Raw genomic sequence first — 111070 nt, forward strand, 5'->3', positions numbered from 1 at the left:
CGACCTCCTACTGCATGCCCATCGAGCGGAGGATGGAGCTTCTTCGCGTGCCCGAAGCCACGGCTCGAGCCCATCAGGAGGCCTGCCTGCGCCGCGTTGAGCAGGCCCGCTGAGGGACGAACAGACGGGCAGGTTGGATCCCACCGGCGCGCACGGGCGAACACGGACGACTGCTCTGGCGCGCGGTCACGTCCACGATCGTGGATCGCTCACGAGCACGCGCACGGCACGGCGCTCGGCCTGTTCAAGGCCCGGCTCGAGGCGGGGGACCGCCGGGTGACGATGACCTCGGTCGGGGAGCTGGCCATCGAGGGCGTCGAGGGCGCGCCGGTCGCGGGCGCGAAGGGAGGCGGAGGCGGACTAGCGCTACGGCCGCGTGTCGCGGAGTCTCCGCCACCTCGAGGGCGACCGCCCGCGCGTGCTCAGCCGGTCACTGGCGCGGGGAGCGCCCGAGCGGGCGCGCATCGGGGGCCGAGCCCCCCTGCGCCGGGCCGCTCTCGTCCGCCCCCTGGAGCGCCATGCTCCCAGGCTTGAAGAAGATGCTCCTGAGCTTGCCCGCGAGCTGGTCGAAGGCGCGGAGCGCCATCACCTCGTAGACCCGGTCATCGGGAGGCGCGCTCGCGAGGTTGGCCCCCAGCCCTGCCGTGCTCGTGTACTCCACGGTGAACTCGTCCGGGGGCATCACCTTCAGCTTGAAGTCGAACGCGTCGCGCACTCCGGGGATCCGCATGGTCCCGTCGAAATCGACCAGGATGCCGACGAACGCTCGGTCGCTGCGCTCGCCCGAGTACATGGTGCCGGACGAGCCGACATCGTAATGGATGTAGATCGTCGGAACGCTCGGATTGACCCTGGCTGCGCCGGCGTTGTCGGTCAGGCGCTCCCCCTGCTTGAGCTCGAGGATGTCCGTCGGGAAGACCCGCTTGAAGCCGGCCGCCAGGTTGTTCACGATGGCCGCCTCGCGAGGAAGGGAGTGCTCGACATCGAAATGCTTCGCGACGGGCGCCACGCCCGCGCCCCGCGGGCGGAGGGCCTGCGCCTTCTGCTGCAAGACCGCATCCAGCTTCGCGAGCATGTCGGTGGAGGGCGGGTCGAAGCGGACCTCGACGGTCGACCGCTCGCTCTTCTCCAGATACGAGATCAGCTTCTCCATGAAGCTCAGCATGACCGGGTCCGATGTCGAGGCTTGCGCTCGAAAGTCGGCCAGCGTCTTCGAGAAGAGCTCATGGACCGCGGCGCGCGTCTCTCCCTCCACCACCGATCCCGGGTACTTCTTGAGGACGGCGCGCAGCGCGGTGACGCTGCCCTCGCGCTTTGCTTCCGTGAGCGCGGCCCGGGGGAGCAAGCTGGTCTTCACTTCATCGAGGTGCCTGCGGCCTGAATGGATATAGCCCTCGTAGGCGAACTCGCTCCCTACCTCCTTGGCGGTACGGAACATCGCCTCGTCGCTCAGGAGGTTGCGCACGTACCACAAGGGCAGCGCGAGGATCACGGCCACCAGCGTCGATGCGCCCGCGATGAAGCCGGGGTGGAGGAACGACGGCATCGTGCCCACACGCGGCGCGTGGCCGCCCGCTGCGTGCGGTGGATCGACGGCCACGAGCCTGTCCCAGGCGTCGTCGCGCCGGACCTCGAAGAACGGATCCAGCGCGATGAGCTGCTGCACGTCCCTCGACGCGAACGCGGCCCGGAGCGCCTGCCGGGACCACTCGAGCTCGCCCACCTTGGCCTGGACCTCTGCCTGCGAACGGACGTCGAACGACTGGCTGACGTTCCCTTGGAAGCTGAAGGTGATGCGCGAGTGGGAGTAGACCCCATTCGTGTGGTGGTGTACCGCGCCGACGTTCACGAGATCCGACATCGGGATCATCGTCAGCTTGGGCCCTGTCGCGTCGACGTAGTCCGCCGGCAAGAGATACCGGCCCGCCCTGAACGGGAGGGTCGACTTGAACCTGAGCCGCTTGATGGCCATCAGGGTCGACACGAAGAGCAGGAAGATGCTGCCGGCGTAGCCGAGAAGGTGCCCCGTGCCCTGAACGCCTGACCAAAGCGATCCAAAATGATTGCAGACGAGCACCAGGGTCACGGCGGCGGCGGCCAGCGCGAGGAAGCTCCATCCGAGGATCCCCGCGCCTGCGTTCGTCGGCGCGGAGAGGATCGGCCTGGGCGGGCCCTGACCATCGAGGCACCGAACGAGCCGATCGCGGACGGGATCGGGCAGCGCATTGAACATGACATGTCGTACAGGCATGGAACCCCCAGGCAATCAGGAGACGCTATCATCGGCCCCGCGTGTGCAGCAATCGCGATGTGGAAAATTACGCTCTGGCGAGCCGCGTCTGGCAGCGTGTTCCGAGACCTCGCACATCGGTGGCGTTCAGGCACGCTGGCAACACGCCGCAGGTGTCGTGATCGAGGGCGCATGGCGCGCCGGCCGCCGCGCGGGCGGGAGCCCACGCTCAACCCATGTTCGAGGATGACCATGAACATGAATTCGATGCGCCGCGGTGTCTCTCTGGTCCTCAACGTTCGCCGCGCGGCGGCCCTCGCCCTGGGGCTCTGCGCCCCCGGCGGCTGCGCCGTGGTGCAGCCGCCGGAAGACGAGATGGTGGAACAGGGGCTCGCCCGGATCACGGGCCTGCACCTCGAGGACGGCGCCGAGGTCCACTTCTACGGGCCGGAGGAGGGGCGCGTGATGGGCTTCACTACCTTCGCGCTCCCCGAGTCGCTGGAGTGGCTGGCCTTTGCGGCGTCTTACTGCAGCGGGAGCGGCTACGATTTCGACGATTGCTGGAGCGACAGCACCATCGGCCCCACGGTCGAGATCACGACGAGCGCCTCACCCCGGCGAGCGCCGCCGCTTCAGCCGCTTCCCCTTGGCCTGGGCGAGCTCCGCCCGCAGCGCCTCCACCTCGGCTTCCAGCTGCTTGTTCGCCTCGCGCGCCCTGGCTTCGGCTTTCTCCGGCGTCAACAGCAGATCATGGCCTTCGCGGTCGCGCGCCAGCCGGAGCATCGGGCCGACCGACGGATCTTCCACCACGGTCCAAAACAGCCCCAGCGCCTCGCACGCGCGGAGCTCCGGGTCGCCGGGTGCCCGCTCCACGAGATCACCGTCGTGCGCGTCCCAGACGCGGATCGGCCGCTCCCGATCGTCGGGATGGAAGCGCACGACCTCGCGGATCCCCGAGGCACGGTAGTGCACGAGCTTCTCGTCCCAGTCGGGCTCGCCCTCGTCCGGCTCGCTCACGATCTCCACCGCGAGGTCGGGCGCCCCGTGCAGCCATGTCTTCCAGGTGCGGAAGGTCCGGTGAGGGACGCCCAGCCGGACGAACGCGTCGGGGGCGAGGCGCTTCTTCGGCGTCGTCGGATCCCAGTAAACGAACTGGTCCGACCCGAGGGTCGCCACCTGCGCGAACTCGCGCTTGAGGATCAGGTACAGCGCGGTGCGGAGCTCCAGATGGCGGTTCGTCTCGGGCACTTCTTCGCTCTCCGGGAAGTACACCGGCTCGGGCGGGCGGCTGTAGACGTGCGCGCGCATCCCTTCGCCAGGCGCAGCGGACGGGCGGACCGTGGGCTCGATGGCTGACATGCCTGCGCGGAAGGTACCACGAGCGCCGTCATGCGGCATCGCCCGGGCGGGCCTGCGGGTGGGACCAAGAGGGAGCAGGAGAAGGGCGTCGCCCGCGCGCGAGGTCTTCCCGTGAGGCCTCGACGCGTGCGCTGGTCGCGGCTCAGGGCGCGCGAACCAAGCGAGCGGGCCGTCGTGGTGCCGCTCCAGGTGACGACGGGGATGCCGACCTTCTCGAAGCACGAGCCGATCGCGACCGAGACGGGCCGGTCGCCGGACTACGGGCGGGCGAGCGCGGACTGGACGTGCCCGGCCGGCTACGTGGTCGAGCAGTGCGAGCCGCAGCTGGCGAGCTGCCTGTCATCGACGGGGAGCTGCAACGCCGAGGGATACCGGCTGACGGCCGAGGCGACCGCGGACGGGCGGGGGTGCGCGTTCCGGTGCACGGGGCCGAGCTCCACGATATGGGGCGACCACGGGTGCGCGTACACGGCGGCCATGGTGTGCTGGCTGGGGTGCAGATAGGCGGAGCGGGCTGTGCATCTCGAGCGCGGAGATGGGTACGACCCATCTTTTGTTGGAGGCACGGCCGCCGGGGGATGGGTGCGACCCATCTTTTGTTGGAGGCACGGCTAGTGGTCAAGTTTGCCCAGAGAGAGTTCACATGAAGGCGGGAAGATCATTAAGGTTTTCTTCCCGCCTCCCCGCCTTCATGTTCAAATTTGACCACTACCGAGGCACGGCCACCGGGAGATGGGTGCGACCCATCTTTAGGTTGGAGGCACGGCCACGGGGGATGGGTGCGACCCATATTCGATGCCAGCGCTGTGGCCGAGCGCGTAGAGGAGCAGGCCCGGACCATAATGCACGACACGCGATGCTCTTCAGTTCTGCGGCGTGTCCTGTCCGAGCGACGCAGGTGAGAGGTAGCCTGTGTCGACAGAAGAATCTTCACCGTGTCGTTGTCGATGCCTACCTTGCCGTGCACCCTCAGCTCTACGCGGCGCGTGTGACCCCGATGTCGATGTCCGTTTCTTCGCTCCCTGTTTCCTCGCCCTCCGTTCGCACTCTCCTCGAGTCGCTGCCCTCGCGGGGGCGCTTGATCGAGCTCGCTCGCTACTTTGGTGTCTTCGTGCCCCAGTGCGGGACGAAGGCCGAGTTGGCGCGCTCCGAGCAGGTCCGCATGCACTCCGTGATCGAATGGATGGGCCGAGACGAGCTTCGCGCTGCCTGCCAGGCCCACGGCCTGGACGCTTCCAGCCGCGCTCGACAGGCGCTCGCAGAGCACCTCCTCAGGGCCCTTGGCGACCGCAAGAGCGCCCCGCCGACGGGGCTGTTCGGGGCCCATGTCACTCCGCGCCTCACGCCCGTGAAGGGCGACCTCGCGCTCGTCCGACAGCGCCAGTACCTGGTTTGAGGACGTCGTGACGCCCGGAGCCCCGGACGAGGCCACCCGCGTCGACCTCATTTGCCTCGACGACGATGCGCAGGGCGTCCGCCTCTCCGTTCTCCGGAAGATCGAGCTGGGCGTGAAGGTCCTGCAGCCCGAGGTCGAGGGGCTCGGTATGCCCGCGCCGCCTACGGCGACAGGGTGATCGCCGCGCTCGCGCAGCAGCTCCAGCGCCGCTACGGCCGCGGCTTCTCCGAGAAGACGCTGCGGCGCATGGTCCAGTTCGTCGAGGCCTTACCCGAGGAGCCGATTGTCGCGACACTGTCGCGACGATTGACCTGGGACCACTTCGTTCTCCCGCTGCCGCTCGACGCTTCCCTCGCGCGCGCGTTCTCTACGCTGAGAGGTGCCGCGTCGAGCGCTGGAGCGTGCGCGCACTCCGCCCGCAGATCGACAGCATGCTCTACGAGCGGACCGCGCTCTCCCGCAAGCCCAAGGGCGTCGCCGAAGCCCAGCTCGCGGCGTTGCGGGCGGAGGACCAGGTCACCCTCGAAATGCTCCTGAAGGACCCCGACGTCCTGGATTTCCTCGGCGTTCAGAACCGCTACCTCGAGCAAGGATCTCGAGGACGCCATCCTGCCCGAGCTCTTCGCGCGGGCTCGGGAGCACGTGCTCGTCGCCGGCTACGCCATCGACCACGGCGCGGAGCTCTTCGCGTCGCGGCACCGGGGCATGGCCAACCACGGGGTGACGGTGGACGCCTTCATCGACGTGGATCAGCTCGCCGAACGGCTACGGCGGGCGGCGAAGGGCGCAGGGCAGAGCTGGCCGCTGATCTCGGCGCCGCTCGAGGCAGCGCAGGGGAACGTGGCGCGGGGGCAGGCCGTGGTGGCGCTGTTCTACCGGCTGATGTGGGCGTTCGGCGATCCGAGGCCGGTCGTCTATTTCGACCCGAGGACGGCAGACAGGCAGAGCGCGGTCAGCCTGCGCGCCAAGTGCGTCGTGATCGATCACGAGTACACGCTCATCACGTCGGCGAACTTGACGGATCGTGGACAGACGCGGAACCTGGATGCTGGGGCGGCGCTCGAGGACCGGGGGGTTGCTGCGAGCCTTGAGAGGCAATGGCTGAAGCTGGTGGATGCGGGGGTGGTCGTGAGGGCGTGACGCCCGCACGACCAGAGAGGCGCTTGCGCTGGTCTCGACGTTCACCTGGCTGGATCACTCGGATCGGGAGCGGCAGCGGGTCCTCGAAGCGATCGAACGCTTCAACGAGAGCGACACGCGCGACGGGTTCGGGCTCGGTGGCATCCGTGACGCCATCGCGGGCCTGTTCTTCCCAGGCACCAGCGTCATCCAGACGCGGGCCCGGTACTTCCTCCTGTTCGTCCCCAGGCTCTACCTCGATCTCGAAGCGCGCAACGGCGAGGGCGGCAGTTTCGTCGCGCTCAAGCGCCTCTCCGACGCCCTGGGGTTAGCCCAGGGAGGTGAGGCCGTCGAACTCGGCCCGTGGACAGAGCCGATCCATCTTCGCGTATTCCGCACGCAGCGCTCCGGCGATGTGGGCCATGTGGATCGGTGAGCCCGCCGCAGCGGCGTGGTAGGCGGCCCCTAGCACCACATTCCGTATGGCCCCGCCGGAGATCTCGAAGCGTTCAGCCAGCTGCGCGAAGTCGAGCTCCGCATCGACAGGGGCCTCCTTCGGGATCGAGAGCCGCCAGATCTGCTCCCGGGCAAGAGCGTCAGGCTCCGCGAACTCGACGACGTGGTGGAGGCGGCGCGAGAACGCCTCATCCATGTGCGCCTTCAGGTTGGTGGCGAGGATGATCACGCCGTCGTGTTCATCGATCTTTTGCAGCAGGTAGTTCACTTCCATGTTGGCGTATCGGTCGGTGGACGACTGCACCGCGGTGCGCCGGCTGAAGAGACTGTCGGCCTCGTCGAAGAAGAGGATCCCGTAGCTCTGCCGGGACTCGTCGAAGATGCGGCCGAGGTTCTGCTCCGTCTCGCCGACCCACTTGGAGACGATCCGCGAGAGATCGACGCGGTAGAGCGGCATGCCGAGCTCGCTCGCGAGGACGTCCGCGGCGAGCGTCTTTCCAGTGCCCGGCCTGCCGTAAAAGAGCGCCTTGGTCCCGTGGCCGAGCGCGTGGTGCCGCTCGAAGCCCCACGCCTGCCCGACGCGAGCGCGCTGCGCGATCTGGCGGGAGACCGCGCGGAGCGCGTCGAGGGTCGCCGGGGGCAGGACGAGCCGATCCCAGCCGGTCGCGGCCGGATCGCGCCGGACCGCGACGCCGTCGAGGCTGTGGCGGATTTGTGCGCGGCACGCGGCCTCGATGCCGAGCGACGGCGCTAGCGCGGCGGCGCGCAGGATGCGGCCAGGCGTGAAGGCGTACCGCTCCGCAGCCGCCGCGATCTCGCCCTCCGGGATCGCGCCGCCGAGGGCATCGCGCCAGATCTCCGCCCGCTCGGCGGCGGTGGGGGCCCGCAACGCGAGCGGCAGGAGGGGCCGCGCGAGGAGCGGCTCGGGGAGGGCGGCCGCCTCGTCGAGGAGGAGCGCGAGCGGCACGTCGAACGCGGCGGCGAGCTCGAGCGCGCATGGCTTGTCGAGAGGTCCCGCGACCGCCAGGCGGGCGCCGAGGATGCGCGCGTCGCGGAGGGCGCAGGCGACGACCTGCGAGGTGTCCCCGGCGCCGAGCTCGAGCCGGAGCAGGGGCCGCCCTTCCCGCGCCGCGAGGGCGCGCGCGGCGCTATGACGACCCGCGCCGCCCGGGCCGTGGACGACGATCGATGCGTGGAGGTCGATCCGGTGCGCCGCGGCGACCGAGGCGCGCGGGAGATCGCCGGGCAGGGTGAGGGTCAACCGACCCGCCGCAGAGTAGAGCGGCGAGAGCGCAGCGGAGGCCACGTAGGTCACGATCCTCGGGTCTATCGCGAGCACGCCGTCAGGGCCGTGGCGATCCAATTCCACCACGAGCGCGCGCCGCAGCGGCCGCGCCGGATCGAGGGCGAGCGCGACCGCGACCGGAGCGCGGAGGATCTCGGCGAGCGCGCCGTGGGTCGGGCGGACGCGCTGGAGGGCGTCGTGGACGTGACCGATGAGCAGCCCGATGCGGGGATCGAGGCTGAAGGCGAGGAGGATGCGAAGCAGATCGCGCTCGATGTCGTCGAGCCCGAGCCCGCGCTCGACGCGCGCCAGCGGCTCGCCGGGGTGGTGGAGGAGATGGAGGTCGAGGGCGGCGCGGGCGAGCGACGCCTTGCCGCCAGGCTCGAGCCCAACCTGGGTCGGTTCGAGCGCCGCCGAGAGATCCGCGACAAGGTGGGAGATCTCCGCTGCGGGCGAATAGGAGGCGTCGCCGCCCGCGCCGACGCTCCGCCGGGCGAGCGCCTCGGCGATCGCCAGGGCGGCAAACCGGACCAGGAGCGCCATCGATCCCGGTGGGGTCGGGGCAGCGTGGACGTCGCGACGGGGCGTGGCGCCGTTCGCTGCGCGGTGAGCTTCCGGGAGACCGTTGCTGATCGGGATCATGAGGGTCAGTCCTCCTCGCCTTCACGGGAGACGAAGCGAAGCGGCCGAGCGTCGCCGATCGCCTGGGTGAGCGCGGCGCACCGGCCCTCGGCGAAGGCGAGCGCATCGGCGTCGCGCTCCTCGAGCGACGGGGCGTCGAGCCTGGCCTGCACCTTCTGCCAGCGCCCCGCTTCAAACTAGCTTGGTGGCGATCTGGGTCTGCACCCATTTGTCGTACTCGGCAACGTATTGTGGTAGCAGTTTCTTGAATTTGTCCTTGTGATTGCCCGATGCCACCTGGTGCATCAGTTCGTGCTGCCCCGGGCCCTCGTCCTTTTCGCGACTGCTGCGCTCGGTCAGCATCAAGTTGGCGGGCGTGGTGGCGATGTCCGGGTAGTGGGCCTTGAACAGAAGATGGTGCACCTCCGGCGGCCTTCCGCTGGCTTGCTTGAGCACATCGTTCAGTGTCACGTTGTGCAGCGATTCGGCCTGGAAATCTTTGGTGATTCCCGAGCGCATCACGCTGTAGAGGGGAATGCCCGTCTTGGCGCCGGAGTAGCTACCCAGGTTGCCCGTCCAGGCCGAGTTCAAGTATTGGTTGAACGCCACATGCAGCGGCTTGGAGGCCTCGAAATGCTGGTGCAAGTCGCTGATGGTCGATGGAGTCAGCACCCCGTTGCGGTCCGTGCCTACGTCGTAGCCGACGCGGCTGGCGAGGTCGTCGTAGGTCTTGACCACCGATTGGGTCGGGTGGCCGAAGTTGTCCAAAACATCCTGCACGCCGGTGTCGGTCGTGGCATAACTCCCGGTGCCAGTGACGTCCCATTCGTAAGGGTTGGACGAGGTGGAAACGCCGGTGGCCCACTGGCGGGCCTGATCGATGGAATAGTGCTGGGAAGGGTCGTCGTGCAATTGCTGGACGACGCTCATCTGGGGCAGCGACAGCCCTTTCATGGCGCGGGTGGTACGGGCCAGCGTTCCGGGCTTGTACGTGCCGACGACCCGCTGGGCCACGCGGCTCGCGGAGATGGATTGACGCTGGAGGGGTGATGCCGACACCGCACCGCCGTCCGCGCGCTGCACGGCCTCGCGCGCTGTTCTCCGCTGGAGGCCGCCGCCCGCGGCCTCCATGGCTGTCATCCGTCCCGAGAAATAGGCCTCCTTGGCCGTCATCCGTCCCGAAAGAGAGGGGTAGCTCTCCTCGCACGACGCCGGGCCAGGCCTGCTCCCGACAGGCTTGTGCGCGACTCCCTCGCTGAGCTTCTGGAGCGGCGGGGTCGGGCGGTGGTATCTGTCTTCACGAAACGCTGAGCCCACGTGGACACCTCTGGGGCTCGACTGGGCAAGAGGCGCGCCTCTGCCGATCCTCGGCGATCGCAGGGGTCGGGCTCGACGCCATGGTGCAGGACGCGACGTTCGACGTTGCATCGTGCAACGTCGGTTGCACGGTCGGCGCGCGAACCTCGGCGGCTCGACCCCTCGGTCGGCCGTGCTCACGCGTCGCACGCACCGGATGAACAGTCTCCTGCACCCGCCGAAAGGCGCGGTCGAACTCGGCCCGAGGGCAGCGGCGATCCCTCTTCGCGTCCTCCGCGCGCAGCGCTCAGGCGCTGAGGCTCATTCCGCCTCGCTTTCGCAGAAGATGAAGCGAAGCGGCCGATCGTCGAGCCAGGCGACGTCGGCGATGTCGAGCGAGAGCCCGGCGCGGAGCAGGGCCTCGTAGCTCGCGGGGAACGGCAGGCGCACCTCGAGGTGCGTCTCGCAGCACGCGAGGACGCCGCCGAGGGCGAGCACATCGCGGGCAAGGTCTTCGGCGCCGGTGGTGCCGGCGAGGCGCAGGCGCGCTTCGTCGAGGATCGCGCGCGCCCAGGCGTCGACGACCTCCGCGAACGTGGTGGCCTCGGCGCCGATCGCCTCGGCGAGCCCGGCGCGGTGGCCCTCGGCGAAGGTGAGCGCGTCGGCGTTGCGCTCCTCGAGCGACGGGGCGTCGAGGAGGCCCGCGATGAGCCAGGCGGCCGGGTCGTCGGCCGCGTCCTCGCCGAGCGAGACGGCGAGGATGCGGCGGAAGATGGCGTAAAGCGCGAGCGAGGGTTCCGGGTGGATCGCCGCGAGGCGATCAGGCCAGCCGAGCTCGAGGACGGGGCGAACGAGGAACGCGAGGCCGGCGGCGGCGCTGCGGAGGGTGAGGTCGTCGGTGAAGAGATCGACCGCGGAGGGGGGAGCGGAGCGGAGGGGGTGCTCGGGGCTGGTCAGGTGATCGCGTGTGGCGACGGGGGTGACGACCATCGCCGCGATGGTGGCGCTCTCCGGTGCGGTGATCGTTGGCGCGGGGTCCTCGACAGGCGGCGGCGACCACGACGGCGTGACGGGTGAAGGGAGCGTCGCGAAGGAGCGGGTGCGCGCCAACCCGCTCGCCTCCTGCGTGGCGGCACGGCGCGCCAGCGATCCCGCCGGTGCGTCGCGCTCCGCCGCCGTCAGCGCGGCAGGGAGCGCACCCTCCGGAGGCTCCACCGGCTCGCTTCTCGGGGAGACGCCAACCCCGGACGGGGGAGCAGAGACGCCAACCCCGGACGGGGGAGCGGAGACGCCAACCCCGGACGGGGGAGCGGAGACGCCAACCCCGGACGGGGGAGCGGAGACGTTCTCCACGAAGACAACGCCTTTCGGAGCAGATTTTGCCAACCCGAGGTGGGCTACAGGCTCCGCTTGGTCCGGGAGCGAGGGTTGCAGGTCAAGGTTATCGCCCGGAAGCGGCTGCCAAGAGGAGGTGGCCGCCGCGGCTGGCACCGCACGAACGCCGACGCCGAGCCGCTCGAGCGCCTCGAGCACGGCGGCGCGGAGCGAGATCGATCCCACCAGGGCGGCGGGCGTCACCCGGGCGAGCTCGGCGACGGCGAGGAGGAGGCGCAGATGCGGCGGGACGACGTTGCGGTCGACCCCAGGCGTTATCGAGCGAAGGGCGCGCGCCTCCGCCGCGGCGAGCTCGAAGGCAGCGGCCGCGCTGACCGTATGCCCCGGCAGAGGGCGTGGGCTCGGCACGGAGAGCTCGTCACCGATGCGCGCAAGGAGAGCGCGACCTCGGTCGGTAGCAAACGCGAATGGGGGAGCGAACCGCGACACCGGAGCGGGCGGCGCAGCAGGCGCCTCGCCGATGAGGGCGATCGCTGGGTCGAGCTCCGCGAGGAGGACCGGAAGGAGCCGTCTCCGGCAAAGCCGACCGAGCAACGCGATGGGGTGAGCGGCCGTGAGCGCAGCCGCAACGAGCGCAGGATCGCCGCGCTGATGAGCCACGGCCAGCTCCCCGGCGCCGACCGTCCCGGCGTCGCCGGAGGAGACGAGCGCCAGCCCGCATCGATCCTGAACCGCCGTGGCTTCGAAGCCCGCAGGCTCCGGATCGATCGACGCCGCGGTGGCCGCGACACCGCCTGCAGCATCGGGCGTATCCCCGCCGTGAGCGCCCTCCGTGCCGCGGGCGCTCCCTGTGCGGCGGGCGCTCTCTGGCGTATCCCCGCCGTGAGCGCCCTCCGTGCCGCGGGCGCTCCCTGTGCGGCGGGCGCTCTCTGGCGCATCCCCGCCGTGAGCGCTCTCCGTGCCGCGGACGCTCCCTGTGCGGCGGGCGCTCTCTGGCGTATCCCCGCCGTGAGCGCTCTCCGTGCCGCGGACGCTCCCTGTGCGGCTGGCGCTCTCTGGCGTATCCCCGCCGTGAGCGCTCTCCGTGCCGCGGGCGCTCCCTGTGCGGCGGGCGCTCTCTGGAGGAGGCGCTCCTCGCTCGCGGCCCATCGGGAGCTCTTCCGGTGCTCGCGGCGAGCCTGCGGCGAAGGCCAACAGCCGCCCGAGCGCCTCCCTCAAGGCGGCACGAAGGGCGGTCGACCGCAGCACAGCGGCGGGGGTCACCCGGGCGAGCTCGGCGATCGCGAGCACCAGCCGGCGGGAGGACGCCGTGGCGTCCTCGCCCGCGGCAGGGAGGGCGAACGCCCCGGCAGGGAGGGCGAACGCCCCGCGCTCCCCGGCGGCGGCGATCCGGGCGACGGCCCACCCGAGGTCCGCGGCGCTGGGCAGGGAGGGAGCTCCGCTCTCCGGCTCTGCTCTGCCGGGCTCGGGCGAAGCGATCGGCGCCGCGGCGGCGAGCTCGTCATCGAGCCGGGCGAGCACCCGGCGCGCAGACGCATCGTCGAGCGCAGCGATCATGCGGTGCAGGAGGCGCCTGCGCGCGAGGCGACCGAGGAGGGCAAGAGAGCAGGTCCCGGTGAGCGCAAGCGCCACGAGGGCATCGGGGGCATCGGCGCGGGGCGTCCCTGCCTCGGCGGCGGCGCCTGCAGCCAGCAAGCCGGCGATCTCTTGCCCCGAGCGACCGGCGCGCGCCCCCTGGGCCGCTACCTCCAGGAGATGCGCGCGCGCCGGGGTGAGCTCGGGCGCAACGGCGGCGGGAGGCAAGGCGCGCCCTCCGCGGACGGCGGGGGCGGTCGCTGCGATCTGCGTGAGCTGCGCGGCCATCGCTCGCGCGATGGCGTCGACGCTCGAAGCGCCCGGGGGCACGACGACCCGGAGGTCGAGCGTCACTCGAGGGAGCAGGATGACCTCCCCGGTGGCGGGGAGGACCGTCTCGAGCTCACGCTCGAGCGCGGCGAGGACAGCGCGAACGAAGCTGTCTGCGGAGGCGGGTGAGCCGCGAAGCCCGCGGAGGCGCAGGCGGAGATGAGCGATCGCGACCTCGGCTGCCACGGTGACCCCAGGCCGCTACACAGGCCAGACGAGCACGTCGATCTCGCCGCCGCTCGCCCCCGCAGGCTCGAGCGCCATGGCGACCAGCGTTCCGGCCTCGCGGCTCGGAGCCTTCCTCAGCGCGCCCGCATCGGCGTCGGTCAGCGCGAGCCAGTCTCCCGGCTGGATCGCTCCGATGACGCGCGCCTTGGTGACCCCGATCAGCATCACGCGGGCCATCTGCCCCTCCACCGCGGTGACGATGCCGAGGGCGCCTGCCGAATCGCTCGTCAGCGCCGGCCGGACACCAACGCTGCCCCACACGACCGCGCGCCGTTCGATGTTTGTGCCAGTAGGCTCGATGGGTATCTCGTGCTCGATGCCACCGCGCGCCACGAGCCCGAGGGCGATACCGGCAGCGCCCACGGCGCCGGGCGCCCCCGCGGCAGCGGGTGCTCCTGAGACGGCAGGCGCCCCCGTGGCGGCGGGTGCTCCTGAGGCGGCAGGCGCCCTCGCGGCGGCGGGTGCCCCTGCGGCAGCGAGCGCTCCGGGCGTGACCGGCACGCCGCCGACCGTGAGCTTCTCGCATACCAGCTCGGAAGCCGTGAGCTTGCCTTGGAACGCCGCCGCCCCGGCGACCGACAGCTCGGTCTTCACCGTCACCGCGTCCTTGGCCGCTTCCAGCAGAGGCTCGACGCCCTTCGCGGCGCAGGCGCCGATCGAGAGCACCCCCCCCGCGCTCGTCACCGCGAAGGTCGCCTGTGCCTGCCGGTCGCTGAACAGCACGGGCGCGCGATGGCTGACCTCGTGGTGGAAGATCACGCCCTGCCGAGGATCGAGCTCCATGGCCACCGACAGCGCCCCCCCCTGCGCGGCAGCCCACGCGCGCGGATGCGCGATCGCCGCCCCGATCAGGCCAACGTACTGCGCCCCCTCGACCGCAACGGCCTCGCCGCGGGCAGGCTCCGGCGGCGTCGCGCCGCGGGGATCCCGAGGCGCCGGCACGCGCACGGAAGCCTTGCCCTCGACGTCGAAGTCGATCACCCCGAGGCGGATGCGCCCTAGCGCCGGATCACGCTGCCCGGCGAGCTCGGCGTGCGGCTCGAGGCGCGGCCCTTCGCGATGGCCCTCAGGCTCGAACGGCTGCGGGTCCGCCTCGAGCGCGAAGCCGTAGCTCTCCACGATCCAAGGCGCAGAGGTCGCGCCAGGCCATGCCGACCGGGTCCTGCTCTCGTCCTCGCGCTCGGCATAAAAGAGGTAAACGGCGTAGCTCGCGTTCCTCGTGCTTCGGCCTCGCAACAACGGGGAGAGGTCTTCAGGCGTGGGCACGACGATGGTCTTGCCATCGCCGCCGTAGGCGACGCCGGGCCGGACGCGGGGAATGCCCAGATCCGGCCGGCTCGCCAGGTGCGCGAGCTCGAGCTCGAGCCCGAACGCGATGCCGAACATGTCGTGGGCGAGCGCGCGACGCTCGAGCGCCGCGCGGAAGTAGGCTTGATCGCCCGAGAGGTGACCCGCCTCGAGGAGCGCGCCGTCACGGTAGGCGACGCGGCTGGTGTCGCGTGAGCCCATCGGTCAAGGCCTCCCCGACGCAGGCGGCGCGGCGGGCGGCGGGGCCGCAGGCGCGGCGGGCGGCGGGGCCGCAGGCGAGGCGGGCGGCGGGGCCGCAGGCACGGCGGGCGGCGGGGCCGCAGGCGCGGCGGGCGGCGGGGCCGCAGGCGCGGCGGGCGGCGGGGCCGCAGGCGCGGCGGGCGGCGGGGCCGCAGGCACGGCGGGCGGCGGGGCCGCAGGCGCGGCGGGCGGCGGGGCCGCAGGCGCGGGCTCGGGTGGACGGCTCGGCGGGCCTCCGGGCACGCTCGGCTTCGTCGACAGCATCGCCTCGAGCTGGGCGATACGCTGCCTCAGCGCTTCGAGCTCCGTCGCCCCCCCGTCGGCCCCCGCGCAGGGTCGCGGCGGCTGCGCGGGTGCAGTCGGCAGATCGGGGCCCGGCTCCGCCTCGCTCTGAACCCCCGGTGGCACCCCATGAAGCAGCCGCTCCATCATCCACGCGACGAGGTACGTCAGGTCGGCGTTGGACAGGACGCGCCTGCGGAGCGGCCGGATTTCGATCGACGGCTTGCCGCATGCGGCCGAGAACGTCACCTCGCCGAGCGCGAGGAGCGCCTCCCCCGGCCCGCCCTCGCAGGCGAGCCCGCCGATGACGTCGAGGAGCGCGCCGACCCCGGCCGCGCGAACGCCCTGCTCCTGCGGCGGCGCAGCGGCGAGGAGCGCGGCGTTGCGGTGCAGATTCCAGCGATGGGCGAGCCGGTCCGCGTACGCCTGCACGCCGGCACCGCCACGGACGCCGATCGCCGGCGTGCACACATCGAGCTTCGGCTCGCTCCGTCTCGGGGGAGCGGCGCCGCAGCGCGCGTCGATGACGTGAGGTGCGTCGTCACACGGGTCCGGCAGGCACCCCGACGTCCAGTACGCGTCGGGCAGCCGCGGAAGCCAGACGAACCGCACACGCTCCGTCACGCGCGCGTAGTCGCACCCAGGATCCGCGCCAGCGCCGCAGACGGCGCCGTGCCGTGGCCTCGCCCCGTCGAGGTGATCGTCGTAGACCACCGCGAGGATCCACGTCTCCTCACGGGGCGCCGGGTGGGTCGGGTCCACCGGCCGACGGTGCGCGTCGGCGATCTGCCCGCGCGGCGGGCGGCTGACGCGCGTGCTGTCCCCGTGGACGAGCGCCCGGCCCCGCGCGTCGTACGCGACACCTGGACCGACGCACACCGCTTCCCCGTCCACGTCCGGCGTGAGCGCGTAGCCGCCATACACGCCCCATCCGCCGATCGCCACGTCCGCGAGGAGCCGCTGCCTGCGCGCATGGTCGACGATCGCCCGGAGATCGGCGTCCGTGACGAGCTGCCCCGGGAAGAAGCGCGGTCGCGGCGGCTGATGGGCCGCGGCGACGGTCCCGGGGCGCTCTGTGGCCTCCTCGGTGCCCGAGGTGCAGGCGCTGGACGTCGAGCCGCAGCTCGAGCAGCCGGAGCAGCCGCACGGGCACGCATCGCGCGACCAGCCAGGGGGCACAGGCGCGCCAGAGCAGCCGCACGGGCGGCGAGTCGAGGCGGTCTTCATCTGCCCCTCCGCACCTGGTGCACCGCATAGTGGAGGAGCTCCGCGAGCAGCCGCGTGGGCAGCACGATCGGGCGGATCGCGCAGTTGTCGATGGCGATCACCTGACCGCCGGGCACGAGACGGACGCAGGCGAGGCCCACGCAGCCGTGATCGCCGGCGCACACGGCGTCGCCGCCCGCCCAGCGGTCGTCCGTGATCCAGTCGCAGAGCAGCGTCGAGAGCCGCTCGCGCTCGCACTGGAAGAGCTCGTCGATGAGGCTCGCGCGCTTGTGCCGCCCCGTCGACGGGGGGTGGACCGAGACCTCGACGTGAGAGCCGTGGCGGATGCGCGACGCCTCACACGTCGGGGTGCACGCCGCATCCGGGCTCGCGAACGCCTGGACGGGCCGCTCCAGCGCCTCCTGGTAGCGGAGCGAGACGTACACCTCGACCGGCTCGGTCCCGGCGCACTCGAGGCCGCGCCTCGGGCTGGGGTAGTCCCCTTCATCCCGGCCGAGCCGCTGCTCTCGCAGCCGGACCGCGTCCGCCGCAGCCTCGTGCAGATCGATCCGCACCTCGCGCTCGACGCGGATCTCCCGCCCGAGGCAGTCGGCGGCGACGCCGGGGCGCAGCACCACCGCCTCGTGGCCCCCGCCGTTGTCCACGCGCAGCCCACAGAGGGTGCCGTGCCCATGCATCTCGGCGCTGTGACGGCGCGCGTTCCCGAGATGGAAGGCCTGGTCCGCGAGCATGTCCTGCGCCTCGAGGAGCATGCTGTAGAAGTACCGGTTGCGGACGAGCGCGGGGCTCGGGTGAAAGGCGGGCTCCGCCTCGCCGTGGTGGCCTGCGTGTCTCTTGTCTGGATCTTCGTGCATGGGGCTGTTCCTCTCCTGGTTCCTCAGAGCTTCGAATCCATCCCCAGCCTCGGCCCGATGCCGAGCGCCAGGTCTGCGTCCGCAAACGGCTCGCGCGCGACGCTCCGCGGGCCGGGCGCGCCCGGCGCCTCCTCGCCCGCGAGGTGAAAGGGCGCTGGACGACCGAGCATCGCGTCGACGTCGAGGCGTCCGGCGCGGCCGATCGCGAGCCGCGGCCCGCTCGCGGCGGTGATGAGCCGGACGACGGCGCCGGCCGGCGCCTCGCGCTCGGCGATGCGCCGGAGGCGCGCGATCCGCTCGAGCGGCTCGGTCGTCGCAGCCGGGAGGAGGACGAGGATCTCTCCGCGGCCTGCGAGCTGCAGCTCGACCTCCGCGCCTGGGCTCGCGTCGACGCGCGACGCCCCGAGCGGCCGCCCCCGGCCGAGCTCCACCCGGGGCGGCAGATCCACGCCCGGGAGCACCGTGGCGCACCCGACGAGCGCGCTCCCGTCGAGCGCAAAGCTCGCCCGGGTCTGCCACCCTTCCACGACCCGGATGCCGTCGCCGCCGTACCAGCGGAGCATCGTCTCCAGCGCCGCGCGCGTGCCCCGCCTCCGGTAGAGGGCGATCGTGGCCGCGAGGATCTCGCGCCGCCGCGGCACCGACCACGCCGGGTCGAGCACGAGATCGAGGCGCTCGGCGAGCCAGGGGACGAGCTCGGGGTCGCCGGAGAGCGGATCGAAGAGCCGGCGCAGGGCGTCGATGCCCGCGCCGAGATCGACCTCCATCGCCTCGAAGAGCGAGAGGAAGCGCGCCGTCAGGTCGCGGCCCTCCGGATCTTCCGAGTAGATCGCGGGCAGGTAGCGGAGGTACGAGTCGCGCGGGTGCTCGACGCGCACCCACTTCACGCGCGGGGTGTGCCGGCCGTCGCCGTGGAGCGTCAGCCTCACCCACGCATACCGGCCGCGCGCGCCGAGCAGCCCGAGCTCCGCGGGGCGCCCGGCGCGCGGCGCGATGAGCTCCCGGGGCTCGGTCCAGCGCGGGTCGTCGCCCGGGACCGCCGGGTCGTAGGCGTCGCGCGCATCCTCCGCGAGCACCTCCACGCGCACGCCGGCCTCCGGCGACGGAGGCGGGTCGAGGACCGCCGTGATCCGATGCCACTCGGTCCCCGGGACGCCGGCGTCGAGCGGGCCCAGGACGACGCGCCCCTGGCGCACATAGAACCCCTCGGGCTCCATCGCGATCGGGCGGACAGCGCATGTCGCTCCGAGCCCGAAGAGGGCGCCGCCGGCGGAGGCGAGCGCCGTCCAGCCGTCGATCGCCTCACTCCAGGCGGTGGGCTCCGCGCGGCCGTTCACGACGTGCCAGCGCACGACGCGCCCCGAGATGCGGTCGCCGACGAAGAGGAACGCTTCCTTCTCGCTCGCGGGTCGCGCCGGGTCGAAGGCGATCGCCGGCAGCGCGGGTCGGCCGAGCTCGACGCGGGCGAGCGACCCCGAGGCTGGCCCGAGCAACAGGTGCGTCGCCCCCGCGGTCACGACCGCGATGAGCCCCTCGCGCGAGGCGGCGATCGCATCCCCGGAGGTGCCTCGCACGAGCTCGATCTCGGTCCCGAGCCCCTCTGGCGCCCGCGCCGGACCGTCGGCGCGGTCGAGCACGAAGAGCCGGCCGCGCCCATCGCAGGCGACGCCGACGGGCGCGACCCCCTCGATGCGCGCCACCTCGCCCGGCGGCGACAGCCGGAGCACGCGCACCTCGCCGTCGTCCGGCAGCGCCGCGTAGAGCCGGCCGCGCGCGTCGATCGCGAGCCCGCCCAGGCGGCGGCCCGGCAGGAGCCCCCAGCAGACCGGCGGGGCCTCTGCGCGCCCGCCGACGAGGCAGAAGCCACGGCCATCGCCCTGCACCGCCGTCGGCATGCCCGCGTGGTCGAACGCGAGGCCCCGCGCCTCGGCCCGGCGCGCGGGCCCGGAGGGCGCCAGGCTCGCCATCGGGAGCTCCGGGTCGCCGTGCAGCGCGCTCCGCCCCGGACCTGGCAGGCGCCCCGAAGGCGGCAGGTGGAGCCCGCTGCGATCGAAGCGCACCTCGCTGGGCACCGCGTCGCCCACGAAACGCCAGTCGTTCCAGCCGTCGAGGTGGAAAAATCGCGCCGCGCTGATCCCGGGGGGAGTCATGGCTACCTCCGCCTCTCGGGCGCGCGCACGCGTATCCGGTGAGGGCCCGAGGCCACCACGTCGAGCGGCGAGCCGAGCGGGACATCGGCGCAGGGCGGCTGCACCACGCCGTCGAGCGAGATCGCGATCTGCCGGAGCGCGGCGATCCGGCGCGCGCCGTAGATCACCGCGAGCAGCTCGCCGTAGGCGATCGCTTCCCCGAGCGGCCAGCCCTCGCCGTCGCTCCCGCCGGTGATCGGATCGAGGTAGCGCGAGAGCGCGGCGGCGATGGCGGCGGGCGCCTCGCTCGCGTCGGCCTCGTTCGCGACCTCGACCTCGACGTCGACGATCGCGGTGCGGTACCGCGGCGGGACCACGAAGAGCTCGGCGGTGAGGACGCGGTAGGGCTCGATAGTCCTCGCCACCTCGTCGAGGAACGCCTGCGTGGCTACGGGCGCGGCCTCGCCGGCGAGACGCGGCGGCACCACCACGAGCGTGACGGCCCCCGTGACGGGCGCGTGCGGATAGAGCGGATGATACCGGTTGAGGGCCGACGCCCTGGCCACGCCCGCACGGTCGCGGGCGATCACCTCGAAGTCGGCCGCGGTCACGGCGCGCTCCAGGGCGCGGAGCTTGGCCGGGGCGCGGCGTCGCGCCTCGTCCACGCCCTCCTCGTCCGCCCCCCCGGACGGGCGCTCCCGCACCGTGACCCCGCTCAGACCGGGGATGGATCCGCCCGCGAGCTGCAGCGCCGCGGCGCCGTTGCTCGCGGCCCCTCCGCCCGACCGGTAGGTGATGCGCAGGCCGTCGGGCGCGCGCGGCGGGATCATCCCCTCCAGGCCGTCGCCGAACACGACGCCGGTACTGTCGTCGCTGACGCGGAAGATCCGGAGCGGGTGGCCGTCCGCCGCGATCTCATCGCCCGCACGCCGCGTCGCGAGGTCGTCGACGCACGTCCACTCCCGCCACGCCGGCAGACCGTCGCCCGTGGGCTCCAGGACCTCGACGACCGGCGGCCGCTCCGGGTCGCGCCAGATGGGCGAGTGCAGGACGGCGCGGTACTGCTGCGGGGTCCCGTCGCTGCCCGGGAACATGCCTTCGCGGGTGTGCGTGCGCCACTGCCGGACGACCGACGCGTTGAGCGCGACATAGCGAACCCGCTGCGCGCCGCGCGCCGGTCGTCCGGCAGTGGCGACGGCGCGGATCCAGAAGAGCGCCTTGCCCTCCGCATCGCCCGCTTCGCGGCCCGCCTGCAGCCGATCGGTCAGGAGCAGGCGCACGATGCCGCTCTGGCGCAGCCCGCGGGTCGCATCCGCGACGACCTGGAGCGGCGCCCATTGCCCGGGGCCGACGCGGCCCTCCCAGGCCACGCCGCTCTCCGCCGCACCGGGGCTTGCCTCGAGCGACGTCGACGCGTGGAGCGGCGCGGCGCCCCCGTCCTCGCAGCGGACGTAGAGCTGCATCTCCGCGGTCTCGCCGCGCGGGACCAGAACCGGCTGCCGCTCGGGAGACCCCGCGTCGAGGCCGAGGTAGAGCGCGCCCCCGGGTGCCTCCGCGGCGCCGAACGGGGCGTAGGGGGCGTCGCCGCGCTGGTTCGCCCGGGTCACGTCGAGGCGATCGGGGCCGCGGCCGTCGTCGACGAGCGCCGCCGCGAGCGTCGCGCCGACGAGCGACACGCGCTCCTCGGCCTCGAACGGGATCTCCCCCCCGCCGTCCGGGCCCGGCGCCGCGAGGCGCAGCGCGGACCCGGGGACCGAGACGGGCGCGGCGCCGGGGAGCATCGCCAGCTCGACCACGGCCTCCGCGGCGCGCGCGGGCGCCGGGCCGAAGCCGACGAGGTTCAGGAACGACACGAACACCCGCTCGTCCGGCGCCTGGTTCAGGCGGAAGATCGACGTCTCGGCCAGCCAGGCGAACAGCTGGACGAGGGCGATCCCCGGATCGCTCTCGTTGTGATCGGTCCACTCGGGCAGGTAGGCCGGGATGCGCCGCTTCGCCTCCTGGAAGAGGTCCTGGAAGGTGCGATCGTCGAGGTTCTTCGGGGTGAACGGCATCGTCAGAGCGCCTCCGCGCCTTCTTGCAGGTAAAACGGATAGACCTTGTTCACGACGGAGTTGCCCTCGCGGATCCGGTAGGACAGAGACGCGATGAAGCGCGTCTCGACATCGGGGTCGGGCTCCACCGTGACCTCGAGCAGATCGATGCGCGGCTCCCAGCGCAGGAGCGCCGTGCGGATCGCCGAGGCCATGCGCACGGCGGTGGCGGAGGTGGCCGGCTCGAAGAGGATCCCGGGCACCTCGGAGCCGAAGTCGCTCAGCATCAGCCGCTCTCCGAGGCGCGTGCCGAGGATGATGCGGATCGCCCGCGCCACGTTCTCCTGCCCGTCGACGAGCGCAAAGCGCCCCCGGGGGTCGAGGCGGAGGGGGAAGTCGAAGCCGCGTCCGAGCTGTCTGCGCAGCATGGCGATCACGTCACCTTCACGTTCGGGGAGAGGAGCGAGGCCTGCTGCGGCGCGAGCGTCACGGCGAGCGCGGCGAGCTGCGGTGAGGGCAGGGATGGACCGACGATCGGGACGATCGGATGAATGTGGGTCGAGAGGGCCGTCACGAGGGTGGTCAGCATGCTTTGCAGGATCGTCCCGTGCACCGCGGGCTGTATCGCGGCCGACCCCCCGAGCTTCACGTCCCCCGCCGTGACGACCACGCTCGTGCCCTTGACGTCGACGCTGCCCGCGGCCTGGATTGTCACGCTCCCATTCGCCTTGATCGTGATCGCCTTCGACCCCTCATCGATCGTGACGTGCTGTCCCGACGCCGTCTTGAGCTCGATGCGCTCCTCGCCCGCCTGGTCCGACACCACGACGGTGTGGCCTTTGCGCGACTTGAAGATGCGCTCGTCCACCTTCTCCGAAGGCGGCTTGTTCTTCATCGAGTACACCGATCCGACAATGAGCGGTATCTTGGGGTCGCCCTCCATGAAGGCGACCACCACCTCGTCGCCCACCTCGGGGATCGACTGGAAGCCGTGGCCGCTCCCCCCGTACGGGGCGAGCACCCGCGCCCAGTCGCTCTCGATGTCTCCGAGCGTTGGATAGGTGACCTTCACCCGTCCCAGCCCGCACTCGGCGTCGTCTCGCTTGGAGACGATCCCGATCATCAACCCGAACTGCTTCCATGCCGGCATCATGCGCACACCTTGCTGACGTTGAACTTCGTCCGATATCCATGGCCGTCGATGCGATGGGTCGACTCGGTGACGTAGTAGTCGCCGTTGAACACCTTATCGAGCTTCTCGAACCTGACGATCGTGCCTGCGCGGAGGTGGGGCACCCCGGTGGTCTCCGCCGGTCCGGTCACGAACCCGTGGCTCGATCGCTCGAGGATGGCGCGCGCGAGCGCCTCGGCGTCCCCGTCGTTCAGCACGCCCTCGCTCGTCACGATCTCCTCCTTCTCCTCGCGGAAGTAGTCCTTGAGCCGCTGGACAGCGGCCTTTTGCCCGGAGGCGATCTCGTCGGGCGCGAGCGAGGTCGCGCTCTTCTCGATGAGGCGCCCCTCGCTCGGGTGCCAGGCGCGGACGGTCACCTTCGACACTTGCTGGGCGAACGTGAGAGAAGGCATGAACGAGTTCAGCGTGAGCCCCCACTCCAGCGTGATCGCGGGCTCCTGCCGCTTGTGCGAGCGCGCGAAGCAGAGCTTCCGATCGCGCATATAGACGTCGAAGTTGACGCGCTTGGCGCGCTCGCGCAGGAACGCGAGATCGTCCAGGTTCTGCTGCGGAACGTGGTGGTGCTTCGGCAGGCTGGGCCCGCCGGGGCCGAGCTGGGCGTCGGCCTCGACGGTCGCGCCGGCGAGGCGACCTCCGATGATCCTCCGGGCGATCGCGGCGTCGGTGACGTTCTTCCAGGCGAAGCTGCGCGGGCAGTTGCGGAGCCGGTGCAGCAGATCGAACCCCCGGAGCGCCACCGTCGAGCCGCCCGAGGCGCGGTAGCGCGGGTCAATCGCGGTGATCTCCCCGGTGATCATCGGGACGAGCGGCGGAGCGTCGGCATAGCCCATCTCCACCTCGACGAGCGTGCCAGGGCGGATATGGTCGAACAGCCGCTCGGTGTACTTGAACCCTGGACCGCCCGGCTCGCCCGGGTTCAACCAGTTGTTGAGGACCAGCTCGAAGGTCGAGAGCTCGTTCACGCTGTCCGAGACCGTCACGCTCAGGAAGTCGGACTCGACCTCGGGCACCGGGGTCCCGTTGAATTTCAGCCTGTACTCCGGCACATAGAGGTCGGTCGCGCCGCCGTTGCCGACGCGGAGATCGCTCGTCACATCATTACCGTTCGCCATCGGCTCTTCCTTCCCTCACGCCCCCCGGCGCAGCGCGGGCACGATCGCGGGCACCTCGAGCACCAGGCCCGGCGCGAGCCGCGCCGGATCGGCGAGCTTGTTGTGCTCCGCGATCGGCCGCCACATCGCCGCGTCGCCGTACGCGCCCTCGGCGATCGAAGGCAGCGTGTCGCCCTGCCGCACCACGACCGATTTGGTCCGGTCGGGCGACTGGCGGTTCATGCCGGTGATCTGCTCGCTCAGCGTCCGGTAGCGCTTGACGCTGAGAGAGATGAGTATCCGCATCGGCACGCCGCTCGCGGGATCGAACAGCAAGAACTGCCGGCGGAGCGACGTGACGACCCCCTTCATGATCTCGCCGCCCCACGCGAACGTGCAGACCGGCGGCGCGTGCAGATCCTTGTGGATGCGCGCGAGATCGAGGATCGGCTTGGCCAGCTTGTTCGCGTCGCGCACGCCCCTGGACGGATCGGTGGTGTCGATGAGCAGATCGAGGCTGAGCTCGTCGGCGTCGCCGCCCACGAACTGGAGGATCGGCTGCTCGGTCCCCTCCGGGCGCACATCCGCGTAAAGGTTCGACTGGGAGATCGTGTACTCCGTCGGGTTGAAGAGCACCTCGACCGCGGCCCCCGCGCTCGGGGTGATCCTGAGCTTCTGCGGTTTCTGCGCCATGATCATCGCCCTCCGAGCCGGTTGGGATCGCGCTGCTCGGTCTGCCGCTCGCGCAGGAGGCGCTCGGCGGCGAGCCGCCGGGCCGGATCCTCCTTGGCCTCGTCCTCGGCGGCCTCGCCGCCGCCACGGCGGCCCTCGGGCGCCTCCCCCGGGCCGGGCTCCAGCTGGATACAAGCGTCGATATCTCCAACGATGAGCGGCATGCCTCTCTCCTCGCCTCCGTCACACGCCGATGCGCGTGAGGCCCTCGTGCGCGATCGTCAGCGACTCCGTCGCGATCTCGCTCCTCGACGCCGCGAGCGCGGGCCCGCTCCACTTGATCGGCAGGCCACGCGTGAACGCCCAGGCCTGGGTGGGGAGCCCGGTGGCCGATTTCACGATGATGATGCCATCCTTGCGCTTGTAGCGCCCCTCGCTGACGGCCTCGATCCAGTCCCAGAGATCGCTCGTGAGGATCAGCCCTCGCTTGAGCACGATGTCGCTCGGCTTCGTGCGCGTGGGCAGCCTGTGGACGTAGTCGTTCACGCCCCCTTCGGCGTACTCGTAGACATCAGTCTGCAGCTCGATGCCGGAGCACTCGGAGAAGCCCCCGACCGCCGAGACGAGGCCGCCGAGGCTCGTGCTCCCCAGCACCACGGAGTAGCGAAAGGCCGGCAGGGGGATCGTCACAGCGCCTCCTTCGTGAGCACGCCGTCGAGCACGGCGGCGCCGTCGCGCGAGAACGCGACGCGGATCGTCAAGAACTCCAGCGGGACGGCGATCGCGACGTCGATCTCGGCGATGAGCTGCCCGAGCGCGACCGCCTCCGGCGGGTTCCGCGCCTCGTCGCACCGCACCGCGTAGGACTCGACCGCGGTCGCCCCCGCGAAGACCCCCTGCATGAAGAGCTCTCGCAGCACCCCTTCGAGGAGCAGGCACACGCGCAGCCGGAGCTGCTCCGTGTTGGGCTCGAAGACCAGCGTCTCGCCCACCACGCGGAGCCGGCGCCGCAAGAACGCCAGCACCCGCGCGCCTGGCACGTGACGATCGGCGTCCGCCCCGCGGCTGACCGTGCGCTCCCCATACACCACGACGCCCTGCCGCGCGAGCACCCGGATCGCTGAGACGCCGAGGGCATTGAGATCGGCCCGCTCGCTCTCCGACAGATCGCGCGCGCTCGCGACCGCGCCGAGGATCGAGGTATCCCCGAACGGCGCGGCGGGCCCGCGGCTCCGGGTGACGCTCGCCAGGATCCCGGCGACATGGCCCGACGGCGGGATCAGCACGCGCCGTTGCCCAGGCGTCCTCGGGTCGAGGACGCGAATCCACGGATAGAGCATCGTGCCGAGGCCCGACGCCCGCACGAGCGCTCCGCCGCGCTCGGCCAGCACGTCGGCGAACCTCCCGGCGCGCTCGGCGACCTCGAGCGGCGGCTCGGCTGGCAGCGGGTCGAGCAGCGCGATCCGCTCGCGTCCCTCGACGCTGCCGGCAAGGGCCGCGAGCAGCTCCTCCTGGAGCATGGGAATGCTCGCGCCGTAGCGGGGCATCTCGGAGGGGATCTCCGCCGCGGGCAGGCCCTGTAACATGATGGGCGCGCGCCGCGGCTTCGCCGCCAGGGCCCGCTCCCACGGGCGCGGGGGTGGCGCCGGCGCCGGCTCCGGATCGAGCGGCGGCAGCTTCTGCGCGTCGTCGCTGCCGGCCTCCAGGGGGGCGAGCGGCAACATCAGCTCGGGGACGCAAACGATGCTCGGCTCAGGGCTCCTCGCGAGCACGTTGAACGCCGATAGGAACGCCGCCTCGTCGATCTCTGCGAGCGCGTCGGCGCCGCCCGTGAGCTCGACCACGATCTCGGAGCCCTTGGCGCCGCTCGGACACCCGGGGAGCGCGCCCCAGAACGGATCGCACGCCTCGTATCCCTCGGCGTCCGGCGCCGGGAGCACGATGCTGCGGAGCAGCATCGACGCGGCGGGCCCCTGCTGGCCGAGCGCCAGCTCGAGCTCGCAGTCGATCGGCTGCCAGGCCGACGGGATGGCCGGTGTCCACACAGGCGGTCGCGGCTTCGCTACCGCGAGGAAGTCGAAGAGGTACGGATACCGCCGATCGTTCGGAAGGAGCGAGAGGTTGCGAAACCGCTCGCGGCGGTTCGCCGCCCCGGCTCCTTCGATGGTGACATCCACCGTGGTGTCGATCTGCTCGACGACGAGCGGCGGCACGAGCCGCCGCCTCGACAGGAGACCGACACGGCCCGCGAAACCCTCCAGCAGCCCGAAGACGACGTTGTGCTCGCGATCGGTGACGCGGACCAGGCTCCCCGCCGGCAGGCCGTGGTCCAGCGGGAAGCCGCTCGGCGCGACGACGCGCCGGAGCACCGTGAGCGGGATGCGCAGCCGCACGCCGTTGGCCCACGCGCCCGGCGACGACGCGACGAGGCCTATCGCCCGGCCGGTCGCTGGATCGATGAGCGGCGCCTTCGCGGCGCGCATCCGCGGCGACGCGAGCCGGTGGACGATGCACGTCGTCCCGCCGTTCTGGAAGAAGCCGTGAAGCGCGAGCGGTGAGAGCGCCTGGCGCCCCGGGGCGCCGGGGATCGGGACGAAGCCGCCGTAGATCGCGCGGAGCTCCCCCCAGTCCTCGACGCGCCGGGACACGAGCACCGGGCCGTGCTCGAAGATGCCCGCGAAGCCGGCGATATCGGCCCGCAGCGCGTCGGTCGGCCCAGGGCGGCGATCAGGGCCGGTGAACTCGATTCCAGGCGCTCTCATGGCCTCACTCCACGGTGATCCCCTCGTGCGCCAGCTCGAGGGACTCGATCACCGTCTCGCCCTTGTTCCCCGCCAGCGACGGCCCGGTCCACTTGGCGGGCCACGCGTTGGTGATCTTCCAGGTCATCACCGTCGTGCGCTTCTCGTCGAGCAGCTCCACGGTGACCGTCGCCTTGCGGTCCGGGTCGCCGATGCCGTCGATGACCTTCTTGCGCCAGGTCCAGAGGTCGATCACCCCGAGGATCCCTCGCTTCAGCACCACGTTCGGGTACTTGGCGAGCCCCGGGATCTTGGTCATTCCCAGCGTGGGATCCTCGCCGCTCCGGTACTCGATGACGTCTTGATCGGTGTCGAGCCCGCTGACCTCCGAGAACTTGCCGGTGATCGTCCCCGAGCTGCCGCCGCTGACCGTGACCTTGAAATTGAATCCGCTGTACGGGATCTCGCGTTTTGTCGCCATCGTTCGTCTCCTTGAATCAGGTCGTGCGCGCGTCCGCGGTGAGCTGGCCGATGCGGAAGATCACGAATTCGGCGGGCCGGGTGGGCGCGATGCCGATCTCGCAGACGAGCCGGCCGTTCTCGATGTCGTCGAGCGCCATCGTCGAGCGGTCGCAGCGCACATAGAACGCGTCCTCGGGCTTCTGGCCGAGGAGGGCGCCCTTGCGCCATTCGCCGTCCAGGAACGTCTCGATGGTCCTCCGCACCTGCGCCCAGAGCGCGTCGTTGTTCGGCTCGAAGACCACCCACTGGGTGCCTCGCTCGATCGAGCGCTCGATGTAGAGGAAGAGGCGGCGCACGTTGACGTACCGCCACTGGGGATCGCTGGAGAGGGTGCGAGCGCCCCAGATCCGGATCCCGCGCTCCTGCTGGCGGAAGTCGCGGATGACGTTGATCCCCTCGGGGTTCAGGATCTCCTGATCGCCCTGGCTGACGATCGTCATGAGATCGAGCGCCCCGCGGGCCACCTCGTTCGCGGGCGCCTTGAACACGCCGCGCTCGCCGTCGCTCCGCGCATAGACGCCGAGGACGATGCCGCTCGACGGCGCTTCGATGGTATCGCCGGTGAGCGGGTCCGTCACCTGGACCCACGGGTAGTAGAGCGCCGCGCGGCTCGTGTCGAAGTTGCTACGGTGCGCGCGGATCGCGGCGAGGTCGGCGTCCCGCGGCCCGTCGAGCACGGCGAAGCGGTACTTGGCGTTCTCGGCGTGATCGATGAGCGCCACCTGGACGCTCCGGCTGACGATGCCCGGCACGGCGACGAGGGCGATCTCGTCCTCGTCGACGAGCGCGGCGATGCCGGTGCGCTCGCCGGGCCCGGCGGGGCTGCCGATGTAGCCCATCGGGTCCGGCAGGTCGTCGGGCTGCCCTTTCGGGCCCGACGCGGGGACGAGCCCGGTGGGCCCGCCGGTCACCGTGGTCGGGTGCGAGCGCAGGGGTTCGCCCGGGGTGTAGTCGAGCACCGCGTCGTCGTCGGGGAAGCGGCCGTCGCCCTTGAGCTGCACGAGCTTCGAGCGCTGGTGGAGCGCGAGCCACGCCGAGCGCGCGGCGTTGAACTCGTCGCGCTGCGCGGGGGTCAGGCCGAGCGGCGGGGTGGTCTGCCGCGGCATGTACCACCACGAGCCGCGGAAGCGCTCGAACGTCTTTTGCCAGGAGACGAGGATCTCGATCTCGGCGAGCGAGACGGTGACGCGCGCGCCTTCCCCGGGGAGCGACACGCCGCCTTCGGGCACGGCGACGAGGAGGCTGTCGCCGAGGATCTGCTTCACGGTCGTGCAGACCAGCGTGAGCTGGTTGCCCTTGTCGATCGCGATCTCGACGGCGCAGCCGACGTAGAACGAGGTGGAGGACCCCACGTTGAGGCGCAGCTCGTCCTCGGCGCTCGTGACGCCGAGGAGCGCGACCGGTGGCCCGCTCACGGGGCGTACCTGGACGCGCACGCCTTCGCCCCAGAGGCCCGGCTCGCGGGCGATGAGGAGGTTGCCGTCGGTGAGCGCCTCGGTGATCTGGCAGAAGGCGCTCTCGGTGCGGTAGTCGCTGTCGAGCTTGGCGGCCGTCATTACCTTGCCCGAGGCGAGCTCCGGGGTGCGGAGGTCGACCGGGGTTGCGCCCGCGGTGCTCCAGAGCTTCGCCTTGCCGGGGCTGAAGCCGCGCAGGGTGCTCAGGTAGACGCGGTCGCTTCCCTTGGGCGCGCCGCTGCGGAGGCGAGCGACGACGCCTGTCTTGAGCGCGAGCTGACGGCGATCGGCGAGCTCGCTCTCGCCCTTCGGTTTGTAGGCGCGCACGATGAAGGCGCGCTTGCCGCCGTTGTCGAAGAAGTGCTGGACGGCCAGCGGCAGGTAGCCGTGGACGTTCTGCTCGCCGTCCTCGCGCGGCTTCAGGTGGCCGCCGAACTGGCGCTGGAACTCCCCGAAGCTCGTGACCAGGACGGGCGGACCGCTCGTCGGGCCCCGCTCGGTCATGCCCACGAAGCCGGTGGTGCTCGTGGACACGCCTTCGATGGACCGCAAGCCGGGCCGCTCTTCTATGTATACGCCGGGGGCAAGATACTCGGGCATGACTCTCCTTCAAGGCACCGTCGTCAGCGGCGCCGCGTTGATTCGATGGATCTGCACAGTCGGTACCGTGGTGAGGACGAAGCCGGATGGATGAGAGACCTTGAGGGTGACCTCGCTATCTTTTCGTTTTGCGGGGGCGCAGACAGCGAACTGGCCGCGTGCGTTGAGCGGCACGCGGTACCGCGGGACCTTCGGGTCGGGGTCGATGAGCTCGACGCGAGCTCCCGCGAGAGGCGCCCCGGACGCGCTCACGACGGCGCCCAGGATCACGGTGTCGCCCGAGGCGAAGGGGTACGTCACGTCGCGGTGCAGGCGGACGCCGATGGGCGCGCGGCGCGGGGCCCGGACGCGGGCGCGGCGCGGCAGGTAGCCGCGGGCGCGGATCTCGACGGCGAAGACGCCGGGCGGCATGTCGAGCACGAGGATGTCGGCGTGGGGGTTCTTGGCGGTCCTGAAGAACAGGCGAGGATCGCCGAGACGCACGCTCGATCGAGGCGACTCCACGAGCGGCGGGAGCGCACTCGGGCGGCGCGGCACGAGGACAGTGAGATCGCCCTCGCGCGCGGCGACGAGGCGATCGCCTGTGGCGTGGTCGCGCAGGGTGAAGCCCAGGTACGGCATCAGGGGCGCTCCATCGAGCCGCCCGCGGGCGGGGGGTCCTGGGGGCGGACGTTCTGCGCCGGGGCCTGGACGAGCGCCTCGCGGCGGCGCACGCCGGACTGGATGGGGACGCTGCGCGCCCGGTAATAGAGCGAGAGCTTGAACCGCTTGAACCCGAAGGCGGACCAGATGCGCGCCTGTTCCTCGATGGGCGGGTTGACGAGCGCGAGGTGGACGGCCTCGCCGGGACGCCAGGCGGGGCCGAGCAGGGGCGCGTCGAGCTGCGGGTGATCGTTGAGGACGCGGATGACGTCGCCAAGGAGCTGGAGCTCCTCGTCGGTCGTCGTGGCCCAGGCGCAGATCATGTAATCGAGATCGAGGAAGACGGGCGGATCGACCACCTCGACGGTCCCGTTGCGGGTGGGGTGCAGCTCGGTGGATTGGTTGCTGAGGTAGGGGTCCTCGTGGATGTTGAAGAGGAAGAGGGTGATTCGCGGCGGGGGCACCGGGTCGGGCAGGAGGTCGAGCGACTCGATCTTGATCTGCGCGGGCAGGATCGGGAGGAGGGAGAGCCCGTCCTGCAGGATCTGCTGGAGCGCGCGGCTCGTGTCGAGGATGGCGCGGGCGTCGGCCATGGGTCAGCCCTCCTCTCCGGCGCCGGAGGGGGCGCGGCACGTGAGCAGGAGAGCGCCTCGGGGGCACGGCCTGTCGGGGTGAATGGGGGAGGTGAGGATCGAGCGCATCTGGGGAGTCGCTTCATCACGAAGCGGGCCAGCCAGAAACCTCGAGGAATGCGGGGCTCGGAGGGGGAGGGATGTTGCGCGGTGCAACGGGCCGTGATGCAGGGGGCGACCTGAGCGGGGCTCGTGCGATCCGATCCAGGTTGCGCGGTGAGGCCAGTGGGCGGCGCGCACGTCGGGCCTGCCGCTGGAGAAGACGCTGGCGACGCTGGACCGCACTCGCCTGCCGACCTGCCCGGCGATGCCGCGGCGCACCAGGACGTCAGCCGTCGCCCTGGCTGAATCCGTTCATCCGTCGAGCGCGTCGTCGAGGGCCTTCAAGGTCCCCTTGCCGACCTTGCCGTCGACGCCCAGGCCGTTGGCCTCTTGAAATGTCTTGATGGCGGCCTCGACACCCTTGCCAAAGACGCCATCTGCGCCGCCCGGCACGCCGTAATCGAGCTTCATCAGGGCGTCCTGCACGGCTCGCACGCCCTCGCCCCTGGAGCCCCGATGCAGCGCGGCCGCGTGCCCCGCCAGGATGGCCTCGAGATCGGTGTGGCCGGCGAGCGGCGCGTTTCGCAATGCGCCTGGCGCCGGGGGCGGGGGTCGCGTCGCCCCTCCGCCGGCGTCGGGGTAGCGCCCGGGCGCGTCCCAGATAGTCCTCGGGATGGGCCGCCTGTGGCTGCCCTGATCGGGCACCCAGGACATCTTCGCGTTGCCGTTGGCGTCGCACGTGCAATCGAGGAGAGGCAGTGGCGGCTTCTTCGCATCGCCGGGCGAGTTGATGCACCAGGTGGGCTCGAGCTCGTCGCAATGGGGGGCCCCGCGCATGGATCGGAGCAGCCAGGAGATGGGCAGCCCCTCGCTTTCCATGGATATCCAGTCCGATCGGTAGAGGAGCGCATGGTCGCTGCGCCGCCGCAGGAGCAGCCTGCACCGGCCGCGCGGCGCCAGCGAGGCGGGCGCCTCTACGCCCAAGCCGTCGATGCGCGCGAGGCCCCGGAAGAGCCAGTTGCCCCCCTGCATGGTCTCCGGGATGTGCGCCCACCAGTGCGACTCCCAGAGCATCCGCGCGCCCTTCTGGGCGGCCGCGTGCGGGGCCGGATCGGTGAAGGAGGTCGTCGTGTCCCAGAGCTGCCATTGGCGTTCGATCGGGTGCTTGCGCAGCACGAGGGACACGTGCCCGGAGCCCTGGCCGCAGCCGAGGACGTGGGCGGAGCCGTCGCAGGTCTCCCCGTCCCTCGTTATGGGACAGGGCGCGGACCAGAAGAGGCAGGTGCCGGGGCGGATCTCGTGCCAGAGGTCGTCGTGCCAGTCGGCGAGCGCGAGCCCGGAGCTGCTCGGCCTGGAGCGCGCCTTCAGATCCTCGAGGCTCCAGCCGTTGCCGAGCCTGGCGCAGAACGGCTGCGCCGCGATGCCCGAGCCGATATCGCCGAAGATGCCGCCATCCCAGCCGCCGATGCAGAGGGCCGTGGTCACCGATTGCTGGCATTGCCCCGCGAGCGGATACCGCCCCTCGGCCGCGATCGCGGCCGCGACGGCCTTTTGTCCGCCGCCGTAGAAATAGGCTGGCTGGGTGTAGGGGATGCCCGTCTGGTGCTCCGCGATCTTGCGGGCGAACGCCTCGGCGCGCGTGCTCTGCGCGAGCTCGGTGAATTGCGCATAGTCGTCGTGCGAAAGGATGTCCGCGATGCCCTCCCTGGCGCGCTTCAGGAGGAAGTCCGCGATGCCCGCCACGTCGTCCTCTGCGAGGCGGTGCTCGGGGAAGGGGATCACGTTGACGGTGCGGACGATCTGCGGGGGCGGCATGGTGTCGCCGAAGCTGCGGAGCTCGGACATGAGATCGCGGGGCGGCGCGGGCTCGTCGAAGACGCGATCTTCCCAGGGCGTCCCCTCCGCGGGCGCCTGGGTCGCATCGCTGTGTGCGGAATCCTCGTCGATGGGCATCTCGTCCTCCCGGTCGAGCATTCGGCTCGTGTCGACGCCGGCGCGGCGGCCAGCCATGGGGCAGCGCTCCTCTCCGGCGCCGGGGGGAGACGCGGCTGGGGGACGCGTCATCAGGAAGCGGGCCACGCGGACAGAGCGGGAACTGTGGTCATGGGAGGGGTGGGGATGTTGCGCAGTGCAACGGGCCATGATGCAGGGTGCGACCTGCGCAACCATGGCGCATGCGCGCCGTCCGCTACCAGCGCCCCGGACATCAGCTCGGGAGTGCCGGGAGCGCGCCGAACCTCAAGGGATCGACCGGCGCGCTGAGGAACGGCTGGGGATCGGGGCCGCTACCCAGGGTAAACTGGGTTGGGTTGCGCCGCCTCGACGCAGATGTCCAGAGGCCCCGTCACGAGGCCGCGAGCGGGGGATCGGGCCGTCCTCGCAAGAAGACGGTGACGCGGTCAACCTGGGTCGGGTCGCGGCATCGCTGGTGGCATGAGTAGGGCGCGCGGCTCCTCGATCACGCGGCCTTCACGATCACGGGGTAGGGGCCGGCGATGTTGTCGTCTTCGTCCACGTACATGCGACGGAACGCGCCATCATACTCGTCCAGGTCAGCTTCGGACCACGCCTCGTCGAACGCATCTTGGTCTTTGTACGTCCCGTCAATCAGAGCCTTTGCTACGGCAACCAGATTGGCAGGGATGCCCCAGTCCTGGAGGATGCCCTGGGTGATCTGCGTCGCTGGAAGATAGTCACCACCGGCAACGACGTTCGGGTCGTCCTGCTGCAGCGTGACGGGGTTGCCGACCGCGGTCCAGGTGTTATTGGACCATTCCCCCTGCTCGGCTTGGATGGTCTTGGGGATGCCGCCAGGGTACGTGTTATCGTAGGTGAGGCTCACATCAACATAGGTCCAGACGTTCTTCGAGGCGCTGCTCTTTGCGGCTTCCTCCAGGCTGCGCCATCCTGGGTTATGGTTCAAGACGTGGGTGGTCGGTACCAGGTTCAAGGGGTTGTTGCCCGGACCGCCGAGCTTGGCGTTGATGATGTGGAAGCGCACCCATTCACCTTTCAACTTGCCGAACTTTTTCTTCAGCCAAGCCCAGCCGGGTGGATCGACGCTCGGTGACTTGCCGTCGGGCGGGTTCCGCATCACGGCGATGACCTCGGAGGGTACGGTCTCTTTGTTATGTGTCGTAGACGTCTCGGTGTCCCAGTGGATGCCGTCATTCGTTGGGGTCGCGTTGACAAAAGGGCCTTGCGGTTTTCGCTGGATGGGACTCACGATGCTCCCGGCTGCGAACGACGCAGGGGACGTCCGCCGCCCGCCGATATGCCTTGCATCCTGTGGCAACTCCTGCTTCTGCGCTGGCGCTCCAGAAACATCGGTACCCTGCGCATACGCCGACACCGACGACTGACCCGGCGTGTCGGCGCTGTCATCGGTGGAGAGGAGATTCAGCCGCGACCCCTCTGCCCTCCCCATCTCTTCCGACGCACTACCGGCGTGACCCCACGCAACCGACGCCCGCGGCCAGACGGCCTCCCTCCGCGCGGCGCGCGCACCCATCGCGTCCGCCTCGGCCTCCAGCGCGGGCTCATCGTTGATCCCGAGCCCCTTGAGCTGCGTCGTCGCCCGCACCCGCCCCTGCTTCTGCTGCGCCACATGCCACGCCTCGTGCGGCAGATGCCGCTCCTGCCCCGGCGCTACGTGGATCTCGGAGCCCTGCGTGTACGCGAGCGCCTGGAGCTGGGCGGGCGCTGGGGAGTTGTAGTGGACCCGGACGTCGTCCATGGGCAGGCCGGAGAGGCCCTCGATACCGGCCTTGAGTGAATCGGGCAGGCCGGTGCGGTTCGGCGCCGGTGCTCCCTCGACGCCCCTCGACACCGCACCGCCGCCCGCGCGCTGCGCGGCCACCCGCGCCGTTCGCCGCTGGAGCGCGATTCCCGCGGCCTCTTTGGCCGTCATCCGTCCCGAGGGCGAGGAGAAGCTCCCCTCCTCCGGTGTCAGGGCGCTCCTGCTCCCGAACAGCTCGCGAGCGAGCCCCTCGCTGCGCCGCGGGACCGGCGGCGCTGCGCTTGGTGAGTTCTTTTCGTCACGGAACGCCGAATCCATGCGGACACCTCCGCCGCTCGACGACGCAAGGAGCGCGCCGCCGCCGTTCCTCGGCGATCGCGAGGGTCGGGCTCGACGCGGTGTTGCAGGGTGCGACGCGCGAAGTTGCCCCCTGCAACATCGGTCAGGGGCGGCGACCCAGGTCAGTCCATGGGGCGGGACGAGCCGACCCAGGTTGGGGTGGTAGCGCCGCGATGTCCGAGCCGATATCGCCGAAGATGCCGCCACCCCAACCGTCGATGCAGAGGGGGGGCGCGACTGGCATGCCGGCGCTCACCAAGAAATCCTACTTGCGCTCCGGATCCTTGGGCCAGGAATCCCTGCCGCGGCTCAGGTACCCGCTGAGCACGCCCGCCACCGTCGACACGTTGAACTGATGAGAGACGAGGAAGTCCACCACGGAGACGCCGACACTGGCACAGTATTGCGCCAACAGCTCTGCCAAATCGATCGACCCATAGGCGAGCAAGCCCCCCACAGCCGACATGAACGCGAGCTCGATCACCGACCATATCTGGCCCGGATCCGAGATGTTCACGATTCCTCCAGCTGGTGTATCGACCCAGTACTCCGTCTCGCCAGGCTTGCTAATGTCCAATTGTGGTACCCATTTTTTGAGGAGAAGCTTGCGTCCTCCATTGACATCGTACGTCCACACTTTGCAGTACAGCCCGGTGGGCACGTGGTCTTCGGCCGCCAGCACGTCTCCGGCTTCCTGGACGTAGTCGATCGCGTGCACCAGATAGCGCGGCCACTTCCAGGGGGAGCGCCCGTACTTGGGGATCACCTGATAGGCCAGCGTCTCCTTCTTGCCAACCTCCCGCTTGACGACATCCTCGACCGATCGGAGGTGTCCGTTTGGGCTGTGATTGTTGGTTCGCTGCGACAGCGGCGTGAGGTTCTTCCAGTCGTCGCCGGGGCCATGGAGGTTGTCGTTAAGCAGGTGGCCACGTACGTAGTAGGTTGATCTCCCGTTGCCCTTCTGCTTGCGCCGGGTGAGCACGTCCCAAGTCGGATTCGTGACGGTCGGGCCTCTGCCGGGCGGGCCGATGGCCGTCAGCGGGTCGGCAAGCATATAGGAGCCGAACCCGCGTCCTGTCAGCGGGCCCCAGATGACCTCCGTGGCGTCGGTGCTCTTGGGCTTCTTCCACTGGATCCACCGGCTGGCTTCCGAGACCGAGCCGTAAGCGCCCCAGACGAGCCAGTCCGACAGGAGGTTGCCGATGAGCTTGTTCCTGAGGTAACCGCACCACAGCGTGGGGGAGGCGACTATGCCGATACGCGCCTCCATTTTACCACGCATGTCGAGGATGAGATCGGTCAGGCCGAACTGCTGGACGGCCTGCTCGAGGAGGGCAACCAGGGCGGTGCCATCCGCCGGGTTGGACTCCAGCCGGGACTCGATGAAGGCTTTGGCATGTATCTTCCTGGCGCGTGATTCGAGAGCATCGGTGCCCTCGCCTTCGTCCAGGACCGTGTCCGCCGCACCCTTCGGAGTCGGGCCCTGCTCCGCCTCGGATGGAGAGGGCGTGTACGCGAGCGCCGCGCCGCCGCCCGCGCGCTGCGCGGCCTCGCGCGCCGTCTGTCGCTGGAGCGCGATGCCCGCGGCCTCTTTGGCCGTCATCCGTCCCGACATAGAGGAGAAATTTCCCTCCTCCGGTGCCAGGCCGCTCCTGCTCCCGAACAGCTTGTGAGCGAGCCCCTCGCTGCGCCTCGGGAGCGGCGGCGCGGCCGTTCGTGCGTTCTTTGCTTCACGGAACGCCGAGTCCATGCGGATACCTCCGGCGCTCGACGGCGCAAGAAGCGCGCCCCTCCCGCTCCTCTGCGATCGAAGGGATCGGGCTCGACGCGACGTTGCAGCGTGCGACGTGCGACGTTGCACCCTGCAACGATGGCCCAGCGCACGTCACGGGCTTTCCATGCTTCCAGGCGGGAGGCTGCGCCGGGTCTTTTTCATGAACTGCCAGAGCTCCTCCATCTCCACCACCCGCTCCACGGACAGCCGGACGACCGCTGCCTTCGAATCCACGCCGAGGAGGCGCTTGGCGCGGCGCAACGTCTGCTCGTCGACGAAAAAGGACTTCCGCTTCATGCGCGTGCCGCTACCCCCGTTCGCCATGAGCACCTCCGCGCCGCTCTCCGGCAGGCATACCTCCTGCTCCCCGCCGGCATACATTGTCAAGGGTCCCTCAGCACCCCACGAGCCGCACGGCATTCCCACCGTGCGTCACCTCCCGCACGAACAGCTTCTCTTGCCACGACCGCCCCTTGCGCAGGTCCGGCTCCGGTCGAGGTAGCCCTGCCGGACCTGGGTCAAGAGCGAGACCATCGTCGCGCCCACGAGCCCGTCCGCCTCGTCGAAGAGCACGACCAGCGGCTCGTCGCTGCGCGCCGCGAGATCCCGCAGGTAGCGCAGGACGAAGGTGCTCGCGGGGTCGACGCGGCGGACGTCGTCCGCGGGGCGGCCGAGGTCGGGCAGATCGCGGTCGACCGCGGTGTCCAGCGCGTAGAGGACCGCCTCGAAGGCCTTTGCCGGCTCGGGATCCTCGCGGGCGATCTGGACGTCGACCCAGACCGCGCGGAAGCCGTCTCCGCGGCTCAGGTGCTCGACGAGCCAGCGGGCGCTGGTGGTCTTGCCCGTCTGGCGGCCGGCATGGAGCGTGAAATACCTGCGTTCCTCGAACAGCTCGAGGACAGGCCCGAGGCGGCGCTCGGGCGGAAGCATGTAGTGCTCGCCGGGGATGCAGGGGACGGGGTTGTTGAACGAGCGCTTGACGAGGGAAAGCTACCACGCAAGCGGCGTCCCCACGGCCCGGCTTTCGACCGAGCCCCGGTCGGTTCGCGCAACCCGGCGTTGCGCCTCACCGGCCCTCGGAGAGCCGCTTCGCCCTTCGCCACAGCGTCGTCCGGTGGACACCGAGATCCTCCGCGACCTGCTGTTGCGTCCCGCCGCCGCGGAGCCGATCGGCGATGGCGTGTTCCTTCACCCCCGCCAGCGTCGCCGTGCCTGGCCCGATCGCGCCCGCGCCTATCGCGAGCTCCGGCGCGATCTCCACGAGCTCCTCGCACCCGAGCTCTCCCCCGCAAGCCAGGCAGAACACCCGCTCGATCACGTTGCGCAGCTCGCGCACGTTTCCAGGCCATGCGTACGCCAGGAGCGTCGCCTCCGCCGCCGCCGACAGCCGGACGGCGCGCCCCCGATCGTGCTCTGTCACGAGCTTCCTGACGAGCGCCGCGAGATCTCCCGGCCGCTCCCGGAGCGGCGGCACCTCGAGGACGAACGTGGCCACGCGGAAGTACAGATCCTCCCGGAACTCGCCGCGCTCGACAGCGCGCCGGAGGTCGCGGTTGGTCGCCGCCACGACGCGCACATCGACGTGCGACGCGCCCGACGCCCCGACGGCGCGCACGCTCCCGTCCTCCAGGGCGCGCAGCAGCTTGGCCTGGACCGTGGCGCTGAGCTCGCCGAACTCGTCGAGAAACAGCGTGCCCTGGTGCGCCTCCACGAGGGCCCCCGGAACGCGCCGCACCGCTCCCGTGAACGCGCCGCGCTCATGGCCGAAGAGCGCGCTCTCTACCAGGGTCTCGGCGAACGCCGCGCAATTCAGGGCGACGAACGCGCCAGAACGTCCCGAGCGCTCATGGACGCGCCGCGCGAGCAGCTCCTTCCCCACTCCGGTGGGGCCCATGATGAGCACCCCCCCTCGGCGCGTCGCCGCGCGCTCAATGGTGCGCAGCGCCGCCTGCAGGGGCGGGTCGACAGCGACGATTTCCCCCTGTTCGGCGCAGTCCCTCCTCGTGAAGGCGACCGCAGCGCGTGTCCCTGATTTGCCAAGCACGCTTGTCATCGTCGTCCCCATGATGTGCAGAGTCCCCTCTGCCGATCGATCGGCCGAGCGGACGAAGCGGAGCCCGCACCTCACGAAGGCCCGACGACCGCTCGGGTCCTCGATAGTGCAGACGACCAGGCCACCCTCGCACATCAAGGGGCGGCGGGTCGGTGTCGACCGGAACAGCACATGACGTGCCCTTCCGGTCGATGCCTGGGTCTTGCCATATTTTTTGAGAATTTCATCCCGTGGGTGCTGCCGGACACCATCGCCATCTCCCTCGGTGCAGATATCCTGGCAAGAACAGCCGAGTGCTGCCGGCAATTTAGGCCATCCCGGCAATCGTTGCCGGCTGCGCTCGGCGTCTACGAGACACGCCCTCCGGGTGTGTCCGTGCGGCCATCGCCATTCGGTTGGACGCTGTTACGGTTCGGGATCAGGGATCCGCGGGGTAGGACGATGTCCACACGCTTGCCCCACGAGCACGCGTGCTGGACGAACGCGCGACCCGGGGCTCCGGTGGTCTGTGAAGCCGTTGTAGAGCCGGGTGAAGCGGCGGGCGTGCGTGGACGGCGCGGCGCCCGTGGTAGGGTCGCGGTATGAGCGCGTTGCCATCGCCGCGCCGTGCCCATCGTGTCGCGCAGAGGTCCCCGCGGAGTTCGAACTCGACGACATCCGGCGACCGGCGCTGTTCACCGGCCAATGCACGGCGTGTGGCGTGCCGTTCGAGATTCCCGCGGAGCTGGAGCTTGTGGCGGGCAACCCCGACATGTCGCCGTGCCAGACGCTGGCACCGACGGTTCTGCCGACGGTTGATCTGCAGCAGCCGTCAAGGTCGTCCGGAGCCGGTTGGTCAAAATTGACCATTACCGAGGCGTCTCCAGTGGGAGATAGGTGCGACTCATCTCTTTGTGGAGGCGTGTCCCCCTGGGATGCGGGGGCCACCCATCTTCCGCGTGGGCGAGCCAGCTCATCCGGAGGAGTGCAGGACCGCGGATCGCCCGCGCCGCGACGCCATGTCGCACAACCGAAGCGGTGGCGCTCGCACCTAACCCTCCAAATGGCCACGCGATCGCGTCGACAGCCGCTCTCGGCCCTCCTCATCCTCTGCACCCTCGCGCCGATCCTGGGATCCAACCACGCGTACAGCGGTGGCGTCGCGGAGCAGGACGCGGACGCTTCCGTTCACTCCGTGGCCAGGCGCAACCGCGCGCTGGCGCCTCCGCCGAGCTGCGCCGGCGTCACGTCCGGCGCCGACCATCGCTGCGGCCTCGGCCACGACGACGACTGTTGCGCCAGCCTGCTCGTGCCCGGCGGGACGTTCAACCGGCTCAACGACCCGCGTTATCCGGCGAGCGTGAGCAACTTCCACCTGGACAAGTACATGATCACGGTCGGGCGGTTTCGCCGCTACCTGGAAGAGACCGGCGGCCCGACGCAGCTGAGCCCGCCGCCGGCCGGCGCAGGGGCGCACCCGAAGATCCCGGACAGCGGGTGGGACCCGGCCTGGAACACCATGCTCCCGGCGACCACGGCCGCGATGAAGCAAGCGCTCGTCTGCGATCCTTACGGCTGGCCGACGTGGACCGACGCTCCGGCCGCGAACGAGGACAAACCCATCGTGTGCGCGACATGGCTCGAGCTGTTCGCGTTCTGCGCGTGGGACGGCGGGCGCCTGCCGACCCAGGCCGAGATGAACTACGCCGCTGCCGGCGGCGACGAGCAACGGCTGTATCCGTGGGGCTCTTCCCCCATCACCTCCGAAGACGCGGCCTACTGCTGCCAGGGCGAAGGCTCGACGTCGCTGTCCTGCGAGGACGCGTTTCCCCCGTGGAGCCTCATTCACTGCACAACGGACGATCTCGCGCCCGTCGGCTCCTTTCCCAGGGGAGCGGGGCGCTGGGGCCAGCTCGATCTCGCCGGCGAGGCCTACAAGGTCACGCGCGACGCCGCCGACGACGACCGCCCGCTCGTGCCGTGCGCCGATTGCTCCCGCCTGGACAACCACGCTGCCCTGCGTGTCACGCACGGCGGGAGCTTCGTCGCCGCCGGATACCGGCAGACGACGACCTACCGCGCGCCCTACGAGACCGATGGCCGCCACTACTATGTATCGGCGATGTGCGCGCGCGACCTGCCACGGCCGTGAGCCTCCGCGCGGCCCTCGCCGGCAGCGTCGCGGAGGGCTCACGTTCCTATTCCTGACGAGGCGCGCCTCGGGGCTCCTCTGCCCGCATGCGCGCGGATCGCCAGCATCAAGCGCTCTCGCGAAACACCTTGATGAGCGCGGCTGGCGACTCCGCCCCGTGGCCCGCGGCGACTCCCTTCCTGAAGAGCGCCGCGGCGAACGCCGGGAGCTCGGCGTTGATCCTCGCCTCCCGCGCCTGCCGCTGGATGAGCTCGACGGCCTGCGCGCAGATCTCCAGCGTGGCCTCCGAGGCCTCGTACGCTCCGGACTGGATGGAGTCCGCGTCGTGCTTGACCATCCCACCGATGGCCGGAGCGACGACGGCGGCCATGGCCCCGAAGTCGGCCACGCGGATCCCTTCGGCCTCGCAGATGCGGGCGCCGTGGTAGAAGCCGAGGAGCCCCGCGAACAGGTGCGACAGGAACGCCAGGTCCATGGCCGCCGCCCAGCCGACCTTCTCCCCGAGGTAGCTCACGGTCCCGGCCGTGCTCTCGAGCAGCGGCCTGCTCTTCTCGTAAGCCGAGCCCGAGCCCGAGACGAGGATGCTGCTCTCCGGCTTCCCCATCTGGCTCGGGGTGGCCAGGATGGCGCCGTCGAGGTAGTCGATGCCGCGCTGCTTCGCCCACGCTTCGAGGGTACGCGCGTCCTCGGGGCTGCCCGTGCTGAGCTGGACGAGCACCTTGCCGGCGAGGGAGGAGACCACGTCGCGCCCCTCCAGCACGCCGTACGTCGCGCGGTAGTCGGTGATGCAGGTGATCACGATCTCGCTCGCCTGCGCCGCCGCGGCCGCGCTCGGGGCCAGCGCCGCTCCCTCCGCGACGAGCGGCGCGGCCTTCGCGATCGAGCGGTTCCAGACGGTGACGCGAGCGCCGCTGCGGAGCAATCCCCGAGCGAGCGCGGTGCCCATGAGACCCAGACCGATGACCGTGACTTCAAGCATGTGAGCTCCTTCGTTTGCGGCCCGTCTGCCGGTGACGGGCGCGCCTTCATGCCCGCCAAGGTGGGGGCCTGCGACCCGGGCCGTCGCGCACGATCGGACGCCCGGAGAGCACATTCGGACGGCGGTGAGCGCGGAGCCGCCCCGTGGCGCGCCGCTCGGCGGCGGTGGATACTGGCGGGGATGCAGGTCATCGGACAGACCCGAGCCCCCCTCCGACTGGAGCCGTCCACGGGCGCGCCGCGCCCCTACGTCGGGGTCCATATCGGCGTTCACTCGACCCAGCCTGGCGTGATCGCGCTCGAGGCCTCGCAGGATCATCGGGTGAAGATCCATGCGGGCGCGCCGGTACGCGGAGCCTGCCGCGCCGATCGGTTCGTCTACACGCGCGGCGACGTGGACCTGATCCCCGCCGGAGCCTCGGACGTCTGGCAGGAGGACGACGCGGGCACCTCGCTCATCCTGGCGCTGTCCCCTTCGCTGCTGCGCCGGGTCGCAGCGGACATGGGGCTCGACCCCGACAAAGCCGGTCTGGAGCCGCGCCACCAGATCAAGGACCCGCAGATCGAGCACATCGCCTGGGCGCTCGACGCCGAGCGCAGGGCCGGCGATCCGACCGGGCTTCTCTACAGGGAGAGCCTTAGCGTCGCGCTCGCCGCGCACCTGCTCGGCCGTTACAAGGCGCCGGGCCGCCTGCGGCGAGGGCTGTCTGCGCCGCAGCTACGGCGCGTGACGGCGTACATCGAGGAGCACCTCGATCACGACCTGTCGCTCGATCGGCTGGCCGGCGTCGCCGGGGTCAGCGCGTCCCACCTCAAGACGCTGTTCAAGCGCTCGACCGGCGTGCCGGTGCACGAGTACGTGATCCAGCGCCGGGTGGAGCGCGCGAAGGCGCTGCTCCTGCGCGGCGACCTGCCCGCCAGCCAGGTGGCGATCGAGGCCGGGTTCTCGCACCAGAGCCACATGGCGAGGTGCATGCGCCGCGTCCTCGGCGTGACGCCGGCAAAGGTGGCAGCCAGCGCGCGCTGAACGGACCCTCTCGGCGTTCCCGGTCGATGCCTATCGCGACTGCGGGAGGTCCCGTCGGGGCAGCGGCTCGCCTTCTGCCCGCCGGTGCTCCCGGCCGGGCGCGGCCGCCGACGCCTCCACCGGTGACGCTGTGGCAAACTGCCCCGCTTCACGGGGCCTTGCGGCATGAACTCCGGCGGCCCGCGAGTGCTAGAGTTGCCACCACCCATGCTCGACAAGCTCGACATCGCCCGCGCCCTCCGCGAGACGGGCACGCTCCTCCAGATCAAGGGGGAGAACCCGTTCAGAGCGCGCGCTTACGAGACGGGGGCCGAGGCGCTGGAGCAGCTCACGGACGACCTCGGCGGGCTCGTCAGGAGCAAGAAGCTCACCGGCATCAAGGGCATCGGCCCGGCGCTCGCCGCCCAGATCGCCGAGCTCTACCAGACGGGGCGCTCCGGGCAGCTCGAGGAGCTCCGCGCCGAGCTGCCCAGCGGCGTGCTGGAGCTCGCCCAGGTGCCGGGCATGAGCCTCAAGCGGATGAAGGCGCTCCACGAGGCGCTCGGCATCGGCAGCGTGGAGGAGCTGAAGAGGGCCTGTCTCGCCGGGAAGGTCCGGGCGGTGAAGGGCTTCGGGGCGAAGACCGAGGCGAGCCTTCTCGAGGGGATAGCTCGCCACGAGGCGCGCGACGAGCGCGTCCTGCTCGTCGACGCGCTCGAGGCGGCCGAGCCGCTCCTCGCCCTCGTGCTGCGAGGCGACCGAGCAGGCCGATCTCGCGGGCTCGATCCGGCGCTGGGAAGAGACGGTGACGGGCATCGACCTCGTGGCCGCGGCGGACGACGCCGCGCAGGTGATCGACTGCTTCGTCCGGTCCCCGCGGGTCACCGAGGTCGAGGAGCGCGGCGACGCGCGTTGCAGGGTGAGGCTCTCGGGCGGCCTGCGCGGCGAGCTCCTCTGCGTGCCGCCCCGGGACTACGCGGCCGCGCTTCACCACCGGACGGGGGCGCCCGAGTACCTCTCGGCGCTCGGCGCGCTCGCGCGCGAGCTGGGGCTCACGCTCGACGAGAGAGGGCTCCGGCGGGGCAAGAAGCGCCTCTCCGTGAAGACGGAAGGGGACCTCTACGAGCACATCGGCGTCCCGTACATCGCGCCCGAGCTCCGCGAGGGCGCGGAGGACATCGTCGCTGCCGTCGAGCGCGCCGCGCGGGGGGGCCGCGAGGGCGAGCTCGTCGAGGAGGGCGATATCCAGGGGATGGTGCACTGCCACACGGTGTACTCGGACGGCAAGAACACGATCGAGGAGATGGCCCTGGAGGCCGAGGCGATGGGGATGAAGTACCTCACCATCACCGATCACTCGCCCGCCGCCCATTACGCGAACGGCGTCGGCCTCGACAGACTGAAGCATCAGTGGGACGAGATCGCCCGCGTCCAGGAGCGCGTGAGCGTGAAGCTCCTTCGAGGCACCGAGTCGGATATTCTCGATTCGGGGAAGCTCGATTATCCGGACGCGATCCTGGAGCAGCTCGACGTGGTCATCGCGAGCATCCACTCGCGCATGAAGATGGACGCGGACCAGATGACGCGCAGGCTCGTCAGCGCCATGCGGCTGCCTGTCTTCAAGATCTGGGGGCACGCGCTCGGCCGTCTCATCCAGCGGCGCGAGCCGTTCGCGTGCCGCGTCGAGGAGGTGCTCGACGCCGTGGCCGAGTCGAGGGCCGCCATCGAGGTGAACGGGGACCCGTACCGCCTCGACATGGAGCCCCGGTGGATCAAGGAGGCGCGCAAGCGCGGTATCCGCTTCGTCATCTCGACGGACGCGCACTCGACGAGCGCGCTCCACAACCTGCGGTTCGGCGTGGGGACCGCGCGGCGAGGCGGCCTCCGCCGGGGCGAGGTGCTGAACGCGCGCAGTCTGGCGGCATTCCAGAAGGCGGTCCGGCCCGCCGCCTGACGCGCGCTACGGCGCGGAGCCGCCGGCGTCGGCCTCCCGGATCGACCTCGGCTGGGCGCCGTCCACGTCGGTGAAGCCGTATTCCCTCGCCAGCTCGGCCGCGATCAGGACCTCTCCGCTCTTCTGCATCACGCCCGGATCGGCGGCCAGGGCGGCGACGGCCCTGCCGATGAAGGTGGGGCTCTCGCTGTTCTTGAGCTGCTCGCCGAAGAAGGACGCGTGCTTCATCACGCCCTCTGTCCGCACGAGGCCCGGGTACAGGCTCACGGCCGCGACGCCGTGCGACCTGAGCTCGTGCGCCATCGCCCTGGCCATGCGGTCACAGGCGGCCTTGGCCGCGCCGTAGGCCACGCCCATGTCGTCCTTCTCGGCGGCGATGAACGAGATGTTCACGATGAGCCCGCGACCCCGCGCGATCATGAGCGGAGCCGAGAGGGCGCTCGCGACGTAGTGGGCCCGCACGCCCGCGGAGAACATCTTGTCCCACCGGGAGAACGGCGCAGCCCAGAACCCGGCTTCCGTCCAGAACTCGGTGCCATCGTGGAAGTGCTCGTATCCACCCCAGACGTTGTTGACGAGCACGTCGAGCCGCCCGTGCTGCTCGGCGCGGATCCGCTCGATGACGGCCCGGGCCTGCTCGTCGTCCCGGTGGTCGCAGCGGACGGCGATCCCGCGCCCGCCGAGCCGCGTCACCTCGTCGGCCGTGCCATCGATGGTGCCGGGCAGCGGGATGGCCGCTTCGCCCTCCGCGACCGTCCGCCCGGTCACGTACACCGTGGCCCCTGCCTCGCCGAGCCCGAGCGCGACTCCCTTGCCGACGCCGCGGCTGGCCCCCGTGACGAGCGCCACGGCCCCTGTGAGCGGTCGAGACATGAGAAACCCTCTTTACTTTATCTGGCGCGCCCCCTCGCGCGCTCCGCAAGGAGCAGTCCATCCTAGCGGACGTTGTTCCGTTTTCCAAGGCTGCCCTTGTCGACGCGCGCGTCTGCCCGTGTCGATGCACGAATGCGTGCGTCACGGCGCGTCACGCCCGGTCGAACACCTCGACAGACGGTGCGCGTCGTGTGACCGTTGAGCTGTCATGCCAATGCCCCTGCCGATCCCCGCGCCCGCAGAGAACATCGTCGCTCTCATCGGGCACACCCCGATGATCCAGGTGACTCAGCTCGACGCCGGCCCGTGCGAGCTCTTCCTCAAGATGGAGAGCCAGAACCCGGGCGGCAGCATCAAGGATCGCATCGGCCTGTCGATGATCGAGGCGGCCGAGCGCGCCGGCCAGCTCGGGGGCGAGCGGCGCCATGTGGTCGAGGCGACGGCGGGCAACACCGGGCTCGGCCTGGCGCTCGTCGCGGCGCAGAAGGGCTACCGGCTCACGCTCGTGATCCCGGACAAGATGAGCCAGGAGAAGGTGTTCCACCTGAAGGCGCTCGGCGCGCAGGTGGTGATGACGCGCTCCGACGTCGAGAAGGGCCACCCGAGCTATTACCAGGACCTCGCGGCCCGCATCGCGCGCGAGGAGGGCGCGTTCTATGTGAACCAGTTCGAGAACCCGGCGAACGCGCTCGCCCACGAGACCGGGACGGGCCCCGAGATCGACGCGCAGCTCGACCGAAGGATCGACGCGATGGTGTGCGGCGTCGGCTCCGGCGGCACGATGACAGGGCTCTCGCGCTACTTCGCCAGGGCGCAGCCGCGCTGCGAGATGGTGCTCGCCGATCCGGAGGGCTCGGTGCTGGCGGGCTACGTCAAGACAGGCAACCTCGGCAAGGCGGGCTCATGGCTCGTGGAGGGCATCGGGGAGGACTTCCTCCCTCCCATCCTCGACCTCTCCCATGTCAAGCGCGCTTACACGATCTCCGACCGGGAGAGCCTGGAGACGGCGCGGCTGCTGCTCTCCAGGACGGGCATCCTCGCCGGCTCGTCGTCCGGGACGCTGCTCGCGGCGGCCCTGCGTTATTGCCGCGAGCAGTCGTCGCCGAAGCGCGTCTGTACCCTCGTCTGCGACAGCGGCAACAAGTACCTGTCGAAGATGTACAACGATTTCTGGATGGCCGATCAGGGCTTCACCGACCGCGCGCCGACAGGGGATCTGCGCGACGTGATCACGCGCCGCCACGCCGACAGGGCGGTGGTCACGGTGCAGCGGTCGGACGCGCTCCTCGTGGCCTATGCGAGGATGAAGCTCTACGACGTGTCGCAGCTGCCCGTCCTGGAGGACGGCAAGATCATCGGCATCCTGGACGAGTCCGACCTCCTCCTCGCGGCCGTCGACGACGTGACGCGCTTCCGCCAGTCGGTCGAGGCCGCGATGACCACGCGGCTCCGGACGGTCGACGTGCGGACGCCGATCCGGGAGCTCCTTCCGATGTTCGACGCCGGGCTCGTGCCGATCGTGACCGATGGAGACGAGTTCGTCGGGCTGGTCACCCGCATCGACCTGATCAACTACCTGCGACGCCGGGTGAAGCTGCACGAGGTGTGAGCCGCGCGCGCGGGCACGGGCCCGCGCCCGCGCGCAGGCGATCCCCGCTCGGCCGTCGCGCCGGGCGGGCGCGGCGCGAGCGCCCGTCGGCGTGCCTTGTGCGGGCAGCGGGCTCGTGGTGAGCTGTGCGCCATGCAGGAGGCGTGCGGAGCTCTCGTGATCGACCTCGCCACGGCGCGGGTGGTCGATCTGACGCACCCGATCACCGCGGACATGCCGCTGTTTCCCGGCGACGAGCCCTATGCGTCGGAGACGCTCAGCACCCTCGAGAAGGACGCGTATCGCTCCAATCGGTTCTCGATGGACGAGCACGCCGGCACCCACGTGGACGCGCCGGCGCACTTCACGGCCGGGACAGCGACCGTCGAGCAGATCGCGCCGGAGCAGCTCGTGGGGGCGGCGGCGGTCGTGGACGTGACGGCGGCCGTGGCGGCCAGCCCGGACCACCGGGTCACCGTGGACGATCTCCGGGGATGGGAGGCGCGGCACGGGGCCCTCGGCGCGAGGCATATCGTGCTGATCCGGACGGGCTGGGGGGCTCGCTGGTCCGATCCGGCGAGGTACCTGAACCAGGACCCCCAGGGCGTCATGCACTTTCCCGGGGTGTCCGTGGAGGCGAGCCGCTACCTGCGCGAGCGCGGCGTGCGCTGCATCGGTATCGACACGCTGTCGACCGACCCGGGGCAGAGCGAGACATTCGAGCAGCACAGGGCCTTCCTGGGCGCCGGCGGCTACCACATCGAGAACCTCGCCAACCTGGAGCAGCTGCCCGAGGCCGGGGCGGTCGTTGTGGTCGCGCCGCTCCCGCTCGCGCGCGGCAGCGGCGCGCCGGCCCGGGTGCTGGCGCTGGTGCCGGCCTCCGGCGGCCCGGCGAGCTAACGCGGCGCGCCGCCGCGTCGTCCTGGCCCCGCTGCCCCGCTCTGGCGACGTGTCGCCTGTTTGCCTACCGCGCCCCGCGACGGTCGTACGAGGTGCTGCTCGCCGCGCCGGAGCGACCACACGGAGCTTCGCGTCCTGCCCGGGATTCGGTATCCTCTCGACTCCCCCCTCGGGAGGTGACCGGGCGTATGAAGTTCGAAAAAGACGTCCTTCTGGCCGGCAAATTCCGCCTGGAGCGAGAGCTATCGCACGGCGGGATGGGCTCGATCTGGGTGGCGCAGCACGTACAGCTCGGCACGCTCGTCGCGGTCAAGTTCATGCGCGACTCGTTTTCGCGGCTGCCGGTGCTCCGGGCGCGCTTCGAGCGGGAGGCGCGCGCCGCCGCGCAGCTCAAGAGCCCTCATATCGTGCAGGTCCACGATTTCGGCTTCGAGGAGGACGACGAGGTGCCCTACCTCGTCATGGAGCTCCTGCAAGGCGAGGATCTCAGCAAGCGCCTCCAGCGGTGCGGCCGCCTCTCGCTCCCGGAGACGCTGCACATCATCGTCCAGGCCGGGAAGGCGCTCCGCAGCGTCCATGAAGCGGGGTTCGTGCACCGCGACCTCAAGCCCGCCAACTTCTTCCTGGCGCGCGTCGACGGCGAGGACGGCGAGATCGTGAAGCTGCTCGACTTCGGGATCGCGAAGGACGTCTCGGCGGTGCTCGCGGCCGATATCTCGGCCACGGGCGAGGTGATGGGCTCGCCCAACTACATGAGCCCGGAGCAGTTCTATGGCGAGCGGGACGTGGACGCGCGCAGCGATCTCTGGTCGCTCGGGGTCATCCTGTTCAAGATGCTCACGGGGCAGCTGCCGTTCCCGGGCGACGCGATCGGGCGCGTGGTCACGAAGGTGATCCTCGGCACGGTGCCGTCGGCGCGCGGGCTCGCCCCCGATCTGCCGAGCGGCATCGACGCGTTCTTCGAGCGGGCGCTGGCGCGCGATCGGGAAAAGCGGTTCCAGAACGTGCGCGACATGGTGAACGAGCTCGCGCGCGTCGCGGGCGCGCCGCCGTTCTTCTCGCTCGTGGGGGAGACCTCGCTGGGCGCCGGGTGGTCGTCGCTGGTCTCCGGCGGCGTGTCCGGGCTCGCCGACCCCGGCACGCCGCCGGTGGCGCAGCTGACGACGATGCCCATCCAGCGGCGCTCGGACCCGAACGATGTCCGCGCCTCGACGCCGAACCCGCACTCGCTGCCGGGCACCTTGACCGGCGCGATCAACCTGTCGGCGCCGCACGCGGCGCGCGGCGCCATCGCGCGGGTCGCGGGGCGCGTCGCCATCGGGGCGACGATCGTCGCCGTGGGGGGCGGCCTGTTCATCGCCACGCTCAAGGGCGCATCGACCGGCGGCGACGAGACCGCGACCCAGGCGTCCGCGGCCGCCGCGGCGCCCGCGCTCGCCGCGCCGTCGAGCGGCGCGCCGGCCGGGCTCGCCGCGGTCCCCGCCATCGCGAGCGCTCCCGAGGCGCGCGCCGCGGCGACCCCCGCGGTGGTGCCGGCCCCGCTGCCGCTCGACCCGGGCGCGGGCGCGCCGGCACAGGCATCCGCCGTCCCCTCCGCGGCGGCGGCGCGAAGCGCCGCGCCCGCGCGCCCCGCGTCTCCGGCCACCGCTCGGACCACGTCGACGGCGGCGCCGCGCAAGGCGGCGCCGGCTCCTCGCAAGAAGTCCGGCGGGAGCAGGCCGGACTGGGGGCTCTAGCCGGGTGGCTCCGCGTCCCCAGAGAGCAAGAATGCGCTTCCGAGCGGCGGTGATGGGTACGTTCCTCCTTGTCACGCTCGCCGGCGCGGAGGCGTCCGCGCAGGCGCCGCCCCCGTCGGCGAAGGCGCGGCAGGCGGCCGTCGCGTACGCCAACCAGGGGTGGACGGCCTACCGAGCTCGCCGTTACCGGGACGCGCTCCAGGCCTTCCGCCGAGCGGAGGCCACGGTGCATGCGCCGACCTTCCTGATCATGGTCGCGCGCTCCTGCCACAAGCTCGGCCGCCTGACCGAGGCGCGCTCGGTCTACCAGGTCATCGTCGACGAGCAGCTCCCGGCCGACGCCTCGCAGGCGTTCCGGCAGGCGCAGGCCGAGGCGAGGACGGAGCTCGAGGCCGTCTCGTCGCGCATCCCGACCGTGGAGATCACCGTGACGGGCGCGGGCTCGGGGGGCGCGCAGGTGGCGCTCGGCGGGCTGGACGTGCCGCTGTCGACGCCCGTCGCGCGCGATCCGGGCAGCCACACGCTCGCCGTGGGGGCGCCTGGACGACGCGGGCTGACGAAGGAGATCGTCCTCAAGGAGGGGATGAGGGCCAAGGTCGAGGTCGATCTCGCGGCCGGTAAGGTGCGGATCGAGAGCGACAGGACCGGGCGCGGCGCGGGCGGCGAGCCGCAGCCGCTCGGCCCCGGGCAGGTGGCGGCCGACGGCAGCGCCCAGGAGGGCGGCGGGCCGCTGGGGCCTGGGCAGGGTGCGGCCGACGGCAGCGCCCAGGAGGGCGGTGACGCGGCGGATGGACGCCCGGGCCCGCGCAGCACCGCGGTCGTGTTCACGGGGCTCGCCGCGACCGCCGCGGGGACGGGGCTCGGGGTCGCGTTCGTGCTGCTCTCGAACGGGAAGGCGAGCGCGCAGCAGCGCCTCCTGGAGCCGGCCTGCACCGACCCTGCGCGCTGCCCCGGGCTCGACCTGCGCGAGTACAACGACCTGGGGCACGCCAAGGCAGACCTCGCGAACGCGGCGGTCTGGAGCTTCCTGGCCGCGGGCGCGGCGGGGCTCGGCACGGCGGCGTACGTCCTCCTGACAGGGCAGCCCGACGCGCGGGACGCGACGGCGACCGGCCTGTCGGTGATCCCCATGCCGGGCGGGCTCGGGCTCAGCAAGCGCTGGTGAGGTTTCCGAAGAGAGGGATCGTCCCGATGGTGCGCATCGTATCTTGGACGTGGATGGGCCGGGCGCTCTCGACGATCGTCCCGCTGGTCGCGCTCACCGGGGGTAGCTGCGTCTTTTACAGCTACGAGGATGTCGTCCCCGGCGCGGGCGGCGCAGGCGGAACGAGCGGAACCGGCGGAACGAGCGGCAGCGCCGGCGGCACCGTGGAGCCTTGTGAAGGGGGTGGCGGCTGCGGCGGGGCGCCCCCGGAGGGCTGCGATGGGCCGGGGAGCCATATCTCGACTTGCCTTGTCGATGATGGCTTGCTCGCGCGGTACTTCCTCGACGCGACCGGCACGGATGGCAAGCTCGTCGACTCGGGACCGGCGCCGGGGCTCTCGCTCGACGTGGTGTCGGACGGAGAGAGGCTCAACCTGGAAGGCGAGGCGGGGCGCGTGGGCATCCGCTGGAACAACCTCGGCGGCAACGCGCGCGTGGAGGCCGCGTTTTCTTCGACCGCCACGCCCCCGAGCAAGCTCCTCGTCTCGAAGGCGGCGCTCACGCTCGAGACCGTGGTGAGCGTGACGGCCGCGGCGGTCGAGGGCGTGCCGGCTCGCATCCTGTACCTCGGCACCGATACCGGAGAGTTCGGGAAGTATTCGCTGAGCGCGGGCGACCCCGACGGGATGGGAAACCGAGAGCTGCTGTTCCACATCTACGCCAGCTCCCAGACGCTGCTCGTGGGGCAGTGGTTCATTCCCCTCGAGGAGCTGGAGCAGCCCTGCGTCCTGCACCTCGTGCTGAACGCCGCCGAGGGCGTCGTCGATCTCTACGTGAACGGCGATGTGCAAACGAACGCGATCCCGGATCGGCCGCCCGCCGACTATGTCTTCACGTGGGCGGAGCCGACATGGTATCTCGTGCTCGGAAACACGCGGAAGGCCGGGCGCTCTCTCCGCGGCTCGATCCAGTATGCCGCGCTGTATGGCAAGCCATTGACCCCCGAGCAGGTGGAGGCCAACGCCGCGACGCTGGCGAAGAGCGACGACGGCCCAGGGATGTGAGCTAATGCGCGCCGCGCCCATTCCGGGTTCGCGCCGGCGCCCGCGCCCCCTCGCGTCCGGAGAGCGCATAGGTCACCCCGCGCTCCAGCGTCCCCCGCGTCACGATCCCCCCCAGATCGGCCCCCAGCTGCACGAGCGCCTGCGCCACGCTCGGCCGGATCCCGGTGAGCACCACCTCGGCCCCGAGCAGCCGCGCGCTCCGCGCCGCCCGGATCAGCGCGTCCGCCACCTCCGGCCCCGCCTGCGGCACCCCCGTCACGTCGAGGAGGGTGATCCGGGCGTGCTGGCGGGAGATCCCGTCCAGCAGCGTCTCGGTGAACTGCGCGCCCCGCTCGCGGGTCAGCTCGCCGACCAAGGGCGCCACCAGCACCCCGTCCGCGATGGGCAACAGCGGCGTTGAGATCGCCCGTATCGTCTCCTGCTGCACGCGCAGCATCTTCTCCTGCAGCTGCCGGGTCCTCGCCTCGGCCCGCACCCGCTCGGTGATGTCCACCGCGATCGCCCCGCATCCGGAGACCCTGCCCTCCTCGTCGCGGAGCGCGAACCTGGTGCTCATGTACACGTGCGTCCCGTCGGCCAGCTCCATCTCGTCCTCGGAGGTGATGGGCTCGGAGGACGCCATCGCCGCCCGGTCTTGCGTCGTGAACCTGTCGGCGATCTCCGCGGGGAACAGGTCGTGCTGGGTCTTCCCCATCAGCTCCTCGCGGGGCTTGCCGAGGAGCGCCTCGACCGGCGGGTTCAGCAGCGTGTGGCGGCCCTCGCTGTCCCGCGCGAACATGAGCATCGGCGCGTTCTGGATGAAGGCCTCCAGCAGCGCGGCGCCCCGGCGCCTCTGCGCCTCGGACTCCACGCGCGCGGTGACGTCGATGGTCACCACCGCCACGAAGCGGTTCCCGCTCGCGTCCTCGAACGCGACGTAGCTCGGCTCGGTCCAGAGCCGGCGCCTATCCTTGTAAAGCTCGCCCGGCTCGGTGTCGTAGGGGACCGGGGGCAGCGTGACCACCTCCCCGGCGAGCGCTCGGCGGAAGGCCTCGGCGTGGCCCGTCTTCACCGCCTGCGGATCCTCCAGCGCGTTGTACTTGCCGATGATCTGCTCGGGGCTGATGCGCCACCGCGCGCAGTCGGCCCGGTTGATCGCGACGAGGAGCCCGTCCGCGCGGTGGACCACCAGCGGTACGGTCACCGCATCGAAGAGCGCGCGGTAAGGCACGCTGTCCGCGAGTTCGCGCTGCGCGTCGCGCGGCGCCGCGCCCGAGCTGAGCCTTCGCTCCAGCTCCTCCACGCGAGCCCGGAGCCGCGCGTTCTCTGCCTTGATTCGCTCGTCGCTCTGCCGGTCGATCTCCATCGTCCCCCCTGAGCCCTGCCTGATCTGCGATCTCACGCGCGGCCGCTCGCCGCCGAGGAGAGCGCGCTCAGCCCCCCTGAGCCCTGCGCGCCGCTCTCCGCCCGCGGCGGTCCAGGAACTCTCCTGCGTTGAAATGGTGCACCATCAGGCTGGCCCCGTGAAGTACTGAATCGGCCGGGGCTGGCTCGTTCTCTCGGGCTGGCGCGCCGACAGCGGTACTCCCACGCACGACCGACTCGCCCTCATCGCAGCCCCGCGCACCACCGACCGGGACCTGCCCTTCGTGCTCGCCGCCTCGTACATCGGAGCATCTCGGAAGTGCTATCGACACGGCGAAAGACACGTTCGATCCGGACGGACGTCGCTTCGTGGTTGCGTGGCTCCTGTTCCCGGAGAATGTCCTGTCGACCAGGGGCAGGTCCCGCGGCTCGGGCTCGCCGTCCGTGGCTAGGGAAGAAAGACGGTGATCACACGGGTTGTCGACTCCGGGCTGCCGGTGAGGTTGTTGACGCAGCTCGGGTAGTACATGCCGTTCGTGTTGAGCTGCTGGCAGTAGGCGGCGCACGACCCGCGGACGCTGAGCATCCCGCATGGCTGGACGGCCCCGCCGCTGGTGAGGTGACCGGCGGCGCACTCCCGCGAGAGCGACCGCGCATAGCTGCGATTGGCCTCGTCGTAGCAGGCGTTCAGGTAAGGAGAGGGGGCAAACAGATTGCCCCAGAAGGCGCCTTCCAGACGCGTGTAGGTCGTGAGCTCGAGGGTACCGGTCTTGTCGATGACCGCGGAGTTGCCCCGCGAGGAGATCGTCACGGAGACGCCATACCAGTTCGTCCGTGACGCGAGGCACGCCGAGATCCACTGCTGGTCGTTATGGCTGAGCGGCTTGGTGCTCCAGTCCGGCACGAGGCCGATGATTCCCCAGTACACCTCGTTGTGCACCACGCCCGAGCCATCGGTCCACGAGAAGCTGAACGACTGCGAGGGGAGGAACGCACAGCCGACCACATAGTTGAGGAGCTGGCGCGAGAGATCGCCGGCCGCGCCCGGATCCCGGATCGCGCTCAGGGCCGCCGGGCTCAATGCGTTGGGGTTGAGGGCGTTGGGGTTGAGGGCGTTGGGGTTGAGGGCGTTGGGGTTGAGGGCGTTGGGGTTGAGGGCGTTGGGGTTGAGGGCGTTGATGAACTCGAGCGCGCTAAGGGCAACTCCTAAGGAGTCCTCCTCCTCTTCCTGAACTGCGACGCAGCCGACCAAAGACGCAAGCAAAAGCGCCGCGAAACCAGCGATGCTGATCCGGTACATCGTCGTTTCCCCCCCCCCGGGTTCGTCCCTTCGTGCCCTCGTCGAAGGTCACATGGGGTGTACCGATGACTAGCCATCATGTCCAGTACTCAACAGGCGATTTGTGTAGAAATCTGAAGTCGTTGGAGTCAGGGGTGCTCTGTCCACGGCGTGCCGGGCGAGCGCGAGGCCGCGTGTCGCGTTCGTCGCGCGCCGTCTGAGGCCCAGTAAGGAGCGTGGATGATCGAAATCTCACATTGCATGAAGGCTCGACAGAAGGGCAGCGAGCGGCCTGTGTGTCATTGCAATGTGCAGTGTGTCGATAGGAGCGTGCGCGGGGCCGGGGCAATGGCGCGAGGCACGCCGCTGACGAGCGCGCCGCCGAGCGCCCCGGCAGGCGCTGTCAGGGGATCTCTTGCGCCGGGGCCGAGCAGGCGGTGATCGAGCTGCTCGGGTCAGCGATCCGGCTCACCCGGCGTCGATCTCGCCGTCGCCGCGCGGGCCCTGCGCCGGAGGCGGCGAGGTCGGTTCCGGGGAAGGCTGCGCGCCCTGCGCCGGCGGCGCGGTGATCGGGTAAGGCTGCGCACCCTGCACCGGCGCCGCGCCGCTCGGGTAAGCGTGCATCGGGCCCGCCTGGAAGGGTGGACGGAAGCTGGCTGTCGTGCGCCGCTGCCGCCGGACGATCGCGCGAAGGGCGTAGTAGAGCGCTGCGAAGAACGCCGCCAGGAGCAGCAACGTGGGGCCGATCGAGGCGGCGAGGACCGCGGTTTTCACGGCGACGACCCCCGCGTTCTCGATTCCCTCGCTGGCCGCGCGGGCGATCTTGCCGCCGGCGCCCAAGGTCTGCTCCTCGCCGCGCGCCGTGATCGACATCTTCACGGTCGCATAGGCGATCTGCCCCTCCAGCAACCGCTCCTGGGCCTCGATCTGCTCGATCGTCTCACGCACGCTCCCGAGCTGCTTCTCGACGGCGACAACGTCCGCGAGGCTCCCCGTCCTGTCGGAGAGCAGGTCGAGCAGCCGCTTCTCCTGGGCGCGGGCGTTCCGCAGCCGCGCGCCGATGTCCGCGCGCTGCTCGGTCACGTCCTCGGCCTTCTCCGCGTCGTCGACCACCTCGCCGACCGACGCCACCGCGGCGCGGAACGCGCCGACCTTCGCCGAGGGGACCCGCGCCTCGAGCGACGCGCTCCGGTGCGGGCCGCCGTGCACCCGGGCCTCGCTCACGTAGCCGCCGTGCTCCTCGACCGCGGTCCGCAGCCGCTGCATCGCCGGCTCGAAGGCATCGACGAGGATCGCGGTCTCGACGGTGATCCGCATCGCCCGCCCGGCGAGCGGCGCCGACGCGGGTGAGGGCCCCGGCGCTCGCTGATCCAGCGCCGCGACCTGCGCGGGCGGGGCCGATCCGGAATGGTCCCCTCTGGCGCAGGCGCTCGTCAGCGTCACCGCCAGGAGCAGCACGGCAGGCAGCCTCATGCAGGAGCGCATGCGGTGACCATAGCGGTTCGAGCGAACGACCGCGAGCGGCGCCCGCGAGCCCACCTCGGGCGAGGACGCGGACACGCCGTGCGCGCCGGCGGCGGGCCCGCCCGTTGCGAGGCGGGCGCCGACCATGTCGACACGCGAAGAGGACACCCCGGGATACGACGCGATCATCGTCGGCGGAGGGCCGGCCGGCCTCAGCGCGGCGCTCATCCTGGGGCGCTGCCGGAGGCGCGTCCTCGTGTGCGACTCGGGGCGGTACCGCAACCACGCGGCGCGCGAGATGCACGGCTTCCTGTCGCGCGACGGGATCGCGCCGTCCGAGCTCCGGCGGATAGCGCGCGAGCAGCTGGCGCCGTACGGCGTCGAGATCCGCGAGGCCGCCGTCACCGACGTGCGCCGCGGAGCGAGGCGCTTCGAGGTGACGCTGGAAGGCGGCGAGCGCCTGCGCTGCCGCAAGCTGCTGCTCGCCACCGGGCTCGTCGACCGGCTGCCGGAGCTCCCGGGGCTCCTCGCGATGTACGGCAAGAGCGTGCACCATTGCCCCTACTGCGATGGATGGGAGGCGCGCGATCAGGCGATCGGCGTCTACGGACAGGGCAGCACCGGGGTCTCGCTCGCCGTCAACATGAAGACGTGGAGCGATGACGTTGTCCTGTTCACGGACGGGCCGGCGTCCCTGTCGAGATCGAACGCGGATCGGCTCGCGCGCCACCGGATCGGCGTGCGCGAGGAGCGCGTCGCCCGGCTCGAGGGCAGGGACGGGATGCTGGAGCGCGTGGTGCTCGAGGACGGCAGCGCGGTGGAGCGCCGCTCGCTCTTCCTCAAGGCGAAGCAGGAGCAGGGGGCGGATCTGGCCGAGCGGCTCCGCTGCACGGTCACGGAGGAGCGGGGCGTCGAGACGGTCGCCGAGCACGAGGAGACGACCCGCGAAGGGGTCTTCGTCGCCGGGGACGCCTCGAAGGAGGTGCTGCTCGCCATCGTGGCCGCCGCGGAGGGAGCCGCCGCGGCGTTCGGGATCAACTGCGCGCTGCAAGAAGAGGAGCTCGCGTAGCGGGGCAGCGCGCCCTCGCCGGCGCTGCCAGGACAGGCGCTCAGTCGCCCCGACCGCCCGGCCCGCGCCCGCGGCCAGGCCCCGGCCCGAACGGCGGCGGGCCCGGGCGCCGCCGCCGCTCGGCCTCGAGCTCCTCGTAGCGGGTGAGCTGCTCGGGCGTGAGCACGCCCTTCACGCGCGCGTCGGTGCGATCGCGGAGGGCGTCGAGCGCGGGGCGGCACTCGGAGAGGAGCCTGTCCCGCTCGGTCTCGGCCTCGGCGAGCGTCGCCTTGAGCTCGCGCACCTGGCGGTCGGTGAGGTCGAGGTGGCGGCGCATCGCCTTGAGGCGGAACTGGGCGCGCGCCTCGGTCGGAGGACCCCGGAAGGTGGCCTCGAGGTCGCGCAACGCCGTGACGCGGCCGATGGCCGCGCCGGCGACGCCGCCGAAGAGGAAGACCGCGGCGAGCACGGCCAGCGGCTTCCAGCGGGCGAGGGCGGGCGGGGACGCGGGGCGTTCGGTCATTCGCTCGCCTCGAGGGCCTCCACGGAGGCCATGATCGCGCTGTCGACGTCGCGCTGCGTCTGCAGGAAGAAGAGGATGCTCGCGGCCGCCGCGAGGGCGGTGACGACGAGGGCAGGGCGACCCGAGCGGACGATGCCGTCGGCGATCGCGGGCCGCGCGGGCAGGGGCAGGAGGCGAGGAGCGGCCGTCGCGGCGCGGACCATGGCGTCGGTGAAGCCGGCGTCCGGCTCGAGGCCGTCGGTCGCGGCCGCGATGCGCGCGAGCGGATCGCTGGCCGCGCTGGCCGTCGCAGCGCGCAGCACGGCCGCCGTGAAGCGGTCGTCGGCGTCGATGCGAGCGGTCGCGGCCGCGAGGCGCGCGAGGTCCCGATCGGGTCCGGTCCGGTCGTCGTCGCGGTCAGACATGCGGCGCCTCCTTCTCGATCTGCCCGGCGCGGAGCGCGGCGCGGGCGCGCACCAGGCGTTGCTCGACGGCGCCCTCGGAGCAGCCGAGCGCCGCCGCGGCCTCCTTCGCGGGCAGGCCCTCGACGGCGACGAGGACGAGCGCGGCGCGCTCCTGGGGCGGGAGCGCGGCGAGCAGCGCGTCGAGCTCGCGCAGCGCGACGCGCGCCTCGGCGGAGACGAGGCCGTCGAAGCGCGGCTCGGCGGGCGCCTCGCGCGCCTCGCGCGGGGTGTCGCGGCGGCGCCGGAGGGCGTCGAGGCAGGCGTTCGTCACGATGCGGTACAGCCAGGTCTCCACCTTCGATCTCCCGTCGTAGCGCCCCTCGCGCAGGGCGCGGTAGGCGTCGACGAACGCCTCCTGCAGGGCGTCCTCGGCCTCGGCGAGGTCGCCGACCAGGCGCGCGGCCAGGCGGTACATCGGCGCGCGCGTGTGCTCGACGATCTGCCGGAAGGCCGCATCATCGCCCCTGGCGACGCGCGCTGCGACGAGCCTGAGGTCGACGATCACGTTCCTCCGCGATTCTGCGCCCATGGCACCGCGCGCGCTACAGGGACGGGCGCTCAGCGGCGCTCGGGGCCGTGCATGCCGGGCCCGGGGCCGTGCATGCCGGACCCGGGGCCGTGCATGCCGGGCCCGGGGCCGTGCTCGTGGCGGTGCCGGCCAGGCCCGGGGCCGCGCTCGCCGCGCTCGGGCCTGCCCGCGGCCGGCCCCTTCTCGATGCGCTCGGCGAGGGCGTTGCGCTGCGCCTCGTCGAGGATCGGGACGATCGCGGCCAGCGCGCCGACCATGCGGTCCAGGTGCGCCCGCGGGCCCATCTTCTCGCCCGCCGGCGGCTGCGGCAGGAACGCGTTCGCGTCGAAGCGATCCGCGGCGAACGTCTCGAGCCGCGCGCGCATCTCGGCGCGCCTCGCCGCGTGATCTTCCTTCCGCCCGACCCGGTCGGCGTCGCCCGGGCGCGCGGCCTCGAGGGCCTTGTCGATCTGCGCGCGCTGCTCGTCGCGCAGGTCGAGGCCGGCGAGGAGGTAGCCCAGCGGACCGCCGCGCATGCCGGGGCCGCCCATGCCGCCGCGGTCGCCGCGCATGCCGGGGCCGCCCATGCCGCCGCGGTCGCCGCGGTGGTGCTCGCCGCCGCGCGGGCCGCGCTCTCCTCGCTCGTCCATCTTCGCGGCGATCACGTCGACGAGCTGCCGGCGCTGCTCCTTCGTGAGCGTGGCGTGCAGGGTGCTCAGCGCCCCGGCGACGCGCGCGCGGCGCTCCTCGGCCGCGCGGCCGGCGTCGGGGAGCTTCGCCTCGATCGCCGCCCGATCGATCTTGCCGGCGCGCACGCCCTCGGCGAGCGCCGCGAAGACGGCCCCGTCCTTAGGGCGCTCCTTCGCGCCGTCGCGCAGCCCCTCGAGGGCGCCCTCGATCGTCGCTTCCTGCGCGTCGGAGAGGTCGAGCTCGTGGAGCGCCGCGCGCAGGAGGTGCTCGGGGCCGCGCGGCCCGCCGCGATGGCCGCCGAAGCCCCCTCGGGGACCGCCCGCCCCGGGCGGGCCCTTGGCGAGCGCCGCCTCGGCGGCCTCGTCGCTCGGGGACGTGTTGCCCTGCCCCGTCTCCGCCGTGCAACCGGCCGCGCCGACGAGCGCGCCGACGAGCGGCAATATCCCACCAAGCCTCCACCAACGAGACTGCGTCATGGACTCTTCTCCTGCGTCGCCCGCGTCGTGCCGAGCGGGTCGTTCATCCCTGTGACGCGGGCGGGGAGGGGGGCCCTACGAGGACGAGCTACTTTTTCTGGAGGCCCGGTCGTCCGGCAAGCTCCGCAGGCATCCGGGAGAGGCCAGCGCGGGCTGGATCGGGCCCGGCCTTACCGCACGCTGGCGATCAGGTGGGTGCGCGTCCCCTGCGGTGTGGCGACCTCGGCCTCGTCGCCCTCCGACAGGCCCAGCAGGGACGCGCCGAGGGGGCTCGTCGTGGCGAGGGTCTGCAGCTCGACCCCCTGGAACTGGATGCGCTCGCCGCCCGCGGCCGGCAGGAGGAAGTAGAGCGCGCGCCGCTTTCCGCTCTCCAGCTCCACGAGCGCCGAGCTCTCGATGCCCGCGCCAGGGCCGAAGTCGCGCACCGTGACGGCGCCCAGCCTGGCGAGCGCGTGCTCGATCTGGAGCACGCGCTCGCTGTGACCTCGCGCCACGTAGGACGCCTCGGTGGCGCGCATGTCCTTGTCGCCCTCGGCGCGGTTCTCCTCGTGCGTCACGGCGCTCGCGGCGTCGCGCGCCCGCTCGGTGGAGCGCTCGAGCTCACGGGCGAGCTGGTCCTTCAGGGCCGCGAGCAACGCGCGCTTGTCGATGGCTGGTGGCATGGACACGCACATCTTACCAGACGGGATCGCGGCGGTCACTCCACGGTCGTCAGGCGCCGCGCGGCGCTGAGGACGGCCGAGGGGCGCAGCCGTCCTCAGCGCCGCGCGGCGCGCGTCCGTCTCCGCCGGTGCAGATGCAGATGATGAGGAGACGGGAGGCGGCCCGGCTCCTCCGGGAAGGCCGCGCGCCGCGCGCCCGCCCGCCGGCGGGCGGCGCCGAGCGCACACCTGCGCTGATTGCAACTCTGTAATGGATGCCTCTCGCACAGAGTCGCAGCTCATGGCGCCTTTTCGCGTCGAGATCTCCCCGCTCCTTGCAGATGTGCAATCCACGCGCGTCTCGCGCGGCGGACTGCCGACGCGCTTATCGTTCGTGTGAATCGAATGTTTCAACACCGTGACCTGGAAGCACGAAGACGCGCGAAGACGCGCGAAGACGCCGATGAAGCGCGAAGACGCCCGATGAAGCGCGATGACGCCCCGCGACGGCGAGCGGGAGAATCGTTCAGGAATCTCTTTGCCGGCGTAGGGTGAGTAGTGTAGATTCCTAATCTGCTGCGCCGCTGCTCCGGGCTGGAACGCATCGACACGAGAGCATGGGTGTCGTGCCGCGCCACCGCACAGCCTGGAGCGCGCGGGCCGAGCGCGCGCGACATGACGCGAGGCGTCCTGCCGCCGCTCGCCCGGGCTGCTTCCAGATCACTGCACGAGCACACAAGAGGAGAATCGTGAGCCTGTATGCCCAGGAGCGGCTGCGCGTGCTCGTCGTCGACGACGAGCGGAGGATGCTGGACAGCATCGCGGCCATCCTCGACGACGACGTCGATGTCGAGACCTGCACGTCCGCCCACCGGGCGCTCGAGCTGCTGCAGACAGGCCAGTTCCACGTGGTCTGCTCCGACTACAAGATGCCAGGGATGAACGGAGACGAGCTCCTCAAGCGGGTCGCCGGCCTGCCGTTCTACACGAGCTGCCTGCTGATCACCGGCGACGAGGAGTACATCCGCTCCGGCGAGGCGGGCCGCCACTACGTCATCCTCAAGCCGTTCGAGCCCGCCCGGGTCACCCGGATCGTCCTGGAGCTCGCGCGCCTCGCCCTCGCGCGGCGGTCCGCGGACGCCGGCGCGGGCGCCGCCTCGGCGCGTGAGGCCGCCGCGCCCGCCTCGAAGACGAGGAGGGCCACGCCGTCGCTCAGGCCGCGGGAGGCCCAGGACGCGCCGGCGTCCTCGCAGCGCGAGCGGGTGAGCTCGTACCCGCCCCCGTCCTCCCGCGCGGCGTCGAGCTACCTGGACACGGTGCGGGTCGGAGACGCTGGGCTCCCGGCCCGGACCCTCAAGTGATCCCCCGCGGCGGCGAACGCGGCACCCGAGGAGGCCATCCCCCACGATGACGAGCCGAGATCCGCTCGGCGCGGTGGAGCAGACCGCGACGGCCGAGGAGATCGTGGCCACGCTGCGCCACGATCTGCGCAATTGCTTCGGGACGATCCGCAATGCGGCGTTCTTCATCCGGCGCAAGGTCGCCCGGGAGCAGGCCTTTCGGGACGACCCGCGGGTGGAGCAGTTCCTCGACGTCATCGACGAGGAGGTGATCGCGGCGAGCGCGCTCGTCGACGGCGCCGTCGACGCGAACCCGAGCCTCAGGCGGCGGCCGGTGAGCGTGAGCGCCCGCGAGTGCGTCCTCACGGCGGCGGCCTGCGCGCGCATCGCCGAGCCGGGGATCCGCGTCGACGTCGACGCGGCGGAGGGCGTTGTCGAGCTCGATCCGGCCGAGCTCGCCCTGGCGGTCCGGTGCCTCGTCGAGAACGCGGCGGAGTCGATGCCCGGGGGCGGGGTGGTCACGCTGCGCGGGAGCGTGGCCGGCGCGCGCTACCGCATCGAGGTCGGCGACGCGGGGACGGGCGTGCCCGAGCAGGAGCGGGAGGCGATCACGCGCCCGTTCTACACCACCAAGCCGGGCCGCCTCGGCCTCGGGCTCAACATCGCCGGGCGCGTGGCGCGCCGCTATTTCGGGACGCTCACCGTCGGCCGCGGCGCGCCCTCGGGCACGCTGGCCTGCATCGAGCTGCCCCTCGCTCTGGCGCCCGAGCCGCCCGGCGCGGGCGCCGAGGAGCGGCTGTGACGGCGCGCGGCCGAGGCGCCGCGATGAGCATCCGGGCCGCCCTCTCGCTGATCTTCGCCGTCGCCGCGGCCGTCGTGCTGCTCGCGACCGGCGCGCTCCACGTCACGTCCGCCAGCATGACGCGGCTCCAGCGGCGCGCCGAGCTGTCGTACGAGGATCTCACCCGCCACGTCACGCTCGCCAACCACGCCGGCCGCTACATGCGGGAAGCCGCGGAGATCTCCCTCGGCGGCGGCGACACCGAGGCGCTCCACCACCTGGCCGGGCTCGTCGCGCGGGACCTGGCCGCGGCGGAGGCGATCGAGCGGGCGCGGGAGCCGATAGGGCGGGCGCGGGAGCCGCTGGAGCGGGCGTGGGCGCCGCTCGAGCGGGCGCTGATCGAGGGCGAGCGCGCCCTAGAGGCGCTGCGCGAGGCGCAGGAGGGCGACGAGCGCCTGCGCCGGATGCGCGCGAGCTTCGCGGCGATCGCCGGGGGCGTCGACCACGTGTCCCGCATGGCGAGCGCCGGGGATCCGGCGGCCTACCGGAGGTTCGTGGAGCGCCCCGAGGTCGAGTACGAGGAGGGGTTCGTGCCCCAGATCGACGCGGCCATCGCCGACGCGCGGCGCGACGTCGCGCGGAACACGGAGGAGGCGGGCCGCGCAGGCGCCAGGATCAGGATCGCGAGCATCGCCCTGATGACGGCGGCGCTCGTGCTCCTCGTCGTCCTCCTCGGCGGGCTCCTGCGCTCGATGGCGCGCGGGTTCGGCGCGCTCGCGGAGTGCTCGCGGCGCATCGCCGGAGGCGACCTCGATTACCCGCTGCCCGACCTGGGAAAGCACGAGTTCGGGCGCATGGGCGCGGCGCTCCGCCACATGGCCGAGAGCCTGCGCGAGGCCCAGGCGTCGAGCGTGCGCGTCGAGCGGCTCGCGGCGATAGGGCAGCTCGCGGCGAGCGTCGGGCACGAGCTCCGCAACCCGCTCGGCGCCATCCGGAACGCGACGCACTACCTCAAGAAGCGCCTCGCCGGGACCGAGGTCGGCGCGGAGCCGCGCGTCGCCCAGCTCCTCGCTCTGATGGAGAAGGAGCTGCTCTCGTGCAACCGGATCATCGGCGATCTCCTGGACTTCGCGCGTGAGCGCAGGCTCCGCCGCACCGCCTGCCCGCTCGCGCCCCTTGTGGACGACGCCATGTCGGTCGTCACGCCGCCCGCGCACGTGCGCCTGGAGAACCTCGTGCCGGCGGCGCTGCCGGTGCCGAGCCTCGACAAGGACCAGTTCCGGCAGGTGCTCGTGAACCTGATCCAGAACGCGGCCGAGGCGATCCCGGCCGAACGCGAGGGGTGGGTGCGCGTGGTTGGACGTGTGTGTGACCAGGCCGTGAGCCTGGTTGTGGCCGACAACGGGGAGGGGATCGAGGAGGAGCACCTCGCGAAGATCTTCGAGCCGCTCTTCAGCACGAAGCTGAAGGGGACGGGCCTCGGGCTCGCCATCACCGCGGGGATCGTCCGCCTGCACGGCGGCACGATCGCGGTGGAGAGCGCGCCCGGCGCGGGGACGACGTTCACCATCCGGTTACCGCGCGCAGCGGCGCCGGAGGTACACTCCGTTCAACTCGCGTGACAGCGGAGGGAGACGTCCGTCGATGCAAGGGACCGGACCGGTGCTCGTGGTGGACGACGAGGAGGGGATGCGCGCCACGCTCGCCGCGAACCTCGAGCTCGAGGGGTACGAGGTCGTCGAGGCGCGGGACGGGGCGCACGCGCTCGAGCTCGTGAGGCAGCGGCGCTTCGCGCTCGTGCTGAGCGACGTGAGGATGCCCGGCCTCGACGGCGTCGCGACGTTCCGGGAGATCAAGCGGCTCCAGCCGGAGCTCACGGTGGTGCTGATGACGGGCTTCGCGCGCGAGCAGCTCATCGAGCAGGGCATCGGCGAGGGGGTCTACGCGGTCATCTACAAGCCCTTCTCGATGGAGCACCTCATGCGGATCATCGCGCGGGCCCTCTCGTCGCGCGGCGTGCTCGTGGTGGACGATCTCCCCGCGGTCGCGGAGTCGATCGTGGCGGGGCTCAAGGCGGCCGGGCTGCGCGCGGAGGCCGCGTACGACGGGCACACGGCCATCCAGCGCGCGCGGGACGCGGCGGTCGACGTCTGCGTGCTCGACCTCCGGATGCCGTCCCTGGACGGCGTGAGGACCCACGAGCAGATCCGGCGGCTGAGCCGCGGGATCACGGTGATCGCGATGACCGGCCACGCGACGCCGGAGATGATCCACGCGTTCACGAGCCAGGGCGGGTACGCCTGCCTCCACAAACCGTTCGAGGTGCGCGAGCTGATGCACACGATCGCGCGCGCCAGGAGCGACCCGGGGACGTGCTGAGGGCCGCGGGACATGGTGCCGGGCGGCGGCGTGCGCTGCGCCCTGCCTGGCCAGGGCCGCGCCGGTCGCGCGGGCGGAGGAGGGCGGCGTGAGCGTGACCGTGCTCCTCGTCGACGACGACGCGTCGTCCCGGTTCGTGCTCGCGACGCTTCTCGAGGACGAGGGCTTCCAGGTGGAGGAAGCCGGCTCGTTCGCCGAGGCCGGGCGGAAGATCGCGGCGGAGGGCGCGCGGTACGACCTCGCGCTGCTCGACCAGAACCTCGGCGACGGCCACGGCACCGATCTCGTGGCGGTGCTGCGGGCGCGCCTGCCGCGCGCGAAGGCGGTGCTGATCAGCGGCAGCGGCGACGAGGCCCTCGGCGACGCGCCCCCGCCGGACGCCGTGCTCTCGAAGGGGATCGGCTTTCCGGATCTGCTCGATCGGATCCGGCAGCTGCTCGGCTGACGCGCGAAGGCGCCGCGCGGGCCCCCCGCGGCGGCCCTCAGACCCGGCGCAGCCGCTCCGCCGCGCGCTCGAGCGTCTCGTCCCGCTTGGCGAAGCAGAACCGCAGGACGGGCCCGGGCTCCACGCCGGAGAGGAACGGGGAGATCGGGATCGAGGCGACGCCGTGCTCGCGGATGAGGCGCAGCGCGAAGTCGGCGTCTCGCTCCGTCGTGATCTCGGAATAGTCAACGAGCTGGAAATACGTGCCCTCGCACGGCAGGGGGCGCAGCCGCGAGCCCTCGATGAGCTTCAGGAACCGGTCGCGCTTTGCCTGGTAGAAGGGGGCGAGATCGGCGGCGAGCGGATCGCGCGCCACGACCTCGGCATACGCGTGCTGGATGGCGCCGTTCACCGCGAACGTCACGAACTGGTGCACCCGCTGGATCTCGGCCGAGAGCGCCTGCGGCGCCGCGCAATAGCCCACCTTCCAGCCGGTCGTGTGGTACGTCTTGCCGAAGGAGCTGATGACGACGGAGCGATCCGAGAGCTCCGGATACCGCGCGAGGCTCTCGTGCCGGCGGCCGTCGAAGAGGATGTGCTCGTAGACCTCGTCGCCGACGACGAGGACGTCCCGCCCGTCCACGACGCGGGCGAGCTCCCGCATGTCGTCGGCCGACAGCGCCGTTCCGGTCGGGTTGTGCGGTGAGTTGATGAGCAGGAGCCGCGTGCGCGGGGTGATCGCGCGCCGCACCTCGTCCCAGTCGACGCGGTAGTCCGGAAAGCGGAGCGTGACGAACACGGGCGTTCCGCCGTTCAACAGCACGGCCGGCGCGTACGAGTCATAGCAGGGCTGGAACAGGATGACCTCGTCCCCGGGGCGGACGAAGGCCGTGATCGTGCTGAAGATGCCCTCGGTGGCGCCCGAGGTGATCGTGATCTCGGTCGCCGGATCGTAGCGGCGGCCATAGAGCCGCTCGATCTTCATCGCGAGCGCCTCGCGCAGGGCCAGCGCGCCGGGCATGGCGGCATACTGGTTGTGGCCGGCGCGCATGTGGCGGGCGACGGCCTCCACCAGCTCCGGCGCGCAGTCGAAATCCGGGAAGCCCTGCGACAGGTTGATGGCGCCGTGCTCGTTCGCGAGCCGCGTCATCACCGTGAAGATGCTGACCCCGGTCGACGGCAGCTTCGATGGGAGCGCGGGCGTGGTCATGGCAGGTCCTATATCACCCCTTCAGCCCGGCCGTGCTTCCCGGCGGCGCGCCGCGGAGCGCGAGGGCCGTGACCGCCGCCACTGAAACCAGCCTGGCTCGAGGCCGGCGCTCCGCCTGAGGCCGGGCACCGGCTTCGCGCCGGCGAGCCGCGCCCGTGATAGCGTGCCTCCGCCGGCGCGGGGGAGCGGCGCTCCGTTCCTCTCTTCTGCGCGCGGCGGAGAGAGAGGGGGACACCGTGCGGCTGAAGGACAAGATCGCGCTCATCACCGGGGCGAGCAGGGGAATCGGGAAGGCCAGCGCGCTCGCGCTGAGCCGGGAGGGGGCCGTCGTGGTCGGCGTGGCGCGCAACGCGGCCGATCTGGCGGCGCTCGAGCGGGAGATCCGCGACGCGGGCGGCCGCGGGCTGATGATCGAGGCCGACGTCACCCGCGCCGCGTCCGTCGCCGCGTGCGTGGAGCGGGCGGTCCGCGAGCTCGGGAGGGTCGACATCCTCGTCAACAACGCGGGCATCGGCGGATACCGGCCCTTCCTCGAGTGGTCCGAGGACGACTACGACCGCATCATGGCGACGAACGTGAAGGGGACATGGCTGTTCTGCCGCGAGGTGATCCCCCACATGCGCCGCCAGGGCGGCGGCCACATCATCAACGTCGCCAGCGTCGCCGGCCTGCAGGGCTATCCGAGCGAGGCCATCTACTGCGCCTCCAAGTTCGCGCAGATGGGCCTGACGCAGGCGCTCGATCGCGAGTTCTGGCAGGAGAACATCAAGGTGAGCGCCGTCTGTCCTGGCGGCGTCGAGACGCACTTCGCCCTCGGCGACGGGCGCACCGCCGGCTCGGACCGCATGCAGGGCTTCTCCACGCCGGAGGACGTGGCCGAGGCCGTTGTGCTCGCCGCGCTGCCGCGGGACCGCTCGCGCATCGTGCAGATCGTCATGCGGCCGATGAACGAAGCCACGTAGAGCGCGGGCTCGCCGCCCGCGCTCAGACCGCGGCGCGCGGCCTCGCCAGCGTCTCCCATGCGGCCATCGCGCAGTCGACGATGGCCCGGAGCGCCTCGCGCGAGGCGCCGTCGCGGGCCTGGAGGGAGAGGCCCTGGAGCACGGTGGTGTAGAAGGCGGCGAGCGCCGCCGTGTCGGTGCCCGCCGGCACGTCGCCCTCGGCGACGCCGCGATCCAGCCGGCGCCGGAGCGCGTCGAGCGCAGCCCGCCGGCACCCGGCGAGGTAGGCGCGCACGCGCTCGTTCTCCGGCGTGCCGAGCGTCGCGGCGAGCACGATCATGCAGCCGCTCGGCTTGCCCGGCGTCACGTACCCCTCCACGTTGCCGCGCAGCATCGCCTCGACCGCCCCGCGCGCCGTCGGCTCGTCGATCATGGCCCGGTTCGTCGCCGCGCCCTCGACCTCGCTGTAGAGCGCCACGGCCTCGCGAAACAGCGCCTCCTTGCAGCCGAACGCGGCGTAGAGGCTCGGCGAGTTGATGCCCATCGCAGCCGTGAGATCGCTGAGCGAGGTGCCCTCGTAGCCCCGCTCCCAGAACACCTCCATCGCCCGCCGCAAGGCGGCGTCCCGATCGAAGCTGCGAGGGCGACCTCGTCCGACCATCAGCGAGACCTTTCTGTGTTTCTGTGACGATCGATAAAAAAACCGATTGACCACCGATCACGGGACAACGTATATATTCTGTATCGATCTGTACAGAAAAGAGGACCAGATGGCGGAGTTTGCAGGCAAGGTGGCGCTGGTGACCGGGGGCAGCCGCGGGATTGGCGCGGCGATCGTCAAGCGGCTGGCGCGGGGCGGGGCGGATGTGGCGCTGACGTACGTGAGCGCCGCGGACAAGGGGCGCTCGGTGATCGCCGACGTCGAGGCGGCGGGTCGGCGGGGGATGGCGATCGCGGCGGACACAGCGGATCCGGCTGCGATCGTCGCCGCGGTCGAGCGGACGGTGGCCGAGTTCGGCAGGCTGGACATCCTCGTCAACAACGCCGGTGTCGCCATCATGGCGCCGCTCGAGGCCGTGACGCTCGCGGACCTGGACAAGACGCTGGGGATCCATGTGCGGGGCGTCTTCCTCGCCTCGCAGGCCGCGGCGCGGCACATGGGCGCTGGCGGGCGCATCGTCAGCATCGGCAGCTGCCTCGCCGACCGGGTGCCGGGGCCGGGAATCACGCTGTACTCCATGAGCAAGACCGCGCTGGTCGGCCTCACGAAGGGCCTCGCCCGCGATCTCGGGCCGCGCGGCATCACCGCCAACCTCATCCAGCCTGGCCCGATCGACACGGACATGAACCCGGCCAACGGCGCTGGAGCGGATGGGCAGCGGAGCATGCTCGCGCTCGGTCACTACGGCAACACCGACGACATCGCCTCCACGGTCGCTCATCTAGCCGGCGAAGGTGGGCGCTTCATCACCGGAGCGACGATCACCATCGACGGCGGGTTCTCGGCCTGAGGGGGGGCCGCGCGACCCGCGCTGGGCGCCGGTCGCGCGGCCATCTTCGACTCCCGGGATGTACGGCGCGGAGCCGTCGAGTTGTCCCAGGAGCATCGGTATCTGCCGACATTCGACATTTCGCGGCGCCGGCGTCGGCAAGCGAGATCGCAGCTCGATTCGGCCTCTGAGCGCAGCCCGCCATGGCGCCGCCACCCCGCGTGGACGCCGTCTACCAGCGCACGATCGGTGAGCTCCGGGCGCGCGGCAGCGTGCTCTGGCTGGTGTTCGCCCCGCTGGCGCGAGACGCGACCGCGGCGGCGCTGCGCGAGGTCGTCGCGGAGATCGACGCGGGGGCAAAGGCCGCGGCGGAGCGGGCCGAGCTGTACACGGCGCTCCTGGTGATGGCCGCCATCGATCCCTGGGGGCATAATCTGCGGAAGGAGCTCATCGACATGGTGGAGGACAAGGAAGAGGGGCTGCTGCGGCGCACGCCGATCATCGGAGAGATGATCATCGAGGCCGAGCGACGAGGCGAAGAACGAGGACAGGAGGCGATCGCAGATCTGCTCGGCCGCCTCTTCGCGCGGCGGATCGGGCGACGGCTGACGAAGCGCGTTTGATCCTCGAGCGAGCCCGCGCGAACGGCCCGGGGGAGGTCACGGATGCCTTGCTCGATCTCGAGGGCGAGGCGCTGGTTCGCTGGCTCGCGGAGCCGATTCGCCACTCGTGAGCTCCCGCGAGAGGCGTGGAGATCGGGCGCGTGGCCGTCGAGCGTCGCCCCGCTCGGGACGACGCGTATCAGGCCGGCCGCGCCACCCTCAGAGCGACTCCAGGTAAGCGACCAGGGCGCGCCTATCCCCGGCCGACAGGTGGGCCGTGTGGCCCATGGAGCCGTCCACCCCCTCGACCAGCGCGAGCAGCGTCGGGTAGCGGCCGTCGTGGTAGTACGGCGCGGACCGGCCGACGAAGCGCAGCGAGGGCGTCTCGAAGGAGCGCTCCGTCTCGAAGCGCGTCGCGCTCCGCACGTCGTGCCGCGCGCCGTCGGTGGTCAGCTCGTTGCCGACATGGCAGCTCGAGCAGCCCGCCTCGCGGGCGTGGAAGAGCTCCTCGCCGCGCGCGGCGAGGGCCACGCGGGCGACGGCCGCCGCGGCTGCCGTCTCTGCGGCTGCCGGCTCTGCGGCTGCCGCTTCTGCGGCGCCGGCCGGCGCCGCCGCGAGCGCGGCGCGCTCCTCGGCCGTGAGGACCGCCGCCTCGGCGGGCGGATCCATGCCGCGGAGGTACGCGAAGATGGCGTCGCGCTCCTTCGCGCTCAGGCCGGTGCCCGCGAGCCGGGACATGGTGCGGGCGAAGTGGCTCTCCAGGTCCTTCTTGCCGCCCTCCCAGCCGTACGGCGCGGTGCCGTCGAGCCGCCCCATGAGCATCGGCGTCTGGCGCGGGCCCTCCGGCGTCGACCAGGTGAGCGCGTCGTCGCGGCCGTCGGGGTGGCAGCTGGCGCAGGCGCGGCCGTCGAACGCGACGCGACGGCCGCCGGCCGCGTGGAAGAGCCGCTGGCCCTCCGCGCGCTGCTCGTCGAGGCGCGGCGCGCGGGGCAGGGCGATGACCGGCAGCTCGCCCGCGAACTCCTTACCGTTGGCGCCGATCGCGGTCGGCCCCGGGTCGCGCGCGGCGGGAAGGATCGTCAGCGCGCCGTCGAACCGGGAGAAGACCACGGCGCGCCGGCGCGCGCCGTCGACCGCGATGGCGATGGGCCCGGCGCCCACGCGGGCGCGGAAGATCTCGCGATCCCGCACCGATCCGGTCCGCTGCGGCTTGCCGGGGATCTGGGCGCGGGCGTCGTAGGCGATCACCTCGTCGTGGCCGAGGCACGCGACGAGCAGGACCTCGTCCCCGGGCTCGATCGCTGCTGCGCGCGGGAGCCGGCAGCCGCGGAGCCCGAGGTGGGCCGAGACCGGCGGGACGTCCGCGCGTTCGCCCATCGCGTCGACGACCGCGATGTGTTCGATCACGGTGTGGACGAGCGCGCTGCCGTAACCGCCGCCGCCCGTCGCGGGCCCCGGATCGACGAGCGCGATGGGCGCGAAGACCGCGCCGCTCGCGGCGCGCGCCAGCGCGAAGCCCTGGGAGCCGCGGCGATCCACGCTTACCGTCGGGCGGCGCATCTGGAACGGCGTCCCGTCTTCCAGATCGAAGGACACTTTCCGCGACGGCCCGCTCGAGCTGCGGGGGAAAGGCTTGGCGAGCTTCGACGTCGATCTCGGGGAGCGCCGCTCCACCCCGTCGGTCGACAGCTCCCGCGCGCCGGTCGGCGCGCCGCCTTCGCCGAGCGTCACGACGCTGATGCGGCCGCCGACCGCGTGGGAGACGAACGCGCGCCGGCCGTCGCTCGACGCGACGACCGCGCTGGGATCCCGCGCGAGCGGGAGCTCGCCGGTGCGCCGGAGGTCGGCGGTCGCGAGGCTGGTCAGCGCGTGGCCCCAGCGGCTCGCGACGAGCAGCGTGGCGCGGTCCGGCGTCATCGCGAGGCCCACCGGCTCGCTCGCCACGGGCACCAGGCACCTTCGCTCGAGCGGGGCGGCAGGGCTCACCGGCTCCAGCACCTCGAGCAGGGCGCGGTCGCGCAGCGAGGCCACGACGCGGCCGTCACCCAGCACGATCACCTGGGCGGGCCGGCCCGCGAGCGGCGTGCGCGCGAGCGCGGCGCGGGCGTCGACGTCGACGGTGTGGAGGGCGGCGTCGTCCTCGTCGGCGACGAAGGCGAGGGTGCGCCCGCCGAGCTCCGCGAGGGCGACGCCGGAGCCGGCGTGCGTCGCGTCGAGGGACGCCGGCGCGGGGCCCGCCGCGCGCCGGGCGCAGATGGGCGGCGGCGGCGCCTCCGCCGCGGCAGGGGGGCTGGGCGGCGGCGCCGGGGCCGGGTCGCGCGGGGAGGGGGCGCAGGCGAGGGCGAGGAAAGCGAGGGCGGTCGGAGCGGCGGCTCTCATGCCTGGACCATCGGCCCAGCGGGCGAGAGTGTGACAGGGGCGTCGCCGCGGGGTCGTCGCTGGCCTGGCCTGGCCGGGTCGGGCTGGAGCGCCGGAGGATGAGCCTGCCTGCCCTCGCGAAGGGCCTACACTGGGATGCATGCCCCTCAGCGACGACATCCCCGAGTGGAAGGCGCTGCGAGACACCTTGAGCGATCTGGTGGCCCGCGCCGGCGCCGCCGCCGCGGCCGTGATCGATGAATCGAACAACATCTGGTGTGCCTGGCCGGTCGCGCCCACGTTGCTCCCGCTCGCCGCGCGCTTTGCCGAGCGGGAGATGGCCGGTCGGTCGGGTCCACCCTTGCGGCGGGGCGGCCGGCTCCGCGTGGCTCGCCCCGCCGCTCCTCCCGAGGACTCGTACCTCGCCGAGTCGTTCGGAGGGATTTACGTGCTGGTGCTGTGGTTCAAGGGTCCGTTCGACGCGGATTTCCAGCGCGCTCGTTTGCGGCGCGAGCTCCCCCGGATCGAGGCGCAGACGGTCGCGCTGCCGCCTCCGGACGGGCCGGAGGCCGGCGAGGGCGCTGCGAGGATGCGCATCCCATAGATCAGATGAGCGCGTGGACATCGTGAATCCGGGACTCGGGTGGCCAACTGGGACGCTTGACAGCGCGGGTCCGGCGTCGGATACGCGGTGTATCCACGATGCGTGGGAGCGGCGCGACGGGGCTGGGTCGGAGCTCAAGGCGCTCCACGGGCCGGACCCGCATCGACACAGAACGGTTCCCGGATCGGAGAAGCAAGCATGTCAGAGGCTCTAGGAGAGCTCGTCAAGCCCGTCATCGTCGGCCGTTCCAGCTCGCACTTCACGCGTGTCACGCGGATCTTCGCCGTGGAGATGGGGGTCGACCATTCGCTCGAGGTCGTGCGGGACCTCATGTCGTCCAACGCGGCGGACTACGGGGGCAACCCCGCGCTCAAGATGCCGGCTCTCCGGACATCCCGCGGCGTGTGGTTCGGCGCGCTCACTATCTGCCGCGAGCTGTCGCGGCAGTCGAAGCGCGCGGTACGCACGGTATGGCCGGAGGACCTCGACCAACCCCTCCTCGCCAACGCCCAGGAGCTCGTCGTTCATGCGATGGCGACGGAGGTCGGGCTGATCATGGCCGGCGCCGCCGGGGCCGACGACGGAAGCGCGCACCATGCCAAGCAGCGAAAGAGCCTTTTGAACACCATGTCATGGCTGGAGGACAACGCGGGGCCCGCGCTCGCCGCGCTCCCGTCGGACCGGGATCTGAGCTACCTGGAGGTCGCGCTGTTCTGCCTCGTCACGCATCTGGAGTTCCGGCGCGTCCTGCCGACCGAGCCCTATCCGGCGCTGAACGGCTTCTGTCGAGAGTTCGGGGCGCGGGCGTCCGCCGTAGAGACCACCTACCGGTTCGACCCCTGAGCGCAGCCCGCCATGGCGCCGCCACCCGCCCGACGCGCATACCTCCTGCGGGGAGGGCGAGCCTGTGCCGCCGATCGAGAGCGTCGTCGTGGTCCTCTCGGGGAGAAGGCGGCGCCTGCCCGCGACGGGCGAGCGCTCTACCGCCTGGCCGGGGCGGCCGTTCAGCGGCGCGCACTTCAGGATCGATGCCGTCTACCAGCACACGATCGGCGAGCTCCGGGCGCGCGGCAGCGTGCTCTGGCTGGTGTTCGCCCCGCTGGCGCGGAACGCGACCGCGGCGGCGTTGCGGGAGGTCGTCGCGGAGATCCACGCGGGGGCGGCGACGGCCGCGGAGCGGGCCGAGCTGTACACGGCGCTGCTGGTGATGGCGGCCATCGATCCCTGGGGGCATAATCTGATGAAGGAGCTCGTCGACATGGTGGAGGACAAGGAAGAGGGGCTGCTCCGGCGCACGCCGATCATCGGGGAGCTGATCATCGAGGCCGAGCGACGAGGGGAGGAACGAGGAGAGCAACGAGGTGAGAGGAGGGGCGAGCAGCGCGGGGAGGAGAAGGCGACCGCGGAGCTGCTCGGTCGACTCTTCGCGCGGCGGATCGGTCGACGGCCGACGACGGAAGAAGAGCGCTCGATCCTCGAGCGAGCCCGCGCGAGCGGTCCGGGCGAGGTCGAAGATGCCTTGCTCGATCTCGAGCGCGAGGCGCTGATTCGCTGGCTCGCGGAGCCGGTGCGGAGCTCCTGAGCTCCCGAAGGAGCCTAACGAGCCGGCCTGTTGCACAGACGATGGGAGTCGGGTCGGCTTCCAGCGGAATACCCGAGAAGCGCGTTCATCGAGCGCGCTCGCGCGCCAGGCCGGGCAGACCACCCGACGACACCGGCGAAGGCGCCCGCTCAGATGCCGTGGCCGATCTCCACGCCGAGGACTCCGCTGAACCCGAGGTAATCGTCTCGAACCACCGTGTCGAAGCCGGGAACCGCCGTGAAGCTCGCGCCCACGTAGGGCCTGAACCACGGCGCGTCGTCCGGCTGGTACCCGAGGCGCAGCCCCGTGTCGACGACCAGGCCAAGGAAGGAGTCCTTGCCCGCGAAGAGCTCGTCCTCCCACGCGCTCACGCGGCGTCCGTCGGGCGTCTTGCGATCGTTCCCTTGCAAGTAGAAGCCGAACCCGCCGTAGCCGACCGTGATCGGGATCTGGATCGCCAGCGCTTCCGCGAAGGGCAGCCGGAACGAGAGCCCGACGTGCGCGCCCAGCATGGATCCGTCGGACTTGAGCTCGAGCGTGCGTTGCCCCTTGTAGGTCTGCCCTCCGGGCAGCGTGACCTCGAAGGTGGCCGGATTCATGGGCCCCGGCCGCCCGAGCCCACCCAGGCCGAGGCGCACCAGGCCGTTGGCGAAGGTCACGCCGGCGGCGAACGCCGGCCCGTGCGACACGTGTCCTCCCAGGCCCATCACGCGCCACTCGAGGTCGACGAAGCCGCCCACAGGGACGTCCGGCGCGGGACGGCGCGCGCCCCGCGCGTCCGCAGCCCCGGGCGGCCTGGCATCGAAGGCATCCGCGCCGGCGCGCTCGACGGCCCCGGACCCGGCGTCCGGAGCCTGCGCGTCGGCCCGCGCGGCCCCGGGCAGGAGCGCCAGGCACGCGCTCGACGCGAGCGTCATGAGGTGAAGGCGGTGGCCGCGGCGGTCAGTGAGCGACACGGGAGCCTCCTTGTCCGAAAGCGAAGCGCGCTCCGAAGGAGCCCTCGAGCAGGAACTTGCCGTTGTCGCCGTTGAATCCAAAGCTGCCTCCCGCGCTCGCGTCGAGGGTGAGGAGAACGTGCTCGGACACGGCGTAGCCGGCGCCCGCCGTGAGGACCTGCGCCAGGTCGGCCAGCTCCGTGGTCGGATCGAGCTCCAGCTCGAAGCCGACGGTGGCCCCGGCGCGGAGCAGCCACGCCTCGCCGAGCGCGACGTGCGCGACCATCGATAGCTCGTCGACGTGCCGGAGCGCCGACGCGGGCGCGTCGCCGCCTCCCCCGTTGCCGCCTCCCCCGTCGCCGTCTCCGACGTCCCGGAGCGCCAGGAACCCCGTCTTGAGGCGCAGATCGAGCTCGAGCGGGCCGCGCGTCACGAGCGGCATCAGGAAGACCGCAGCGCCCGAGGCGCCGCTCGCGCCTTTCACCGTTCGCCCCCCCATGTACGCTCGCTCGAGGGCCCAGAAGGAGGCAGCGGCTCCGAGCTGCGCCCCGCCCGCGAGGCGCACGCGGCCGTCGAGCTCCAGGCCGCCGCCCGTGTCCCTGCCCACGAGGCGTGATCCAAGGACGAGGCGAGCCTCCGCGGGCCCCGCACCCGCGGAATCGGCGCCGCGGGGCGCGACCTCCGGCGGCGGGGATGCCCCCGTGGCGTCGGCTGCGCGGGCGCCCAGAGGCGGCAGCAGCGCGCTCAAGAACGCGAGGAGGCGGAGCAGACGGCCCCGCCTCGGCCCATCGAACGTGTGGCGTACGAGCATGCACGCAGGATGGCCAGCGCCCGCTCATGCCGGTAGCGATAGAATACGGCTTACAGTTAGTTCAATTCAGAATAGATTGAGCCATGGATCGGTTCCTCGCGCTGCGCGTGTTCTGCAAGGTGGCGGACAGCGGCAGCTTCTCGCGGGCGGCGCGCGAGCTATCCATGACCCAATCGGCCGCGAGCCGCGGGATCGCCGATCTGGAGTCGCGGCTGGGTCTCCGGCTGTTCGAGCGCACCACCCGGCGCGTCGCGCTCACCCTGGAGGGGCGCGCGTACTACGAGCAGATCGAGGAGCACGTGCGCGCGCTCGAGGACGCGGAGCTCCGCGCCGCCTCCGGCTTCGGGGACCTCGCGGGCCGCGTGAAGCTCTCGGCGCCCGGGGCGCTCGGCCGCCGCCTCCTCTTGCCGGAGCTCGTGCGGATCATGCATGAATCGCCGGGGCTCGTCGTGGACGCCGCGCTCACCGATCAGCGGGTCGACCTCGTGGCAGGCGCGTTCGATTTCGCGCTTCGCGTCGGCGTCCGCAGCGAGCCTTCGTTCATCGAGCGAACGCTGGGGACCTCGCCCCAGTGGCTCGTCGGTAGCGCCGGCCTGTTCGCGGGCAAGCCGGCGCCGACATCCATGTCGGAGCTCGCCGCGGAGCGGGTCGTGGCGAGCGGCGGGGTGCGCGATCTCGAGAAGATGGGGCTCACCGTCAGGCTCACGACCGACGACATCGAGACGAACCTCAGGGCCGTGGAGGCAGGGCTCGGCGTGAGCGTGCTCCCGCGCTGGCTTGTCGCGCGCCGGGTCCAGGAGGGGCGCCTGATCCGGCTCTTGCCCAGGCTCCCGCTGCCGAGCCCGCCCCTCGTCGTCGTCTACCCCCGGCGGCTCCGGCGCGTGGCGCGCCAGGTGCTGGAGCGGCTGGAGCGGCACCTCCAGAAGGAGCTCACCTCCGACGGATGAGCGCCTGCCGGGAAGGCCCGGCGCTCACAGCGACTGGTGCCCGAGGCGCACCTGCATCGACGGGTGGCGGGCGGCGAGGGCGCGGAGGAAGGCGAGGCTCTCGGCGCTCCCGGCGGGGTCGGACGAGAAATTCCCGGGCTCGACGTCGTTCCGCCAGCCCCAGGCCGTGTGGCACACATCGCCGGTGAAGAGCACCGGGCCCTCGGGCGTCCGCGCGACGTAGGCGACCGAGCCCGGCGTGTGCCCCGGCGCCGAGAGCGCGAAGAGCGAGGCGTCGCCGAGCACGTCGATCACGCCCTCGCCGCCGAAGGCCCACTCCTCGAGGGGCGCGCGGCCCTCGAGGAGCTGGTCCACGGTGGGCTGGGTGAGCGCATGGAACGGGCTCTCGAAGCTGGACTCGCCGGGGCCGACGAAGATCGGGACGTCGCGCGCGACGTCGGGCAGGCCGAGCACGTGGTCGATGTGCAGGTGCGTGAGGAGCACGCCGGCCAGCGCCCGCTCGCCGCGAAAGGCGCCGAGGCTGGCCTCCACCCGCAAGGCGCCGAAGTTGAGCGCCTGTCCGACGGGGCCGGTGCGGAGGGGATGGTCGCTCGCCGCGAGCGCGTGCGACGCGCCGGTGTCGATGAGGTACAGGCCCCGCGCCGGGTGCGCGAGCGCGTGAAAGGTGATGTCGACAGGCTCGAGGCCGTCGGTCAGGCCGGCGGCGCGCTCGTGGGCCAGGTTGATGAGCCCGGCGCGGCTGGTCTCCCACCGCGCGCTGACGATGGTCTCGACGGTGATGGGGCCCGCCTCTTCGAGGAGCGCCTCCATCACCTGCAGCCGGATCGGCGTGCCGAGCGTGGCCTTCGCCGCGCCATGCGTCGACGCCGGCGGATCCTTGGGCGCGGGGAGCGGCTCGGCGCACGCGCCGAGCAGGAGCGCGGAGCCGAGGAGAGCGCGAGATACGAAGCGGAAGGTGTGTTTCAACATGCCGCCAGTGTGTTCCCCGAAAAATGAATGGGTAACTGGCGAAAGTCGCATGTAGTCATACGCAGATGGATATCTCGTGGGACGATGCGCGGCTGTTCCTCGCGGTGGCGGAGGCAGGCAGCCTGAGCGCCGCCGCGCGCAAGCTGCAGATGACCCAGCCCACGGTGAGCCGGCGGCTCGCGGAGCTGGAGGCGCTCCTCGGCGAACCCCTCTTCGACCGCGGCGTGGCCGGCACGGCGCTGACGGCGTACGGGGCCGGCCTCGTCGAGCCCGCGCAGCGGATGGCCGACTGGGCCGCCGAGCTGACCCGCGCGGCGGAGCGGCGGCACGCGCCCACGGGCGTGGTCCGGGTGACGGCGCCCCCCGGCATCGCGCACGGCTTCCTCGTCCCGTTCGCGGCGGCCTTCGCGCGGCGCGCGCCGGCGATCGAGCTGCACGTCGTGTCCACGGTGCGCCCGCTCGACCTGACGAGGCGGGAGGCGGATCTGGCGCTGCGGCTGGGCGTCCCCGCCGGCGAGGACAGCGTCGCCTCGGTCGACATCGAGCTGCGCGCCTTCGCGTCGGAGCAGTACGCGGCGCGGGCGGCGGGCAAGGCCGATCCCGCGGAGCTCGCGTGGATCGGCTGGGCGCCGCCGCTCGACGACCTCTCGCCGAACAGCGCGCTCGGCCGCCTGATCCCGGGGTGGCGCCCGTCGTTCGCGTCCGACGACTACCTCGTCCAGATCCGCGCGTGCGAGCTGGGGCTCGGCGCGATGATGCTCGCGCGCGAGCACCCGCACTTCCGCAGGCACCCGCCGCTCGTGGAGCTGAAGGTGGACCTGCCGCCCGCGCGACGCCCGCTCGTGCTGCTCTGCCCGCGCAGCGCCAGGGCCATTCCGCGGGTGCGCGCGGTGCTCGAGCCGCTCGCGGAGAGCCTGCGCGCGTGGCGCCCGCCGAAGGCGAGGGGCGCTCGGCGCTGACGGCGTCGCGCGCCCGCGGGCTGGGCTATCTTGGATGGCGATGACCGCCGCCGCACACGCCCTGCCCAGAGGCCCCTCTCTGCGGATCGTCTGCGTGAACGACGTGTACTTGCTCGACAACCTCCCGCGCCTCGCGACCCTCGTGCGGCGCCACGCCGCCGCGCCCGCGGATCGCTTCCTGGTGGTGATGGCCGGCGACTTCCTCGCGCCGAGCCTGCTGTCGAGCCTCGATCACGGCAGGGGCATGGTCGACTGCATGAACGCGCTGCCGGTCACCCACACCATCTTCGGCAACCACGAGGCCGACGTCGAGCTGCCGGAGCTCAGGGCGCGGGTGCAGGAGTTCCGGGGCACGTGGCTCAACACCAACATGCCCTCGTTCGCCCCGGCGCTGCCGACGCACGAGATCCTCGATGTCTCGAGCCCCGGCGGGCGCGCTGTCCGGATCGGCCTCCTCGGCCTGCTCGTGCACGTGAAGGGCCTGTACCGGCGGGATGCGTTCGGGGGGATCGACATCGAGCCGGCGAACGACGCGGCCCTCCGCTGGACCCGCCGGCTCCTCCGCGACGAGGGGTGCGCGTGCGTGATCCCGATCACGCACCAGAGCCGCGACCAGGACCTCGAGCTCGCGCGGGCGCAGCGCGATCCTCACTTTCCCGTGATCCTCGGCGGCCACGAGCACGAGGTGATCCTCGACGACGTGGACGGCTGCTGGGTCGTGAAGGCCGGCACGGACGCGGAGAGCGCCGCCATCATCGACCTCGTGTGGCCGGCCATGGCGCCGCCTGCCGGGGTGCCCGACCTGCCCGCGGTCACCGTCCGGATCGAGGAGGTCGGCGCCTATCCCGAGGATCCGGCGATGCGCGCGCGCGTCGACCGCCACATGCAGATCGTGCGGGACCTCGACGCGGCCACCCTCCTCCGGCTCCCGCCGGGGAGCGAGCTCTCGTCCGTCGGGACGCGGGTCCAGCAGACGTCGCTCGGCGCGCTGCTCTGCTCGCGGATCCGCGACGCCTTCGGGGCGGAGGGCTGCCTCTTCAACGGCGGCGGCATCCGCGGCGGTCGCGCGTACCGGGAGCGCCTCACCTACGGGGATCTCAAGGCCGAGGTGCCCTTCAGCAACGAGGTGGTGGTGACCCTCCTGCCTGGCCGCGTCGTCCGCGAGGCCGTCGCCGCGTCGCGGTCGCGCGCCCCCGCCCAGCACGGCGGTTACCTCCAGATCGACGACCGGATGGCGACGGACGCGCGAGGCGTCCTGAGCGCGATCGACGGCCTCCCGCTGGTCGATGATCGCGAGTACCGGATCGCCCTCCCGCGCGGGCTCCTCGGCGGCATGGATGACATCGCGCCGCTTGTCCGCTTCGCTCTGGAGCACCCGGAGAAGGTGCCGCCGGCGGACAGCGGGCGCGATCCGAAGCTCGTCCTCGTCGAGTCGTTCGCCGCGGACCTCGTCCGCCAGCTCGGGGCCTTCGAGGCGATCGACGCCGACGGGGATGGCCGCGTCTCGGCCGAGGAGCTGAGGGCCGCCGCCTCGAGGGCGAGCTCCGAGACGCCGTCCGAGGTGGTCATCGGCGAGATGATGAAGGCGCTCGACCGCGACGGCGACAAGCGCGTGACGCGCGGCGAGGTCGACGCGCTGTCCTCCCCGTCGGACGCGGGGGAGCGCGGTCGATCCGACCCGTGAGGGGTCTCTTTTTCTACGCGGATCAGCTCACCGCGAGCGGCGCAGGCCGTCCGGCACCGCGCGCACGGCGCTCTGGATGGCGGCCCGGAGGGCGTCGCGCTGGGCGCGCTCGCCGGCCGCCGCGCTGTCCTCGACCCGCGCGCGGCCCTCGACCACGAAGAGGATGTTACCCGTGTCGAGCTCGCGCACGGCCGCCGACACCACGCAGGCCGCCGTCAGGGTTCGCTCCCCGGTGCGCTTCGTGTCCAGGCGCACCACGGTGGCGGCGACCCCGTAGCGGCGGGTGAGCCGGAGCGGGCTCCAGTCGATCGCCGAGATCTCGGCGGACGCGTCCTGCCGCAGGAGAGGGACCACGTCACCGAGCCGCGTGGCGGCGGGATGCACGCGGCTCCGCGTCTCGGCGAGCGTGACGCCGGCGCGGGCGCGCGGCGCCTCGGCGACGCCGCTCCGCGGGTCCGGACGGGCGTCAGCGGAGAGCGTGAGTAGCGCGACGGCGAGCGCCCACCGTCCGATCTGCGTCATCAATCCCGGCCACCTCGATCAGAGGCGCTATCAGGATGCGCGCGGATGGCCAACAAACCACCCTTCCTGCGCTCGCAGGTGTGCAGAGAGGGTCAGTCGATCCCGGTCTTGCCCGCGATCCAGTAGGCCTTGGCGCGCACCTCCCGCACCCCGGCCGCCCGGAGCACCTCCCGGGCCCGCTGGATCCACGCGCCGCCGCCGCAGGCCACCGCCGTGGCGACGCCCGCCGCGCGCTCGCGGAGCAATGCGGCGGCCTCCTCGTCGGACCCCGCGAGGTCCACGGAGACGTCGAGCGATCGCGCCGCCGCCTCCGCCGCGGGGACGTTCGCCACCCGGAGCACGGCGCGGGCGCCGAGGCGGCGCGCCGAGGCTGCCACGCCGAGCGAGGTCTCGTCGCCGGTCAGGAGACCCACGCCTCCCAGACGGAGGGAGCGTTGCGGGCCGACGAACCGCACGACGTCGCCCGGGCGGACGGCCTCCGTCCACCGCGCGCCCGGCGCGCTCCCGTGCGCGTGGAGGAGCAGCGTGGTCCGACCCTCCGCCCAGTCGATCGGGGTGTACGTCCGCACGTCGTTCGAGGGGAGGAGCACCTGGATCTTGTCTCCGGGCTGCCAGCTGCTCGTGCGCAGCCCCTCGCCCTCGAGCACCACGTGCCGGTAGAGCGGGTGGGGCGTGTCCACGGCCCGCACCTTCGCCTCGGTCAGCACCAGCCCGCCGAGGAGCCCGAGCAAGCGACCTTTTCCGGATGCCATGCGGGTCAGCGTAGTCAGGGCGACTGTGCCGGTGCGTGAAGAAGCGCAAAGGCCGGAGGACCGGAGGGCGAAAGCCCTGCACAGACCTCTGGGCCCGCGCGCTCCAGCGCGGTCACGCAGCGGCGGGCGCGAAGGTCGGCCGGCGCTGAGGCCGGGCTCCCCCGGCAGAGAGGGCGATCACAGGCCCTTCGGCCCGCGCACGAGCGCCGCTCGGACCGGCGGCGCTCGAGGGCCGGAGCCCCCTGTCAGATCTGACAGAGCTGGGCGAGCGCTGGCGTCTCCACTAACCTCTGTCGGATGACCTCATCCTCCCGCGGCATGAACCCCGCTCGACGGCGCTCTTACCTGGCTTTCGCTTCCGTGCTCACCCTCGGCTTGGCGGCGGCCTGCGGAGGCGACGACGACGGGTCGGGCGACTCGAGCTCGGGTTCGGGCGGCTCGGGCCCGAGCCCCTCGGCGCTCGAAGAGCGCATCGCCGCCTGTCCCGACCTCTCCCTGACGAGCGATCCCAGCGCGAGCGCCTGCCTGGTCGGCACCTACGAGGGGACCACGCCTTCGGGCGAGGCCTGCAGCCTCGAGCTCGGCGAGGCCGGCGCCTACGAGTTCACGAGCCCCTCGCTCTCCGTCTCGCACACCGCGCCCGACGACACGATCTTCGTCTTCGATCACACGTCGATCGGCGGCTTCGAGCAGCTCGCGTGGAAGGTGTCCGATCCGATCTCGACCGAGACCTGGTACGAGCTGGACTTCACGGCTCGCTTCGGCACCGGAGCGGACGAGGCAAGCTCGAAGATCCAGATCGAGGTCACGGAGTATCGCGAGGACACGACAACGAGCGTCGTCTGCGTCGTCGACCTGTGACGGCTCCCTCCGGCGGCAAGGACCGGCGAACGGGCTCCTTCCTCGGCGCCGAGAGGACGCCTCAGGCGAACGTGCCCGCGTGATCGCGCGGGGTGCCGTCCACGGGACCCGGGTCGAACGCGAACGGCGGGTACTGGTCGACCAGCGACGCATGATGGGCGAGGAGCCGCGCCTGCCACCGGAGCACGCCGCACTGGAAATCGTAGATGGCCGTCGGGACGCGCTCGGTGAAGAGGACCGCGACCACCGAGACGAGCCACGCCAGATAGGCGACGCAGGAGAGCAGCGCGAGGACGATGGCCGAGGGGAGGCTCGTGAAGAGGCGCAGGAGCGCGTCCTTCGCTGTCGGCGCGCCGGTCGGATCGACGTCGAGGCGCGCGGTCTCGGCGGGGCGATCGAGCGGGAGCCTGTCGGTGAGCAGGAAGAGATAAGCGAACGCGGCCTGTAGCCACACGAGCGCGCGCGTCAGCCTCGGGCCGTCCTCGGCCAGGAACCGGGCCGATCCCTTCTGAGCCACCAGCGCGGCCGCCACGGCGGGCAGGGCCAGATAGACAAGCATCATGACGAACCCCACCGTGACGCCGGCAATCGAGAGCGCCGCGAGCAGGAGGACACGCGCGAGGAGCTGGACGCGATCGAGCTTCCAGGGGCGCGTGACGGTGAAGGTGACAGGATACGATGTCATCTCGAGATCTCCCAGGTTCATGGCGCTTCACGCGCGCGCCGGGTAACTCCCCGCGATCTTCTTGGTGAATCGGTGGAGCCGGTGGACGAAGCCCGCGTTCGGGAGGAACATCAGCGGGCACTCGCCCGCGACCACGCGGATCCCGAGCTCCTGACAGGCTTGCACGGCAGGCGCGCTCACTGCACCCTGACCGACCCCCCGGTGCAGCCACACGCGCTGGATGCCGGCAGCGGCGCACGCCCGCACGATCTGCTCGGTGACCTGGGGCGGGGTCATCACGATCGCCCCCTCGACCGGGGGATCGATCTCGCCGACCTCGGCGTACGCTACGCGGCCTTCGATCACGCCGCCCCCCGGGTTCACCGGAACGACGTCGTAACCCCGATCGATGAGCTCCCGCATCACCATCCGACTGAAGTCCTTGTCGTCATGCGATGCGCCCACCAGGGCCACCCGCCGGTGGGAGAGGAATTCATTGACGTCTTCCATCCTGTTCCGCATTGGGGCCTCCCGCGCTCCGCTTGTGCGCTCGTCACGACCGACGATCGACGATTGACGATCGACGATTGCACGGCTCGTGCCGGCCGGCGCAGGCGCGGCGCAGGCCGGAGAGCCTGTCCTCTGCGGCGCAACACGTGCGCCTGCGGTGCAGGTCGTGCTGGGCCGCGCCGCGCGCCTCTGCCTCGAAGTCCCGGACAGCGGGGAGCGCTGCGACGGTCCCCCTCCGGCGTCCGTGGTTCGCGCGCGCGTCGAGGAGCGCGACTTTCCGTCCGCCGAAGGTCCACGAGTGCAGCAGGAGCAGCTCGACGTCTGTGGGGACGGCCAAGTTACGGCGCGCTGCTGCGAGCCCCGCTGTGTAAGATGGGGATCCCCATGGCATCGATGTTTGCGAGCGCTGGGCGGGACACAGCGGCGCGCATCGCGCCGTCGCGGGGGTCGACCCTGGACGTCATCTGCGCCGGCGAGGCCCTCTGGGATCTCGCGCCTCCGGGCGGTGCCTCGCTGCGGTTCCGTCCGGGCGGCGGGGCGGTGAACGCCGCGGTCGCGCTCGCGCGGAGCGGGCTGCGCGTCGGGCTCGCGGCCGCGCTCGGCGACGACGCCCCGGGTAGGGCGCTCCTGGCGAGGGTCGCGGCGGCCGGCGTCGACGTCGCGGGTGTGGCGCTGATCCCGACCCGCCAGGGGCTCATCGTGCTGGAGGACACCGGCGAGGCGCGGCACATGGTCGCCCACCGCGCAGAGGACGATCTGCCCCTCTCGGTGCCCGAGGGGTGGGCGGCGCCGGTGCTGCTGCTCTCGGGGATCTCTCCGGCGCTCGCGCCGATCGCCGCGCTCTGCCGGGCCGCGCGGGCCGCGCGCCGCACGGGCACCGTCGTCGTCGTCGACCTCAACGCGCGGTGGCGCCTCTGGGCCGGGCGCGATCCGCGCGTGCTCCACGCCCTGCTCCGCGAGGCCGACGTGGTGCGGTGCAGCGCGGCGGACCTCGCCGGGCTCGGCCTCGACGACGCCCAGCTGCGCGCCGCCATGCGACCGAGCGCGACCCTGGTGCTCACCCAGGGCGCCGGCGCAGCCCGCGCCGCCGGCCCCTTCGGCGAGATCGCGCTCGCCCCGCCGGTCGTGGCCGAGAGCCGCGCGGCGGGCGCGGGCGACGCGTTCACCGCCGCGATCTGCGCCGAGATCGCCCGCGCCGGCGACCACGGCCCGGAGCGCCCCGACCTCTGGACCCGCGCGATCCAGCGCGGTCACGCCGCGGCGAGCGCGAGGGTCGGCCGGCGTTGAGGTCGGGCTCCCCCGGCGGAGTTCGCGGTCACGGGCCCTTCGGCCTGCGCACCAGCGCCCCCGTCGCGGGCCCGCCGTTCCACGCGAGGCTGAAGTAGACGTTGGTCCCGTCCACCGCGATGCCCCACGGGTAGCTCAGGTTGCGCGCGTGCGTCGCGAGATCGCTCCCGTCGAGCCGCGCGCTCTGCACCTGGCCGTCGGCCTCCCGCGCGGTCGTCCAGAAGACGCGCGCGCCGTCGAACGCGAGCTGCGCGGGGATCTGCGGCAGATCCGGGACGACCCTGCGAAGCGGGCTCCCGGGCGAGAACGTGGCGATCCCGCGCCCCTCGATGAGCCACAGCGCGCCGCCGCGCGCCTGGAGCGCGCGCGGGGCGACCAGCGCCTCGTGCAGCCTCTCCGGCGTGCTCGGCGGCGCCGCGTCGCGCGCCACCCGGTAGATCGCGCCGTCGGCCGCGCCGGTGCCCCGCGCGGTCACGTACACATGGCCGGCGTCGAGCGCCACCCCGCTGGCGGCGCCCGGGATGGCCGCGAGCATCACCTTCGGCGCGCCGGGCTCGGCGCCGAGCGGCAGCGTGAACAGCCCGCCGTCCTCGAACGCCGGCGGCGTCCCCGCCTCGACCCAGTAGAGCGCGCCCTTGTCGACAGCGAGCGCCGTGACGCGGAGGGCGTCGGGCGCGAGCTCGGTCACCTCGCCGCCGGCCTTCGGGACGGCCGCGAGGCCGCGCGCGTGCGCGAAGTACACAGCGGCCTCGTCGAGCGCGAGCGGGCCCGGGCGCTCCTGCTCCGGCGCGAGCGCCACCGGCGTCCCGCCGCCCGGATCGAGCCGCATGACGCTCCCGTCCGGCGCGTCGCCCGAGCCCTGGTTGGTCCAGTAGAGCCCGGTCGCGTCCATCCCGAGGAACGTGGGCAGCCGGAGCTCGCCTGCGAGCACGGCGGCGTCGCAGGTGCCGTTCCAGCAAGCGTCGGCGCAGGTCACGCCGCAGGCGCCGCAGTGGCGCGGATCCTCCGCGACGAGGACCTCGCAGCCGTTGGCGCCGTCGCCGTCGCAGTCGGCCCGCCCGGCGTCGCACGCGAGGGTGCAGGCGCCCGCCGCGCAGAGCGCCGTCGCGCCGCCGCCGCCCGCGCAGCGCGCGCCGCACGCGCCGCAGCTCTCGACGCTCGTCAGCAGGGCGGCCTCGCAGCCGTTGTCGCTGTCGCCGTCGCAATCGGCGAAGCCTTCCGGGCAGAGGTCCTCGCGCGGCGTCGTGGGCCCGGGCGGCGCGGCGCTCGGCGGTGAAGAGCAGGCGGCGAGCAGGAGCGCGCCGAGACCGAACAGTGCATGACAGGGGTTCGAAGGCATCGGCGTCTCCTCAGGGGTTCGGGTGGACGACAGGCAGGAACGCCACGCACATCTCGTCGAGCGTCGACTCGCCGAGGACGATGTCCTGCGGCGCGGGCAGGCGCTCCTCGATGAGCTGCGCCGCGAGCGCCGGGTTCTCCGTTGTGTTGTCGTACGTGCAGCGCAGCTCGATCGTGTCGCCCGACCGCAGCGTTGGCAGCTCGTCGATCGGCGCGTCGTAGCTGTAGAGCCGCTGCCAGTTGTAGTCCCACGCCGGCGTCTGGACGAGGCACTGGCGGTCGGCCTCGTCGCCCCGCGGATCGGCGCGGATCTGGTCGACCTTGAGGTCGACGCCGGCCCGGTGCATGTGGACGCCGGCGCCGTAGATCGAGATCTCGGGGATCGGGAAGTCGATGACGTACCGCATCCGTTCCACGTGCCCCCGGGCGCCGGCCGGGATCCGGAACTCGACGCTCCCGCGGTCGCCCGGCCCGGGCAAAAGCCCGTTGCCGTCCCGGAACGGCGCCTCGGCGTTGCCGAGCGCGAGGTTCGAGAGCGCGCGGCTCGGCTTCTCGTCCGCGAGGCGGAGCGCGACCCGGGTCGCGTCGGGCGAGGGCGCCTCGCCCGGCTTCGGGTGGTAGTGGACCTGCATCACGAGCAGCGCGTTCGCTGGCACCGAGATGCCGATGTCCGGCGGCAGCTCGAACGCCTGCGTGCCGGGCGCCCAGGCGCCGAGCAGCGACGTCTCGGAGAGGCGCGCGTCGCCGAAGCACTCGTAGCTGCCGCTCTCGCCGCCGAGCGCCTCGCCCTCGCGGTTCGCGTCGATGAAGAGCAGCGCGTGGTGCACGACAGCGCGGTTGCCCGGCAGCACGTCGTAGCCCTGGACCCACGCCTGCTCCGTGAGCCCCGGATCGAGGACGAAGCAGCGGAAGCTGTCGGAGCCCTCCGCCGCGGCGAAGGGGGCCCTGGGCGAGAGTTCGAGGTCCGTGCGCGACAGGCCTGCCGCGACGGGCGTATAGGGGGCCGGGGCGTCCGCGGGATCCCCCTTGGGCGCGCCGGCGTCGCTCCAGGCGCGGAGCAGGGCGATCTCGTCGAGGGAGAGGTGCAGGTCCCCCCGGAACGGGCGAGGGGGCGCGCACTCGTCGGTCGGCAGGGCGCCCCACGGCGGCATCCGCCGCGCCTCGGTCTCGTCGGCGATGACCGGCGCGAGCGCCTTCGCGTTCTCGTACGAGGCCAGGCTCACCGGCGCGGTGCCGCCCTGCGCGTGGCAGCCGAGGCAGCTCTTCTGGAGCAGCGGCTCGATGTCCCTGTGGAATGTCGGGGTGCTCGCGCCCGGCGCCGCCTCGGGGGAACAACCGAGGAGGAGCGCCGTGGCGGAGGGCAAAACGAAGTAGATGAGAAGACGCATGCGAGGCGCCCAAGCAGCGAGCGTGCCCGAAAGGGATTGGCCGCAATCGGCGGGCGTCGCGCGAGGGCGCGTGTCCGCGTCCGGACAGGTGTCCGCGAGGGAGGCGGACAGGTGTCGTGCGGCCGCGGTCCGGCGCCGGTTTCTTGCGGGGGACGAGCGATGGATTCCGTCCCTTATCCGTCTACGTGGACGCCGCGCCGCTCCTCGGGGAGATGACATGACGTGCTGGAACTTCAACGAGGAGCGCCGAGATGATCACCCTCTATCAGGCCCCCGCCGCGTGGGGCATCCCGAACATCAGCCCCTTCTGCGTCAAGCTCGAGACCTGGCTGCGCATGGCCGGCCTCCCCTACGAGGTGCGCTCCGCCGACCCGCGCCGCGCGCCGAAGGGCAAGATCCCCTATGCCGACATCGACGGCTGTACCATGGGCGACTCGCAGCTCATCATCGAGCAGCTGGAGCGCGCCCACGGCGACAAGCTCGACGCCCACCTCACCGCGGAGGCGCGCGCTCGAGGCCATGTGATCCGGCGCATGCTCGAAGAGGCGTTTTACTGGATGGTGGTGTTCGTCCGCTGGAGCGAGCCCGAGGGGTGGGCCGCCTACCGCCCCATCTTCCTTCCGTTCATGCCGCGGGTCGCCGGCGGCGTGATCGTCGAGCTCTTGCGCAAAAGGATGACCGGCATGCTCCGCGCGCAGGGCACGGGGCGCCACAGCCGCGAGGAGATCTATGCCCAGGGCACGGCGGATCTCGGCGCCATCGCCACCCTGCTCGGCGACCAGCCCTTCATGCTCGGGACCGAGCCGAGCTCGGTGGACGCGACCGTGTACGCCCTCCTCGCCAGCGTGCTCCGCTTCCCCGTCGATTCCCCGCTGAAGCGTCACGCCGCGGCCCAGCCCAACCTCGTTGCCTACTGTGAGCGCATGCGGCAACGCTACTATGCCGACTGGACCGCTCCCGCCTGACCTCCGAGGAATCCGCTCATTTGCAGCCCTTTTCAGCGGAGACAATTCACAGGGAGGCGGGGAGAGGGGGAGGGAAATCTTCAAAATACTCCCCGTCTCCTCGCCTCCCTGTGAAATTCTCCCCGCTCCTGCGCCTCTATCGTATCAGGCGCCTTTGCGCGCGAGCCGATAAACCGCCGCCACGAGCTCGCCCGGCTGGACCGGCTTGGCGAGGTGGAGCTGGAACCCGGCGTCTCGGGCCTGAACGATGTCCTCGCGCCGGGCGAAGGCGGTGAGCGCCAGCGCCGGCACGGAGCCACCGAGGTCCGGAGCGCGGGCTCGAAGCTCGCGAAGGAGGGCGTAGCCGTCCTGCTCCGGCATGGCGATGTCGCTGACGAGCACGTCGGGCCGAGCACGACCCATCATCTCCAGCGCGGCCGAGGCCGAGCCGGTCTCGGCCGCCTGGGCGCCTGCCTCGCGCAGCACCATGGTGACGAGCTCCCGCGCGTCCGGCTCGTCGTCGACGACGAGCACGCGCAGCCCGTCGAGCCGGGGGATCGTCCCGGCCGAGGGGTGCTCGATCTCGGACGAGACCTCGGAGCCCTCGCTCTGCGCCAGGGCCACGGCCCGCACCGGCAAGCGCACGCTGAAGGACGCCCCTTTCCCCTCGCCGTCGCTCCGCGCGTGGATGGTGCCGCCATGGATCTCGACGAGGTATTTGACGATCGCCAGCCCGAGACCGAGTCCGCCGTGCTGCCGTGTGGTGGCCGCCTCCGCCTGGCGGAACCGCTCGAACACGTGCGGGAGAAACGCGGCCGAGATGCCTTTCCCGGTATCCGTCACCGTCACCTCGACGCCGCCCGGATGGAGCGCCGTCTGGAGTCGGACCTGCCCGCCACCCGGCGTGAACTTCACGGCGTTGACCAGCAGATTCGTGACCATCTGCTGGAAGCGATCGGGATCGCAGACGATGTTCCCGACACCGGGATCGAGCCTGACCTCGAGGCCGATGGCCTTCGCGTCAGCGGCCGGCCGGATGGCGTCGACCGCGGTGCGGACGAGCTCGTTCACGCTCGTGTTCCTGGGGTAGAGGCGGATCTTCCCGGTCACGATGCGCGAGCTCTCGAGGATCTCCTCGATGAGCCTGGCCTGCGCCTCGGCGTTGCGTTCGATGACCTCCATCGCCTTGGGCGCGAGCTCCGGCCGCGAACGCTGCATGCGCGCCCACCCGAGGATCGCGGTCAGGGGCGTGCGGAGCTCGTGCGAGACGATCGCGAGGAACTCGTCCTTCAGCCGGCTGGTCTCCTCGGCCTGCGCCAGGACCTCGGCCCGCTGCTGCTCGAGGCGCTTCTGATCGTCGACGTCGGTGCAGGTGCCGAACCAGCGGAGGATGCGCCCTGCGTCGTCGCGCATCGGCAGCGCGCGGCCCAGGAACCAGCGGTATGCGCCGTCGGCGCGCCGGAAGCGGTACTCGATCTCGTAGTCTTCCCCCGTCTCGACGGAGCGAACCCACCGCTCCCAGGCGCGTTGCTGATCGTCGGGGTGCAGCTGGTCGTTCCAGCCGGCGCCGCGCGTGGCGTCGGGCGTCTCGCCTGTGTAGTCGTACCAGCGGCGGTTGTAGAAATCGTGATACCCGTCGGGCCGCGCCGACCAGACGAGCTGTGGCATCATGTCGAGGATGCGGCGAAGGCTGCGCTCGACCTCCGGGATATCGTGGGTCTCCGAGGTCAGCGCTGGAGCGGCCGTCACCGGAGCGGCGCGCTCCTCGACGAACAGGATCCCGACGAACGCCACGGCGCCTGACGCATCGCGGATCGGGAAATAGTGCCCGGTGAACGGCGCGCCGCTGATCGAGCCGAGCGGCACGGCGCGCGAGACGCCGTCGAGCGCCGCGCGAAGCGCCGGGGCGTGCCCGCCCCGCAGCGCGGGCGCGATCTCGCTGCGCTCGTCGGCGCTCGGGCCGAACCTCGCGCGATACGCCGGGTTCTCGTGGGTCGCGACGCCAGCCGGGCTCAGCACGAGGACGGGGAGGGGGAGGCCTCCGATGACGTCGTCGAGCCACAGCTGCTCTTGCTGCTGCTTCATCCGCGACGACACCCTATAGCGCACCGGCGCGATAGGCGCCGTCGGCGCGTCGCGACCTCGCGGCGGACGAGCTGCTTCGCGAGCAGGCGAGCGTACCGGGGCGAGCCGAACGCACGCGGCCGCCTCGCAAATTCAGCAAGTCCTGGCCAGTCCAGACTCACGCGGTCGCTTGAGAGCCTCGACACGACACGTCGCGCTCAGCGCGGGCGATCCGCGAGAGCGGCGCGCGCCGCGACGAACGCGGCGGGGCGCGGCGTGAAGACGCCGTCCACCCCGAGGTCGCGCAGGCGCGCCAGGTCCTCCACGCGCTCCACGACCCAGACCCACACCCGTTCTCCGCGCGCGTGCGCCTGCCGCAGCCCACGCCGACTCAGCACCTGCAGCGCGCCGTGGCGCTCCGGGATCATCAAGACGCCGCCGGTGCGCGGCGCGAGCGCGTCGAGCCGCGCGCGCTCCAGGAGGACGCGCAGCAGCACCTCGCGCGACGTGCCGGCGAACAGCCAGCCTGGCCGCGCGCTCCGGATCGCGCCCACCACGCGCGGCGCCTCGCTCGCGATCACCACGCGTGACGCCGCGTCGTGGCGCGCGACCAGCGCCGCCACGTCCGCCGCGATCTGCGGGTGCGTCGCGTGGACGTCGAGCACGAACGGGTGCCGCGGGAAGCTGGCGAGCGCGTCGTCGACCGTGGGGATGCGCACGCCGCGCCCGCGGTGCGTGTGCCGCCCGCCCGCCTCGAACGCGAAGCCCGCGTCGAGCCGGGCGAGCGCGGGATACGGCAGCTCGGCGACGCGCCCGCGCGCGCCCGTCGTGCGCCAGGTGTCCTCGTCGTGGTGCGCGACGAGCACGCCGTCGGCCGTCCGCTGAACGTCGAGCTCGATCACGACGTCGCTCGCGAGCGACGCGGCGTGCTGGAACGCCTCGAGGGTGTTCTCGGGCTGCTCGGCGGCGCCGCCGCGGTACGCGATGATCCTGAATCCGTCCGAGAGCAGCGGGTGGCGGCGGCTCGACATGCGCGCACCGTAATGCCCGCCGCCCGCGGCGCGCATTCACTTCGGATAAGATCGCGCCCGTGCTTGTCGGGCAAGCCTCGCGCTGATACGTCCGTCGCCCGTGGAGGGCTCCTTCGCAGCGGTCCGCGAGCTCCTGGCCGGCTACGCGCGCGTCCCCGAGGAGGAGATCCGCTATTTTCTGGGCCTGACGCGGCGCGTGCGCTTCGAGCGCGGCGAGCTCATGACCCGCGCCGGGGAGCGCCCGCGCGATTTCGGCCTGGTGCTGAGCGGCCTGGTTCGAAAGTTCTACGTCACCCCGCGGGGACGCGACGTGACGCGCGGCTTCGCCATGGAGGGCGAGCTCGTTGGCGCGTATGCCGCCTTGCTCAGCAAGTGCGCGTCGCAGCTCAGCGTGCAAGCGCTCGAGGACTCGAGCGTGCTCGTCGTCGAATTCGAGGCCTTCGAGCGTCTCTACGACCGGCACCCGAGCTGGAGCACGCTGGGGCGGCGCGTCGCCGAGGCCCTCTTCGTCGAGCGCGAGCAGCGCGCGGCGGAGCTGCTCACGCTCAGCGCCGAGCAGCGCTACGAGGCGCTGCTGGCGCGCAGTCCCGCGCTCGCCGAGCGCGTCCCGCAGTACCAGATCGCGTCGTACCTGGGCATCACGCCCGTGTCCCTGAGCCGCATCCGCGCACGGCGCGCGCAGCGCCGGCGCGCGTGACGTGGACGCGACGCGCCAGCGTCAGCCATCGCCGGCGGTCTGCGTGTCGCCCTCGATCTCGCGCTTCAGGGCGCGATCCAGCACGAACGTCCCGAAGGGGACGAGCGACGCGACGAGCGCCGCGAGGGAGCGGCGATGCGGCCAGTCGCGCTCGCTGGCCACGCGAATCAGCGCGCCGACGAACAGGAGGAAGAGGAGCCCGTGGGCGCTGCCGACGATCCGCACGGCGATCGGCAGCTCAAAGAGGTACTTGAGCGGCATCGCGACGCCGAGGAGGACCAGGAAGGACAGCCCTTCCAGGAAGCCGACGAGGCGCAGGGTGCGGAGCGCGCTCATCGTTCGACACCAGACCAGGTGGGGTGAAAGACCATCATCAGCGGCACCCCGAAGGGAAGGGTAAAGGTCATTACGAACGTGCCCGTCGTGGACGAGGGCGAGCTGCGAAGCCAGCGACGGGGTGATCGCCGCGGCGATCCAGAGCTCTGTCATGGGGAGTTGTCGCAGCGCGGTCAAGAGGTATCCCGCGATCCACGTGACGACCAGCCCCCGGGAGGCCGCGGCGTGGGCGGCGCGCTCCCGATCGACGAGGGATGCGGAGACAGATGCTGGCATCATGCTACGGCCCGTGGCGGCCGCGCGTCCGGCGCCTCAGCTCGCTCTGCTGCTCCTCTCGGCGGCGATCTTCCGCATCTGCTGATCGTACGGATCGAGGACGCTCAATAGGCGCTGCGTCAGCTCGGGTCCCGCAGCTTCGGGCACCCCGGCGTTGAAGGGCGGGGCGGGGTCGTATTCCAGCATGAGCTGCGTCAGCTTCGCGGCATCGTCTCCGCGCAGCAGCGCCAGCAGCGCCAGCCCGAAGTCGATGCCTGCTGTCACCCCGCCGCCCGAGATCCGGTTGCGATCGACCACCACGCGCGCCCGGACACACTCCACGCCGAACGCCTCCAGGATGTGGCGCGTGGACCAGTGTGTCGTGGCCTTGTATCCTTGCAACAAGCCCGCCGCGGCCAGGATGAGCGACCCCGTGCACACGGAGGTCACGTACCTGGAGCGGGCGCCCCGATCCCTCAGGAACCGAAGGACCTCCTGATCCACCATGGCGTCGGGGGTGCCCATGCCGCCCGGCACGAACAGGATGTCCAGGTCGTCCGGACAGTCGCTGAAGGTCGCCGTCGGCTGGATGGGAACCCCCGAGTCAGACATGACCAGGTCGCGCGTCTTCCAGAGCAGATAGGTCGTCGCATGAGCGGTCAGCACGCTTTGCGGGCCGATCAGATCCAGCGCCGTGAGGCCCGGGTAGAGCACCATGCCGACCTGGAGCGGCGGCTGAGGACCTGGCAGCTTGATGTCATAGGTGTCCGTCATCGTTCGTCCCTGAACCCTTTCGTTTCTTCATTTTCGGATGATCGCCCTGATGGCGGAGCTTCGTCTCGACGCCGCCCCGCGCCCGGCGCTCACGAGCGCGGCTGAACGCGCTTCGCAGGCCTGACTGTGAGCGGCGCCGGCCGCGGCGGAAAGGACATCGTCCCCTGCTTTCAGGACACGCGGGCGCAAGGCACCCGCGCACCCCGTCGCGTGCAGCCGTGCGCGAAGGATCCGGCGAGCGTCGACGGCGCTCGGCCGAGCGCCCGGCGTCCGCTCACGCTCGACCGAAGCGCCTCCGGTAGTCCTCCGGCGTGACCTGCAGGGTGCGCTGGAACGCGCGCCGCATCCGCTCGTCCGTGCCGAAGCCGCAGTCGCGCGCCAGCTGCTTCATCGACGCTCGGCCCCCCTCGAGGCAGGAGCGCGCCTGCTCCAGCCGGGCCGCCTCGACGAATTTCGCCGGGGTCATCCGCATGGCCCGGGTGAACGTCCGCGCGAAGTTGCGCGGGCTCATCCCGGCCCTCTCCGCCAGCGCCTCGACGCGCAGGTCGGCGTCGAGGTGCCGGAGCACCCAGTCGATCACGCCCTGCAGCGGGCCCGCGGCGACCGTCTGCGCGAGGAGCGGGCGGCTGAACTGGGACTGGCCACCCGGGCGCTTGAGGAACACAACGAGCCCCCGCGCCACCTGGAGCGCCATGTCGTATCCGAGATCCTCCTCCACCATCGAGAGCGCGAGGTCGATGCCCGCTGTCATGCCCGCCGACGTGTAGATCTTCCCGGAGCGCACGAAGATGGCGTCGGGGTCGACCTCGACGCCGGGAAACTCGCGCGCGAGCGCTGCCGCGGAATGCCAGTGGGTGGCCGCGCGGCACCCCGCGAGCAGCCCCGCGGCGGCGAGGAGGAAGGCGCCTGTGCAGACGGCGCCCATGCGCCGCACCTCGGGCGTCGTCGCGCGGAGCCAGGCGAGCAGCCGGGCGTCCCGCGTCGCTTCACGGGTCTCGCCCCCGGCGACAAGCACCGTATCGATGCCGGGCGCCAGATCCGCGAGCGCCTTGTGGGCGACGATCTGCACCCCCGACAGCGTCCGGATCACGCCGCCGTTCACGGCCGCGATCTCGACCGCGTAGGCGGGGGGAGCGCCGGGCACCTTCGCTCTCGCGATGTCCGAGGCCAGGGCGAATACGTCGGTGGGCCCCACCACGTCGATGGCGCTCGCGCCGTCGTAGGCCACGGCCACGACCCTGCGCGTCGGTCCATGGCGATGCGCGCGCGGCGCGGCAGAGGGAGCGGATTTCGATGCAGGGGGCCGCTTCACGCGACGACGGTAGCTGTCTGGCCGGTGGCCTTGAAGATAAAGTACCTGCAATTCCTGCCAAAGAGACCGACATGATACGGATGACGAACGTCACCAAGGTCTACCGGCGCGGCCTGTTCGAGACCCACGCGCTCGCCGGGTTCACGCTGCACGTCGCGCGCGGCGAGTTCCTCGCCGTGATGGGCCCCTCCGGCTCCGGGAAGACGACGTTCCTCAACGTCGCAGGGCTCCTCGATCCCTTCGACGGGGGCGAGTACCTGCTCGACGGCGAGCCGATGCAGGGGCTCTCCGACGCCCGCGCGAGCGCGATCCGGAACCGGAAGATCGGCTTCGTGTTCCAGAGCTTCCAGCTCATCGCCGACCTCGACGTGCTCGACAACGTCGACGTGCCGCTGCGGGTCCGCGGCATAAGCGCGCGTGTGCGGCGCGAGCGCGCCTTGCGCGCGCTCGAGGGCGTCGGCCTGAGCGCGCGGCTCCACCACCGGCCCAGCGAGCTCTCGGGCGGCCAGCAGCAGCGCGTCGCGATCGCGCGCGCGCTGGTCGGCGAGCCCTCGCTCCTCCTGGCCGACGAGCCCACCGGCAACCTCGACTCCCGCTCGGCGCGGCAGATCCTCGATCTGCTCGAGCGCATCCACGCCGGCGGCACGACGATCGTCATGACAACGCACGACCCCGAGCTGGCGGCGCGGGCGCGCCGCAGGGTCCACGTGCTCGACGGCAAGCTCATCGATCCCTGGGCCCCCGCGCCGCCGGCGCCGCCCTCGGAAGCTCCGCCGGAGGGCCTCCCGTGACGGCCGGCGACGCGCTCCGGATGGCCCTCAGGAGCCTCGGCCGGCAGCCTGGGCACACCGCCATCATGCTGCTGGCGTTCACGCTCGGCCTCGCCGCATGGACCGCCGCGCGCGCTGTCCTCCACGCGCGCGCGTCCGATCCGTTCGCGTCGGCGCGCGGGCTCTACTTCGTCTCCCTCCCGCGGGAGGGCGGCGCCGTCACCGATCCCAGGGCGATCGATCCCCCGAGCTACCGGGATCGCGTCCTCCTCGAGAGCCCCCACCCTTCGCGCGCGTCGGATCTCTTCGCCGCCGTGGCCGCCGGGAGCCCGGACGACGGCCCGCTCGCCCCTGTCCAGGTGATCTTTTGCACCAGCGATCTCTTCGGCATGGTGGGCGCAACGGTCCGGAGCGGCGCGATCTGGCCTGCGGCGGAGGGCGTCGGCCAGGAGCGCCCCGTCGTGCTCTCCGACGTGGCGGAGCGCGCGCTGTTCTCCGGAGCCAGCGGGATCGGGCGCACGCTGCGGCTCTTCGGCGAGCCGTTCCGGGTGGTCGGCGTCGTCGCGCTCCCGGCCGCCCCGCGCACGCGCGCCCCGCGCACGGCCGTGGTCTTCGCGCCGAGCGCCGCCGGCCTCGCGCTCGGCGTCCGGCCGGCGCTGGTCCGTGAGGTCGAGGACCCGGGCGGCAGCTTCGACGCGCTCGCCGCCACCGACAACGGCTGGCTGGATCTCGTTGTCGAGCTGCGCGACGAGCCCAGCCGGGCCGCGTTCCAGGCCGAGCTCGACGCCTACGCCCGCGGCGAGCGCGCGCGCGGCCGGCGCGTCCTCGGGGCCGAGCTCGTGCCGCGCGAGCGCCTGCACGCGCTCCGCGCGGACGACCCCGGAACGACCCTGTTCGTCCTGCTCGCCGACGTCCTCCTCGGCGCCTGCACGCTCAGCGTCGCGCGGCTGCTCGAGGGGAAGCTCCGCGCGAAGCGCGCCGAGATCGCCGTCTACCGCGCGTTCGGCGCGAGCGCCCGCGGCGTCTTCCTCGGGCTCCTGACCGAGGTGGCGCTCGTGGCCGCGAGCGCCGCCGCGCTCGCCATCGGCGTCGCCGCGGCGGCGCTCGAGATCGTCAACCGCGTCATCCACCTCCGGCCGGTCGACTACCACCTCGAGGCGCGCTCCGCCGGCGCGGCGCTCGTGGCCGCGATGACCGCCGGTCTCCTCGCCGGCGCGTACCCGGCCCTGCGCGCGGCGCGGATCCCTCCGGCCGAAGGGCTCCGGCGATCGTGCTAGGCCCCCTCGTCAGGGCGCTCTCTCGCCGGAAGACGCCCGCGCTCCTCATGGTGCTCGAGACCGCCTTCGGCTTCGCCGTGGCCGTGCACGCCTCGGGGCTCGCCGTCCACTATGCCCGCGGCGCCTCCGCGCCGCGCGGCATCGAGACGCGGTCGCTGCTGCTCGCCGCGACCGAGCGCGACGGCCCGAGCTTCGCGTCCCTCGACGAGCGCGCGGCCGCGGTCCGCCGCGACGCCGCGGCCCTCGCGCGCGTCCCCGGCGTCCTCGCCGCCGCCGAGGCGACCGCGGCGCCGTTCAACCTCACGCACCGGGAGGTCGTCGAGACGACCCTCCCGGGCGGCCCGCGCGCGGTCGCCTGGATGCTCGACGATCGCGGCGGCGTCGCCGAGGTCCTCGGCCTCGCTCCCCTCGCGGGGCGCCTGCTCACCGCAGGGGACGCTGCGGGCGCGGAGGCGACGCCCGCCGTCGTCACGCAGGCGCTCGCGGCGCGCCTCTTCCCGGACGGCCGCGCGGTCGGGCAGATCGTGCGCCGGAGCGCCCGGCAGAGGCCCCTCGTCGTCGTCGGCGTCGTCCCGTCGTTCCGCGTCTCCATGGGCCGCGATCCCGACGACGCCCAGCGCGCCCTCTTCGCGGCCCAGGGGCCCGCCCTCGGCCGCTCGCTGACGTACCTCGTCCGTGTCGGTCCGGGCGCTGACGACCGCGCCGGCGCGCGCGTGCGCGAGGCCCTCGAGCGCGCCGATCCGCGCCGCGCCGTGCTCGTGCGCCGGCTCGACGAGGGCGTCGACCTCGACGCCGGCACGAGCCGCGGCGCTGGCGGCCTGGCCCTCGCGCTCCTCGGGGCGATCTTCGTCGTCGTGTTCCTGGGGCGCATCGGGATGGCCTCGCTGCTCGTGGCCGAGCGCCGCCAGGCCCTCGGCATCCGCCGCGCCCTGGGCGCGACCCGCGCCGACGTCGCGCGCCTCGTGCTCGCGGAGAACGCGCTGCTCACGACGGCCGGCCTCGCCGCCGGTGCCGTCGCCCTCGCGGGGCTCCGGGCCGCGGCGCGCGCCGCGGCCCCCGAGCTCGACGTGCCCCTCGAGCCGCCGACGGCCCTCCTTGTCGCCGTGGCCCTCTGGCTCGCGGGCATGGCCGCGGCGCTCGTGCCCGCGCTCCGGGCGAGCGCTGTTTCCCCCGCGGAGGCGTCGCGATCATGAACTCCTTCCACGCGTGGCCCCGCGCGCCGCTCCGCGCGCCGCTCCAGGTCCGCCTCGCCGCCGTGGTCGCGCTGACCGCCGCCGCGGCTTGCGCCGGGAGCCTCGCCGCCGCGCGAGCGCAGGCGTCCCTGCCCGTGTCCGCCCTTGCGGGGCTCGGGCTCGCCCTGGTCGCCGGCGCGCTCGCCTCCCGCGCGCTGCTCGGGCGCGCGGTCGGCCTGCTCCGCGCGGTGACCGACGGCCTCGCGAGCTTCGCCGAGTCGGACTACACGCAGCGCGTCCGGCACGACCGCCGGGACGAGCTCGGGGATCTCGTCGAGCGCCACAACCGCCTCGGCGACGCCCTGCGGGCGCAGCGCGACGACCTCTACCAGAAGGAGCTCCTGCTCGAGACGGCGCTCGACGCCACGCCCGTCGCGATGGTGCTCCACGACGAGGCGGGCCGGATCGTGTACGGCAACGGCGCCGCGCGCGCCCTCTTCGCCGCGGGCGAACGCGTCGGCCAGAGGACGCTCTCCGCGCTGCTCGCGGGGGAGCCCGAGGAGCTCCGCGCCGCGATGGTCGCCGGGCATGACGCCCTCGTGTCCGTCGAGCGCCGGGGCGAGATCGAGACGCTGTACGTCGCCCGCCGCGCGTTCCGCCTGAACACCCAGGCGCACGTCCTCGTCTCGGTTCGGTCGCTCACGCGCGAGATCTCGCGCCGGGAGGCGGAGCTCCACAGGAACGCGATCCGGTTGATCAGCCACGAGCTCAACAACTCCCTCGCGCCGATCTCCTCGCTCCTCCACTCGGGCCGCCTCCTGCTCGATCGCCCGGAGCAGCGGGAGCGCCTCGGCGTGGTCTTCGACACCATCGAGGAGCGGAGCGCGCACCTCGCCCGCTTCCTCGCCGCGTACGCCGAGCTCGCGCGCCTCCCGCCGCCCGCTCCCGAGCGGGTCCCGTGGCGCCCCTTCCTCGAGCGGCTGCGCGGGCTCGCGCCCTTCACGCTGGGCGGCGCGCCGGACGAGCCAGGCTTCTTCGATCCAGCGCAGATCCAGCAGCTCCTCCTGAACCTGCTCAAGAACGCCGTCGAGGCCGGGAGCCCGCCCGACCAGATCGAGGTCTCGGTGCGGCGCCTCTCGACGGGCGAGCTCGCGCTCACGGTGGCCGACCGCGGCCACGGGCTGCCGGACGACGCCCCGGGCAAGGCGCTCCTGCCCTTCTACTCGACCAAGCAGCAGGGCCGCGGGCTCGGCCTCGCGCTCTGCCGCGAGATCGCGACCGCGCACGGCGGCGCGCTCGCGCTGCGGCGCCGCGAGGGGGGCGGGGCCGAGGCGGAGTGCCGCCTGCCGCCGCCGCCGGACGAGCGCGCTACTTGAGCTTCCGCTCGATCTGGATCCCGAGCCGGTCCATGCGCCGGTAGAGCCCCTGCCGGCTCAGGCCGAGCGACGCCGCGGCCTTGGCGATGACGCCCCGCGCCTCGACGAGCGCGCGCTCGATCTCGAGGCGCTCGGAGGAGGTCGCGGAAGGCGCGGACGACGCGGCGTGCGCAGCGGGCGCGGCGCCGGTCGCGATGGGCGCCGGCGGCACGCGCGCGACCGCGTCGAGCCCCAGGTCGTGCGGCTCGATCGTCTCGCCCTTGCGCACCAGCGCCGCGCGCGTGAGCCGGTTCTCCAGCTCGCGGACGTTGCCCGGCCAGTCGTGATCGGCGAGCGCGTGGCGCGCGCGGGGGCCGAGCGTCACCCGCTCGCCGCCCGCCGCGCGCGCGGCGAGGCGATCGAGCAGGTGGCTCGCGATCGGCGCGATGTCCTCGGGGCGATCGCGCAGCGCGGGGATCGTCAACTCGATGACGTTGAGCCGGAAGTACAGGTCTTCGCGGAAGGATCCCTCGGCGATCGCCCGCGGGAGATCGCGGTTGGTCGCGCTCAGCACGCGCACGTCGGCCTTGCGGGTGACGCTGCTCCCGAGGCGCTGGTACTCGCCGGTCTGGAGGACGCGCAGCAGCTTCTTCTGGCCGTTCAGCGACAGCGTGCCGATCTCGTCGAGGAAGAGGGTGCCGCCGTCGGCCTCCTCGAAGCGGCCGGCGCGGAGGCGGGTCGCGCCGGTGAACGCGCCTGGCTCGGCGCCGAACAGCTCCGCCTCGACGAGCTCGTCGGGGAGGGCCCCGGCGTTCACCTTGACGAACGGCCGGTCCCGCCGCCGCGAGTTGGCCTGGACGATGGTGGCGAGGAGCTCTTTCCCGGTGCCGTTCGGCCCGGTGATGAGGACGGGCACGTCGGCGGGCGCGACCTTGACGGCGAGGTTCACGACCTCGTGCATCGCGTCGCTCACGTACACGAGCCCGGCCAGGTCGTGGCGCTCGGCGAGCCGGTGCCGCGCGCGCCCGCGCTGGGCCAGGAGGCGCGCGTTCTCCTGCTCGAGCGCCCGCAGCCGCGCCAGGTTGCCCACGGTGGCGACGAGCTTCTGGTCGTCCCACGGCTTGGGCACGTAGTCGCTGGCCCCGGCCTTGATCAGCTCGACCGCGCCCGCGATCGACGTGAACGCGGTCATGGCCACGACGGGCAGCTCGGGGTCGACGGCCTTGATCCGGCGGAGCAGCTCCAACCCCTCTTCGCCCGAGGTGGCGCTCTGCCGGAAGTTCATGTCCTGGACCACGGCGCCGAGCTCGTCGCCGAGCACCGCCGCCATCGCCTCATCGGGCGTGGCGGCGACGCGGACCTCGTGCCCGTGCAGCTCGAACAGCGTCGTCAGCGCGACGCAGACGGCGGGCTGATCGTCGATGACGAGGATCTTCGGCACCCGGCGAGACTAGCGTGTTCGCCGCCGGGGGCCCGTCACATCCCGTAAGGGTACTTGGCCAGGTCGATCGCGCCGCTCGCGCGGACCTGCTGCAGGGCTTTTCCGTACTGGAGGAGCATGCCCAGCGCGTAGCGGAGCCGCTCGCGGATGCGCTCGTCGTCGGGGGACTGCGGCGCCTCAGGGTCGTTGAGGAGGCTGCGGACGTTGCGCACGATCACGTGGTCCGGGATGTAGCAAAGGTACGTGTTCTTGTAGCTGCTCATGCGCAGCTCCGCGATCGGGTAGGCGCCGCCCGCGCTCGCGGAGACGCCGACGATGAGCGCGGGCTTGTGCGCGAGCTCGCCCCGGGAGCAGAGGAGGAAGAAGTTCTTGAGTCCGGCGGGGACCATGCCGCCCCACTCCGGCGCGATGATCACGAAGGCGTCGGACGTCTTGAGCTCGGCGGAGATGGGGCCCCAGACGCGCTCCCATTTCTCGGACGGCTGCCAGACCTCCGGGTCCCAGAGCGGAAGCGGGTTGTCGGCGAGATCGAGCGTGTACGTGGAGGAGACGTCCGCCGACGACGACAGCTGTTGCTGCACGTGGCGCGCGATCTTCCCCGATTCGGAGCCGTTGCGGTGACTGCCTGAGATGACAGCGAGCTTCATAGGGTCTTGCGTGCGGCCGGCGACGGATCGCGCGGCGCTCCTCGGTGATCGGTGGAATGCGGCGCGATGCTACCCCGCGCTCGCGCGGCGGGTCGAGGAGTTCGTCGGCGCGGGCGACCCTCGGCCCGCGCCGCGAGAGGCGCCGTGGCGACAGGCGCCGCGCGCGGCGAGCGCCGCGGCCGGAGCCGCTTGAGGAGGACCGTTTACGAAGGCTGGAAGGGGACGGGCCGGCCGCGGCGCCAGCCGCGCCCGAGCAGCCGCTCGATGAGGCCGATCGTCAGCGCCGAGGCGAGCGTCAGGGCCGCCGTCTCCGCGCGCGCGGCGGCCAGCGCGGCGAGGAGCGCGCCCGCGGCGAGGACCCAGGGGCGCACCATGGTGAGCGGGCCCAGGATCGTCACGCTGGCGAGCACGCGCGCCTCGTGGATCGGCAGCGCGTAGGCGAGCAGGGCGGTGCAGACGAGGGCGGCGTAGGCGCCGTAGACGAGGATCAGGCGCTGTCCTGCCGCGAGCAGATCGATCCAGAGGCCCGCGGGGTCGGGCGCGAGCCCGAGAACGGCGAAGGTGAGGGCCGCGAGCGCGGCGATAGCGAGCAGCCCTGCGAGGGCGCCGCGGCGGACGGCGCGGAGGAAATAGGCGCGCTTTTCAATGCGCGGGTTGCGGCCGGCGGCGTCGCGAAAGCCGCAGAACGCCGCGTCGACAAGGGCGAGCAGGGTGAGCAGCGCGGGGATCACGTGAATGCCCCGAGCCGGCGGCCGGCGCGCGGGCCGAGCTGCTCGGCGAAGGGCGCGCGCAGGTCCGGGCGGAGGCCGATCACCGCGTGCATGATGCGCAGGACGGGAAAGGGCCCGACGTGGCCGTCGAACAGCGCGCAGGAGAGGCCCTCGGCGCCCGCGCGCGCCGCCGCGAGGAGCGCGTCGCCGGCGTGGGCGCGGAGGGCGGAGAGGACGCCGTCGTGGCGGGAGAGCGGCTCGCGCATGCGGGCCTGGTGGAAGATCCAGGCGCCGAGGGGAGACAGGTGGCTCGGCTTGATGTCGAAGTGGATGAACGCGAGGGCGCCCGCCCTGGCCTGCTCGCGGAAGAACGACACGAGGGCGTCGCCGCGGAAATGGTGGACGACGCCGGTGGACAGGAAGACGGTGGCTGGCTCGCGCAGCGTGAACGCGTTGGCCACGTGGAAACGGCACGGGAGGCGCTCGTCGCTGGCCGCCGCGCGCGCGGCCTCGATCAGCGCGCGGTTGTAATCGCAGCCCACGAGCTCGACGTCGGCGCCCAGCGCCCCGCGGGCGGCGAGCCAGCGGACGACGTAGCCGAGCCCGCAGCCCACGTCGACGACGCGCAGGGGGCGGGGCGCGCCGGCGGCGCGCAGCGCGTCGAGCAGCGGCGCGAGCACGAAGCGGACGCGCGCTCCCTGGTCGAACTCCTCGGACAGGCGCTGCAGCTCGGCGTGGACGCGGAGCAGGAGCGCGTCGACGGCGGCCTCGTCGAGCAGATCGTCCCGCGCCGGGAGCCGCGCGGCGAGCCGGGCTGCGCCGGGGCGGCCTGCGGCGCGGAGGCGCTCGACCACCGCGCTCCGGCGCACGGGGAGGCGCGCGAGGGTGTCGGGATCGTAGTCGACGAGGAGATCGGAGATCTCCGGAGCATCCACCGGCGCGAGGGTGCCGCTCCCGTGCGGGGATGTCCAGCGCGGCGGCCTCGGCGGCTCCTGCGCTGTCGCCGCCGGGGGCGTCCTCGGTTTCTGCGTCGACAGGCGCGCCCGGATCTGCTGGAAGTAGGGAAAGGAAACGGCGGCGGGTGGGATCACGCTCTGCCGCGCTGGATCGGTGGAGGGCGTGATGGCGGACTGGGATCCTGCGCAGTACCTGAAGTTCGAGGACCAGAGGGCGCGTCCTGCGATTGACCTGCTCGGCCGGGTCGACCTCACCGCGCCGGGCGACATCGTCGATCTCGGTTGCGGGGCCGGCAACATCACCCGCCTCGTGGCGCAGCGCTTCCCGGGCCGGGGGCTCCTCGGGGTCGACAGCTCTCCGGAGATGCTGGCGCAGGCGCGCGCCGCGCTGCCCGGGGCGCGGTTCGTCGAGGGCGATATCGCGCGCTTCGCGCCGTCCGCGCCGCCCGCGCTGATCTTCAGCAACGCCGCGCTGCACTGGCTCGACGACCACCAGGCGCTGTTCCCGGCGCTGCTCGGGCGGCTCACGGCCGGCGGCGTGCTGGCGGTGCAGATGCCGAGGAACCACGGCGCGCCGTCGCACGCGGCGATGGTGGAGGCGAGCCGGTTGCCTCGCTTCCGCGACAAGCTGGCGGCGGTGGTAAGGGAGAGCCCGGTCGCGGCGCCGTCGGCCTATTACGGGATGCTGGCGCCGCACGCGGCGCGGCTCGACATCTGGGAGACGGAGTATCTGCACGTCCTCGAGGGCGCGAATCCGGTCGTCGAGTGGACCAAGGGGACCGCGCTGCGGCCGCTGCTCGCGGCGCTCGATGAGCACGAGCGGGCCGAGTTCCTCGAGGAGTACGGCGGCCGGGTGGCGGCGGCGTATCCGAAGGCGGCGGACGGGAAGACGCCGTTTCCGTTCCGGCGGTTGTTCCTCGTCGCCACGGCGCGGTGAGCGCGGCCGCCGCGCGGCTCAGCGCGTGTACTCGATGGCGCCGACGCCTTCGGCCTCGGGGAGCACGGTCACGAGCGCCTGCGCCCCGACGGAGGTGGACGAGAGCGAGGAGCGGACGGCGACGAGCCATGTCCGGTCGCTCCTCCGGGCGACGAGGATGGCGCAGCGCTCGCCCTGGGGCGTGCCCGCGCGCGCTTCGGCCTCCTGGACCACGCGCGCCTCGGAGGCGTCGCAGCCCTGGACGTCGAACTTGCGGTTCAACAGCGCGGTGAGCGCCATGCTGGCGGCCTTCTTCGCGGTGACCTCTTCGGCCGTCGGGGCCGCGGGGGGCGGCGCCGGGGCGCACCCGGCGGAGAGCGCTGCGAGGAGGGGTATCCACCGTGCGATGGTGCGTGTCACGGCGCTGTCCTATCGCGGCGGCGCCGCCACGGGAAGCCCTCGGCGTGTCCGGAATCGTGTCCGGGTCCTCCGGTCATCGCGACCGCAGACTACCCGCAACGAATTCAAGGAGAACGCCGATGTCTTCCCTCACTCACTACCTGGTCATCGATCTCGAGGCGACCTGCAGCGACGACCCCGCCTTCCCCCGCGACGAGATGGAGATCATCGAGGTCGGCGCCGTGCTCGTCGATGCCGCCACCCTGCGACCCGCCGCCGAGCTGCAGTGCTTCGTGCGCCCGATCCGACACCCGCGCCTCTCGGCGTTCTGCATGCGGCTGACGAGCATCCGCCAGGCCGACGTCGACGCCGCCCCGCGCTTCCCCGCGGCGGCGGCGCGGCTGAGGGAGCTGGTGCGCGCGAAACAGGCGCTCTTCTGCTCCTGGGGCGGCTACGACAAGCGGCAGCTCGAGCGCGACGCCCGCCGCCACGGGGTGGCGCTGCCCTTCGGCGGCGATCACCTCAACCTCAAGCGGGCCTTTGCCCGCCGCCTCGGCGCCGAGCGCGAGCTCGGCGTGGGGCAGGCCCTGCGCCGCGTCGGCTTCTCGTTTCAGGGGACGCAGCACCGCGCCATCGACGACGCCCGCAACATCGCGCGGCTCCTGCCGCACGCGCTGGGCCTCGAGCCCCACCCCGCCGGCGCTCCCGGGAGCCCCGCCGCGCCGCCGCTCACCGGCCCTCGGGCGGCGTCTCCGGCGCCTCCGGGGCCTCCGGCGCCTCCAGCGCCGCGAGGAGCGCGGTGAGCCCCTTCTTCAGCGAGGCCATCTGCTTCTCCCCCAGGGCTCGCGTGAGCTCATCCTCCAGCTCCTGCAGCACCCCGAGCCCGTGGAGGAGCATCTTCAGCCCGTGCGGCGTGAACCGCACCCGCTTCGCCCGCCGGTCCTCCGGATCGGGCGTCCGCTCCACCACGCCCGCCGCCTCGAGCTCCTCCACGAGCTGACCCACCGCCTGCTTCGTCACGCCGGCGCGCTCCGCCAGGTCGATCTGCCGCGTGCCCTCGAGATCGATGTACGGCATGAGCGCCGTGTGCGCCCGGCGCACCCCGGTCGCGCCGCGCCGGGCGACGCGCGCCACCGCCCGCTCGTCGAGCAGCCGCGCCGAGCGGAGCAGGAGCTGCCCGAGGCTCGCGCGCTTGCGCCGCTCGAGCTCGGCGACGTCGCATGGATCGAGGTCGTGCTTGTTCATGATAGTCAATTTGCTTGACCAAATGGTCAAGCTGATTTACCAATTGGAGCATGCTGCGACGGCTCGATCAATCCCTCTGGGTTGCGGAAGACACGTTGAAGGTGGGGTTTCTCCGGTTTCCGGTGCGATCTCCGGTCGTGCGCCTCGAGGACGGCGGGCTGCTGCTGTTCTCGCCGCTCCCGGGCGTGGAGCGGGAGGCGGACGAGATCCGCGCGCTCGGCAAGGTACGGGCGATCGTGGCGCCGAACCTGCTGCACCACCTCGGCCTCTCGCCGGCGGCGCGGCTGTTCCCGGGGGCGCGGCTGGTCGGCGCGCGGGGGCTCCGCGAGAAGCGCCCTGACGTGACGTTTACCGGTGTGCTCGACGGCGCGCCGGACCCGCTCTGGTCCGCGGAGATCGACCAGGTGGCGATCGGCGGGATGCCGAAGCTCGAGGAGACGGTCTTCTTCCACCGGCAGAGCAGGACCCTCTTCGTCTGGGATCTCTGCTTTCACATCGCGCAGAGCGAGCACCTCCCGACGCGCCTCTTCATGCGCCTGAACGGCGCCTACGGGAGGTTCGGCCCGTCGCGCATCGCGCGCTCGATGATGCGCGATCGCGCGGCGGTGCGCGCTTCCGTGGAGCGGATGCTCGCGTGGGGGCCGGAGCGCATCGTGGTGGTGCACGGCGACGTCGTCGAGCGCGGCGGTCGAGCCGCGCTGCAGGGCGCGTTCGAGCGGGTGCTCTGACGTCCCTGACGTGGAGCGGCGCGCGGGCGCCGGTGCGGTATAACTGTGGCCTGGCCATGAAGATCAGGACGGCCCGGTGATGGGCGCTCAGGTAACGCTGCTCGGCCTGGACTTCGGCTCCACAACGAGCTGCGCCGTGGCCGCCTCGGCGACGCTCACGCGCGCCGCGGGCAGCGGCCGGGTGGAGCTCGGCGCGCTGGAGGAGCGTTACCGATCGGAGATGGCGCTCACCCCCCTCGCCGGCGACGCCCTCGATCTCGACGCCGCGGCGGCGCTCCTCGATCGCTGGCTCGCCGAGGCGGGCGTGGCGCCCGGGGCCCTCTTCGGCGGCGGGGCGATCATCACCGGCCTCGCCGCGCGCCGGAGCAACGCCGACGCGCTCGCGGCGCTGATCCGCGCGCGCGTCGACGAGGCGCTGCTCGCCGTCGCCGAGGACCCTTGCCTCGAGTCCTGGATGGCCTTCATGGGCAGCGCCGCTCCCCTGTCGCGCGCGCGCCCCGGCGAGCCTCTCGTCAACCTGGACATCGGCGGCGGCACCACGAGCCTCGCGCTCGGCCTGGCCGGCGAGGTCCAGCGCACCGGCTGCCTCCTCGTCGGCGCGCGCCACGTCGCGCTCGACCCGCGCTCGCGCTGCCTCCGCGCGCTCTCGCCCGAGGCCCGCGCCGCCTTCGACCACCTCGGGGTCCGCCGCGGCCCGGGCGAGGTGCTCTCGCAGGCCGAGGCCGACGCCGTCGTCGCCTTCTACGTGGATCTGCTCGAGGCGGCGATCACGGGGCGCGCCGGCGCCTTCGCCGCGCCCGCGGCCGCGCGCCACGTGCAGGTGCCCTTCGCGCTGCCGGAGGGGATCGCCGCGCCCACCCTCACCTTCTCCGGGGGCGTCGGCGAGCTGATCTACGCCGGCCTGGCCGGGCGCCCCCTGCCCGAGCCCGCCCACCACGGCGATCTCGGCGTGGACCTCGCCCGAGCGATCCTCGCGTCACCTCGGCTGAGCGCGCGGGTGGCGACGCCGGCCAGCATGGGCCGGGCTACGGCGTACGGCCTGCTGCGCCACGCCACCCAGCTCTCCGGCGCGACGCTGTTCCTCCCGCGCCCCGAGCGCTTGCCCCTGCGCGACGTGCCCATCCTGGCGCGCATCTCGCCGGCCTCTTCCGACGCCCAGCTCGATCACGCCATGGACCTCTTCCGCTGGAGCACCCGCGGCGGCTGCCTGGAGATCGCCTTCGACGACGTCTCGGCGACGACCCTCAAGCGCCTCGGCGCGCGCCTCGCCGACGCGCTGCGCCAGGGCGGGGCGATCCCGGAGCACCCCCTCGTGCTGCTCACCGCGCAGAACGCGGGCAAGGCGTTCGGTGGCTACGTGACCGGCTGGGGCGCGCTGCCGCTCGACCTCATCGTCATCGACGAGGTGCAGGCGCACGGCGCCCAGTTCGTCCAGGTCGGCCGCCTGTGCGATCAGGTCCTGCCCGTCTCGTTCTACGGGATGACGCCATGACGTCGCTCGGCGAACCTTCCGTGAAGGGAGGAGCGCGCCGTGAAGGAACCGACCCCGCTCGATCGGATCGAGGTCCCCCGCCCCCGGACCGACGTCGTCTACGCGGCCCGCCTGCCTGGCCACGGCGGCTCGTTCCGCGGCTTGAAGCGGCTCCTCGGCGCCGCCGACTGCAGCAAGGCCGGCGATCGCCAGGCAGGCCTCGCGGCGAGCGACGACGCGGCGCGGGAAGCCGCGCGGGAGCTGCTCGGCGAGCTGACCCTGGAGCACCTCCACGATCACCCGCTCACCGACGCGCGGGGCGAGATCGACGCGGTGATGCGCGTCAATTACGACATCGACCGAGACGCCTTCGCCCGGATCGCCTCGCTGCGCCTCGGCGAGCTCAAGGACCACCTGCTCCGCGCCCCCGGCCCGGAGGTGGCGCGCCTCGGCCGCGCGCTGACCGGGGTCATGGCCGCGGCGCTCGCCAAGCTCTGCGACGTGCACGAGCTCGTGTACCTCGCCCGCAAGATCAGCCGCCCGACCCGCGCCCGCACGCTCCTCGGCGCCCCCGGCACGCTCGCCTCGCGCCTCCAGCCGAACCACCCCACCGACGATCTCCGGGGCGTCACCCTGCTGCTCTACTGGGGCCTTTCCCTCGGCGCCGGCGACGCGCTGCTCGGCGTCAACCCCGCGTCCGGCACGGTGGAGACCACCGCCGCGATCCTCCGCCACCTCGACCGCATCCGCCGCGCGACCGGCGTCCCCACGCAGATCTGCTGCCTGTCGCACCTCAAGGTGCAGCTCGCCGCGCTCGACCAGGGCGCGCCCGTGGAGATCCTCTTTCAGAGCCTGGCCGGCACCGAGTCCTGCTGTGTCACCGAGTTCGACGTCACCGTGGATCTCCTCGACGAGGGCTATCGCCGCATGGCCGCGCGCGGCCCGCTCGCGGGCCAGGCCGAGCAGTTCATGTATTTCGAGACCGGCCAGGGCAGCGAGCTCACGTACGGCAAGCACGAAGGCATCGACATGGCCACGGCCGAGGCGCTCTGTTACGGCCTCGCCCGCCGCTGGGACCCGTTCATGCTCAACAACGTCACCGGCTTCATCGGTCCGGAGACGCACCTCGATGACCGCGAGATGATCCTCGCGAACCTCCAGGACCATTTCATGGGCAAGCTCCTCGGCGTGCCCATGGGCATGGCCCCTTGTTACACCCTCCACGCCCACGTCACGCTGGAGGGCCAGCAGATGGCGACGCAGCTCCTCACCGCGGCGGGCGCCAACTATTACATGGATGTCTGTCTCAACACCGATCGCATGCTCGCCTATTTCGACACGAGCGGGCACGACGTGCAGACCTTGCGGGAGCTCCATGGCCGCGCGCCCGGCGGCGAGTTCCTGGAGTGGGCCCTCGCGCGGGGCATCCTGGCGCGCGCGGGGGAGGGACAGGGCGAGGCGGGCGCGATCACCCGCGGGCCGCGCTTCGGCGACGTGCGGCAGTTCTGCCCGGACGAGGCCGAGCTCGCCGAGCTGCTCGCGGCCACGCCCGCCGCCTACGGCTTCGCGACCGCCGGCCCGCGCCCGGCCAACGCGGTGAGCCGCCGCGGTCGCCGCGACGAGGCCATTGCGCGGGCGGCGCTCGCCACCGAGCTGCGCGAGGACGAGCTGGCCCGCGTCGCCGCGTTCCGCCTCGTCTCCACGACGGCGGCCAGCAAGGGAGAGCACCTCGGCTCGGCCGACGCGGGGGCGCGCCTCGCCCCGGAGAGCGCCGCCCGGCTCGCGCCGGAGGAGGCCGAGGTGCAGATCGTGGTGTCGGACGGCCTGAGCGCCGAGGCCGTCCACCGCAACATCCCTGACCTGCTCCCCGTCCTGCTGGACGGCCTGGGGGCGCGCGGCGTGACCGTGGGCCAGCCGCTGCTCGCGCGTTACGGCCGGGTGAAGCTCGCGGAGGCCGTCGCCGAGCGGCTCGCGGCGCGGCTGGTCATCGTGCTGCTCGGCGAGCGCCCGGGGAGCGGCGAGCTGGCGTCGAGCAGCCTCTCGGCCTACCTCGCCTACCGCCTCACGCCCGGCCCGGACCAGGAGGCGGCCGCCTCCTTCAGCGGCAATCCTGCGATCGGCTTCGAAACCACGGTGATCTCCAACATCCACGCTGGCGGGCTGCCCGCCGCGGAGGCGGGGGGCGTGATCGTCGAGAAGGCCCTGGCGGTGCTCGGCCACCGCGCGGCAGGTAACCGGCTGGAGGCGTTGCTCACCGGCTAGAGCGACAAACGGATTGAAAAGGCGAAGAAGGCGCGAGAATTCAACGCAAAGGCGCAAAGGCGCAAAGGCGCAACGAGAAGATCTCTTTTTTGCGCCTTCGCGCCTTCGCGCCTTTGCGTTGATCTCCCGGCTTCCAAGCCGATCGGTGTTCTAGCGCCGCGGGTCAGAAATCATGCCGGGATATCGTGCTTCGGCGATACGCCGAACTTGCGCGTGTAATCGCGGCTGAACTGTGCCGCGCTCTCGTAGCCGACGTCGAACGCCGCCGCGGACACCGAGATCGTGCCGGCGCGCAACAGGCGGCGGGCCTCGAGGAGCTGCAGGCCCTTCCGGTACTGAAGCGGCGACGACGCCGTGATCGCCTTGAAGTGCTTGTGAAACGAA

At 72.2% G+C, this 111070-nt stretch carries 105 protein-coding genes and 1 pseudogene (2 of these 106 only partly in view); 44 read left to right on the forward strand and 62 right to left on the reverse strand.

What is annotated here, in order from left to right:
• On the forward strand, positions 1 to 113 hold the 3' portion of the coding sequence (locus WMF46_RS46860) for an nSTAND1 domain-containing NTPase (protein ID WP_437983183.1). Its footprint begins 4621 nt before the window's first position; the window shows 113 of its 4734 coding nt (coding positions 4622–4734); its start codon lies beyond the left edge, outside the window; the stop codon is at positions 111 to 113.
• Between the two features lie 317 nt (positions 114 to 430).
• Here WMF46_RS46860 and WMF46_RS46865 read toward each other — a convergent pair whose 3' ends face one another.
• Entirely contained in the window at positions 431 to 2251 is a 1821-nt protein-coding gene (locus WMF46_RS46865; protein ID WP_437983184.1) for a hypothetical protein, read from the reverse strand.
• A gap of 588 nt (positions 2252 to 2839) precedes the next feature.
• Entirely contained in the window at positions 2840 to 3589 is a 750-nt protein-coding gene (locus WMF46_RS46870; RefSeq protein WP_437983185.1) for a Uma2 family endonuclease, read from the reverse strand.
• 111 nt (positions 3590 to 3700) lie between these two features.
• Between WMF46_RS46870 and WMF46_RS46875 the strand changes: the two genes are divergently transcribed.
• From WMF46_RS46875 to WMF46_RS46900, 6 genes are all read left to right on the forward strand, one after another.
• Complete coding sequence (locus tag WMF46_RS46875; RefSeq protein ID WP_437983186.1) at positions 3701 to 4093, forward strand: hypothetical protein; 393 nt, start codon at positions 3701 to 3703, stop codon at positions 4091 to 4093.
• A 658-nt stretch (positions 4094 to 4751) separates the two neighbouring features.
• Entirely contained in the window at positions 4752 to 4985 is a 234-nt protein-coding gene (locus WMF46_RS46880) for a hypothetical protein (RefSeq protein WP_437983187.1), read from the forward strand.
• A gap of 7 nt (positions 4986 to 4992) precedes the next feature.
• Positions 4993 to 5163, forward strand: coding sequence for a hypothetical protein (locus WMF46_RS46885; RefSeq protein ID WP_437983188.1), 171 nt, complete (start codon positions 4993 to 4995; stop codon positions 5161 to 5163).
• A complete protein-coding gene (locus tag WMF46_RS46890; protein ID WP_437983189.1) occupies positions 5160 to 5522 on the forward strand; it encodes a DUF1016 N-terminal domain-containing protein in 363 nt (120 codons plus the stop codon). Before WMF46_RS46885 ends, WMF46_RS46890 begins: the two co-directional genes overlap by 4 nt.
• Before the next feature lie 105 nt (positions 5523 to 5627).
• Positions 5628 to 6125 carry a phospholipase D-like domain-containing protein gene (locus WMF46_RS46895; RefSeq protein WP_437983190.1) on the forward strand — a complete coding sequence of 166 codons (498 nt, stop codon included), beginning with the start codon at positions 5628 to 5630 and terminating at the stop codon, positions 6123 to 6125.
• A 28-nt stretch (positions 6126 to 6153) separates the two neighbouring features.
• Entirely contained in the window at positions 6154 to 6540 is a 387-nt protein-coding gene (locus tag WMF46_RS46900; RefSeq protein WP_437988009.1) for a DUF6361 family protein, read from the forward strand.
• Here WMF46_RS46900 and WMF46_RS46905 read toward each other — a convergent pair.
• From WMF46_RS46905 to WMF46_RS47030, 26 genes are all read right to left on the reverse strand, one after another.
• Positions 6433 to 8487 (reverse strand): ATP-binding protein, encoded by a 2055-nt coding sequence (locus WMF46_RS46905; RefSeq protein ID WP_437983191.1) that lies wholly within the window; start codon positions 8485 to 8487, stop codon positions 6433 to 6435. The genes WMF46_RS46900 and WMF46_RS46905 overlap by 108 nt on opposite strands.
• Before the next feature lie 5 nt (positions 8488 to 8492).
• Complete coding sequence (locus tag WMF46_RS46910) at positions 8493 to 8639, reverse strand: hypothetical protein (protein ID WP_437983192.1); 147 nt, start codon at positions 8637 to 8639, stop codon at positions 8493 to 8495.
• Between the two features lie 19 nt (positions 8640 to 8658).
• A complete protein-coding gene (locus WMF46_RS46915; RefSeq protein WP_437983193.1) occupies positions 8659 to 9639 on the reverse strand; it encodes a hypothetical protein in 981 nt (326 codons plus the stop codon).
• Between the two features lie 444 nt (positions 9640 to 10083).
• A complete protein-coding gene (locus WMF46_RS46920; RefSeq protein ID WP_437983194.1) occupies positions 10084 to 13188 on the reverse strand; it encodes a hypothetical protein in 3105 nt (1034 codons plus the stop codon).
• Positions 13189 to 13203: 15 nt separating this feature from the next.
• The gene (locus tag WMF46_RS46925; RefSeq protein ID WP_437983195.1) at positions 13204 to 14739 is read right to left on the reverse strand and encodes a hypothetical protein; all 1536 of its coding nucleotides are present in this window, start codon (positions 14737 to 14739) and stop codon (positions 13204 to 13206) included.
• A 3-nt stretch (positions 14740 to 14742) separates the two neighbouring features.
• Positions 14743 to 16287 (reverse strand): hypothetical protein, encoded by a 1545-nt coding sequence (locus WMF46_RS46930; RefSeq protein WP_437983196.1) that lies wholly within the window; start codon positions 16285 to 16287, stop codon positions 14743 to 14745.
• The gene (locus WMF46_RS46935; protein ID WP_437983197.1) at positions 16284 to 17141 is read right to left on the reverse strand and encodes a hypothetical protein; all 858 of its coding nucleotides are present in this window, start codon (positions 17139 to 17141) and stop codon (positions 16284 to 16286) included. Before WMF46_RS46935 ends, WMF46_RS46930 begins: the two co-directional genes overlap by 4 nt.
• Before the next feature lie 23 nt (positions 17142 to 17164).
• On the reverse strand, positions 17165 to 19291 hold the full coding sequence (locus tag WMF46_RS46940) for a phage tail protein (RefSeq protein WP_437983198.1): 2127 nt from the start codon (positions 19289 to 19291) through the stop codon (positions 17165 to 17167).
• Between the two features lie 2 nt (positions 19292 to 19293).
• Positions 19294 to 21324, reverse strand: coding sequence for a putative baseplate assembly protein (locus WMF46_RS46945; protein ID WP_437983199.1), 2031 nt, complete (start codon positions 21322 to 21324; stop codon positions 19294 to 19296).
• Positions 21325 to 21326: 2 nt separating this feature from the next.
• Positions 21327 to 21731: a GPW/gp25 family protein gene (locus WMF46_RS46950; RefSeq protein WP_437983200.1), complete on the reverse strand. Its 405-nt coding sequence runs from the start codon at positions 21729 to 21731 to the stop codon at positions 21327 to 21329.
• A gap of 5 nt (positions 21732 to 21736) precedes the next feature.
• On the reverse strand, positions 21737 to 22456 hold the full coding sequence (locus WMF46_RS46955) for a phage baseplate assembly protein V (RefSeq protein WP_437983201.1): 720 nt from the start codon (positions 22454 to 22456) through the stop codon (positions 21737 to 21739).
• Positions 22453 to 23607, reverse strand: coding sequence for a phage late control D family protein (locus WMF46_RS46960; protein ID WP_437983202.1), 1155 nt, complete (start codon positions 23605 to 23607; stop codon positions 22453 to 22455). Before WMF46_RS46960 ends, WMF46_RS46955 begins: the two co-directional genes overlap by 4 nt.
• A gap of 15 nt (positions 23608 to 23622) precedes the next feature.
• Positions 23623 to 24279, reverse strand: coding sequence for a CIS tube protein (locus WMF46_RS46965; RefSeq protein ID WP_437983203.1), 657 nt, complete (start codon positions 24277 to 24279; stop codon positions 23623 to 23625).
• Between the two features lie 2 nt (positions 24280 to 24281).
• Positions 24282 to 24482, reverse strand: a complete 201-nt coding sequence (locus tag WMF46_RS46970) for a hypothetical protein (RefSeq protein WP_437983204.1) — start codon at positions 24480 to 24482, stop codon at positions 24282 to 24284.
• A gap of 19 nt (positions 24483 to 24501) precedes the next feature.
• Positions 24502 to 24948 carry a phage tail protein gene (locus WMF46_RS46975; protein ID WP_437983205.1) on the reverse strand — a complete coding sequence of 149 codons (447 nt, stop codon included), beginning with the start codon at positions 24946 to 24948 and terminating at the stop codon, positions 24502 to 24504.
• The gene (locus tag WMF46_RS46980) at positions 24945 to 27020 is read right to left on the reverse strand and encodes a hypothetical protein (RefSeq protein WP_437983206.1); all 2076 of its coding nucleotides are present in this window, start codon (positions 27018 to 27020) and stop codon (positions 24945 to 24947) included. The genes WMF46_RS46975 and WMF46_RS46980 overlap by 4 nt, the downstream gene beginning before the upstream one ends.
• Before the next feature lie 4 nt (positions 27021 to 27024).
• Positions 27025 to 27480 (reverse strand): phage tail protein, encoded by a 456-nt coding sequence (locus tag WMF46_RS46985; RefSeq protein WP_437983207.1) that lies wholly within the window; start codon positions 27478 to 27480, stop codon positions 27025 to 27027.
• A gap of 16 nt (positions 27481 to 27496) precedes the next feature.
• On the reverse strand, positions 27497 to 29575 hold the full coding sequence (locus tag WMF46_RS46990; RefSeq protein WP_437983208.1) for a phage tail sheath family protein: 2079 nt from the start codon (positions 29573 to 29575) through the stop codon (positions 27497 to 27499).
• A 9-nt stretch (positions 29576 to 29584) separates the two neighbouring features.
• Positions 29585 to 30196 carry a carboxypeptidase-like regulatory domain-containing protein gene (locus tag WMF46_RS46995; RefSeq protein WP_437983209.1) on the reverse strand — a complete coding sequence of 204 codons (612 nt, stop codon included), beginning with the start codon at positions 30194 to 30196 and terminating at the stop codon, positions 29585 to 29587.
• Positions 30196 to 30810 (reverse strand): DUF4255 domain-containing protein, encoded by a 615-nt coding sequence (locus WMF46_RS47000; RefSeq protein ID WP_437983210.1) that lies wholly within the window; start codon positions 30808 to 30810, stop codon positions 30196 to 30198. The genes WMF46_RS46995 and WMF46_RS47000 overlap by 1 nt, the downstream gene beginning before the upstream one ends.
• Before the next feature lie 393 nt (positions 30811 to 31203).
• Complete coding sequence (locus WMF46_RS47005; RefSeq protein WP_437983211.1) at positions 31204 to 32901, reverse strand: peptidoglycan-binding domain-containing protein; 1698 nt, start codon at positions 32899 to 32901, stop codon at positions 31204 to 31206.
• A 448-nt stretch (positions 32902 to 33349) separates the two neighbouring features.
• Positions 33350 to 34948: an eCIS core domain-containing protein gene (locus WMF46_RS47010; protein WP_437983212.1), complete on the reverse strand. Its 1599-nt coding sequence runs from the start codon at positions 34946 to 34948 to the stop codon at positions 33350 to 33352.
• 286 nt (positions 34949 to 35234) lie between these two features.
• Entirely contained in the window at positions 35235 to 36719 is a 1485-nt protein-coding gene (locus WMF46_RS47015) for a DNA/RNA non-specific endonuclease (RefSeq protein ID WP_437983213.1), read from the reverse strand.
• Positions 36720 to 36854: 135 nt separating this feature from the next.
• Entirely contained in the window at positions 36855 to 37130 is a 276-nt protein-coding gene (locus WMF46_RS47020; protein ID WP_437983214.1) for a hypothetical protein, read from the reverse strand.
• 45 nt (positions 37131 to 37175) lie between these two features.
• Entirely contained in the window at positions 37176 to 37673 is a 498-nt protein-coding gene (locus WMF46_RS47025; RefSeq protein ID WP_437983215.1) for a hypothetical protein, read from the reverse strand.
• A gap of 136 nt (positions 37674 to 37809) precedes the next feature.
• A complete protein-coding gene (locus WMF46_RS47030) occupies positions 37810 to 38931 on the reverse strand; it encodes a sigma 54-interacting transcriptional regulator (RefSeq protein ID WP_437988010.1) in 1122 nt (373 codons plus the stop codon).
• 907 nt (positions 38932 to 39838) lie between these two features.
• Between WMF46_RS47030 and WMF46_RS47035 the strand changes: the two genes are divergently transcribed.
• Positions 39839 to 40927, forward strand: a complete 1089-nt coding sequence (locus tag WMF46_RS47035; RefSeq protein ID WP_437983216.1) for a formylglycine-generating enzyme family protein — start codon at positions 39839 to 39841, stop codon at positions 40925 to 40927.
• 106 nt (positions 40928 to 41033) lie between these two features.
• On the opposite strand, the gene WMF46_RS47040 is transcribed toward WMF46_RS47035, so the two are convergent.
• Positions 41034 to 41906, reverse strand: coding sequence for an NAD(P)-dependent oxidoreductase (locus WMF46_RS47040; RefSeq protein WP_437983217.1), 873 nt, complete (start codon positions 41904 to 41906; stop codon positions 41034 to 41036).
• Between the two features lie 180 nt (positions 41907 to 42086).
• Between WMF46_RS47040 and WMF46_RS47045 the strand changes: the two genes are divergently transcribed.
• The 3 genes and pseudogenes from WMF46_RS47045 (at position 42087) to WMF46_RS47055 (ending at position 44865) form a co-directional block, all read left to right on the forward strand.
• Positions 42087 to 42932: a helix-turn-helix domain-containing protein gene (locus tag WMF46_RS47045; protein WP_437983218.1), complete on the forward strand. Its 846-nt coding sequence runs from the start codon at positions 42087 to 42089 to the stop codon at positions 42930 to 42932.
• 207 nt (positions 42933 to 43139) lie between these two features.
• A pseudogene (locus WMF46_RS47050) lies at positions 43140 to 43520 on the forward strand (helix-hairpin-helix domain-containing protein); the annotation flags it as partial.
• 196 nt (positions 43521 to 43716) lie between these two features.
• Positions 43717 to 44865, forward strand: coding sequence for a DNA polymerase/3'-5' exonuclease PolX (locus WMF46_RS47055; RefSeq protein ID WP_437983219.1), 1149 nt, complete (start codon positions 43717 to 43719; stop codon positions 44863 to 44865).
• A 6-nt stretch (positions 44866 to 44871) separates the two neighbouring features.
• On the opposite strand, the gene WMF46_RS47060 is transcribed toward WMF46_RS47055, so the two are convergent.
• A complete protein-coding gene (locus WMF46_RS47060) occupies positions 44872 to 45738 on the reverse strand; it encodes an SDR family NAD(P)-dependent oxidoreductase (protein WP_437983220.1) in 867 nt (288 codons plus the stop codon).
• A 214-nt stretch (positions 45739 to 45952) separates the two neighbouring features.
• Between WMF46_RS47060 and WMF46_RS47065 the strand changes: the two genes are divergently transcribed.
• The 5 genes from WMF46_RS47065 to WMF46_RS47085 all read left to right on the forward strand — a co-directional run bounded on the left by WMF46_RS47065 (position 45953) and on the right by WMF46_RS47085 (position 52170).
• Positions 45953 to 47347 carry a pyridoxal-phosphate dependent enzyme gene (locus tag WMF46_RS47065; RefSeq protein WP_437988011.1) on the forward strand — a complete coding sequence of 465 codons (1395 nt, stop codon included), beginning with the start codon at positions 45953 to 45955 and terminating at the stop codon, positions 47345 to 47347.
• 132 nt (positions 47348 to 47479) lie between these two features.
• Positions 47480 to 48226: a cyclase family protein gene (locus WMF46_RS47070; RefSeq protein ID WP_437983221.1), complete on the forward strand. Its 747-nt coding sequence runs from the start codon at positions 47480 to 47482 to the stop codon at positions 48224 to 48226.
• Positions 48227 to 48414: 188 nt separating this feature from the next.
• A complete protein-coding gene (locus WMF46_RS47075; protein WP_437983222.1) occupies positions 48415 to 49962 on the forward strand; it encodes a serine/threonine-protein kinase in 1548 nt (515 codons plus the stop codon).
• Between the two features lie 52 nt (positions 49963 to 50014).
• Complete coding sequence (locus WMF46_RS47080) at positions 50015 to 51127, forward strand: tetratricopeptide repeat protein (RefSeq protein ID WP_437983223.1); 1113 nt, start codon at positions 50015 to 50017, stop codon at positions 51125 to 51127.
• 26 nt (positions 51128 to 51153) lie between these two features.
• Positions 51154 to 52170, forward strand: a complete 1017-nt coding sequence (locus WMF46_RS47085; RefSeq protein ID WP_437983224.1) for a hypothetical protein — start codon at positions 51154 to 51156, stop codon at positions 52168 to 52170.
• Between the two features lies 1 nt (position 52171).
• Here the strand turns inward: WMF46_RS47085 and WMF46_RS47090 are convergent, their stop codons facing one another.
• The 3 genes from WMF46_RS47090 to WMF46_RS47100 all read right to left on the reverse strand — a co-directional run bounded on the left by WMF46_RS47090 (position 52172) and on the right by WMF46_RS47100 (position 56425).
• On the reverse strand, positions 52172 to 53551 hold the full coding sequence (locus tag WMF46_RS47090) for a PAS domain-containing protein (protein ID WP_437983225.1): 1380 nt from the start codon (positions 53549 to 53551) through the stop codon (positions 52172 to 52174).
• A 411-nt stretch (positions 53552 to 53962) separates the two neighbouring features.
• The gene (locus WMF46_RS47095) at positions 53963 to 54778 is read right to left on the reverse strand and encodes a hypothetical protein (protein ID WP_437983226.1); all 816 of its coding nucleotides are present in this window, start codon (positions 54776 to 54778) and stop codon (positions 53963 to 53965) included.
• A gap of 483 nt (positions 54779 to 55261) precedes the next feature.
• On the reverse strand, positions 55262 to 56425 hold the full coding sequence (locus tag WMF46_RS47100; protein WP_437983227.1) for a DUF4349 domain-containing protein: 1164 nt from the start codon (positions 56423 to 56425) through the stop codon (positions 55262 to 55264).
• On the opposite strand from WMF46_RS47100, the gene WMF46_RS47105 reads away from it, so the two are divergent.
• Positions 56403 to 57326 (forward strand): NAD(P)/FAD-dependent oxidoreductase, encoded by a 924-nt coding sequence (locus WMF46_RS47105; RefSeq protein WP_437983228.1) that lies wholly within the window; start codon positions 56403 to 56405, stop codon positions 57324 to 57326. The two genes, WMF46_RS47100 and WMF46_RS47105, sit on opposite strands and share 23 nt — an antisense overlap.
• Positions 57327 to 57366: 40 nt before the next feature.
• Here the strand turns inward: WMF46_RS47105 and WMF46_RS47110 are convergent, their stop codons facing one another.
• The 5 genes from WMF46_RS47110 to WMF46_RS47130 form a co-directional block, all read right to left on the reverse strand.
• Positions 57367 to 57828, reverse strand: coding sequence for a hypothetical protein (locus WMF46_RS47110; protein WP_437547639.1), 462 nt, complete (start codon positions 57826 to 57828; stop codon positions 57367 to 57369).
• A complete protein-coding gene (locus tag WMF46_RS47115; RefSeq protein ID WP_437983229.1) occupies positions 57825 to 58232 on the reverse strand; it encodes a hypothetical protein in 408 nt (135 codons plus the stop codon). The genes WMF46_RS47110 and WMF46_RS47115 overlap by 4 nt, the downstream gene beginning before the upstream one ends.
• Entirely contained in the window at positions 58225 to 58776 is a 552-nt protein-coding gene (locus tag WMF46_RS47120; protein ID WP_437983230.1) for an RNA polymerase sigma factor, read from the reverse strand. The genes WMF46_RS47115 and WMF46_RS47120 overlap by 8 nt, the downstream gene beginning before the upstream one ends.
• A 53-nt stretch (positions 58777 to 58829) precedes the next feature.
• Positions 58830 to 59945, reverse strand: a complete 1116-nt coding sequence (locus WMF46_RS47125; protein WP_437983231.1) for a Spy/CpxP family protein refolding chaperone — start codon at positions 59943 to 59945, stop codon at positions 58830 to 58832.
• Between the two features lie 170 nt (positions 59946 to 60115).
• Positions 60116 to 60607, reverse strand: a complete 492-nt coding sequence (locus WMF46_RS47130; RefSeq protein ID WP_437983232.1) for a GreA/GreB family elongation factor — start codon at positions 60605 to 60607, stop codon at positions 60116 to 60118.
• Between the two features lie 728 nt (positions 60608 to 61335).
• Between WMF46_RS47130 and WMF46_RS47135 the strand changes: the two genes are divergently transcribed.
• The 5 genes from WMF46_RS47135 to WMF46_RS47155 all read left to right on the forward strand — a co-directional run bounded on the left by WMF46_RS47135 (position 61336) and on the right by WMF46_RS47155 (position 65531).
• The gene (locus WMF46_RS47135) at positions 61336 to 61947 is read left to right on the forward strand and encodes a response regulator transcription factor (RefSeq protein WP_437983233.1); all 612 of its coding nucleotides are present in this window, start codon (positions 61336 to 61338) and stop codon (positions 61945 to 61947) included.
• Between the two features lie 46 nt (positions 61948 to 61993).
• Entirely contained in the window at positions 61994 to 62728 is a 735-nt protein-coding gene (locus tag WMF46_RS47140; protein WP_437983234.1) for a sensor histidine kinase, read from the forward strand.
• Positions 62729 to 62751: 23 nt separating this feature from the next.
• Positions 62752 to 64329, forward strand: coding sequence for a sensor histidine kinase (locus WMF46_RS47145; protein ID WP_437983235.1), 1578 nt, complete (start codon positions 62752 to 62754; stop codon positions 64327 to 64329).
• 22 nt (positions 64330 to 64351) lie between these two features.
• Positions 64352 to 65086 carry a response regulator gene (locus WMF46_RS47150; protein WP_437983236.1) on the forward strand — a complete coding sequence of 245 codons (735 nt, stop codon included), beginning with the start codon at positions 64352 to 64354 and terminating at the stop codon, positions 65084 to 65086.
• 88 nt (positions 65087 to 65174) lie between these two features.
• Positions 65175 to 65531 carry a response regulator gene (locus WMF46_RS47155; RefSeq protein ID WP_437743048.1) on the forward strand — a complete coding sequence of 119 codons (357 nt, stop codon included), beginning with the start codon at positions 65175 to 65177 and terminating at the stop codon, positions 65529 to 65531.
• A 37-nt stretch (positions 65532 to 65568) separates the two neighbouring features.
• On the opposite strand, the gene WMF46_RS47160 is transcribed toward WMF46_RS47155, so the two are convergent.
• Positions 65569 to 66720, reverse strand: a complete 1152-nt coding sequence (locus WMF46_RS47160) for a methionine aminotransferase (protein WP_437983237.1) — start codon at positions 66718 to 66720, stop codon at positions 65569 to 65571.
• Positions 66721 to 66956: 236 nt separating this feature from the next.
• On the opposite strand from WMF46_RS47160, the gene WMF46_RS47165 reads away from it, so the two are divergent.
• Positions 66957 to 67682, forward strand: a complete 726-nt coding sequence (locus tag WMF46_RS47165) for an SDR family oxidoreductase (protein ID WP_437983238.1) — start codon at positions 66957 to 66959, stop codon at positions 67680 to 67682.
• A 22-nt stretch (positions 67683 to 67704) separates the two neighbouring features.
• On the opposite strand, the gene WMF46_RS47170 is transcribed toward WMF46_RS47165, so the two are convergent.
• A complete protein-coding gene (locus WMF46_RS47170) occupies positions 67705 to 68322 on the reverse strand; it encodes a TetR/AcrR family transcriptional regulator (protein WP_437983239.1) in 618 nt (205 codons plus the stop codon).
• A gap of 109 nt (positions 68323 to 68431) precedes the next feature.
• Here WMF46_RS47170 and WMF46_RS47175 point away from each other — a divergent pair, with 109 nt between their 5' ends.
• Positions 68432 to 69172 (forward strand): 3-oxoacyl-ACP reductase family protein, encoded by a 741-nt coding sequence (locus WMF46_RS47175; protein WP_437547655.1) that lies wholly within the window; start codon positions 68432 to 68434, stop codon positions 69170 to 69172.
• Between the two features lie 182 nt (positions 69173 to 69354).
• On the forward strand, positions 69355 to 69774 hold the full coding sequence (locus tag WMF46_RS47180; RefSeq protein ID WP_437983240.1) for a hypothetical protein: 420 nt from the start codon (positions 69355 to 69357) through the stop codon (positions 69772 to 69774).
• A gap of 198 nt (positions 69775 to 69972) precedes the next feature.
• Here the strand turns inward: WMF46_RS47180 and WMF46_RS47185 are convergent, their stop codons facing one another.
• Positions 69973 to 72132 carry a cytochrome C peroxidase gene (locus WMF46_RS47185; RefSeq protein ID WP_437983241.1) on the reverse strand — a complete coding sequence of 720 codons (2160 nt, stop codon included), beginning with the start codon at positions 72130 to 72132 and terminating at the stop codon, positions 69973 to 69975.
• 139 nt (positions 72133 to 72271) lie between these two features.
• On the opposite strand from WMF46_RS47185, the gene WMF46_RS47190 reads away from it, so the two are divergent.
• The 3 genes from WMF46_RS47190 (at position 72272) to WMF46_RS47200 (ending at position 74297) form a co-directional block, all read left to right on the forward strand.
• Positions 72272 to 72715, forward strand: a complete 444-nt coding sequence (locus WMF46_RS47190) for a hypothetical protein (protein WP_437983242.1) — start codon at positions 72272 to 72274, stop codon at positions 72713 to 72715.
• Positions 72716 to 72913: 198 nt separating this feature from the next.
• Entirely contained in the window at positions 72914 to 73558 is a 645-nt protein-coding gene (locus WMF46_RS47195; protein ID WP_437983243.1) for a glutathione S-transferase N-terminal domain-containing protein, read from the forward strand.
• 64 nt (positions 73559 to 73622) lie between these two features.
• Entirely contained in the window at positions 73623 to 74297 is a 675-nt protein-coding gene (locus tag WMF46_RS47200) for a hypothetical protein (protein ID WP_437983244.1), read from the forward strand.
• A gap of 149 nt (positions 74298 to 74446) precedes the next feature.
• On the opposite strand, the gene WMF46_RS47205 is transcribed toward WMF46_RS47200, so the two are convergent.
• A complete protein-coding gene (locus tag WMF46_RS47205; protein ID WP_437983245.1) occupies positions 74447 to 75253 on the reverse strand; it encodes a hypothetical protein in 807 nt (268 codons plus the stop codon).
• Entirely contained in the window at positions 75240 to 76043 is an 804-nt protein-coding gene (locus WMF46_RS47210; RefSeq protein WP_437983246.1) for a hypothetical protein, read from the reverse strand. The genes WMF46_RS47205 and WMF46_RS47210 overlap by 14 nt, the downstream gene beginning before the upstream one ends.
• Before the next feature lie 83 nt (positions 76044 to 76126).
• On the opposite strand from WMF46_RS47210, the gene WMF46_RS47215 reads away from it, so the two are divergent.
• Positions 76127 to 76990, forward strand: coding sequence for a LysR family transcriptional regulator (locus tag WMF46_RS47215; RefSeq protein ID WP_437983247.1), 864 nt, complete (start codon positions 76127 to 76129; stop codon positions 76988 to 76990).
• A 24-nt stretch (positions 76991 to 77014) separates the two neighbouring features.
• Here WMF46_RS47215 and WMF46_RS47220 read toward each other — a convergent pair whose 3' ends face one another.
• Complete coding sequence (locus WMF46_RS47220) at positions 77015 to 77959, reverse strand: MBL fold metallo-hydrolase (RefSeq protein WP_437983248.1); 945 nt, start codon at positions 77957 to 77959, stop codon at positions 77015 to 77017.
• A gap of 65 nt (positions 77960 to 78024) precedes the next feature.
• On the opposite strand from WMF46_RS47220, the gene WMF46_RS47225 reads away from it, so the two are divergent.
• On the forward strand, positions 78025 to 78918 hold the full coding sequence (locus WMF46_RS47225; RefSeq protein WP_437547667.1) for a LysR family transcriptional regulator: 894 nt from the start codon (positions 78025 to 78027) through the stop codon (positions 78916 to 78918).
• 40 nt (positions 78919 to 78958) lie between these two features.
• Positions 78959 to 80602 carry a 5'-nucleotidase C-terminal domain-containing protein gene (locus WMF46_RS47230; protein WP_437983249.1) on the forward strand — a complete coding sequence of 548 codons (1644 nt, stop codon included), beginning with the start codon at positions 78959 to 78961 and terminating at the stop codon, positions 80600 to 80602.
• Between the two features lie 27 nt (positions 80603 to 80629).
• Here the strand turns inward: WMF46_RS47230 and WMF46_RS47235 are convergent, their stop codons facing one another.
• Both WMF46_RS47235 and WMF46_RS47240 read right to left on the reverse strand, forming a co-directional pair.
• A complete protein-coding gene (locus WMF46_RS47235) occupies positions 80630 to 81124 on the reverse strand; it encodes a hypothetical protein (RefSeq protein WP_437983250.1) in 495 nt (164 codons plus the stop codon).
• A 92-nt stretch (positions 81125 to 81216) separates the two neighbouring features.
• Positions 81217 to 81876: a siderophore-interacting protein gene (locus tag WMF46_RS47240; protein WP_437983251.1), complete on the reverse strand. Its 660-nt coding sequence runs from the start codon at positions 81874 to 81876 to the stop codon at positions 81217 to 81219.
• Positions 81877 to 82194: 318 nt separating this feature from the next.
• Here WMF46_RS47240 and WMF46_RS47245 point away from each other — a divergent pair, with 318 nt between their 5' ends.
• Complete coding sequence (locus WMF46_RS47245; protein ID WP_437983252.1) at positions 82195 to 82737, forward strand: hypothetical protein; 543 nt, start codon at positions 82195 to 82197, stop codon at positions 82735 to 82737.
• Between the two features lie 61 nt (positions 82738 to 82798).
• On the opposite strand, the gene WMF46_RS47250 is transcribed toward WMF46_RS47245, so the two are convergent.
• A complete protein-coding gene (locus WMF46_RS47250) occupies positions 82799 to 83422 on the reverse strand; it encodes a DUF4389 domain-containing protein (protein WP_437983253.1) in 624 nt (207 codons plus the stop codon).
• Between the two features lie 27 nt (positions 83423 to 83449).
• Positions 83450 to 83911 carry a CoA-binding protein gene (locus WMF46_RS47255; RefSeq protein WP_437855270.1) on the reverse strand — a complete coding sequence of 154 codons (462 nt, stop codon included), beginning with the start codon at positions 83909 to 83911 and terminating at the stop codon, positions 83450 to 83452.
• Between the two features lie 384 nt (positions 83912 to 84295).
• On the opposite strand from WMF46_RS47255, the gene WMF46_RS47260 reads away from it, so the two are divergent.
• Entirely contained in the window at positions 84296 to 85198 is a 903-nt protein-coding gene (locus WMF46_RS47260; protein WP_437983254.1) for a PfkB family carbohydrate kinase, read from the forward strand.
• A 28-nt stretch (positions 85199 to 85226) separates the two neighbouring features.
• Here the strand turns inward: WMF46_RS47260 and WMF46_RS47265 are convergent, their stop codons facing one another.
• On the reverse strand, positions 85227 to 86537 hold the full coding sequence (locus tag WMF46_RS47265) for a hypothetical protein (RefSeq protein WP_437983255.1): 1311 nt from the start codon (positions 86535 to 86537) through the stop codon (positions 85227 to 85229).
• A 10-nt stretch (positions 86538 to 86547) separates the two neighbouring features.
• Positions 86548 to 87924: a hypothetical protein gene (locus WMF46_RS47270; protein WP_437983256.1), complete on the reverse strand. Its 1377-nt coding sequence runs from the start codon at positions 87922 to 87924 to the stop codon at positions 86548 to 86550.
• Between the two features lie 251 nt (positions 87925 to 88175).
• On the opposite strand from WMF46_RS47270, the gene WMF46_RS47275 reads away from it, so the two are divergent.
• A complete protein-coding gene (locus tag WMF46_RS47275) occupies positions 88176 to 88889 on the forward strand; it encodes a glutathione S-transferase family protein (RefSeq protein ID WP_437983257.1) in 714 nt (237 codons plus the stop codon).
• A gap of 144 nt (positions 88890 to 89033) precedes the next feature.
• On the opposite strand, the gene WMF46_RS47280 is transcribed toward WMF46_RS47275, so the two are convergent.
• Both WMF46_RS47280 and WMF46_RS47285 read right to left on the reverse strand, forming a co-directional pair.
• Complete coding sequence (locus tag WMF46_RS47280; protein WP_437983258.1) at positions 89034 to 90953, reverse strand: ATP-binding protein; 1920 nt, start codon at positions 90951 to 90953, stop codon at positions 89034 to 89036.
• Positions 90954 to 91150: 197 nt separating this feature from the next.
• Positions 91151 to 91963: a glycerophosphodiester phosphodiesterase family protein gene (locus tag WMF46_RS47285; protein ID WP_437983259.1), complete on the reverse strand. Its 813-nt coding sequence runs from the start codon at positions 91961 to 91963 to the stop codon at positions 91151 to 91153.
• A gap of 100 nt (positions 91964 to 92063) precedes the next feature.
• Here WMF46_RS47285 and WMF46_RS47290 point away from each other — a divergent pair, with 100 nt between their 5' ends.
• On the forward strand, positions 92064 to 92660 hold the full coding sequence (locus WMF46_RS47290) for a Crp/Fnr family transcriptional regulator (protein WP_437983260.1): 597 nt from the start codon (positions 92064 to 92066) through the stop codon (positions 92658 to 92660).
• 21 nt (positions 92661 to 92681) lie between these two features.
• On the opposite strand, the gene WMF46_RS47295 is transcribed toward WMF46_RS47290, so the two are convergent.
• The 3 genes from WMF46_RS47295 to WMF46_RS47305 form a co-directional block, all read right to left on the reverse strand.
• Positions 92682 to 92996 carry a DUF3817 domain-containing protein gene (locus tag WMF46_RS47295; protein WP_437983261.1) on the reverse strand — a complete coding sequence of 105 codons (315 nt, stop codon included), beginning with the start codon at positions 92994 to 92996 and terminating at the stop codon, positions 92682 to 92684.
• 312 nt (positions 92997 to 93308) lie between these two features.
• Positions 93309 to 94025, reverse strand: a complete 717-nt coding sequence (locus tag WMF46_RS47300; protein WP_437983262.1) for a DJ-1/PfpI family protein — start codon at positions 94023 to 94025, stop codon at positions 93309 to 93311.
• Between the two features lie 274 nt (positions 94026 to 94299).
• A complete protein-coding gene (locus WMF46_RS47305) occupies positions 94300 to 95259 on the reverse strand; it encodes a GlxA family transcriptional regulator (RefSeq protein WP_437983263.1) in 960 nt (319 codons plus the stop codon).
• Between the two features lie 149 nt (positions 95260 to 95408).
• On the opposite strand from WMF46_RS47305, the gene WMF46_RS47310 reads away from it, so the two are divergent.
• From WMF46_RS47310 to WMF46_RS47325, 4 genes are read left to right on the forward strand one after another with little or no spacing between them, the layout of a single operon-like run.
• The gene (locus WMF46_RS47310) at positions 95409 to 96128 is read left to right on the forward strand and encodes an ABC transporter ATP-binding protein (protein WP_437983264.1); all 720 of its coding nucleotides are present in this window, start codon (positions 95409 to 95411) and stop codon (positions 96126 to 96128) included.
• A complete protein-coding gene (locus WMF46_RS47315; protein WP_437983265.1) occupies positions 96125 to 97384 on the forward strand; it encodes an ABC transporter permease in 1260 nt (419 codons plus the stop codon). Before WMF46_RS47310 ends, WMF46_RS47315 begins: the two co-directional genes overlap by 4 nt.
• On the forward strand, positions 97378 to 98577 hold the full coding sequence (locus WMF46_RS47320; protein WP_437983266.1) for an FtsX-like permease family protein: 1200 nt from the start codon (positions 97378 to 97380) through the stop codon (positions 98575 to 98577). Before WMF46_RS47315 ends, WMF46_RS47320 begins: the two co-directional genes overlap by 7 nt.
• Positions 98574 to 99932, forward strand: a complete 1359-nt coding sequence (locus WMF46_RS47325; RefSeq protein ID WP_437983267.1) for a sensor histidine kinase — start codon at positions 98574 to 98576, stop codon at positions 99930 to 99932. Before WMF46_RS47320 ends, WMF46_RS47325 begins: the two co-directional genes overlap by 4 nt.
• Here the strand turns inward: WMF46_RS47325 and WMF46_RS47330 are convergent.
• The 4 genes from WMF46_RS47330 to WMF46_RS47345 all read right to left on the reverse strand — a co-directional run bounded on the left by WMF46_RS47330 (position 99925) and on the right by WMF46_RS47345 (position 103800).
• Positions 99925 to 101352 carry a sigma-54-dependent transcriptional regulator gene (locus tag WMF46_RS47330; protein ID WP_437983268.1) on the reverse strand — a complete coding sequence of 476 codons (1428 nt, stop codon included), beginning with the start codon at positions 101350 to 101352 and terminating at the stop codon, positions 99925 to 99927. The two genes, WMF46_RS47325 and WMF46_RS47330, sit on opposite strands and share 8 nt — an antisense overlap.
• Positions 101353 to 101387: 35 nt before the next feature.
• Complete coding sequence (locus tag WMF46_RS47335) at positions 101388 to 101999, reverse strand: NADPH-dependent FMN reductase (protein WP_437983269.1); 612 nt, start codon at positions 101997 to 101999, stop codon at positions 101388 to 101390.
• A 203-nt stretch (positions 102000 to 102202) separates the two neighbouring features.
• Positions 102203 to 102730, reverse strand: a complete 528-nt coding sequence (locus WMF46_RS47340) for an oxidoreductase (RefSeq protein WP_437983270.1) — start codon at positions 102728 to 102730, stop codon at positions 102203 to 102205.
• Positions 102727 to 103800: a class I SAM-dependent methyltransferase gene (locus WMF46_RS47345; protein WP_437983271.1), complete on the reverse strand. Its 1074-nt coding sequence runs from the start codon at positions 103798 to 103800 to the stop codon at positions 102727 to 102729. Before WMF46_RS47345 ends, WMF46_RS47340 begins: the two co-directional genes overlap by 4 nt.
• A 31-nt stretch (positions 103801 to 103831) precedes the next feature.
• On the opposite strand from WMF46_RS47345, the gene tam reads away from it, so the two are divergent.
• The gene (tam, locus tag WMF46_RS47350) at positions 103832 to 104602 is read left to right on the forward strand and encodes a trans-aconitate 2-methyltransferase (RefSeq protein ID WP_437983272.1); all 771 of its coding nucleotides are present in this window, start codon (positions 103832 to 103834) and stop codon (positions 104600 to 104602) included.
• Between the two features lie 18 nt (positions 104603 to 104620).
• Here the strand turns inward: tam and WMF46_RS47355 are convergent, their stop codons facing one another.
• A complete protein-coding gene (locus tag WMF46_RS47355) occupies positions 104621 to 105001 on the reverse strand; it encodes a hypothetical protein (protein WP_437983273.1) in 381 nt (126 codons plus the stop codon).
• Between the two features lie 119 nt (positions 105002 to 105120).
• On the opposite strand from WMF46_RS47355, the gene WMF46_RS47360 reads away from it, so the two are divergent.
• Entirely contained in the window at positions 105121 to 105783 is a 663-nt protein-coding gene (locus WMF46_RS47360) for an exonuclease domain-containing protein (protein ID WP_437983274.1), read from the forward strand.
• Here WMF46_RS47360 and WMF46_RS47365 read toward each other — a convergent pair.
• Positions 105710 to 106225, reverse strand: a complete 516-nt coding sequence (locus tag WMF46_RS47365) for a MarR family winged helix-turn-helix transcriptional regulator (protein WP_437983275.1) — start codon at positions 106223 to 106225, stop codon at positions 105710 to 105712. The genes WMF46_RS47360 and WMF46_RS47365 overlap by 74 nt on opposite strands.
• Positions 106226 to 106275: 50 nt before the next feature.
• On the opposite strand from WMF46_RS47365, the gene WMF46_RS47370 reads away from it, so the two are divergent.
• The 3 genes from WMF46_RS47370 to eutB all read left to right on the forward strand — a co-directional run bounded on the left by WMF46_RS47370 (position 106276) and on the right by eutB (position 110686).
• Positions 106276 to 106953 (forward strand): DUF4336 domain-containing protein, encoded by a 678-nt coding sequence (locus tag WMF46_RS47370; protein ID WP_437983276.1) that lies wholly within the window; start codon positions 106276 to 106278, stop codon positions 106951 to 106953.
• Positions 106954 to 107032: 79 nt separating this feature from the next.
• Positions 107033 to 108445, forward strand: a complete 1413-nt coding sequence (locus WMF46_RS47375) for an ethanolamine ammonia-lyase reactivating factor EutA (RefSeq protein ID WP_437983277.1) — start codon at positions 107033 to 107035, stop codon at positions 108443 to 108445.
• A 39-nt stretch (positions 108446 to 108484) separates the two neighbouring features.
• On the forward strand, positions 108485 to 110686 hold the full coding sequence (gene eutB / locus WMF46_RS47380) for an ethanolamine ammonia-lyase subunit EutB (RefSeq protein WP_437983278.1): 2202 nt from the start codon (positions 108485 to 108487) through the stop codon (positions 110684 to 110686).
• Between the two features lie 170 nt (positions 110687 to 110856).
• On the opposite strand, the gene WMF46_RS47385 is transcribed toward eutB, so the two are convergent.
• Positions 110857 to 111070 carry the 3' portion of an AraC family transcriptional regulator gene (locus WMF46_RS47385; protein ID WP_437983279.1) on the reverse strand. It continues 650 nt past the right edge of the window, so only the last 214 of its 864 coding nucleotides appear in the window; its start codon lies off the right edge, out of view — the gene reads right to left on this strand; it ends in the stop codon at positions 110857 to 110859.

It is taken from the genome of Sorangium sp. So ce117, assembly GCF_051524395.1.
In the GTDB taxonomy this organism is placed as follows: Bacteria; Myxococcota_A; Polyangia; order Polyangiales; family Polyangiaceae; genus Sorangium; species Sorangium cellulosum_B.

Excerpts from the sequence above, each read along its gene's own strand:
- WMF46_RS47160 (WP_437983237.1), bottom strand. The coding sequence starts at position 66,720 with ATGACCACGCCCGCGCTCCCATCGAAGCTGCCGTCGACCGGGGTCAGC.
- WMF46_RS46985 (WP_437983207.1), bottom strand. The coding sequence starts at position 27,480 with ATGGCGACAAAACGCGAGATCCCGTACAGCGGATTCAATTTCAAGGTC.
- WMF46_RS47070 (WP_437983221.1), top strand. The coding sequence starts at position 47,480 with ATGCAGGAGGCGTGCGGAGCTCTCGTGATCGACCTCGCCACGGCGCGG.
- WMF46_RS47175 (WP_437547655.1), top strand. The coding sequence starts at position 68,432 with ATGGCGGAGTTTGCAGGCAAGGTGGCGCTGGTGACCGGGGGCAGCCGC.
- WMF46_RS47210 (WP_437983246.1), bottom strand. The coding sequence starts at position 76,043 with ATGCTCGTACGCCACACGTTCGATGGGCCGAGGCGGGGCCGTCTGCTC.
- WMF46_RS46990 (WP_437983208.1), bottom strand. The coding sequence starts at position 29,575 with ATGCCCGAGTATCTTGCCCCCGGCGTATACATAGAAGAGCGGCCCGGC.
- WMF46_RS47265 (WP_437983255.1), bottom strand. The coding sequence starts at position 86,537 with ATGCCTTCGAACCCCTGTCATGCACTGTTCGGTCTCGGCGCGCTCCTG.
- WMF46_RS47220 (WP_437983248.1), bottom strand. The coding sequence starts at position 77,959 with ATGTTGAAACACACCTTCCGCTTCGTATCTCGCGCTCTCCTCGGCTCC.
- WMF46_RS47125 (WP_437983231.1), bottom strand. The coding sequence starts at position 59,945 with ATGACGCAGTCTCGTTGGTGGAGGCTTGGTGGGATATTGCCGCTCGTC.
- WMF46_RS47325 (WP_437983267.1), top strand. The coding sequence starts at position 98,574 with ATGAACTCCTTCCACGCGTGGCCCCGCGCGCCGCTCCGCGCGCCGCTC.
- WMF46_RS47075 (WP_437983222.1), top strand. The coding sequence starts at position 48,415 with ATGAAGTTCGAAAAAGACGTCCTTCTGGCCGGCAAATTCCGCCTGGAG.
- WMF46_RS47110 (WP_437547639.1), bottom strand. The coding sequence starts at position 57,828 with ATGACCGAACGCCCCGCGTCCCCGCCCGCCCTCGCCCGCTGGAAGCCG.
- WMF46_RS47365 (WP_437983275.1), bottom strand. The coding sequence starts at position 106,225 with ATGAACAAGCACGACCTCGATCCATGCGACGTCGCCGAGCTCGAGCGG.
- WMF46_RS47230 (WP_437983249.1), top strand. The coding sequence starts at position 78,959 with ATGACCGCCGCCGCACACGCCCTGCCCAGAGGCCCCTCTCTGCGGATC.
- WMF46_RS47105 (WP_437983228.1), top strand. The coding sequence starts at position 56,403 with ATGTCGACACGCGAAGAGGACACCCCGGGATACGACGCGATCATCGTC.
- WMF46_RS47225 (WP_437547667.1), top strand. The coding sequence starts at position 78,025 with ATGGATATCTCGTGGGACGATGCGCGGCTGTTCCTCGCGGTGGCGGAG.
- WMF46_RS47370 (WP_437983276.1), top strand. The coding sequence starts at position 106,276 with ATGCTGCGACGGCTCGATCAATCCCTCTGGGTTGCGGAAGACACGTTG.
- WMF46_RS47015 (WP_437983213.1), bottom strand. The coding sequence starts at position 36,719 with ATGGACTCGGCGTTCCGTGAAGCAAAGAACGCACGAACGGCCGCGCCG.
- WMF46_RS47115 (WP_437983229.1), bottom strand. The coding sequence starts at position 58,232 with ATGTCTGACCGCGACGACGACCGGACCGGACCCGATCGGGACCTCGCG.
- WMF46_RS47255 (WP_437855270.1), bottom strand. The coding sequence starts at position 83,911 with ATGGAAGACGTCAATGAATTCCTCTCCCACCGGCGGGTGGCCCTGGTG.
- WMF46_RS47080 (WP_437983223.1), top strand. The coding sequence starts at position 50,015 with ATGGGTACGTTCCTCCTTGTCACGCTCGCCGGCGCGGAGGCGTCCGCG.
- WMF46_RS46905 (WP_437983191.1), bottom strand. The coding sequence starts at position 8,487 with ATGATCCCGATCAGCAACGGTCTCCCGGAAGCTCACCGCGCAGCGAAC.
- WMF46_RS46865 (WP_437983184.1), bottom strand. The coding sequence starts at position 2,251 with ATGCCTGTACGACATGTCATGTTCAATGCGCTGCCCGATCCCGTCCGC.
- WMF46_RS47060 (WP_437983220.1), bottom strand. The coding sequence starts at position 45,738 with ATGTCTCGACCGCTCACAGGGGCCGTGGCGCTCGTCACGGGGGCCAGC.
- WMF46_RS47000 (WP_437983210.1), bottom strand. The coding sequence starts at position 30,810 with ATGGCCGACGCCCGCGCCATCCTCGACACGAGCCGCGCGCTCCAGCAG.
- WMF46_RS47260 (WP_437983254.1), top strand. The coding sequence starts at position 84,296 with ATGGCATCGATGTTTGCGAGCGCTGGGCGGGACACAGCGGCGCGCATC.
- WMF46_RS47170 (WP_437983239.1), bottom strand. The coding sequence starts at position 68,322 with ATGGTCGGACGAGGTCGCCCTCGCAGCTTCGATCGGGACGCCGCCTTG.
- WMF46_RS47270 (WP_437983256.1), bottom strand. The coding sequence starts at position 87,924 with ATGCGTCTTCTCATCTACTTCGTTTTGCCCTCCGCCACGGCGCTCCTC.
- WMF46_RS46960 (WP_437983202.1), bottom strand. The coding sequence starts at position 23,607 with ATGGCGAACGGTAATGATGTGACGAGCGATCTCCGCGTCGGCAACGGC.
- WMF46_RS47295 (WP_437983261.1), bottom strand. The coding sequence starts at position 92,996 with ATGAGCGCGCTCCGCACCCTGCGCCTCGTCGGCTTCCTGGAAGGGCTG.
- WMF46_RS47045 (WP_437983218.1), top strand. The coding sequence starts at position 42,087 with ATGCAGGTCATCGGACAGACCCGAGCCCCCCTCCGACTGGAGCCGTCC.
- WMF46_RS47145 (WP_437983235.1), top strand. The coding sequence starts at position 62,752 with ATGAGCATCCGGGCCGCCCTCTCGCTGATCTTCGCCGTCGCCGCGGCC.
- WMF46_RS47085 (WP_437983224.1), top strand. The coding sequence starts at position 51,154 with ATGGTGCGCATCGTATCTTGGACGTGGATGGGCCGGGCGCTCTCGACG.
- WMF46_RS47335 (WP_437983269.1), bottom strand. The coding sequence starts at position 101,999 with ATGAAGCTCGCTGTCATCTCAGGCAGTCACCGCAACGGCTCCGAATCG.
- WMF46_RS47005 (WP_437983211.1), bottom strand. The coding sequence starts at position 32,901 with ATGGCTGGCCGCCGCGCCGGCGTCGACACGAGCCGAATGCTCGACCGG.
- WMF46_RS47360 (WP_437983274.1), top strand. The coding sequence starts at position 105,121 with ATGTCTTCCCTCACTCACTACCTGGTCATCGATCTCGAGGCGACCTGC.
- WMF46_RS46925 (WP_437983195.1), bottom strand. The coding sequence starts at position 14,739 with ATGGGCTCACGCGACACCAGCCGCGTCGCCTACCGTGACGGCGCGCTC.
- WMF46_RS47280 (WP_437983258.1), bottom strand. The coding sequence starts at position 90,953 with ATGAAGCAGCAGCAAGAGCAGCTGTGGCTCGACGACGTCATCGGAGGC.
- WMF46_RS47310 (WP_437983264.1), top strand. The coding sequence starts at position 95,409 with ATGATACGGATGACGAACGTCACCAAGGTCTACCGGCGCGGCCTGTTC.
- WMF46_RS47300 (WP_437983262.1), bottom strand. The coding sequence starts at position 94,025 with ATGACGGACACCTATGACATCAAGCTGCCAGGTCCTCAGCCGCCGCTC.
- WMF46_RS47240 (WP_437983251.1), bottom strand. The coding sequence starts at position 81,876 with ATGGCATCCGGAAAAGGTCGCTTGCTCGGGCTCCTCGGCGGGCTGGTG.
- WMF46_RS47130 (WP_437983232.1), bottom strand. The coding sequence starts at position 60,607 with ATGCCACCAGCCATCGACAAGCGCGCGTTGCTCGCGGCCCTGAAGGAC.
- WMF46_RS47375 (WP_437983277.1), top strand. The coding sequence starts at position 107,033 with ATGGGCGCTCAGGTAACGCTGCTCGGCCTGGACTTCGGCTCCACAACG.
- WMF46_RS46945 (WP_437983199.1), bottom strand. The coding sequence starts at position 21,324 with ATGCCGTTCACCCCGAAGAACCTCGACGATCGCACCTTCCAGGACCTC.
- WMF46_RS47215 (WP_437983247.1), top strand. The coding sequence starts at position 76,127 with ATGGATCGGTTCCTCGCGCTGCGCGTGTTCTGCAAGGTGGCGGACAGC.
- WMF46_RS47185 (WP_437983241.1), bottom strand. The coding sequence starts at position 72,132 with ATGAGAGCCGCCGCTCCGACCGCCCTCGCTTTCCTCGCCCTCGCCTGC.
- WMF46_RS47040 (WP_437983217.1), bottom strand. The coding sequence starts at position 41,906 with ATGCTTGAAGTCACGGTCATCGGTCTGGGTCTCATGGGCACCGCGCTC.
- WMF46_RS47025 (WP_437983215.1), bottom strand. The coding sequence starts at position 37,673 with ATGCTTCCGCCCGAGCGCCGCCTCGGGCCTGTCCTCGAGCTGTTCGAG.
- WMF46_RS46930 (WP_437983196.1), bottom strand. The coding sequence starts at position 16,287 with ATGAAGACCGCCTCGACTCGCCGCCCGTGCGGCTGCTCTGGCGCGCCT.
- tam (WP_437983272.1), top strand. The coding sequence starts at position 103,832 with ATGGCGGACTGGGATCCTGCGCAGTACCTGAAGTTCGAGGACCAGAGG.
- WMF46_RS47065 (WP_437988011.1), top strand. The coding sequence starts at position 45,953 with ATGCCCCTGCCGATCCCCGCGCCCGCAGAGAACATCGTCGCTCTCATC.
- WMF46_RS46980 (WP_437983206.1), bottom strand. The coding sequence starts at position 27,020 with ATGAGAGCGCCTGGAATCGAGTTCACCGGCCCTGATCGCCGCCCTGGG.
- WMF46_RS46940 (WP_437983198.1), bottom strand. The coding sequence starts at position 19,291 with ATGACTCCCCCCGGGATCAGCGCGGCGCGATTTTTCCACCTCGACGGC.
- WMF46_RS46915 (WP_437983193.1), bottom strand. The coding sequence starts at position 9,639 with ATGACGGCCAAGGAGGCCTATTTCTCGGGACGGATGACAGCCATGGAG.
- WMF46_RS47180 (WP_437983240.1), top strand. The coding sequence starts at position 69,355 with ATGGCGCCGCCACCCCGCGTGGACGCCGTCTACCAGCGCACGATCGGT.
- WMF46_RS46935 (WP_437983197.1), bottom strand. The coding sequence starts at position 17,141 with ATGCACGAAGATCCAGACAAGAGACACGCAGGCCACCACGGCGAGGCG.
- WMF46_RS47245 (WP_437983252.1), top strand. The coding sequence starts at position 82,195 with ATGAACCCCGCTCGACGGCGCTCTTACCTGGCTTTCGCTTCCGTGCTC.
- WMF46_RS47275 (WP_437983257.1), top strand. The coding sequence starts at position 88,176 with ATGATCACCCTCTATCAGGCCCCCGCCGCGTGGGGCATCCCGAACATC.
- WMF46_RS47140 (WP_437983234.1), top strand. The coding sequence starts at position 61,994 with ATGACGAGCCGAGATCCGCTCGGCGCGGTGGAGCAGACCGCGACGGCC.
- WMF46_RS46880 (WP_437983187.1), top strand. The coding sequence starts at position 4,752 with ATGCACTCCGTGATCGAATGGATGGGCCGAGACGAGCTTCGCGCTGCC.
- WMF46_RS46955 (WP_437983201.1), bottom strand. The coding sequence starts at position 22,456 with ATGATGCCGGCATGGAAGCAGTTCGGGTTGATGATCGGGATCGTCTCC.
- WMF46_RS47285 (WP_437983259.1), bottom strand. The coding sequence starts at position 91,963 with ATGTCGAGCCGCCGCCACCCGCTGCTCTCGGACGGATTCAGGATCATC.
- WMF46_RS47190 (WP_437983242.1), top strand. The coding sequence starts at position 72,272 with ATGCCCCTCAGCGACGACATCCCCGAGTGGAAGGCGCTGCGAGACACC.
- WMF46_RS46970 (WP_437983204.1), bottom strand. The coding sequence starts at position 24,482 with ATGCCGCTCATCGTTGGAGATATCGACGCTTGTATCCAGCTGGAGCCC.
- WMF46_RS47235 (WP_437983250.1), bottom strand. The coding sequence starts at position 81,124 with ATGACGCAGATCGGACGGTGGGCGCTCGCCGTCGCGCTACTCACGCTC.
- WMF46_RS47035 (WP_437983216.1), top strand. The coding sequence starts at position 39,839 with ATGGCCACGCGATCGCGTCGACAGCCGCTCTCGGCCCTCCTCATCCTC.
- WMF46_RS46870 (WP_437983185.1), bottom strand. The coding sequence starts at position 3,589 with ATGTCAGCCATCGAGCCCACGGTCCGCCCGTCCGCTGCGCCTGGCGAA.
- WMF46_RS47250 (WP_437983253.1), bottom strand. The coding sequence starts at position 83,422 with ATGACATCGTATCCTGTCACCTTCACCGTCACGCGCCCCTGGAAGCTC.
- WMF46_RS46965 (WP_437983203.1), bottom strand. The coding sequence starts at position 24,279 with ATGGCGCAGAAACCGCAGAAGCTCAGGATCACCCCGAGCGCGGGGGCC.
- WMF46_RS47030 (WP_437988010.1), bottom strand. The coding sequence starts at position 38,931 with ATGTGCGAGGGTGGCCTGGTCGTCTGCACTATCGAGGACCCGAGCGGT.
- WMF46_RS47150 (WP_437983236.1), top strand. The coding sequence starts at position 64,352 with ATGCAAGGGACCGGACCGGTGCTCGTGGTGGACGACGAGGAGGGGATG.
- WMF46_RS47010 (WP_437983212.1), bottom strand. The coding sequence starts at position 34,948 with ATGGATTCGGCGTTCCGTGACGAAAAGAACTCACCAAGCGCAGCGCCG.
- WMF46_RS46950 (WP_437983200.1), bottom strand. The coding sequence starts at position 21,731 with ATGCTGCGCAGACAGCTCGGACGCGGCTTCGACTTCCCCCTCCGCCTC.
- WMF46_RS47195 (WP_437983243.1), top strand. The coding sequence starts at position 72,914 with ATGTCAGAGGCTCTAGGAGAGCTCGTCAAGCCCGTCATCGTCGGCCGT.
- WMF46_RS46995 (WP_437983209.1), bottom strand. The coding sequence starts at position 30,196 with ATGCCGTACCTGGGCTTCACCCTGCGCGACCACGCCACAGGCGATCGC.